The following is a 115,343-nucleotide window of genomic DNA, read 5'->3' on the forward strand; positions in this document are numbered from 1 at the left end:
GAGCAAGCCGGCGCCGAGGTCGCGCCGTTCGGCGAGCGCGTACGCCCCGGCGACCCCGGCGACCAGCACGGCGACCGGCAGCGCGAGAACCCACCACCGCTCGTCGTCGAAGGCACGGATCTGGGTGCCCCAGCCCAGTGGCGACAACCAGGTCGGCCAGGCGCTGTCCAGGCGCACCCCGTCGGCGGCCGGCTCACCGAGCACGTCACCGGTGGCCCGCAGCAGGAACGCCACCCCGACCGTGGCCGAGGCGAGCGCGTTGGCGCCCCGGGAGGTCACCGAGAGCTGGGCGGTGACGGCGGCCAGGCCGGTGAAGGCGAGGCCGACCCCGACGATCGCCGCGGCGGCGGCCACCGAGCCGGCGGCCGGCAGCCCGGCGCCGACGAAGGCGACCGCCAGCAGCGCACCGGCCAGCATGTTGGCACCGACCACGACGACCAGGGCCGCGGTGAGCAGCGCGTACCGGCCGACGGCGGCGGCACCGAGCAGCTCCGCGCGGCCGGTCTCCTCGTTCTGCCGGGTGTGCCGGACCATGGCGAAGGTGCTGAGCAACGCGGTGAGCACGGCCAGGGTGAGGTACGTCTCCGTGACCACCACGGCACCGAGATCGGTGCTGGCGACCGGACCGTTGAAGGCGCGGGCGACGACACTGGTGTTCGCCACCTCGGCGTACCCGATGCGGTTCTGCTCGTCGGGGTAGATGCCGGCCACGCTCTCCGCGAGGGCGTAGCCGATCAGCGGGCTGCCGAGCGTCCAGATGGCCAGGCGGACCCGGTCGCGACGCAGGGCCAGCCGGGTGAGCCGGCCGGTGCCGGTGAAAGCGCTCATCGGGTGTCTCCGGCCGTCGCCTGCCGGTCTCCGTCGACGGCCTCGCCGTAGTGCCGCAGGAACAGTTCCTCCAGGGTGGGCGGTGTGCTGGTCAGCGCGCGGACCTCGAAGCGGACCAGGTGGGTCAGGAGCGCGTCGAGGTGCTCGGGTTCGACCTCCAGCCGGACGCGACCGTCGACGGGGCGGACCTCGTGCACGCCGGGCAGTTCCGGCAGGCCGGTCGCCGGGCGTCCGGTCTCGACGGTGACCGTGGTACGCGCCAGGTGCCGCAGCTCGGACAGGGTGCCGGATTCGACGATCCGGCCCTCCCGGATGATGCTGACCCGGTCGCAGAGCGCCTCGACCTCGGCCAGCACGTGGCTGGAGAGCAGGACGCTTGCGCCGGCCTGGGTGAGCTGGCGGACCTCCTCCTGGAACACCGCCTCCATCAGCGGGTCCAGCCCGGAGGTGGGCTCGTCCAGCACGTACAGTTCGACGTCTGAGGCGAAGGCGGCGACGATGGCGACCTTCTGCCGGTTGCCCTTCGAGTAGGCGCGGCACTTCTTCGTCGGGTCCAGATCGAAGCGTTGCAGCAGCTCGTCGCGGCGACGCCGGTCCAGCCCGCCGCGCAGCGCGCCGAACAGGTCGATCGCTTCCCCGCCGGAGAGGTTGGGCCAGAGGTTGACGTCGCCCGGCACGTACGCCAGACGCCGGTGCAGCGCGACCGCGTCGCGCCACGGGTCGCCGTCCAGGATGCGGACCTGCCCCGAGTCGCGGCGCAGCAGGCCGAGCAGGATCCGAATGGTGGTGGACTTGCCCGATCCGTTGGGTCCCAGGAATCCGTGCACCTCCCCCGGTTCCACCGTCAGGTCGAGCCCGTCGAGCGCGCGTACGCCGCCGAAGGTCTTGACGAGGTTCTCGATGGAGATCACGGACATGGTGCCTCCCGTCGTACCGGTGCCTACCGAGCCACTGTACTGACCGATGGTAAGGGGTCGATGCGAGGCGTCCCATCCGGCGGTCAGGAGCCACTACGCTTGGCGCATGACCGGGGACGAGACCGACGGCACGCGCAGCCGGGTCCTGGGTGCCGCGTCGGACCTCTTCTCCGAGCAGGGCTACCAACGCACCTCGCTGCGACAGATCGCCGAACGGTTGCGGCTGACCAAGGCCGCCATCCTCTACCACTTCCCCAGCAAGGCGCATCTGCTCGCCGCACTCGCCGAGCCGCTGATCCGCGACCTGGAGGCGCTGCTGGACACCGCCGGGGCGCTGCCCGGCCGGCAGGCGAGGTGGGCGCTGCTGGCGGGCTGGGTCGACACCATGCTCGCCCACCGCGGCCCGCTCGGCATGCTCTTCCACGACCTCGCGCTCGTCGACCGGGGCAGCACCTACCACCGACTGGTGCAGATCGCCATGCGGGCCAACGAGATCGTCGCCGGACCGGACGCCGGACGCCGGGACCGGGTCCGGGCGGTCCAGGCCATCGCCATGTGCAGCGATCCGGTGGTTTTCATGATCGACGTTCCCGCATCGGTCCTGCGGGAAGACATGCTCGACGGCGCCTGCCGGCTACTGGGCGAGACTTCCGCTGAGGTGGCGGCGACCGACCGGACCGGGCCGGTGACCGGCGCGCCCACCGGCACCGTCGCGGCGACGCCCGACCGAGTGGGCCGGCGACGGCCGGGACGACCTCGGTCGATGAGCCCGGACCAGGTACGGGCGGCCCGCCGGATGCATGGGGCGGGCACCCACTCGGCCGACGAGATCGCCGCCGAGTTCGGCGTCTCGCGCGCGACCGTCTACCGCCACCTCGAAGCGGACCAGGATAGCGAGACAGTTACAAGATAGTTTTAAGACATCGCCGGCAGGTCACCGCACCAGACCGAGCCCGGCGTACGTACGTTCGTGCGCTGGAAACTCCTCGTCGGTGTGCGGGGCGTAGATCCAGGTACGCAGCGAGTCGGCCGTCGTGTCGACCTCCACCAGCCGCACCGGGTTGGTCCGGCGGGAGTGGAACGTCTGCAGGAAGGAGTAGATCCGGTTGCCGTGCACGCCGGTGTCCACCCGGGAGGCCGCCGTGCCGGTGTGGCCGGAGAAGACGAACCGGATGTTCGGGTACCGCGTCACGAGGTTGTCGAAGACGTACTGCGGACTTGTCGAACCGTAGCTGGCCGACTGACCGATCGTGGCGTCGCTCTCCAGGTGGTGATGAGTGACGATCACGACGTTGTGCCGGGGATGGGCCGCCACGACCGTTTTCGCCCAGTCCACGGCCGCCCGGCGCGGCCACAGTTCCAGACTCAGCACCAGCCACTGCACGCCGCCGGCGGTGTAGGTGGCGTAGGCGTTGTCCACCTTGCCCGCCTCGAACTGGCCACCCACCGCGCCGAAACGGCCGGCGGTGAAGTACCTGTTGAACACCGTCGTGTCGCGCAGCAGTTGCCCGGCGGGGCTGCGCAGTTCCCCGTCCGGCCCGGCGGCCTGGGTGTCGTGATTGCCCACGGCGAGGGTGTACGGCACACCGGCCGTCTCCAGCGGACGCAACGCGGCCCGGGCCCGTTCGTACTGCACGTGGCCGGATGAGTCGTAGTTCACCACGTCGCCGGAGTGCGTGACGAAACGCAGGTCGAGGGTGGCGCGCTGGGCGACCAACCAGTCGATGCGCTGACGCAGCCGGGTGTCACCGGCCGACAGCATCTCCTCCTGGGTGTCCGGGACCACGGCGAAGGTGAAGGTCGCGTCGACCGCCGGCGGCGGCTGCACCCGCACGTACGCCAGGTGGGCGTTGCGGTCGCACGCGCCGGTGTACCGGTCGTTGACCAGCTCGACCCGAACCTCTCGCAAGCCCTCCGGCAGCTGCTCACCGATCGGATAGCTGCCGTAGTCGGTGGCGCTGGTCACGGTGACCTCGCCGATCAGCTCGCCGGCCGCCCTGACCCGCAGGGTCGGCCAGCCGTCGCAGTGATCGCCGATCGCCCCGACGACCAGCCGGCCGGCGCCTCGCACCGGAATGCTGGCATAGCTGGCGTTGTGCCACAGCGTGGCGTGGGTGCCCGACGGTGGCCGGGGCGTGCCCGTCGCCGGTTGGATCGAGCCGTTGACCACGGTGAACGGTGACGCCGCGTGCGCCGCGCCAGGCAGCACGCCGGCCGACAGGACGACCACGACCGCCATGATCGCGCGCGTGATCCGCATAGATGCCCTCCCTGTTGCCCACCTCCGGCAGCTGCCGGACAACGGGATGCTAAGGCAAACCCACCGGACATTCCGCCACCGCGACATAGACACGCAGTAACGTTTACCTTCACGTAACGTGATCTACCGCGCGGTGCGTGCGGTCAGCCGACCTCGACCCAGTCGAGGGTGCGCTGCACCGCCTTGCGCCAGCCGGCGTAGCCGGCCGCGCGCTGTTCCGGCGACCAGGACGGCTGCCAGCGCCGGCTCTCGTTCCAGTTGTTCCGCAGTTCGTCGGTGTTCCGCCAGAATCCGACGGCCAGTCCGGCGGCGTAGGCTGCGCCGAGGGCGGTGGTCTCGGCGACCACGGGCCGACTCACCGGCACGCCGAGGATGTCCGCCTGCAACTGCATGCAGAGGTCGTTGACGGTCACCCCACCGTCGACCTTGAGGCACTCCAGCGACACACCCGAGTCCCGCGCCATGGCCTCGGCCACGTCGCGGCTCTGGTAGCAGATGGCTTCCAGGGTCGCCCGGGCGATGTGCGCGTCGGTGTTGTAGCGGGACAGGCCGACGATCGCGCCTCGGGCGTCGGAACGCCAGTACGGGGCGAACAGTCCGGAGAAGGCCGGTACGAAGTAGACCCCGCCGTTGTCGTCGACCTGACGGGCGAGGTCCTCGCTCTGCGCCGCGCTGCTGATGATTTTCAGCTGATCGCGGAGCCACTGCACGGCCGAACCGGTGACGGCGATGGAACCTTCGAGCGCGTAGACCGGCGGCTGGCCGGCGAACTGGTAGCACACGGTGGTGAGCAGCCCGGCCTCGGAGCGGACGATCTCCGACCCGGTGTTCAACAGCAGGAAGTTGCCCGTACCGTAGGTGTTCTTCGCCTCGCCCGGGGCGAAGCAGACCTGCCCGACGGTGGCCGCCTGCTGGTCGCCCAGGTTCCCGGTGATCGGGACCGAGCCGGCGAAGGGGCCGGTGGGCAGGGTGACGCCGTAGGCGTCCGGATCGGACGACGGAACGATCCGGGGCAGCATCGCGCGTGGAACGCCGAAGATGGACAGCAGTTCGTCGTCCCAGTCCAAGGTCTCCAGATTCATCAGCATGGTCCGGCTGGCGTTCGTGGGGTCGGTGACGTGGGTGCCGCCGTCGGTACCACCGGTGAGGTGCCACAGCAACCAGGTGTCGGTGTTGCCGAAGATCGCCTCACCGCGTTCGGCGGCCGCCCGCACCCCGTCGACGTGCTCCAGAATCCACTGGATCTTCCCGCCGGAGAAGTAGGTCGCCGGCGGTAGACCGGCCCTGCGCCGGATGATCTCGCCACGCCCGTCGCGCTCCAACGCCGCGGCGATCCGATCGGTCCGGGTGTCCTGCCAGACAATGGCGTTGTAGTACGGCCGGCCGGTGCGCCGGTTCCACACCACAGTCGTCTCCCGCTGGTTGGTGACACCGAGGGCCACCAGGTCGCCCGCCGCCAGGCTGTGCGTGTTCAGCGCCGTACGCACGACCGTCTGGGTCCGTTCCCAGATCTCCAGCGGGTTGTGCTCGACCCAGCCGGCACGCGGCAGGATCTGCTGGTGTTCGAGCTGGTGGCGGCCGACCTCGTTGCCACCGTGGTCGAAGATCATGAACCGGGTGCTGGTGGTGCCCTGGTCCACGGCGCCGACGAAGTCAGCCATGCGGTTTCTCCTTGTCCTGGTCCTCGCTGCGGTACGGCCTCGGGGTAGATCCTTCCCGATGTCCGCGCCAGTGACCACGAACGGCTGCACGGACGCCGGGTGCGGCGGGCCGGGCGGGCGGACCGGCACCGGATGGGTAGGTCGGCGGATGGCCGGTACCGTTCGGCAGACCACCACTGGGGCGCCGCCGGCGGCGACCGGGACCAGGAGCGCACCATGCGGCTAGACCTACGCGACCGGACCATCCTGATCACCGGAGCGGCGCGGGGCATCGGCGCCCAACTGGCCCGGGCCGCCGCGGCCCGGGGCGCCCGGGTCGCCGCGGTCGGCCTGGAACCGGTGCTGTTGCGGCAGGTCGCCGCCGAGGTGGGCGGGCACTGGTACGAGTGCGACGTCACCGACCAGGCTGGCCTCGACGATGCCGTCGCCTCGACCGTGCAACGCTACGGCGGCATCGACGTGGTGGTGGCCAACGCCGGCATCGCCAACATCGGCACCGTGTCCACCGGCCCGGTTGACGCCCTGGCACGCACCATCGAGGTCAACCTGACCGGTGTGGTACGCACGGTCAGCGCGGCGCTGCCACACGTACGCGCCGCTCGCGGCCACGTCCTGATCGTCTCGTCGGCGGCGGCCTTCGCCGCAATGCCCGGGATGGCCGCGTACTGTGCGTCGAAGGCCGGGGTGGAGCAGTTCGGCAACGTGCTGCGGCTGGAGAACCGCCGGCAGGGACTGACCGTGGGCACCGCGCACCCGATCTGGATCGACACCGACCTGGTGCGCGACTTCCGCGACGACCTCGCCTCGTTCCACGTCGCGCAGCGCAAGCTGCCCTGGCCGCTGAACACCACGGTCAGTGTCGAACGGTGCGCCGAGGCGCTGCTACGCGGCATCGAAGGCCGCCGACGCAAGGTCTACGTGCCACGGTCCGTCGCTCTGGCTCAGGCACTGCGTCCGGTGGTGCTCAGCGGGTTCGCCGACCGGCTGATCGACCGGTTCGGCGGCGCGGAGCTGGCCGGGCAGATGGAGGCGGAGGTACACCGCCTCGGCCGGTCCTTCGGCCGGACGTCGGTGGAGGGTGGCCAGTAGCGTCCGGATGGTTGCCCCTCGGCAAGGGTCGCGGATGCTCGTGGACAACGTAATCTGCCTGCATGAACTACCTCGGCCCGCCGGACGCCCGGGATTCCCGCGACGCGTCCGCCGGCGACGGCGAGGCGACCCCACTGCTGTCCGAGTCGTTCAGCGCGCAGACCGTGACGGCGCTGCGGCACCTGCTCACCGCCCGGGTGTCCGCCGCCGGCCTCACCGGCGACGTGGCCGAGGATCTCGTCCTGGCCGTGCACGAACTGGTCACCAACGCCGTGTTGCACGGCGGGGGCCGAGGGCGGCTCGACCTGTTCCGGCGGGCCCACCTGCTCGTCTGCGAGGTCACCGATCACGGCCACGAGCGCGGCGCGGACCTGCCGGTGAACCTGCCGGCGACGAACACCCCGGGTGGCCGGGGTCTCTGGCTCGCCCGTCACCTGACCGGGGCGTTGACGCTGACCCGCCGGCCCGACGGGCTGACCGCGACCGTCACCGCCAGCCTGCGCGACGAGCCCGAGGTGGCCACGGACCGACCGCCGCACCCGTGAGACGTGCGGCGGCCGGTCCACCCGGTCAGCCGTTCTGCCTCTGCTGGCACGGCACGTGCGGCAGGATCTCCAGGCGTTCCCGGCCGCAGGGCGGATCGCCCGGACCCACCTGAAGGATGGCCAGCCAACGCAGACCACCACCAGAGCGGACCAAAGCCGTTAAGGTGACGGTGGCGGAGGAGTTTGTCCCGGCGCTTCGCCGCCGGCTCGGGCCACCCTGGCACCAGCCCTCGTCGGCCGGCAACGCCCCGCAGGAGGTGCCGGGATGTCGGAGGCGGTGCGCGACTTCTTCGACGGCCTCGCCGAAGGTGGGGGGCGGATGCTTCGCCAGGTCTGCGGCACCGTGCGTTTCGAGCTGGGCTACCCCGACCGGGTCGACCACTGGCTGGTCACCATCGACCAGGGCCGGATCATGGTGTCACGCGACGCCCGATCGCATGCGGACGCGGTGATCCACGCCGACGCACGACTCTTCCTGCGGATGGCCCGCGGCGAGGTCAAACCCCTGCCGGCGTGGCTGCGCAACGACTTCACCGCCGACGGTGAGTTCCGTCTCGTCATCATGCTGGAACGGCTGTTCGCGCCACCGCCCGACGCCCAACACCCCCGCGAGGTGGCCGCCCGCCGGCATCCCCGCCCCCTGGCCGAACACCGACAGCCGGCGCCGGGCGAGGCGACGCTTCCGGCCGGTGACGGGGAACCGCAGTGAGGAAACTCGTCCGCATCCTCGACGGCAACATCTTCGCGTTGAGCGAGGACAACGGCGACATGGTCCTCAGCTCCACCAATCCGAGTGGTTTCTTCGCCTTCGACACCCGCTTCCTGTCCACCTGGCAGCTGCGTCTCGACGGGGAGCCGCTGCACCCGCTCGCCGTGCACGATCCGAGCTATTACAAGATCCGGTTCTTTCTGGTCCCCGGCCACCCGACCCACTATGTCGACGCGAAGGTCTCGGTGATCCGCGACCGGTGGATCACCGACAGCTCCTTCGTCGAGCACCTCACCGTGCTCAACCACACCAACAGCCCCGTCGACTACGTGCTGCGCATCGACGTGGACAGCGACTTCGCCCCGGTCTACGACGTGGTCTGGCCGCGCGGGTCGGCGCTGCGTGGCTACCGCGAGGTTTCGGCAGACGGTCTGCGGCTCGGTTACCGACGGGAGAAGTTCCACCGGGTCACCGACGTCTCGACAAGCGAACCGGCGGAGTTCGACGAACGCGGGCTGACCTTCCGGATCCGGGTGGACCGGCAGGGCCGGTGGAGTACGACCCTGCGGGTGCAAGGGCTGGTGCTGCGTCCGGACGGGACGGACGTGCGGAGACGGCTGCTGCATCCGAACGGCTATGCCGGCACCGAGTTGCACCAGGACCTCAGCGAGTGGATCGCCCAAGCCCCCCAGTTGTTCTGCGAATGGAAGTCGTTGTGCACCACCTACCGGCGCGGGCTGGAAGACCTGGCCGGCCTGCGTTACTCTCCGCTGGCGCTGCCGCACGAGACCATGCTCGCCGCCGGGTTGCCCTGGTCGGCCACCATCATCGGCCGCGACAACCTGCTCACCTCCTACCAGGCCCTGCCGTTCGTTCCCCACCTGGCGGCGACCACCCTGCGCCTGCTCGCCATCGACCAGGGCACGGTGCTCGACGACTTCCGGGACGAGGAACCCGGCAAGATCCTCAACGAGTTCCGGTACGGGGAGATGGCCGCCTTCGAACATCGTCCCCAGTCCCCGTACTTCGGCGGAGCGGACGTGACCCCCCTGTTCATCGTGCTGCTGGACGAGTACGAGCGCTGGACCGGCGACGCCGCGCTGGTGCGGGACCTGGAGGACGCCGCCCGCGCGGCGTTGCACTGGATCGACGAGTACGGCGACCTGCGCGGCGACGGCTACCTCTGGTACCAGCCACGCAACGACGAGAGCGGGGCGCAGAACCACTGCTGGAAGGACTCGCCCGAGGCGATCTGCTACCGCGACGGCCGGCTGCCGGGGCTGCCCCGCGCCACCTGCGAGCTGCAGGGGTACGCGTACGACGCCAAGCGGCGCGGTGCCCGGCTGGCTCGCGAGTTCTGGGGCGACCCGGTGTACGCCGACCGTCTGGAACAGCAGGCCGAGCAGCTCAAGCGACGGTTCAACCAGGACTTCTGGATCGACGGGGGCGAGTACTTCGCGCTGGCGCTCGGCCCCGACGGTGACCAGGTGGACGCGCTGGCGTCGAACATGGGGCACCTGCTGTGGAGTGGCATCGTGGACACCTCCCGGGCCGCCGCGGTCGCCGCTCATCTGCTCGGGCCCCGGCTCTTCTCCGGCTGGGGGGTACGGACGCTGGCCACCGGGCAGGCCAGCTACAACCCGCTCGGGTACCACGTCGGTGCGGTGTGGCCATTCGACAACTCGCTGATCGCCCGTGGACTGCGCCACTACGGGTTCGTCGAGGAGGCGGGGGTGATCGCGGAGTCCGTCATCGAGGCGTCCCAGCATTTCGCCGGGCGGATGCCGGAGGCCTTCGCCGGATACGACCGGGAACTTACCCGCTTTCCGGTGCCGTACCCGGCTGCGAACAGCCCCCAGGCATCCGCCACCGGTGCCACCTTTCTGCTGCTGCGCACCCTGCTCGGCCTGGAGCCGCACGGCGACCATCTGGTGGTGCATCCGGAGATCCCGTTGCGCTTCGGCCGGATCGAGCTGCTGAACATACCCGGACGCTGGGGTCGTAAGGACGCGATCGGCAACGCCCGCGTTTGACGGTTCGCCAGCAGCGCGCGGTGATAAGCGGTGAGCCGATCCGCCGCCCGAGCGGTCCGTGCCGCCACCGACCAGGTCGATTGCGCTGTCAAGGCCCCCTCCGGACGCCGGTGGGGCCTCCCCGGGCTCCGCTGCCGGCGGTGCCCGCCCGCCGAGTAACGTGCTGCGGCATGACTGGCGTGGCGTACTCGCATTGTTCGTACTGCGGCGCGGGCTACCCGCCGCCGGTCGGCTGGCCCCGGCTCTGCGCGAGCTGTGGTCAGCAGGTCTGGCGTAACCCGCTGCCGGTGGCGGTGGCCGTACAGCCGGTGCTGACCGCCACCGGTCTCGGTGTGGTCGTCGTCCGGCGGGACATCGAACCCGCCCGAGGGCTGCTCGCCCTGCCCGGCGGGTTCATCGAGTACGGCGAACGGTGGGAGGACGCCTTGGTCCGCGAGCTGCGCGAGGAGACCGGGCTGCAGGCCGAGGCGGCCGGTGCCAGGCTGGTCACCGTGCAAAGCGCGCCGGCCGGCGGCACCATGCTGATCTTTGGGGAGCTGCCGGTACGCCGAGCCGAGAATCTTCCGCCGTCGGCGCCGACCGCCGAGGCCACCGAGTGGCTGGTGCTGACCGAACCGACCGAGCTGGCCTTCTCCACCCACACCGAGGTACTGGCTGACTTCCTCGCCCGCCGCCCGGTCTGACCCGCCGGGCCGACCGGCTTATCGGCCGCGCTGTCGGTGGCCGGAACCAGGCGTGTCCGACGAGCCGACCGGCGGTGCGAGCTATCCTCCCCGGATGGGCACCTCCCCCAGCGCCGAGCGGACTCTGATCGCGTCGAACCGTCGGGCCCGCCACGACTACGCCGTGCTCAAGACGTACGAGGCCGGAATCGTGCTCGCCGGCACGGAGGTCAAGTCGCTGCGGGTGGGACGCGTCTCGCTGGTGGACGCCTTCGCGCAGGAACACGACGGGGAAATCATGCTGCACGGGCTGCACATCGCCGAGTACGGCTACGGCAGCTGGACCAACCACGCGCCCCGGCGTACCCGCAAGCTGCTGCTGCGCCGGGTGGAGATCGCCCGGATCCTTGACCGGACCCGCGAGGGCGGGATCACCCTGGTGCCGTTGTCGATGTACTTCTCCGGCGGCTGGGCGAAGGTCGAGCTGGCGCTGGCCAAGGGCCGACGGTCGTACGACAAGCGGCAGGTGCTTGCCGCACGCGACGCGAACCGGGAGATCGCCCGCGAGCTGGGCCGCCGGCTCAAGGGCCGCCCAGGTCGGCGCTGAGCCGCAACCGGGTCTCGCCCTCGGGCCGGCTCGGCCGGCGCGGGACGCCCGGAGACCCTCGGGAACCCGCGACGGTTTCCCCAGCGGTCTCTCAGTCGGCGAGCAGCTGGGCGTGGGCCGCGCGTAACCGGGCCAGCGCGGGAACACTGCCCGGCGGGCATCGTCGATCCAGCTCAGCCCAGACCTCGGCGAGCGCCATGGTCACCGCCCGCAGCTCGGCGGCGTGCCGACGCCCGCTCTGCTGCCGCTGAGCGTCGAGGCGCCGGGACCAGCCGGCGGTGACCTCGGCCAGGCGCGCGGCGTCGGCGCGGGCCTCAGCGACGGTGCGGGCGGCCGCCGCCGGCACGATCGCGGCGACCGGCCGGGGGTCGCCGTCCCGGGTGACCACAGTGACCGAGTCGGTCAGCTCGGCCATGGCGACGAGTTGGCTGAGTCGGGTGCGCGCCTCGCGAAGGGGCAGCGAGCGCGCCGGGGCGTTTCGCGGAGTGAGGGCGGGGACAGCCATGAATACATGGTCGGTGCCGGGTACGACACTTTCCGCGACCGTCAGCGCGACGAATGGTCCCGGCGCAGCGATGCGTCGTTTCCCACGGTCACCGGGCCGGTTCAGGCCGGAGAGTGGTACGCCAGCACACCCCGGTTGACGGCGTTGATCGCCTGCCGCGCGGTGGCCCGCAGCTCGGTCGAGGCACCACCGGAGTCGGCCAACTGGCCGAGCAGGTCCACCACCTGTCGGGTCCACCGGACGAAGTCCCCGGCAGGCATCTCGCCGTCGAACTCATGCCCGCTGGCCAGCACCTTCGCCAACGCCTCACCCCGGGCCCAGCGGTAGACCGGCCAGGCGAAACCGAAATCCGGCTCGCGGGTGACGGCCAGCCCGCGCGACGCCTCCTCGGCCTCGATCTCACTCCACAGCTTCAGGGTCGCGTCGACCGCCTCGGCCACCGCGCCACGGGGCAGCGAGGCCCTTTCGTCGACGTCGCGGCGGGCCTCGAAGACCACCACCGACACCGCCGCGGCCAGCTCGGCCGGCGACAGCCCGTCCCAGACGCCGCGCCGCAGGCACTCCGCCACGAGCAGGTCCGCCTCCGTCCAGATCCGCCCGAGCATCCGGCCGGCATCGGTGACGGCGCCGTCGGCGGCGAGAAAGCCGCGGCCGGTGAGCAGCGCGACGATCCGGTCGAAGGTACGCGCCAACGACCCCGTCCGGCCGGCGACCCGCTGCCGCAGCTCCTCGGTGTCGCGTTCCAGCCGGCGACGGCGCTCGGCCCAGCGGGCGTGCTCCTCCCGCTCGGGGCAGGCGTGGCAGGGATGCCGGCGCAGCTCGGTACGCAGCTGGCTGAGCTGGTGGTCCTCGCCCGACTGCCGACCCCGGGCCCCTCGGCGGGAATGCCGGTCCAGACCGGTGCCGCTGACCTGGGCCGCCAGGTCCCGCCGGGCCGCCGGATTGCGCGGATTGAAGTGCTTCGGCACCCGGATACGGGCCAGCACCTCGGCCGGGGTGGTGAAGTCGCCGGGGCTGATCCGGCCGGCCCAGCGATCCTGGGTCAGCACCAGCGGACGTGGCTCGCTGAAGCCACCGGCCGCCGGATCGAGCACCACGGCCAGGCCCGCCCGCCGCCCGGACGGCACCCGGATCACGTCACCCACCCGCAGCCGCTCCAGGGCCGCCACCGCCGCCGCCCGTCGTTGGCTCTGCCCCTGCCGGGCGATGGCCCGCTCCCGGTCGGCGATGTCGACCCGCAGGGCGAAGTACTCGTCGAAGTCGCCGTGATGGCACTCCGCCTCGACGCCGTACGCCTCGATCGTCTCGGTGTTGCGTTGCACCTGCCGGGCCAGGCCGACCACCGAACGGTCCGCCTGGAACTGCGCGAACGACGACTCCAGCAGCGCCCGCGCCGACTCCGCGCCGACGCTGCCGACCAGGTTGACCGCCATGTTGTACGACGGTCGGAAGCTGGACCGCAGCGGATAGGTCCGGGTGGAGGCCAGACCCGCCACATGCCGGGGGTCGGTCTCCGGGGACCACACCACCACGGCGTGCCCCTCCACGTCGATGCCCCGTCGACCGGCCCGGCCGGTGAGCTGGGTGTACTCCCCCGGGGTCAGGTCGACGTGCGCCTCGCCGTTGTACTTGACCAGGCGTTCCAGCACCACGCAACGGGCCGGCATGTTGATGCCCAGGGCGAGGGTCTCGGTAGCGAAGACCGCCTTGACCAGGCCACGGACGAACAGCTCCTCCACGACCTCCTTGAACGCAGGCAGCATCCCGGCGTGGTGCGCGGCCAGCCCGCGCTCCAACCCGTCGAGCCACTCCCAGTAGCCGAGCACCGACAAATCCTCGCCGGGGATGGCGGTCACCCGGGACTCCACCACCCGGCGGATCTCCGCCCGCTCCTCGGGCGAGGTGAGCCGCAGCCCGGCGGCGAGGCACTGCTGCACCGCGGCGTCGCAGCCGGCCCGGCTGAAGATGAACAGGATCGCCGGCAGCAGTCCCTCGCGGTCCAGCCGGTCGACGATGTCCGGACGTAGCGGCCCCCGCCAGCGGGGGCCGCGCCGGCCGGCACCGAAGCTGCCGGAGCGTCCCTCACCGAGATCCAGCCGGCGCATCGTGTCGCGCGTGTAGCGCAGCAGTTCCGGGTGCACGTCGTGCTTGCGTGCCGCCGCGGCGTCGTGGAACAGGTCGAACATCCGCTTGCCGACCAGCATGTGCTGCCACAGCGGCACCGGCCGGTGCTCGCTGACCACCACGGTGGTCTCGCCCCGAACCGTGATCAGCCAGTCGGCGAACTCCTCGGCGTTGGAGACCGTCGCCGACAGCGACACCAGGGTCACCGAGGCGGGCAGGTGGATGATGACCTCCTCCCACACCCCGCCCCGGAACCGGTCGGCCAGGTAATGGACCTCGTCCATCACCACGTACGCCAGGCCGTCGAGGGTCGCCGAGCCGGCGTACAGCATGTTGCGCAGCACCTCGGTGGTCATCACCACCACGGGCGCGTCGCCGTTGATGGCGTTGTCGCCGGTGAGCAACCCGACCTGCTCGGCACCGTACCGGTCGACCAGATCGTGGTACTTCTGGTTCGACAACGCCTTGATCGGCGTGGTGTAGAAGCACTTGCGCCGAGCCCCGTCGGCCGGTGCCGGCCGCCCCGGCGCACCCCGCAAGGCCAGGTGTACGGCGAACTCGCCGACCACCGTCTTGCCGGCTCCGGTCGGGGCGCAGACCAGTACGCCACTGCCCCGTTCCAGGGCCTGACACGATTCCCGCTGAAAGTCGTCGAGGTCGAACCCCAGGTCAGCGGTGAACTCTTCCAGCGCCGGGAACTGTGAGGCCTGGGCGGCCCGGCGACGCGCCGCGGCGTACCGCTCGGCGGGGCTCGACATGTCCCCAAGATTAGTGCGTGCCCACGACGGGCACCCGGCAAGGCCGAGCGCCGGGGCGGTCCGAGTGGGTCGGTAGGGTGCACCACGTGCCGGATCATGCCGAACCGACCAGCCCCGTGCCCGACGTCGACGGGCCGGGTCCGTCCCGTCGGCAGGTGCGGGCGGTGCTGTTCGACTTCCACGGCACCCTCGCGCAGGTGGAGGAGGCCAGCCAGTGGGTGCTGGCCGCCGCGTCGGCGTGCGGCGTGGACCTGGACCGGGTCCGGGCGACCGCCCTGGCCGACCGGCTGCTCACCGCCGGCCGCGCCGGTGGGCCGCTGCCCGCCCGGGTACCGCCCCAGCTGGCCGAGTTGTGGGCCGACCGGGATCTGTACGAGCACGCCCACCGCGGCGCGTACACCGGGCTGGCCGACACCGTCGACGCCGGCATCGACGGCTTCGCCGAGGCGCTGTACGAACGACTGCTGGTGCCGCAGGGCTGGGTGCCCTACCCCGACACCGCGCCGACCCTCGCCGCGCTGCGGGCCGCCGGCGTCCGGGTGGCCGTGGTCAGCAACGTCGGCTTCGACATCCGGCCGCTCTTCGCCGCCTGGGGACTGGCCGACCTGGTCGACGCCCACGTGCTGTCGTACGAGGTGGGCCGCTGCAAGCCCGATCCGGCGATCTTCTGGCGGGCCTGCGGCCTGCTCGGCGTCGACCCCGAGGAGTCGCTCATGGTCGGCGACACCCCCGCCGACGCAGGTGCCGTCGCCGCCGGCTGCGCCGCGCTGATCCTGCCCGCCGCCGACCCCGGCCGCCCCAACGCCCTCGGCTCCGTCCTCAACCTCCTCCCCACCCTCTGACCGCCGCGATCATGCAGTTGTGGCACCTGATTCATCCGGTTGAGCGGCTTTCATCCGGTGCCACAACTGCATGATCCACGGGAAAGGCGGGGCGGGCGGGGGCGGGGGCGGGGGCGGTCAGCGGAGGAGGTGGAGGGCGGCGGGGGTGGCGGTGACGGTGAGTGGGAGCGGGAGGGAGCGCTCGCCGTCGGCGTAGGTGGTGATGATGCCCTCCGCGGCGAGGGTGACGGTGCGGGCGCGGTAGGTGCGCACCAGGGGGTGGGTGACGTGGGTGCCGGCATAGATGCGCGGCTTCACCCGGATCAGGGTGCGTCGGTCGAACCGGCCGCCGACCACCACGTCGAGCAGGCCGTCGGTCGGGTCCGCGTCGGGGCAGATCCGCATCCCGCCGCCGTAGCTGGCGCCGTTGCCGACCGCCACCAGGACCGCGTCGACCTCGAACCGCTCGCCGTCGAGGGTCAGGGTGTAACGGCGTGGCCGTAGTCGGGCAAGTTCCACCAGAATGGCCAGTTCGTAGCGGCGTGGGCCGCGCGGCCAGCGCATCCGGTTGGCCCGCTCGTTGACGATCGCGTCGAATCCGGCCGCCAGCACCGCGCCGTACCAGCGGACCGTGCCGTCCGCCCCGGTCATCCGGGCCAGGTCGACCGGCCGGCTGTGCCCCTCGCGCAGGGCCGTCGCGATGACGTCGACAGCGGCCCGCGGGTCGGCCGGAAACCCGGTCTCCACCGCGAAGTCGTTGCCGGTGCCCGCCGGGACCGGTCCGAACGGCACCGAGGTGCCGGCCACGGCCTGCATCGCCCGGTGCACCGTGCCGTCGCCACCCACCGCGACCAGAGCGCCGATCCCCTCGGCCACGGCGGTCCGGCAGGCCGCCTCGGCCTCCGCCGCACTACCGGCCCGCAACAGCCGCACCGGCCGACCGGCGGCCGTGATCCCATTCAGCAGGTCCGGCAGCAGCCCTCGGCGCCGGCCACGGCCGGCGGTCGGATTGGCCAGCACGGCGACGGGCCCACCGGGTACCGACAGGTGATCGTCTGAGGTCACGGCGAGCACCGTACCCGCCCGGACCGGCGCGGGCCCCACCGTGTCGACCCGGCAGCGGCCAGCGCCGGCAACAGTGCCACCGGCTGCGCCGCAACTGTCACTTGTCATGACCGATCGCGCGGCACGCACTCATCTCCATGACTGAAAACACGAGGGCGCCGAAGAGCAACCCGACGCCGACGGCGGCGGCGCCATGAAGGCGAAACGGGAGACGGTGGCCCCCGAGCGCACACACAAAGAGCGACAAGCCTCCCAGACGTGGAAGGCTTGTCGCTCCGATGCCGCGAAGCGGCGGGGTCAGGTCACGTCGTCGTACCGTCGCTCGATCGTCAGGGGTCGGGTCACGGGCTCGGGGGCGTCGATCGGGCTGACCCCGCCGACCGGCTGTCCGGCCTCCACCGGCTCCCGGTCGAACTCCAGCGGGGATGCCTCGTCGTCGTCGGTGTCCGCGTACATCTCCTTGCCGCGTCCCCGACGCTTGTCGTTGAGGAACGCGACGCCGACCGCGGCGAAGTAGAGCGCACACAGGCACAACGCCAGCGCGGTCATGCCGAACGGATCCGGCGTGGGGGTGACCACCGCCGCGAAGGCGAAAAAGGCGAAGACCGCGACCCGCCACCAGCCGAGCAGCCGCTTCGCACTGGCGATGCCGACGAAGTTGAGCATCAGCACGATCAGCGGAAACTCGAACGCCACCCCGAACATCAGGATCAGGTTGGTGATGAACGATATGTAGCGGGTGATGTCGAGCGTGGTGTTGATGTCGTCGCCGGAGACCTGTAGGAGAAACTCCAGCCCCTTCGAGGCGACGAAGTAGGCCAACACCGCACCGGCGGCGAACAACGGTGCCGCCAGGCCGGTGAAGACATAGGCGTACCGACGCTCGTGCCGGTGCAGGCCCGGTGCGATGAACGCCCAGAGCTGGTAGAGCCAGACCGGCGCGGCGAGGATCAGGCCGACCCAGAGACCGATCTTCAGATTGAGCAGGAAGAGGTCGGCCGGGCCGAGCTGAACGAAGTTGCATCGGCCGTCGGCGAGCTGACTGCCGGGCAGCTGACAGTACGGCTGGGACAGCAGCTCACGTACCGGCCCGGCCAGCCAGATACCGACGCCGAAGCCAACCAGAATGGCAAGCGACGCCTTGAACAGACGATTGCGCAACTCGCGGACGTGCTCGATGAGAGTCATCGAGCCGTCGGCGGCCCGCTCGAAGTCGCTCGGTCCGCGCTTGCGGAGTCCGAAGGCCACGGTTACCGGACCCGGGGATCAGTTCTCGCGGACGCGCTGCACCGGGTCGACGACCGGCTGCTGCACGGTGCCCTGGTAGGGCTGCTGCGGCGGCGCCGGCTGCTGCGGCGGGTACGGCTGGTAGCCAGCCTGCGCGTCGGCCTTGCCGGCGAGGTCACGGTCGTCGTCGGCCAGGCTCTTCGTCTCGGCCTTGATGATCCGCAGCGAGCGACCGAGGGACCGGGCGGCGTCGGGGAGCCGCTTCGCGCCGAAGAGCAGGATCAGCACGACCACGAGTACGGCGATGTGCCACGGCTTGAGGGCACCCATGTGAAGCTCCAGTCGCTTGTGCCAACGGGGGTGTTCGCAGCCCATCGTACGTGCGACGAGGGCCGTTGCCACCCGCCGGGGCGGTGGGGGTTCGTCCCGGCGGGTGAAGTCTCGGCCAACCGCGAGTGTCCCGTCAACCTCAGTCGCCGCGACGGGCTTTGATCACGGTGAGCCGCTGCTGGGTCGTCTCCAGCCGGCTCTGCAACCCCTCCGCCCGCTGCTGGAGGCTCTCCGCCGCCTCACTCAGCGCCGTCGCCTCGTCGGCGCGCCGCTGCAACGCCAGCGCCGCCCGCCGCAGTCGGGGCAGTCGCGCCATCACGGGTCGTACCGCCAGGGCGAGCAGAACCAACGGCACCAGCACCAGCGCGAGCACGATCCACTTCAGCACGCCGGCCAGCCTACTGCCTGTCGCCGGCCGCCGCCGGGTCAGCGTCCACCGACACCGGCCGGGCGTACGCCTCCAGGGCCGCCACCGCCGACTCGTGGATCTGCCCGGCCAGTTCGGCCGGCGCGACGACCTCGACGTCCGGGCCGAGACCCAGCACGAACCGACGGGCCCAGCCGAGGTCGGTGACCCGCAGTGACACCAGCCACCGTTCGCCGTCGGACCCGACCCGCTCGCAGGGGTAGTACTCGGTGATCCACCGCTCCCCCCGGCCGATCCGCAGTGTGATCAGCGGCAGGTCGGGCGAGGGCCGGAACGCCCCGTCGCGCAGATCCTGCGGTCGGGCCTGTGGCGGTACCACGGCCGGCTCGGCCAGTTCGGTGACGGCATCGATCCGGTCGGCCCGGAACAGCCGCACCGCCTCGGCGCGGCGGCACCACGCCTCCACGTACGTCCGGCCACCGACCATCAGCACCCGCAGCGGGTCGATGACCCGCTCGGTGGTCTCGTCGCGCGTCGCCGTGTAGTACGTGATGCGCAGCGCACGACCACCCTCCACCGCGGCGCGCAACTGCTCCACCCGCCCGGTGTCGCCGGGCAGCCGCACCTCCACCGGCGCGGCGACCAGGTCACCGGCGGCGTCCTCGATCTTCGCGAGGGCCCGCTCGACCGCCTCCCGGTTGGCGACTCCGGGTGTCTCGGCCAGCATGCGCAGCGCCACGACCAGCGCGAGGGCCTCGTCCGGGGTGAGCCGCAGCGGCCGGTCGATGCCCGCGTCGTAGGTGATGGTCACCCGGTCACCGTCGAAGGCCATGTCGATCAGGTCACCCGGGCCGTACCCGGGCAGCCCGCAGACCCAGAGCAGCTCCAGATCCTCCCGCAGCTGCCGCTCGGTGACGCCCAGGTCACCGGCCGCCTCGGCAAGCTCGATCCCGGGCCGGGCGAGCAGGTACGGCACCAGGTTCAGCAGCCGGGCCAGCCGGTCCGCCGAGGCCCGGGAGCCGTTGCGGGCCGCCGGACGGGTCGGGCCGCTCACCGGACAACCGCCAGGGAGTCGTGGCGGGCGGCGATCTCCTTGAGCCGCTGGATGACCGCCTCCCGGACCTCGGGCGGATCGATCACCCGCACGTCCGGCCCGTACCCGACGAGGTGACCGGCCAGCGAACAGGCGTCGCCGTACGGCAGGACCAGCCGGTCCACGTCCGACCCGGCGGTGACCTCGACCGCCCAGCGGCGCAACCCGGCGGCCCGCCCGGGGGTGACCAGCACGGTCGCCCGGCCGGGTCGCTCGACCGGGCCGGACCAGCGGGCCACGTGACTGATCAGGTCGACACCGGTCGGTGGCTGGTAGGCACCCGACTCGCCGGTGGCCCGCACCGGGCCCACCACCCGGGACAGGCGGAAGCAGCGGGTGGCGTCGCGGTCCAGGTCGTGGCCGACCACGTACCACCGGCCCCGCCAGCAGACCACACCCCACGGTTGCAGTCGACGCCGGGCGGACGCGTCGCGGTCCGGCACCCGGTAGTCGAAGCGGACCTCCCGCCGGTCGCGGGCAGCCGCGGTCAGCGGCGCGAACGCCGGGTCGACCGTGACCATCGGCTCCAGCCCGAGGGTGGCCTGCGGATCCACGTCCACGCCAGCGGCGCGCAGCTTCGCCAGCCCCGACGAGGCGGCGGCGGCGAGGCCGGCGTGCTGCCACAGTCGCGCGGCGATGCCCACTGCGGCCGCCTCGTCCGGCTGGAGGGGAATGTCCGGCAGCGCGTACTCCCGGCGGGCGATCCGATACCCGGGCTCCGCGTCGAAGGCGCTCGCCGTCCCGGTCTCCAGCGGTACGCCCAGTTCCCGCAGCTCGGCCTTGTCCCGCTCGAACTTGCGCTGGAATGCCTCGTGCTCACGGGCGTCGTCCGGATCGTGTTCATAACCGGGCACGGTCGCGGCGATCTGCGCGGCGGTCAGGAACCGCCGCGTGGACAGCAGGCAGATCACCAGGTTGACCAGGCGTTCGGTGCGGCTGCGCGACACCTCGTAGACGCTAGCAGCCCGCACCCCGCACGCAGGTACCCCACGCCTACCACTCGCCCCGTCTCGCCGATCATGCAATCGTGGTCGGTCAATTGCCCCGATAGACGAATATTGCTCCGGCCACAGGTGCATGATCGGCGGCGGTACCCGGCGGGCCGGGGCGGATGGGTGGGCGTTAGCGTGCGGGGGTGGTGCGGTGGCGGGCAGGTGCGGTGGTCAGGGTGCGTCGGCGGTGGGCCGGTGCGATGGAGCTGGACGTCGAGGTGGACGGCGGCGGCTCGATGCGGGCGCTGGCCTATCCGGCGCTGGTCGGTGAGCCCGAGCCGGGCGATCGGGTGCTGCTCAACGCCGGTGCGCTGCTGATGGGCCTGGGCACCGGCGGGTACGCCCTGGTCGTGGCGCTGCCGCAGCGGCTGCCGCCGGACCCGCCGCAGGCCCTCGACTCCCGGGACGCGGGTCATCTGGTGAAAGCCCGCTACACCCCGTTGCAGCCGATCCTGCTCGGCGTCGATGAGGAGGCGTCACCACACCGGGAGGTGCTGGCCGCCGCCGACGACCTGGCCGGTCTGCCGGTGGTGACCGCCGACCTGCACTCCGCGCTGCCGGCGATCCTGGCCGGAATTCGGGTCGACGCGCCGCAGGCGCGGGTGGCGTACCTGCTCACCGACGGTGGGGCGTTGCCCGCCTGGTTCTCCCGAACCCTCACCGGGCTGCGTGACGAACTGGTCGGCACGATCAGCGTCGGGCAGGCGTTCGGCGGCGACCTGGAAGCGTCGACGCTGCACAGCGGGCTGCTCGCCGCCCGGCACGTGCTCGGCGCCGACGTGGCGGTGGTGGCGCAGGGGCCGGGCAATCTCGGCACCGGCACCCGGTGGGGATTCTCCGGGGTGGCCGTCGGTGAGGCGGTCAACGCCGTGGCCACCCTCGGCGGACGCCCGGTCGGCTCGGTGCGGATCTCCGCCGCCGATCCGCGACCCCGGCACCGTGGCGTGTCGCACCACAGCCTCACCGCGTACGGCCGGGTGGCGCTGGCCCGTGCGGAGCTGGTGGTGCCGACGGACCTGGAGCCGCTGCTGGCCGCCGAGGTCGACGCCGCGATGAAATCGCTCGCCGAGCGGCACACGCTGGTGCGGGTGGACACCACCGGGCTGGACGCGGCGCTGCGACGAAGCCCCGTGCCACTGTCGACGATGGGGCGCGGACTGGACGCCGACCACGCCTACTTCCTGGCCGCCGCCGCAGCCGGCCGGCACGCCGCCCGGCTGGCGGCGCAGACGCCCCCGGCACCGGCCGACCGCTGACCAGGCGCCCGCGCTACTGCCGCCGGGGCCTTGCCTGCGCCTCAGGCGAAGATGATCAAGGCGGCCCAGGCGCCCACGATCAGGGCCAGGGCGACGGCCAGCACCCAGGTGGGCACGGTGTACTCGCCGCGGCGGTTACGCTCGATCTCGGCGCGGATCTTGTCGCGGCGGCGGTCGAGCCAGCCCTGCCGCTGAGCGCCCGGGGTCGGAGGTTCCGGAGGAATCATGGCCCCATCACCCTACCCGGGGCCGGCCGGTCGACACGGCCCCGGTCGGCCCGTCACATGCTGGCGATCAGCCGTTCCACCCGCTCGTCGTACGCCCGGAACGGGTCCTTGCAGAGCACGGTCCGCTGCGCCTGATCGTTGAGCTTCAGGTGCACCCAGTCGACGGTGAAGTCCCGTCGCTTCTCCTGGGCGTGCCGGATGAACTCACCACGCAGCCGGGCCCGGGTGGTCTGCGGCGGCGTCTCCTTCGCCTCGTAGATCTCCGGATCGGTGGCCACCCGGTCCACGTCGCCGCGCCGCTCCAGCAGCGCGTAGAGGCCCCGCCCCCGACGCAGGTCGTGATAGGCCAGATCCATCTGCGCCACCCGGGGGTGCGACAGCGGCAGGTCGTGCTTGCGCTGGTAACGCTCGATCAGCCGCAGCTTCGTCACCCAGTCGATCTCCCGGGAGACCGGTTCCAGGTCACCGGTCTCGACCGCCCGCAGCACCCGACCCCACAGCTCCACCACCCGCTTGGCGGTCTGGTCGCCGCCCCGGCGCTCGACGAACTCGGTGGCCTTGGCGAGGTACTCCTGCTGGATCTCCAGGGCGCTGATCTCCTTGCCCGAGGCCAGCCGCACCTTCCGCCGGCCGGTGATGTCGTGCGACACCTCCCGGATCGCCCGGATCGGGTTCTCCAGGGTGAGGTCGCGCATCACCACGCCGCCCTCGATCATCCGGAGCACGATGTCGGCGGTGCCGACCTTCAGCAGCGTGGTGACCTCGTTCATGTTGGAGTCACCGACGATGACGTGCAGCCGGCGGTAGCGTTCCGCGTCGGCGTGCGGCTCGTCCCGCGTGTTGATGATCGGGCGGCTGCGGGTGGTCGCCGAGGAGACACCCTCCCAGATGTGCTCGGCCCGCTGGGACAGGCAGTAGACCGCGCCGCGCGGCGTCTGCAACACCTTGCCCGCGCCGCAGATCAGCTGCCGGGTGACCAGGAACGGGATCAGCACGTCGGCGAGCCGGCCGAACTCACCGTGCCGGGACACCAGGTAGTTCTCGTGGCAGCCGTACGAGTTGCCGGCCGAGTCGGTGTTGTTCTTGAACAGGTAGATCTCTCCGGCGATGCCCTCGTCGTGCAGCCGCTTCTCCGCGTCGATGAGCAGCCCCTCCAGGATCCGCTCGCCGGCCCGGTCGTGGGCGACCAGGTCGATCACCGAGTCGCACTCCGGGGTGGCGTACTCGGGATGTGAGCCGACGTCCAGGTAGAGCCGCGCGCCGTTACGCAGAAAAACGTTGCTCGACCGACCCCAGGACACGACCCGGCGGAAGAGGTACCGGGCCACCTCGTCAGGGGACAGCCGCCGCTGTCCGCGGTAGGTACAGGTGACGCCGTACTCGGTCTCCAGACCGAAGATTCGCCGTTCCATGATGAGACATTAGCCGTAAGGAGGCCCTGTTCGTCACTGTCAGGGACGTGCCGGCCTCAACCGTCTGTGGAACCGGCCATCACGGCGAGAGTCTCGACATACCGACGGCACGCGTCGTACCGCGGCAGCAGCCCGGCCGTTCGGGCCTGCGCCAGGGTCGGCGCCGCGGCGTCGCGGGCCGACAGCTGCGCCCCGGTGGTCGGCCAGTCGATGCCCAACTCGTCGTCCAGCGGATGCACCGTGTGCTCGGCCGACGGGTTGTACGTGGTGGAGCAGAGATAGGTCACGGTGGCGTCGTCGGTCAACGCGCAGAACCCGTGGCCGAGCCCCTCGGCCACATAGACCGCGCGCCGGTCCACGTCGTCCAGGCGCACCCCCTCCCACCGGCCGAAGGTGGGCGAGCCGAGCCGCAGGTCGACGATCACGTCCAGCACGGCCCCCCGCAGACAGGTGACGTACTTCGCCTGCCCCGGTGGCACGTCGGCGAAGTGGATACCGCGCACCACGTCCCGGGCCGAGATGGACAGGTTTGCCTGGGCCAGCCGCAGCGGGTGCCCGACCGCCTCGCCCAACTGGTCGAAGCGGTACCACTCCAGGAACAGCCCGCGCGGGTCGCCGTGCTGCTGCGGGGTGATCTCCCAGGCGCCCTCGACGCTCAACGGCCGCAGCTTCATCGGGCCACCCCCACCTGAAAGAACTCACCGGTCGGCTCCTGCCGCCCACCGGCGGCGAGTAGATCGAGCAAATAGTTCCCGTAGCCGCTCCTGGTCAGCGGCTCGGCCAGGGAACGCAACTGGGCGTCGTCGATCAGCCCGGCCCGCCAGACGGCCTCCTCGACACAGCCGATCTTCATGCCCTGTCGTTCCTCGATCACCCGGACGAACTCCGCAGCCTGCACCAGCGAGGTGAAGGTGCCGGTGTCCAGCCAGGCGGTTCCCCGGTCCAGCACGGTGACCGACAGCTCACCCCACCGCCGATACGCCTCGTTCACCGCCGTGATCTCCAACTCGCCCCGGGGGCTGGGGGTGAGCCCCCGGGCGATCTCCACCACCCGGTTGTCGTAGAAGTACAGGCCGGGCACCGCGTACCGGGACGTCGGGCGCTGCGGCTTCTCCTCGATAGACAGCACCCGACCGTCGGCGTCGAAGTGCACCACGCCGTACGCCTGCGGATTGGCCACCGGGTAGGCGAAGATCCGGCCACCCGCCGACTCGCCCGCCGCCAACTGCCGGCCCAGGCCCATCCCGTGAAAGATGTTGTCGCCGAGGATCAACGCCACCGACTCGTCGCCGATGAAGTCCGCGCCGAGCACGAACGCCTGCGCGATGCCCTCCGGGCGAGGCTGGGCGACGTACTCCAGCCGGAGCCCGAACTGACCGCCGTCGCCGAGCAGCCGCTGGAACTGGCCCTGCTCCTCCGGCGTGGTGATCACCAGGATCTCGTGTATCCCGGCCATCACCAGGGTGGAGAGGGGGTAGTAGATCATCGGCTTGTCGAAGACCGGCATCAGTTGTTTCGACACCGCCCGGGTGATCGGCCACAGCCGGGACCCGGTGCCGCCGGCCAGCAGGATTCCACGCATCCGGGGCAGCCTACCTGCAATCGGACGAACAATCGCGCAAGCCTGCACTGTCGATGTGGCCGTTTCGCGTAGACTTCCGGACTCGTGAGGATCCTGGTCACCGGCGGCGCCGGCTTCATCGGCTCGGAATACGTCCGGACGCTGCTCGGCGTCCCCGGTGGCGGCGCGGCGGGCGTGCCCCCGTGGGAACCGGCCCAGGTCACCGTGCTCGACGCGCTCACCTACTCCGGCAACCTGGCCAACCTCGCGCCCGTGGCCGACGACCCCCGGCTGCGCTTCCTGCCGGGCGACATCCGTGACCCCGACGTGGTCGACCGGGCCGTCGCCGGGCAGGACGTCGTCGTGCACTTCGCCGCCGAGTCCCATGTCGACCGCTCGATCGCCGGTGCCGCCCCCTTCGTCACCACAAACGTCCTCGGTACCCAGAACCTGCTCGACGCCGCGCTGCGGCACGGCACCGCCCGGTTCGTGCACGTCTCCACCGACGAGGTCTACGGCTCCATCACCGACGGCGCCTGGACCGAGGACTGGCCGCTGGCCCCCAACTCCCCCTACTCGGCGTCGAAGGCCGGCTCCGACCTGCTCGCCCTGGCCTACCACCGCACCCACGGCCTCGACGTGGTGGTGACCCGTTGCTCCAACAACTACGGGCCCTACCAGTACCCGGAGAAGGTCATCCCGCTGTTCGTCACCAATCTCCTCGACGGACACGGCGTCCCGCTCTACGGCGACGGCGGCAACGTCCGCGACTGGCTGCACGTGCACGACCACTGCCGCGGCATCGCCCTCGTCCAGGACAAGGGTCGCGCCGGTGAGATCTACCACATCGGCGGCGGCACCGAACTGACCAACAAGGAACTGACCGCCCGGCTCCTCGACGCCTGCGACGCGGGCTGGGACCGGGTGACTCCCGTCGCCGACCGCAAGGGACACGACCGCCGCTACGCCCTCGACATCACCAAGATCAGCAAGGAGCTCGGGTACGCCCCCAGCATCACCCTCGACATCGGTCTCGCCGAGACCGTCCGCTGGTACCGGGACAACCGCGCCTGGTGGAAGCCGCTGAAAGCAGCGAACGCGTGAGGTTCCTGGTGACCGGCGCCGGCGGGATGCTCGGACGCGACCTGGTCGACGTCCTCGCCGCACGACCGGAACACCAAGCCACCGCCGTCTCCCGCAGCGAACTGGACATCACCGACAGCGCCGCCGTGCAGGCCGCCGTCGACGGGCACGATGTGGTGATCAACACCGCCGCCTGGACCGACGTCGACGGCGCCGAGACACACGAGTCGGTGGCCACCGCCGTCAACGGCGACGCCGTCGTCCACCTCGCCACCGCCTGCGCCGCGCACGACGCCCGCCTGCTGCACCTGTCCACCGACTACGTCTTCGACGGCACCGCCAGCGCCCCCTACCCCGAGGACGCGCCGACCGCCCCGCTCAACGCGTACGGTCGCGGCAAGCTCGTCGGGGAACAAGCCGTGACCCGGCTGCTACCCGACACCGGATACGTGGTACGTACCGCCTGGCTCTACGGCACCCACGGCCGCAACTTCGTGACCACCATGCTCGACCTGGCCGACCGGCGCGACACCCTCGACGTCGTCGACGACCAGCGCGGCCAGCCAACCTGGTCCCACGCCCTCGCCCGCCACCTGGTCAAGCTCGCCGAGGCCGCCCACAGCGGACACGCCGCACCCGGGATCTACCACGGCACCTGCTCCGGCGAGACCACCTGGTACGGCCTGGCCCGCGCCGTGTTCGCCCGGCACGGCCTCGATCCGGACCGGATCCGCCCCACCACCAGCGCCCGGTTCGTGCGACCCGCCCCCAGGCCGACGTACAGTGTGCTGGCGCACGGCCGGTGGGCGGAGGCCGGGCTGCCGCCCCTACCGGATTGGCACGCCACCCTGGCCGACGCGTTCACCCTCGCCGCCCCGCCCTCCCCGCAGGAGGTCGTTTGAAGCTCACCCTGGTCACCGGCCTGACCGGCCTGCTTCTGCTGGCCGCCATCGTCGAGCTGCTGCGCCGCCGTCAACTACGCGAGAAGTACGGCATGCTCTGGCTCGGCCTGCTGTTCGTGGTGGTCCCGCTGTCGCTGTTCCCCCGGCTGCTCGACGGCGTCGCCGACCTGCTGGGCGTCGCCTCCGGAGTCAGCCTGGTGCTCTTCCTCGGAATCGTCTTCCTCCTGCTGGTCTGCATCCACCTGAGCTGGGAGGTCAGCGCGCTGGAGGAGGAGACCCGCACCCTCGCCGAGGAGTTCGCCCTGCTTCGCGCCGAAGTCGAAGCCGAACGGATGGCACGGACGGAAGTGACCTCCCGCGATGATTGATGGCAAGCGACTCCTCATCATCGTTCCGGCGCTCAACGAGGCCGCCACCATCGGCGACGTCGTCGGCGAGATCCGGGGCGAACTACCCGCTGCGGACGTGCTCGTCGTCGACGACGGCTCCTCCGACCACACCGCCGCCGTCGCCACCGCCGCCGGTGCCCGCGTCGCCCGGCTGCCCTACAACCTCGGCGTCGGTGGCGCCATGCGGCTCGGCTACCGCTACGCACACGACCACGACTACGACGCCGCCGTGCAGGTCGACGCCGACGGGCAGCACGATCCCCGGTACGTGCCGAAGCTGGTCGACCTGCTCGACGACTACGACCTGGTAATCGGGGCCCGGTTCGCTGGCGAGGGCGAATACACCGTACGCGGCCCCCGCCGCTGGGCGATGGCCGTGCTGTCGCTGGTGCTGTCCGGCCTGGCCGGCGCCACGCTCACCGACACCACCAGCGGCTTCCGGGCCGCCAACCGCCGGATGATCGCGATGTTCGCCCACTGGTACCCCGTCGAGTACCTCGGCGACACCGTCGAGACGCTGGTGCACGCCGCCCGCCGCGGCTACCGGATCCAGCAGGTCCCGGTCACCATGCGCCGCCGGATGGCGGGCACCCCCAGCCACTCCCCCACCCGGGCGATGATCTATCTCGGCCGGGCGCTGGCCGTCCTCACCCTCGCCCTCATCCGCCGGTGATCCGCCGCCTGCTCCGACTCGTCCCACCCGGCACCGTCGGCGTCGCCATCGGACTCGCCGTGGTCGGACTGGCCTCCTACGTCCACCTCGCCGTGGCCGGACACCACCTCGACGCCGCCGAATACTCCGCACTGTCGGTGCTCTGGTCCGTCGTGTTCACCCTCGGCATCGGCGTGTTCCTCCCCGTCGAGCAGGAGGTCGCCCGCCTCGTCGCGGCCCGGCACACCCGCGGGCTGCCACCCGGGCCGGTACTGGCCCGCGGCGGCGCCGTCGCCGCCGCCGTGCTCGGCCTGCTGTTGGTACTCACCACCGGTGGCGCGGACCTCCTCACCGACCGGCTCTTCGACGGCGACCCCGCGATGGTGCCCGCCCTCGGTGGCGCGCTGGCCGCCCTGGCCGTCGCGCACACCAGCCGAGGTGTGCTCTCCGGCCTGCGCCGCTTCGGCTGGTACGGCACCCAACTCGGTCTCGACGGCGGACTGCGCATCGGTCTGGTCGCGGCTCTCGCCGTCACCGGCGTGGACTCCCCCGTCGCCTACGCGCTGGTCCTGGTCGCGGCACCGCTGGCCGCCGTCGTACTGACCGTCGCACCGGTCGCCCGGACCATCGGCCGCGGACCGACGGTCCCCTGGCCGCCGCTGCTACGCGGACTCGCGCTACTCACCGTCTCCAGCCTGCTCGCCCAGGTGGTCGTCAACGTCGGAGTGATCAACGTACGGCTGCTCGACCCGACCGAGGTCGCCATCGCCGGGACGCTGCTCTCCGCGCTGGTGCTGGTCCGCATACCGCTGTTCGTCTTCGGCTCGATGCAGGCCGCGCTGCTACCCGGCCTCTCCACCGCCGCCGCCACCGGCGACGAGCCCGCCTTCCGCGCCCTGCTCCACCGATCCCTGGCCGTCGTCACCGCCCTCGGGGCCCTCGGCGGCATCCTCGCTGCCCTGTTCGGCCCGGCGCTCGTGCGGGTTCTCTTCGACACCCCCGACGTCCTCGGCCACGGCGACTTCGCCTGGCTCTCGGTGGCCACCCTGGCGTACCTGTGGGCGATGGTGCTCGGTCAGGCCCTGCTGGCCCGCGGCCGGCATCGCGCCCAGGCGCTGGCCTGGACCATCGGCGTCGCCGCGCTGGTCGTCGCGACCCTGCCCCCGCTGCCCGTCGCGCTGCGCGTCGAACTCGGTTACACCGTCGGCTCCGTGGTGGCCGCCGGCATCATGGTCACTCTGCTGCGGCGTCGCCGGGCAACCCCGCCCGGTCCACCGATCGCGGCGCCGCTGCCCGCCACCACCAGCGGAGGAACCCCATGAGGCCGCCCCGCGTCACCGCCGTGATGCTCGCCTACGGCGCCGAACCCTGGCTGGTCGACGCCGCGCGGGCCGTACTGGCCAGCACCGGCGTCGACGTCGAACTGGTCGTGGTCGACAACGGCTGCACCGGGAACGGCATCGACGTGGTCAAGGGCCTGCCCGGCGTGCGGGTCATCCGGCCGGAGGCGAACACCGGCTACGCCGGCGGCTGCAACATCGGTGCCGCCGAGGCCACCGGCGACTGGCTGGCCTTCGTCAACTCCGACGCCATCGTGGCGCCCGACGCCCTCGCCAAGGTCGTCGCGGTGGCCGCTGAGCCGGGGATCGGCGCCGCGATGGCCTCCATCCGGCTCGCCCACGACCCCGACCTGATCAACACCTCGGGCAACCCGCTGCACTTCACCGGCCTGTCCTGGGCCGGCGGCTACGGCGAACCGGTCAGCGCCCACGCGAGGCGCACCGCCGTACCCTCGCTGAGCGGCTGCTGTTTCGTCATCAGCCGGCACCGCTGGCAGGAACTCGACGGCTTCCCCGACGAGTACTTCGCCTACCACGAGGACACCGAGCTCAGCCTGCGGCTGCGGCAACGCGGCCTCCGGCTGGAGTACGTGCCCGACGCCGTCGTCCTGCACCACTACGAGTTCTCCCGCAACGACCTCAAGCTCTACCTGGTCGAACGCAACCGCCTGCTCACCCTGCTCACCGCGTACCAGGGCCGGACCCTGGTGCTGCTGGCACCGATGCTGCTGCTCACCGAGGTCGCCATGCTCACCGCCGCGTTGGCGGGCGGCTGGGGACGCCAGAAGGCCCGCGGCTGGGCGTGGCTGTGGCGTCACCGGGACTGGATACGCGCCCGTCGGCGCCGGCTACAGACCGAACGCACCGTCGGCGACGGCACCCTCGCCGACCTGATGACCGCCCGCGTCGCCACGTCGAACGTGGCAGCACCACCCGGGACGGGCGTCTTCAACGCGGTCGCCGCAGGGTGGTGGGCGGCCGCCCGGCCGCTGCTCGCCCGCCACTGACCCGTCCCGAAGCCGCACCGTACGCCGGCCAGCGACCCGAACGACGCGGTGCCCGACCGGTCGAAACCGATCGGGCACCGCCACTGCTCGGGATGAGGATCAGCTGCCGGACTTGTCGCCCGGCTTGTCCTCCAGGTCAGCGGAGCCGGCCGAAGTGGTCGGCTTGTGCCCCTCCTCGGTCGGCGTGGTCGGGGTCTGCGCCCGCTCACCCTCTGCCGCCGACTCGCCGGCCGCATCGCCGTCGAGCAGAGCGGTCAACGCGGCCCCGGTGATCCGTCGGAAGGTACGCCCCACCCGGTTACGGTCCAGGATCGCGACCTCCAACTGGTCGCCGGCGATCGTGCGGGCGGCACCGCCCTCGCCGCCGACACTGCCCAGCGCCTGCACCGCCACCTTCACCGCGTCGCCGAGCGACATGTCCGGCCGATGGTTCGACTTGAGCACCCCGGAGATCGCCTCGGCTTGACCGCCCATGGCCATCCGGCCAGGCTCGTCGGTCACCGACCCGTCATAGGTGCACCGGTACAGCGAGTCCCCCTCCGGCGTGGCACCCACCTCTGCCACACAGATCTCCACCTCGAACGGCTTCGACTGCTCGGTGAAGATGGCACCGAGAATCTGCGCGTACGAGTTGGCCAACGCCAGACCGGTCACGTCCCGGCGGTCGTAGCTCAGACCGTTCAGGTCGGCCATCCGCACTCCGGCCCGGCGCAGGTTCTCGAACTCGTTGTACCGCCCCACGGCGGCGAAGCCGATCCGGTCGTAGATCTCACTGACCTTGTGCAGCGTGCTGGAAAGATTCTCGGCAACGAAGAGCACCCCGCCGGCGTAGCTGACGACCACCGCGCTGCGGCCCCGAGCGATGCCCTTGCGGGCCAACTCGGAACGGTCGCGCATGATCTGCTCGGGCGAGGCGTAGAACTGCATGGCCACGGCGGCGGCTCTCCTTCGGGCGGTACTCGGGAAACGGGATCAGCTGCGGACGGGCGGCTCAGCCGCCCGGATTCTCCATCCGACCGGCGACGACGCCCTCCGCGATCGCCGAGGTCTCCGCGTCGGTCAGCCGGTGCGTGCCCTCCGCCGTCGCGGTCATCACCACCGGGTAGATCCGCCGCGTCAGGTCGGGACCGCCGGTCGCGGTGTCGTCGTCGGCGGCGTCGTAGAGCGCCTCGACCGCCAACCGCACCGCGTCGTCTACGGACAGACCGGTCCGGAACCGCTTCTTCAACGCCGACTTGGCGAACAGCGAACCCGAGCCGATGGCGTCGTAGCCGGTCTCCTCGTACGGGCCGCCGGTGACGTCGAAACTGAAGATCCGCCCCGCCCGCGCCGGATCGTTGGCCGCCAGGTCGAACCCGGCGAAGAGCGGAATCACCGCCAGTCCCTGCATCGCCGCACCCAGGTTGCCGCGAATCATCGAGGCGAGCCGGTTCGCCTTGCCGTCGAGGGACAGCATCACGCCCTCGATCTTCTCGTAGTGCTCCAGCTCCACCTGGAACAGCCGCATCAGCTCGATGCCGATGCCGGCGGCGCCGGCGATGCCCACCAGCGAGTACGCGTCGGCGGGGTGCACCTTCTCGATGTCCCGCTGGGCGATCAGGTTGCCCATGGTGGCCCGCCGGTCACCGGCCATCACGACACCACCGGCCGCGGCGATGGCCACGATCGTGGTGGCGTGCGGGGCCATATCGGCGGCGGCCATGCCCGGGGGCAGCGCCCGACGGCCCGGCAGCATCTCAGGGGCCACCTTGCTCAGGAATGCCGTGAAGGAGGACGTCCCCGCGTTGGTGAACACATCTGGAAGACGCCCGGATGGATCAAAACCCGCTGCCACGTGGTTCCTCTCAGGTACGTGACGGCCCTGGCCAGCCTCGTCGGACTGTCACGGAACTGGCCAAGACCACCGTTGCAGTTGAAGCAGAGTATCCCGCGCACCCACCCGGTGCGATGATCGTGGTCCACATGTTCTGGATCGGGTCACCGCAGACCGCTCAGAGCCGCCCTGCTCGGCCAGCAGCTCGTCGAACTCCTTCTGCCCGATGCCATACCGCCGCCGCAGGTGATACTCGCGGCTGCCGCCATGAAGCCGCTGTTTGGTCTCACTGGTACGGGTGTTATGGCAGGGCTTGCAGCAACTGCCGCGACCGCTGGGGCGCTTGACCCAATTTAACCTATATATTCACTGACCTCCTTTTTGCACGTAACCTCTCACGAATTCTTCGGCGTTTTCCTCGAGGACGGAGTCGATCTCGTCGAGCAGGTCGTCGACGTCCTCGGTGATCTCGGCGTGCCGCTCGGCGACCTCCGGGTTCGCCTCGACGGTGACGTCCTCGACCTCTTCGCCCTGACGGGACTTGCCGGACTGCGACTGACCGCCGCTGTCACGAGTGGCCATCGTTGCCTCCTCCACGATCTCCCTGCGATGAACTTACCTCGCGGGAGCGACGAAACGTTCCCCGCGCGCCGGTACCCGCGCGCGGGGAACGAACAGCTGATCCACGTCGGACGGGGGTCAGCCGCCGGTCAGGGTCTCCAGCAGATCCTTGGCGCTGGCACAGCGGTCGAACAACTCGCCGACATGCCGCCTGGTGCCACGCTCCGGCTCCATCATCGGCACCCGAACCAACGACTCCCGGCCGACGTCGAAGATCACCGAATCCCAGCTGGCGGCGACCACCTCGGAGGCATACTGGGCCAGGCAGCGGCCCCGGAAGTAGGCCCGGGTGTCCTCGGGCGGCTCCGTCATCGCCGTACGGCTCTCCTCGTCGCTGAGCAGCGTCTTCATGGACCCACGGGAGACCAGCCGGTGGTAGAGACCCTTCTCCGGGCGTACGTCGGAATACTGCAGGTCGACCAGTTGGAGCTTGTGCGAGCCCCAGCCGAGCTTCTCCCGCTCCCGGTAGCCCTCCAGCAGCCGCAGCTTCGCCACCCAGTCCAGTTCGTCGGCGCAGAGCATCACGTCGCGCCCCAGCCGGTCGAGCATGTCTTCCCAACGGCTCAGCACGTCGGCGGTCTGCTCGTCGACGTCGTTGCCGTAGCGGTCGTCGACGAACGCGCGCACCCGCTCCAGGTAGGCCCACTGCACGTCCATCGCGGTCAGCCGGCGTCCGTCGCGCAGCCGCATCAGGTGCGACAGCGACGGGTCGTGACTGACCGCGCGCAGCTCGCCGACGGGGTCGGCGATGCCGAGGTCGGGGCCGAGCGCCTTCTCCTCGATCATCGTGAGGATCAACGCGGTGGTGCCCACCTTGAGATAGGTGGAGATCTCCGAGAGGTTCGCGTCTCCGATGATCACGTGCAGGCGGCGGTACTTGTCCGCGTCGGCGTGCGGCTCGTCACGAGTGTTGATGATCGGCCGCTTGAGCGTGGTCTCAAGGCCGACCTCGACCTCGAAGAAGTCGGCACGCTGGGAGATCTGGAAGCCGCTCTGGCCGCCGTCCTGGCCGATGCCGACGCGGCCGGCGCCGCAGACGATCTGCCGGGTGACGAAGAACGGCGTCAGGTACGCCACGACGTCGGCGAACGGCGTCTGCCGGCGCATGAGGTAGTTCTCGTGCGCCCCGTAGCTGGCGCCCTTGTTGTCGGTGTTGTTCTTGTAGAGGTGGATCGGTGCGGTGCCGGGGATCGTGGCGGCCCGCCGCGCCGCCTCCGCCATCACCCGCTCTCCCGCCTTGTCCCAGCGGACGACGTCGCGGGGGGTGGTGACCTCGGGGGTGGAGTACTCCGGGTGGGCGTGGTCGACGTAGAGCCGTGCCCCGTTGGTCAGGATCACGTTGGCCAGGCCGAGGTCCTCGTCGGCGAGCGCCTCGGCCGGGTCGTAGGCCGCGCCGGAGTAGGTGAAGCCCCGGGCGTCCCGCAGCGGCGACTCCTCCTCGTAGTCCCAGCGGGCCCGGCCACCGCGGTTCAGTTCCGGTCGGGCACCGTAGGCGTTGACCACCTGGGATGAGGTGACCATCGGGTTGGCGCCGGCCTGGCCGGGCACGGAGATGCCGTACTCGACCTCGGTGCCCATGATTCGTCTAACGCTCATCGACCTACCCGCTTCGTTTGCCCGACCGGTCCCCGTCATGTCGAGCGTAGTCGCCACTTCGCCACCCGGGGGCGTGGCGGTGGGGCGGGTTCGTCCCTGGACCGGGGTGGCGGACCTTACGCGACCCGGTCCAGGAGTACGAAGGGGCCCGCGACGCGGTGCGTCGCGGGCCCCGATGGCGCGCTGCGGTCAGAGGTACTGACCGGTGTTGCTGGCGGTCTCGATGGAGCGTCCGGCCTCGGTCCCCTTGCCACCGGAGACGAGCGTGCGGATGTAGACGATCCGCTCGCCCTTCTTGCCGGAGATGCGGGCCCAGTCGTCCGGGTTGGTGGTGTTCGGCAGGTCCTCGTTCTCGCGGAACTCGTCGACGCAGGCGTCGAGCAGGTGCTGCAGGCGCAGCCCCTTGCGACCGGAGGTCAGGAACTCCTTGATGGCCATCTTCTTGCCCCGGTCGACGATGTTCTGGATCATCGCGCCGGAGTTGAAGTCCTTGAAGTACAGGACCTCCTTGTCACCGTTGGCGTAGGTGACCTCCAGGAAGCGGTTCTCCTCCGTCTCCGAGTACATCCGCAGCACCACCGCGTCGATCATCGCGGCGACGGTGGCCTGGGGGTCGCTGCCGTGTTCGGTCAGGTCGTCTGCGTGCAGCGGCAGGCCGGAGAGAATGTACTTGGAGAAGATGTCCTTGGCCGCCTCGGCGTCCGGACGCTCGATCTTGATCTTCACGTCGAGTCGCCCCGGGCGCAGGATCGCCGGGTCGATCATGTCTTCCCGGTTGGAGGCGCCGATGACGATGACGTTCTCCAGCCCCTCGACGCCGTCGATCTCACTGAGCAACTGCGGCACGATGGTGTTCTCCACGTCGGAGGAGACACCCGAGCCGCGGGTACGGAAGACCGAGTCCATCTCGTCGAAGAAGACGATGACCGGAGTGCCTTCACCGGCCTTCTCTCGGGCTCGCTGAAAGATCAGTCGGATGTGCCGCTCGGTCTCGCCTACGTACTTGTTGAGCAGCTCGGGGCCCTTGATGTTGAGGAAGAAGCTGGTGTGCTTCTCCTCGCCCCGCCGCTCGGCGATCTTCTTGGCGAGCGAGTTGGCCACCGCCTTGGCGATCAGCGTCTTGCCGCAGCCGGGCGGGCCGTAGAGCAGGATGCCCTTCGGCGGGCGCAGCTGGTGCTCACGGAACAGGTCGGCGTGCAGGAACGGCAGTTCCACCGCGTCGCGGATCTGCTCGATCTGGGAGTGCAGGCCGCCGATGTCGGTGTAGTCGACGTCCGGCACCTCCTCCAGCACGAGTTCCTCGACCTCGCTCTTGGGAATCCGCTCGTACGCGTACGCCGAGCGAGGTTCGATCATGAGCGAGTCGCCGGCCCGGATCGGACTGCCGATCAGGGTCTCGGCCAGGTGCACGATGCGTTCCTCGTCGGAGTGCGAGACCACCAGCGCCCGGTCACCCGGCGCGCCTTCGGGACCGGCGAGGATCTCCTTGAGCATGACCACCTCGCCGACCCGCTCGTAGCCGAACGCGTCGACGATGTTGAGCGCGTCGTTGAGCAGGACCTCCTGGCCGCGCCGCAGCTCGCCGACGTCGAGCGATGGCGAGACGGCCACACGCAGTTTCCGTCCGCCGGTGAAGACGTCGACCGTGCCGTCGTCGTGCCGGGCCAGGAATACGCCGTAGCCACTTGGGGGTTGTGCGAGCCGGTCGATCTCCTCCTTGAGCGTCACGATCTGCGCGCGAGCCTCCTTGAGGGTGCTCACCAGCCGGTCGTTGTTCTCGGTCAGCCGCGCCAACTGCGCCTGGGTGGCGGCCAGCCGCTCTTCGAGCTGCCGGACGTGTCGGGGGCTCTCGGTCAACTTGCGCCGCACCAGAGCGAGTTCCTCTTGAAGGAACGCGACCTGCGTGGAGAGATCGTGGGCCTCCTTCTCCCACCGTGCGGCGCGCGAGTCCGCGTCGTCGCTGCGTGCCACGTCCCACCTCCCCGGGGGGCTTGAACGTTCTGAGCTAACACTAGCCGCTATGAGCCCGATTCGGTCCTCCGCAACGCGCCCGTCACCGAAGCTTGATCGCCAAGGGCGGGCCGACGGGCGGGTACGGGCATTCGGGTACCGTCGAGGGGTGGGACGGGAGAACATAGGGGGTGCACCGGTGACCGAGGTCGCGACCGATCAGCTGCAGGTCTGGGTCGACCAGGATCTGTGTACGGGCGACGGGCTGTGCGTGCAGTACGCGCCGGAGGTCTTCGAGTTCGACGTCGACGGGCTGGCCTACGTCAAGGGGCCCGACGGCGAGCTGGTGCAGGCGCCGGGCGGTCGGGTGGACGTGCCGGAGCACCTGCGCCTCGAGGTGATCGACTCGGCGAGGGAGTGCCCGGGCGATTGCATCCACGTCGTCCGCAGCAGCGACGGCGTCGAGGTCGCCGGTCCGGAGGCCGAGGACTGACCCGCTGGCCCCGGAATCACCCGGTCGGGCTACAGCAACGGGCGACCGACGACCGAGGCGACCAGCCGGGCGAACTCCTCCAACCGGGCGATCTGTCCGGCGCCACCGTCGTCGAGCGTCTTACCGAAGCGCAGCGCGTCGTGGCGCGGGCCGCCAGCGGCCTCCTCGCTCGGCGGCGACTCGTCCAGTGAGGTCAGCAGCAGGTAGACGTCGATGCTGTCGACCCGGATCTCGCCGTTGTCGTGGCGGAACAGCCGGCGCCGGCAGCCGACCTCGGTGACCGAGGAGGCCGGCACCACCCGCAGCGAGGAGGTCATCGAGCCTGGCGGGCCCTCGCCCGGCGGCACGTCCTCGCCATGCCAGAGCACCAGGCGGCTGCCGTCGCAGACGACGACCTCCTGCCACACGCCGTTCACCTCGTTGACGAAGCGTTCCAGGGTGAAGCCGAGCACCGACGCCCCACGCAGCACGCCGCCGAGCGCTTCCAGGGCGACATCGGGGTCGCGCAGGTAGGCGCGCGCCGCGGATTCCAGGTCGGTGTACGGCGACCAGTCGGGAAAGACCGCGGGCAGGTCACCCCCGCCGAAGCCGGGACGGCTCATGCCGGCCCTCCGCTGCGCTGCGGGCCGGCATGAGGCACGAGGGCGCCGAGTTGATGATTCGCTCGCTGACGCTCACTCATCGGAAAACCTCCGCCGTCACGGCCTGTCCGTCTCCTGCGCCACGTCGGGTCGTGTCTGCTCGGCGGGCGCCTCGTGCGGCACCACGGTCGCCTGCCGGGCCGCCTCCGCCTCGCGCAGCGCCTGCCGGCGTTGCGCGTACGCCTCGGTGCCCTTGCTGGGCTTGCGGCGCCGTGGCGGGGCGGTGACTCCGGGGGCGAGCTTACGCGCGGAGACGAGGAAGGCGGTGTGGGCGATCATCCGGTGGTCGGGGCGGACCGCCAGCCCTTCGGCGTGCCAGTCCCGGACCAGTGACTCCCAGGCCCGGGGCTCGGTCCAGCCGCCGCGCTCGCGCAGCGCCTCCACCAGCTCGGACAGCTGCGGGGTGGTGGCCACGTAGCCGATGAACACGCCGCCGGGCAGCAGCGCGCGTTCGACCATGTCGAGGTTCTCCCAGGGAGTCAGCATGTCCAGGATGATCCGGTCGAAACCGGTCTCGCGGCACGTCGCGACGTCACCGACGTGCAGGTGCCAGGCCGGGTGCGGGCCCTGGAAGAACGACTCGACGTTGCGGCGGGCGATCTGGGCGAAGTCGTCGCGGAGTTCGTAGGAGTGCAGTTCGCCGGCGGTGCCGACCGCGCGCAGCAGCGAGCAGCTCAGCGCTCCGGAGCCGGCGCCGGCCTCGAGAACCTTGGCGCCGGGGAAGATGTCACCCATGGCGACGATCTGGGCAGCGTCCTTGGGGTAGATCACCTGGGCGCCGCGCGGCATGGAGAGCACGTAGTCCGACAGCAGTGGGCGCAGGGCCAGGAAGGCGGTGCCACCACCGGAGGTGGTCGCCACGCTGCCGTCGGGCAGCCCGATCAACGCGTCGTGCGCCAGGATGCCGCGGTGGGTGTGGAACTCCTTCCCCGGCTCCAGGGTCACCGTGTGCATCCGCCCCTTGGGGTCGGTCAGCTGCACCCGGTCACCGGGCTGGAACGGCCCACGCCGAACCGCGGGCGGCTCCACCTTCCGCTCGGAGAGTTCGCTGGCCGGGTGGGCGGAGTGGGTGACGGTCACGTGTTCATCTTCCGGTGAGGTTCGAGCAGTTGAGCCAGATCCGCGATGTGCAGAACGCCGACGACATCTTCGCCTGCCGTCACGACGTACTGTGCGCCCGGGTGGGTCTGCACGGTCTCCAGCACCCGTTCGCCGTCCGTGTCCACCGGCATGGCCGGCAGGTCGGCGAGGGTACGGGCGACCGCGTCCACGGCCAGCCAGGGGCGGCGGGCCTCCGGCACCGCCGCGGCGGCGGCCGGGTCGACCAGGGCCACCGGCCGGCCGGCGGAGTCGGTGACCAGCAACGCGGCCGGGTGCTGCGGCCCGGTGGTCGGGTGTGTCTGCGCGGCGCGGCGCTGCGCCTCGGCCAGCGGGGTGCCGGTGGGCACGGTGTGCACCGGGCGGGCGAGGGTGGCCAGGTCGACCAGGGGGAGCCGCCGGCTGATGCGGGACATCCGGATCGACTGCCCGGCACCGTGCCAGAGGGTGAGGGCGACAAGGGCCGTCAGCGGCAGGGCCAGCAGGCTCAGCACGTCGATCGCGTAGAGCGCCGCCACCAGCAGCGCGATGCCGACGGCGAGGATCCGTCCGGCCCAACCGGCGACCTCGGTGGCCCGGTGCCGGTCCCGGGTCAGCGCCCAGACCACCGCACGCAGCGCCCGACCACCGTCCAGAGGCAGCCCGGGCAGGATGTTGAACAGCGCGACGATGACGTTGCTCGCCGCGAGTTGAAAGGCGAGCTGGTCGGCCACGGTGCGATCGGGCAGGGCAAGCGTCGCGGCGACGGCGGCCGCGCCGAGCACGGCGGAGACGGCCGGCCCGGCCAGCGACACCAGCAGGTCCACCCGTGGCGAGGGTGCGTCGCGGTCCATCTCCGTGTAGCCGCCGAGCAGCTCCAGAGTGATTCCGCGCACCCCGATGCCGAAGCGGCGGGCGGTGAGGGCGTGGCCGAGTTCGTGGGCCAGCACCGAGCCGAGCAGCGCGAGGACGAACCCGGCGCCGACGAGATAGCCGCCGAGCGGGGACAGTTGCAGTCGTTGGCCGGCCAGTTCGCCGTACAGGACCGTGATCAGGAGGGCGAGCAGCAGGATCGAGGCGTTCAGGTAGAGCGGCACCCCGAGGATCCGACCCACCCGCATACCGGGGCGCTGGCCGGCCCGTGGTCGCCTGCGCTGTTCCATCGGGCTGATGCTACGCGGCGGGAGATCACGTACCGGAGCGGCGGCGGTCGGCCTGTCATACCGGTGGCCTAACCTTCCGGGGCATGACGGCCGATCCGGTGATCACTCAGCAGGCCCCGACCCCGACGGAGCTGCCGGCGACGGTGCGGGCCTCGCTGTCACCGTCGCGGGCGGCGGATTTCAAGACCTGCCCGCTCCTCTACCGGTTCCGCAGCATCGACCGGCTGCCCGAGCAGCCCAGCGTGGAGCAGGCTCGGGGCACGCTGGTGCACGCGGTGCTGGAGCGGTTGTTCGACTTGGCGCCGGCCGACCGCACTCCGGAGGCCGCCGGTGATCTCGTGGCCGGCCAGTGGGACCGCCTGGTCACCGAGCAGCCGGAGTTGGCCGGGTTGTTCCCCGATGACGACCCGACCGCCGCATCGGAGTTCCTTGGTTCGGCGTCGGCCCTGCTGGGCGGCTACTTCGCGGTGGAGGATCCGCGCCGACTGGAGCCGGCGGAGCGGGAGAGTCTGATCTCCGCCGTGGTCGACGACGAGCTGCTGATTCGCGGCTATCTCGACCGGCTCGACGTGGCTCCCGACGGTGCGCTGCGGGTGGTGGACTACAAAACCGGCGGGGCCCCACGGGAGGCGTTCGAGGCGCGGGCGCTGTTCCAGTTGAAGTTCTACGCCCTGGTCCTGTGGCGCACCCGTGGCGTGGTGCCCCGGGTGCTGCGCCTGCTCTACCTCAAGGACGCCGAGGTGTGCGACTACGCCCCCGACGCCGAGGAGTTGGTGCGCTTCGAGCGGACGGTGGTGGCGTTGTGGCGGGCGATCGAGCAGGCCACCGCTGCCCGGGATTTCCGGCCCCGGCCGAGCCGGCTGTGTGACTGGTGCAGTCATCAGGCCCGTTGCCCCAGCTACGGCGGGACTCCGCCGCCCTTCCCGGAGCCGACGGCGACGCCCGATCCGCTGCGTGACGCCCGGTCCTCCCCCGCGCCACCGGGCGCCGACGAGTAGCGTCCCTCCTTCCCGGGGATGAGGGACGAGTCACCACACAAGACGATCTGCCAGCGGTGGGGGCGGCTAGCGTCGAGGCGTGGGTAACGCGCTGAGGCAGTGGCTGGGTCGCAATCCGGCGGCCGGCGACGCGCTGCTCGCCGTTGGCCTGGTGCTGGGCGAGGTCGTCTTCACCCTGCTCACTCCCCAGGAGTTCTGGCCCCGACCGTTGCCGGCGGCGCTGGGGTGGAGCGTGTTGTGCGCGACGCCGGTGGTGCTGCGCCGGGTGGCGCCGTGGCCGGCCCTGCTCGCCGCGTCGGCCACGTTGCTGCTCCCCATCGTCATCGAGGTGACGCCGGCGACGCAGAGCCTCACCTTCGTGGTGCTCACCTACACGATGGCGGCCTACCATCCGGCGCGTCCGGCGCTGGTGGCGGCGGTGGGGTTGTGGCTTTCGGTCGCCGTGGTGAACACGGTGGTGCCGCCGCAGGACGTTCCGCAGGTCAGCACGGCGTTCCTGATCGCGAACAACATCCTGGTGGGGATCGTGTCGTTCTCGGTGGGCCGGACGGTGCACGCCCGCCGCTCCTCCACCGAGGCGCTGCGGGAACGGGCCCGGGTCGCCGAGGCCAACCAGCGGGCGCTGGCCGAACAGGCGGTGGCGGACGAGCGGCGCCGGATCGCCCGGGAGTTGCACGACGTGGTGGCCCACCACGTCAGCGTGATGGGGGTGTTGGCGACCGGGGTGCGCCGGGTGCTGCGCCGCGACCCGGACAGCGCCGACGAGGCGATGGCCACGATCGAGGAGACCAGCCGGGCGACGTTGCGAGAGCTGCGCCGGCTGCTGGACGTGCTGCGTACCGAGGCCGAGCCGGCGGCGGAGTTGGCGCCGCAGCCGGGCCTGGCCGGTATCGCGACCCTCACCGAACAGGTCCGGGAGGCCGGGTTGCCGGTGACCTTGACCGTGACCGGAACGGCGGGGCAGTTGGAGGAGGGGGTGGCGCTGACCGTGTACCGGATCGTGCAGGAGGCGCTGACGAACGCCCTCAAACATGCCGGGTCGGCGACCGCGCAGGTGCGGGTGGGTCTCGGTGGAGACGCGGTGGAGGTCGAGGTCACCGACACCGGTCGCGGGCCGTCACCGGACACCGGTCGGATCGGGCACGGCCTGGTCGGGATGCGGGAACGGGTCGGCCTCTACGGTGGGACCCTGCGCACCGGCGCGCGTAGCGGCGGCGGGTACCGGGTGTACGCCCGGATCCCGGTCGAGCCGCTGCCCGAGGCCAGCCGGCGGTGAGGTGGCTCTGGTGAGCGGTGCAGTCGACAGGGAGGACCAGATGACCGATTCGACGGGGCAGGCCCGGCCGGTGCGGATCCTGCTCGCCGACGACCAGCCGCTGCTGCGTACCGGATTCCGGATGGTCCTCGGCGCGGAGGCCGACCTGGACATCGTCGCGGAGGCCGGCGACGGGGTGGAGGCGGTGGAACTGTCCCGTCGGTTGCTGCCGGACGTGGTGCTGATGGACATCCGGATGCCACGGATGGATGGGGTGAGCGCCACCCGGGCGATCGTGGATGCCCGGCTGCCGGTGCGGGTGCTCATTCTGACCACCTTCGATCTGGATGAGTACGTGGTGGGGGCGCTGCGCGCCGGGGCGAGCGGCTTCCTGGCCAAGGATGTGCCGGCGGAGGATCTGGTCACCGCGATCCACACGGTGGCCGCCGGCGACGCGGTGGTGGCGCCGCGGATCCTGCGTCGGCTGCTGGACCGCTTCGCCGACGTGCTGCCGGATCCGTCCGCGACGCCACCGAAGGCGCTGGGGGCACTCACCGAACGGGAGCGGGAGGTGCTCGTGCAGGTCGCCCGCGGCTTGTCGAACGCCGAGATCGCCCGAGCGCTGTCGGTGAGCGAGACCACCATCAAGACGCACGTCGGACATGTGTTGACCAAGCTCGGGCTACGCGACCGGGTGCAGGCGGTGGTGCTGGCGTACGAGTCGGGCCTGGTCCGACCTGGGGGTTAACGCCCCCGTTGCATCCGTCACCTACCGTGACGACCTGCGGTGGAGATCGGTTGACCCTCACGCGACGGCAACGTCCAGGATGACCGTGACCACCGACGGCAGTTGGGCGACAACTGCCGGAGTCGGGGACAACCCTGACTTCGGTTGGGGGGTACCCGCAGCCGGAAATCCGCTTCGGCTCCGCCCGGAGTCGGACGGATCCGCGGTGGGCAGCACAGATGATGGACTCGCACCGGACCAGCGGGGGCGGTGCGAGCAGACCGCGACGGAGAGGTACGTGACGTGACCGCTACCACAGGCCAGCCGGCATCGGCCGCAGCCCGGGCAAGCGACGTGTGGAAGGTGTACGGCAGCGGCGAGGCGCAGGTCATCGCCCTACAGGGGGTCAGCGCGGAGTTTGAGCGCGGTCGATTCACCGCGATCATGGGCCCGTCGGGTTCCGGCAAGTCGACGTTGATGCACTGCCTGGCCGGGTTGGACTCGGTGACCAGGGGGACCGTGGAGATCGGCGAGACCACCGTCACCGGGCTCGGTGACGCGGGTCTGACGAAGCTGCGCCGCGACAAGGTCGGCTTCATCTTCCAGCAGTTCAACCTGCTGCCGACGTTGACCGCCAAGGAGAACATAATGCTCCCGCTGTCGATCGCCGGGCGCAAGCCGGACCCGGCCTGGTTCGACGTCGTGATCGACACGGTGGGTCTGCGGGACCGGTTGGGTCACCGGCCGGCGCAGTTGTCCGGCGGCCAGCAGCAGCGGGTGGCGTGCGCCCGGGCCCTGGTCGCCCGCCCCGAGGTGATCTTCGCGGACGAGCCGACCGGCAACCTCGACTCGCGCTCCGGCGCGGAGGTGTTGAACTTCCTGCGCGACTCGGTACGCCAGCACGGGCAGACCATCGTCATGGTCACTCACGATCCGACGGCCGCCGCGTACGCCGACCGGGTGGTGTTCCTCGCCGACGGGCAGATCGTCTCGGAGTTGATCGAGCCGACCGCGGACACGGTGCTGGACACGATGAAGAAGCTGGACACGCCCGCCGAGGTGGCCGGCTGATGTTTCGGGCAACTCTGAAGAGTCTGCTGGCCCGCAAGGTCCGGCTGATCCTGTCCGGCCTGGCCGTGGTGCTCGGCGTGATGTTCGTCTCGGGCGCCTTCGTCCTCACCGACACCCTGGGCCGTTCCTTCGACTCGCTGTTCGCCGACGCGTACGCCGAGGTCGACGTCGACGTGGCCGCCAAGCCGAAGCTGGAACTCGGCGAGTTGGAGGGCGAACAGCTCGCCAGCCCGTTCCCGGCCGCCACGTTGGAGACGGTGCGCGCGGTGGACGGCGTGGCCGAGGCCACGGGCGTGGTCGTCGCCGACGGGGCCCGGCTGATCGGCAGCAACGGAAAGGCCGTCACCTCGTTCGGGCCGCCGCAGCTGGGCGGCAACTGGACCGGCGAGAGCGACCTGGTGCGGTTGCGGGAGGGCCGGGCACCGCAGGCCGACGACGAGATCGTGATCAACAAGGGGCTGGCGGACGCCGGCCGGGTGGCGCTCGGCGACCGGGTGGGTGTGCTCACCCTCCAGCCGCGCAAGGATTTCACCATCGTCGGCATCTTCGGCTACAGCGGTGACCGGGACTCCCTCGGCGGCACCAACGAGGTCATGTTCACCACCCCGGTGGCGCAGCAGCTGATGCTCGGCGAGTCGGACGTGTTCAGCAACATCGTGGTCACCGCCGCCGATCGGGTGTCCGACGAGCAACTGCGCGACGCGGTGGCCACGGCGGTCGGCGACGGCTACGTGGTCAAGACCGGCGAGCAGCTCTCCGCCGACGCCGCCGCCGGGCTGAAGGAGGGGCTGTCCTTCTTCAACCGGATCCTGCTCGGCTTCGCCGCGGTGGCCCTGCTGGTCGGCACGTTCCTGATCCTCAACACATTCTCGATCATCGTGGCGCAGCGCACCCGGGAACTCGCGTTGCTGCGGGCCGTCGGTGCCAGCGGCAAGCAGATCATCGGCTCGGTGGTGCTGGAGGCGGTCGCCGTCGGGTTGATCGCCTCGGTGTTCGGTCTGGCCGCCGGCATCGGCATCGGTGCGTTGCTGGCGTACCTGTTCGGCAACCTCGCCGGCGGGCTGGCCCTGGCCGGGGTCGCGGTGCCGGCGTCGGCGGTGATCGGCGCGTTCGGCGTCGGTCTGGTGATCACGGTGCTGGCGGCGTTGCTGCCGGCGCTGCGCGCCGCGCGGATCCCACCGATCGCGGCGATGCAGGACGTGGCCACGCCGGACCGGCCGTTGACCAAGGTGACCGTGGGCGGTGCGCTGGTCACCGCGATCGGTGCCACCCTGCTCTTCCTCGGCCTGGGCGGGCACGCCGGTGACAGCACGCTGGCCACCATCCTCGGTGGCGTGCTGTTCTCGTTCATCGGGGTGGCCCTGCTGACGCCGCTGATCAGTCGTCCGGTGGTGGCGGCATTGGGCTCGGTCTTCTCCGGCTGGGTGCCGGGCAAGCTGGGCCGGCTCAACTCCGGTCGCAACCCGCGCCGCACCGCGATCACCGCCGCCGCGTTGATGGTGGGCATCGCCCTGGTCACCGGCATCACGGTGATCCTGGACTCGGCCAAGAGCAGCATCAGCGGGCTGGCGCAGGACAGCATCAGCGCCGAGCTGGTGATCGCCGGGGCGCAGTCGGGTCCGCGCCCGCCGACGTTCGACCCGGCGGTGTTGGACGAGGCGAAGGCGATTCCCGGTGTCCGCCTCGTCGACGGCGAGTACGGCGACATGGCGCTGGTCGGCGGCGACCGTACCTGGGTCGGCGCCAGCAGCGAACCGAGCGCGCTGGTGGAGATGTTCGGCGCGACCGCCACCGCCGGGGACATCGGTCGGCTGGGGCCGGGCCAGATGCTGATCAGTTCGGACACGGCGGAATCACGTGAGCTGTCGGTCGGCTCGACGGTGCCGGTGCAGCTGGCTCGCGGTGAGGAACGCAGCTACACGGTCACCGGCATCTACGAGAGCACCCCGCTCTTCGGCGGCGTGACGTTGCCCGCCGAGGCGGCGCGTGACTTCTCGATCCCGCAGCCGATTCAGGGCTACATCCAGTTGGAGCCGGGACTACGGGCGTCCGACGTGCTGCCCCGGGTGGAGGCGCTGCTGACGGACAGCCCGGAGGTGTCGGTGGCCGATCGGGACGCGTTCATCGAACAGCAGGCCGGTCAGCTCGACGGGCTGCTCCAGATGATCCAGATCCTGCTGGCGTTGGCCATCGTGATCGCGGTGCTCGGCATCGTCAACACCCTCGCCCTGTCGGTGCTGGAGCGGACCCGGGAGTTGGGTCTGCTGCGCGCCATCGGCCTGCGCCGGTCGCAGACCATGGGGATGATCACCGTGGAGGCGGTGGTGATCTCGGTGTTCGGCGCGCTGCTCGGCGTCGTGGTCGGTGCCGGCCTGGGTGCCGCGGTGGTGGAGGCGCTGCGCGACGAGGGAATCACCAAGCTGGTGCTCCCGTGGGGCCAGATGGGTGTCTTCCTCGGCCTGGCCGCCATCATCGGCGTGGTCGCGGCGGCGCTGCCGGCGATCCGGGCCGCCCGGATCAATGTGCTGGGCGCCATCGCCCACGACTGAGTCGTCGACGCGAAGGCCCCTGCCACCAGATCGGTGGCAGGGGCCTTCGCGCTGCGCGCCCGCCAGACCAGCCTGGACGGTGGGCGATGTCAGGCGGGGGTTCGGCGTAGCAGCCCCGCCAGCAGTTCCAGGTCCGCCAGCAGCAGGCTCTCCAACTGGTGTACGCCGTCGGTGGGCGCCAGCGGCACCTCGGCGGGTACGGCCAGCACCGCGGCCCCGGCGGCGACCGCGCTGGCCACCCCGGTCGCCGAGTCCTCGATCGCCACGCACCGGCCGATGGGCACTCCGAGCAGTCGGGCGGCGGTCAGGTACGGCTCCGGGTGCGGCTTGGTCGAGTCGACCTCGTCGCCGCAGACCACCACGTCGAAGCTGTCGCGGCCGAGGGTGTCCAGAGCGATCTCGACAAGGGCCCGCCCGCTGGAGGTGACCAGGGCCGTCGGGATCCGCTCCCGCCGGACCGCGCCGAGCAGCGCCAGCGCCCCCGGTCGCCACTGCAGCCCGGTGCGGAACAGCTCCAGGATCCGCGCGTTGATCCACTCGGCGCTGGTCCGCGCGTCCCGGTGCGGTTGCCCCAGGTCGTCGTGCAGGATGCGCATCGAGTCGGCCATCCCCGTGCCGACGATCGCCCGGCGGGCGTCGGCGGACAGAGTGCCGCCGTAGTGGTGGGCGAGTTCGGCCAACGCGACGTCCCACAACCGCTCGCTGTCGACCAGGGTGCCGTCCATGTCGAAGAGCACGGCGGCTGGACGGGTACTGCTCACCGGATCCTCCTCGGGCTCGGGTAACCGGTGAATCCTGTCAGCCGACGGTGGTCCGGCGCTCGGCGCAGTGACCTTTCTCAACCGAGGTCGCAGGCGGTCAGGGACCGTTCGTAGCCGCGGAAGAACGCCTCGGCTCGCTGCTCGGGGGTGCCGTGGGAGCCCTCGGCGAACCACGGTTGGCCGGATTCGTCGCCGACGGCGAGCAGTCCGTCGTTGAACTCGTCGAGGTCGCCTTCCTCGATAGTGAGCCGTCCGGCCCGGACCGAGTCGCCGAGGAACGCTCCGGCCATGCAGTCGGCCTGCAACTCCTGTTGGATGGTGAAGTTGTACCGGATGCCGAGCCGGGTCTGGATGCCGTGCGCGTACTCGTGGCCGAGCAGGTAGAACACGAACGCGTCGCCGATCTGCCGGAAGGCGCCGAAGGACCAGTTGATGTCGTACGCGATGTAGTCGTCGATGGTGCAGTAGACCGCGTTGTTGCGGGGCACCTCCTGCCCGCCGCAGGAAACCTCACCGTCGCGCTGGTACGGGATGACCTGCCGGATCGGCCGGAAGGACTGCTCCGACGCCTTGAACTGGTCGGCCCAGTACAGCTCGGCGAGCCGCTGCGCGTCGGCCACGTCCTGCCGGAACTCCTCCACCGTGTCGGTGCCATCGGCACGGGTCACCTCGGCCGTCGGTTCGGCCGGCTGCCGCTGCCCGCCCGGGTCCGCCGGTCCGCCGACCGGCTCCGCCATGCAGGCGGCCGCCGCCACCAGCGCTACCGCCAAGCCGGCGAGTCTGCCCCGGCGTCGCCCTCGCCCACCTGCCGCCACCGTGCTCCTCCCGCCTCGACGTCGCCGGTCCAGTACCCCGACGGTACGACCGTCACGCCCGTTGCCGTCAGCTACGCCCTACCGTTCCGTCCGGTTCAGTTGCCCGTCTGCCGGCGTGTGTCATCCGGCTTTCCGGGCCGATCGGCCGAACCACGGCCCCACTGGGCTCGGGCGCGGTCCGTCATCGACGCCCCCGCCAGCGACCGCGACGGGGCGTGACGCCGTCGACGTCACGCCCCGATCACCGGTGTTGCCCCGGCGGGCGACAGTTCAGCAGGTGTTGAGCATGGTGTTGAGCGCCGACTTCTCCGCGCTGTTCACGGTGAGGCCGTAGTACCACTTCACCTGGATCCAGGCCCGGGCGTAGGTGCAGTGGAAGGCCGCGCGCGGCGGCTTCCAGGCGGCCGGGTCCTTGTCGCCCTTGGACGAGTTGACCGTGCCGGTGACCGCCCACAGCTCCGGCCCGCCGAGGTCGTTGGCGTAGGTCTGGCGACGCGAGGTGCTCCAGGCCCAGGCGCCCGAACGCCACGCCTCGGCCAGCGGCACGACGTGGTCGATGGAGATGTCGGCGGGGTTCGTGCGGGTCACCCCGTCGTACGGGCTGTACCAGGACCCGGAGGTCGGATAACAGCTGGAGTTCACCGAGACGTTGCTGCCGTCGCGCTTGAGCACCTGCTCCCGGGTGTTGCAGGCACCGGTGATGGTGATCCAGTGCGGGAACAGGTCGCGGTTGTAGCTGGACTGGTGGGACTCGGCCGCGACGGTGAGCGAGTTCAGCCGGCTCACCGCCGTGCTGTAGGAGGGGATGTTGGGCGGTGTGGCGTGTGCGGCCGGCGGCACGAGTACGACCGACAGGGCCACGGCGACCACCGTGACGATGGCGACCCTGCGTAGCTGAGCCACGGGGCGACTCCTGACTGTCTCCTGCGACGGCGGGTGGGGGAACCCGACTTGAGGCGCGGCAGGGGACATCAGGATTCTCGCAAACGTCAGGATCAATACGTGTCATCGCGCCGCAAGCACCGTGAACGCCGCGTTAAGACCAGCCGGCAGCTCATTCGGGCAGGTACTCGTGCTCCAGGAAGTCCTTGAGACAGGCGGCCGCGTGCCCGGCGGCGAGGAAGAGTTCAGCGGCCGAGCCGGAACTGGCCACGTCCTCGGCGACCACTCCCCGGAAGACCGCCCAGAGCCGCCGCTCGTTCCAGAGGCCGAACTCGTACGATTCGGTGTCCAGCGCCGCCAGGCGTCCGTCCTGATCGCGCAGCTCCGCCAGGGCCGCCGCGGTCATCAGCTCCGGCGGCCCGCTGGCCACCGCGCCGTCGAAGTCGATCTCGGGACGGGGTGCGGTCGGCGGGACCGGTAGGTCCTCTGCCGGAGCCGACTTGCGGAAGTCGGCCGCGAGATCCTGGAACCGGGTGTTGACCCGACGGTAGTAGGCCAGCAGGGTCCGCACATAGTCGGGAATCCACAGCTGCGGCACCCGGGTCACCATCTCCCCCGACTCCAGCAGCTCATAGTGGCCGACCCAGCGCGGCACCACGACGTGGCCCGATTCGGCGCCGTCCCCTCGCGCCGTGCCGACCAGGAAGAACGCCGAAGGGTTGAACCGCTCCACGATGTTCCCGACAGCGCGTGCCCCCCCGGGAGTCAGGCGCTCCGGTGACCGGGCGAGGTAGACCGAGAGGGGTCGATCGGCCCGCTCCGCCCACACCTCGATCCATCGACCGATCTCCGTGGCCCGGCTCTTCGACGCCTGCTCCGGCACGAAAACCTGGAGCGCCGCACGGTACTCCGCCGGATGCGAGGTCAGCACCGCGATGTCCGCCCGTCTCGCCGACTCCGCCGAGAGGGTGCCGGGTACGCCGCGACGCGTCGATCTGCCGGCGACACCGGTCGTGGTCTGCAGAACGGACCGCTGAGTCGAGGACTGTCGGGGCACCGAGGGCGCGGTCGGCTCCCGGTCACGTTCGTCGCCGAGGGTGGACTGCGGCGAGAACGCGTGCATGGCCTGCACCGAAAGTCGGGCACGTTCTGCCTCGGTCAGCAGCGGGGCCCGGGCACCGAAGTCGAGCAGGAGCAGGTGAACCTGCTCCGGGATCAATCCACGCGGCGAGCGGGCCCGCAGCACGAGATGATGCACGATCGCCGCACAGGACTCACGGGCCGCGGCAACCTCGTCAAGCCCGAGGCTGTCCGCCGGCTTCGCCGCCGTCGGCCGACGCAGGTCGGCTGCCGGCCGGGGCGTCGCGTCGGTTACCGGTGCCGCCGACGAGGCTTTGGTCTGCCACAGGTACTCCTCCAGTGCCGTGGCAGCCAGCGTGAAGAACCAGCCACGGGCCTGGTCCTCGTCGCGCATTCGCAGGTTCCGGTCGGCAAAGAGCAGCGCGCAGCCGGCCAACGACAACAGCGTCTGCAGTCGCCACCGTTCACCGAAGCCCTGGATGGCGGCGACGGCGCGGCCCGCCTCATGGACCGCCGCGCTGACCTCGGCGTGCCCGAGCAGCTCGGGCCGGGGGTCGGTGGCCGGGGCGGTGCGCAGCAGGGCACGGATCAGCTCAGTGCCGGTGTCGCCGTCGATCCGGGTGGAGGTACGGAGCCAGTGCGCCACCACGGAGAGCAGCAGGTGCATCGGATCGCGGGTCAACGGCCCGTCGCTGTGGTAGCCGCCGAGGTCGATCAGCTGGTACCCGTTCCCGTCGAGGGTGGGCTCGGTCGGCACCAGGATGTTGCCGATGTTGAGGTCACCATGGGTATGGCCGGTCAGCAGCGACAGTTTCTCGCTGCTTCGTGGCGCCGTGCCGGCAAGGAAGGCGAGCGGGTTGGGCAGCTCCGACCGCCACCAGCTCAACTGGACCCGCGCCTGCTCGGCCGGTACGCCCGCCCGCTTCGCCCAGGCCCGCAGGCGCGCACCGGGCGTACCGCGCCGCTCCGGCCGTCCGTCGAGAAGTTCGGTCAGGTAACCGCCGACGGTGGTGGGCCGCTGTTGACTCGACGGTGGTGGTTGGTTCCAGTCGTGTACCACCGACTGCACGATGGTTCGCAGCTGAGTGGGGAAGTCCGGCTGCGTCATCACCTCGGTCAGCGGCGGGCAGGCCAGCAGGTCTCCGGCGGCGACGTCGAACACAGCGAACGAGCTGTCACAGAGCGGCTCCAGCTGTGCGGCGGGCAGATGCCGGCGGACGAAGGTCGGCGGTGAGTCGGCGTACGCCAGGTGCGCGCGCTTGATCTCGCCGGTCTGACCGTCGTAGAAGCGCAGAAACCGTTGCCGATCACGCTGGCCCGGCTCCCGCCAGACCACAAGCGATATCGGTGTTCCGCTGAAGCCGCCCTGCTGATAACGCACGATCTCGACGGAGACCCGCTTGACCCGGGCCCAGCGTTCGAAGGCGGCTGTCTGCTCGGCCGGAACACGGCTCCAGTCCCCGGTCAGCTCCGGTTCGTCCGGCATCAGCCGACTCCCCGCTCGGCGACCAGCTGGACGATCGCGACGACGATCCCGGCGACACTCAGCACCGCGCCGAGCACCTCCCAGGGCTTCTCCCTGATCAGTACGGTGGTCGACGGCCGCCGACCCAGCACGAGCCCAGGTGCCAGCCGGCCCAGCCCACCGGGCAGTCCCGTGACGAGCCGCCGCAACCCGGTCGTGTTGACGCCGCTGCCCTTGACCAGCCGCCCCTCCTCCAGCAGGGCCCGCTCGGTGACCCACTGCCCGTCCGGTCCGGCCTTGAGTTCCCGGCGAGTGGACGTCAACTGGACGAAGTGCATCCGGTACCGGGTGACGGCACCGTAGGTGCGCGACTGTTGAACGACCTCGACCTCACCCAACTCGACCAGTCGGTCCCGCCGGGGGTCGAAGGTGAATTCGGGTAGCTCCTCCTCCAACTCCCGGACCGCCGCGGCCAGCGTGTCCCGGTCGTCGGAGCGCAGGTGCCCACCGGGCAGCTGATACTGCCGGGCCGCCCGGTCGTAGATCATCAGGTAGCGCGGGCCGAGCAGCCGCAGGCGTGTCTTGATCAGCACCTGGACCACCCCTCCGGACCGTAGCGGCGACGCCTGCGGGTCGAGGCTGAGTCGGCGGTGCTCGATCACGTACAGGAACTGCGCGCCGGCCAGGACCTGCTGCGGCTGATACGGCGGCTCGGTGGTACCCGCTCGCGCCCAGTTGTCGAGCACCGGGGTGCCGCTGCGCACGTAGGCGGCGAGGCTCTTGAGAAACAGCGCCGCCGCCGGGCTCGCCGCCTTCACCGTGTGCCGGCCGGTGGCCGGATCCTCGGTCAGCACTACCGCACCCGAGAGCCGCAGGAACCCGGCGACCACCTCCGCCGCCGTCGACCCGGCGGCGCCGTCGAACCCGGCTGCCGAGCAGAGTTGGTCGGTGGTGACCGTCCCCTCGTCGTCGTCGGGTACGGCCTCCAACACCCGCGCCAGCCGTTCGGATAGTTCGTCGGTGCTCATCGGACGCCCGCAGCGTCAGCGGCGTCCAGCACGGACAGCCGCGGAGACGGAATCTCGTAGAGCGGGTGGATGGGCACCTCCGGGCCGCCGGCCAGCCGTAGCGCCGAACCGGGATTACGGTTGATCACGGGAAGGTAGGCCAGCGCGGTGATCCCGAACCGTCGCAGGATCTTCAGCATCGACAGCGCAGTCGTGTTCGAGCCGTTGAACTCGTCGATGATGGCGACGGCGTAGGAGTCGCGCTCGGCGAGCAGGCTGAGCTGACGGCCCCAGCCCATGTCCTGCTCGGCGAGCAGGCTGAGCCGGCGACCCCAGCCCATCTCCGCGTGCCGGTCGACCTCCGCGAAGTCGTCCCGCTCCGCCGCCCAGAGGATCCGGCGAGGGATCTTGACCGCGACCGGGCGCGCACCCCGGCGGGCTTTGAGCCGGTCGGTGAGCGTGTTCATGGCTGGCTCCGCCGGACAGACGTAGACCGCCTCCTCGACGCCTGCGCCGCCGATACGGGTCGCCTCCAGCATCTCGTCGAGCTTGTAGGCGATCCAGTCGCCGTACTCCTCGAACATCCGCTTGAAGTCGGGCACCAGGGAGAACCGTGGCGGCCCCGGAGAGGTCTGGTCCGGGTCGCCGGGGCCGTATTTCTCCGGCACCCACTCGTGGGTCAGCAGCATCTCCCACATGTCGTAGGACCGGATGCCGGGCCCGTCCGCCAGGGGATCTACCGGGAGGCTCTTCGCGAGACACTGCTCGCACCGGGTGCGTTCGGTCTTCCGGCGGGCGATCGCGCCGGCCACACCACGCACCCGGTAGGTGCGCTGGTCGACCACCATCGGGAAGGAGTCCCTGGCCTGCCCCAACCACTCCTGATCGATGAAGACCGCGATGATCGTGGGTCGCACCACGAGGCCGCGCGCACCCAGCCGACCGATCAACGCCTCGGTCGTCCGACCGGTGTTGACCACATCCAACATCAGCAGCGCGTCGCCAGAGGTCGGCAGGTTCGCGAGGTCGTCGCCGACGGAGACCGGGAAGTGTCTGATTCCCAGGCGTTGCGCCACCTCCGCGCCCACCTCGACGAGCCACGGAGAGTGCGCCTGGTGAGTAACGATCATCAGTGGTCCGGGGCTGCCGTTCTGCTCCTCCAGAACGATGTCCTTGGTCAGCTGGCTGACCTCCTGGATGGCGTACGACGCGTCGAAGAAGTACCGGGTGCAGTACGTTTCGCTGGTGCCGAACCTGTAGTGACCCAGACGACGGAGGATCTTGCCGCCCAGCCGGTCGCCGATCGGCTGGTTCAGTCGCTGGAGCTGCTCGGCGTACTCGGGATCCGGCGGCTGGACCGGTTCGTCGTCGACCTCCCCGGCCGAGACCCGGACCCGGGAGCCGTCGTCGTACTGAATGATGATGTGGCCGGGATGGTCGGTGCCGACGATGTCGCGGAACGCCTGTTGCAGGCCGGTCCCCATCGCCGGTATCAGGACCAGCACCTCCAGGCCCGGAGTGGTCAGCAGCAGGGTACCGAGGGCCTTGCCGGTGTACGCGGCGACGGTCTGGATGATGAGTTCGTGCGGGCTCAGGGTGAAGTCGACCAGGACCACCGTGCCCTCCACCGGGTCCTCGCTCGCCGAAACGTCGGCGATGAGCCGGTCGTACACCTGCCACGCTGATCTCAGCTGCTCGAAGCTGAGGTAGATCGTCTGACTCGGCTCTGCGCTCACCGTACCCGGGTGGAGGTCGGCGACGAGGTCGCGGTAGAAACGCAGCCGCTCGTCGGGGACGTCCTCTGTGGTCGCGCTGCCGAGCCGGATGACCTTCGGAATGATCCGCCAGCGTTCAGCCATGAGTTGGCAACCGGGCGACGACGAGGTTGCCGCGGATCTTCGGAACACCCAGCCCCTCCCGGAGGGTGACCACGTACTGCGCCGACGAGTCGGGCTCGTGCTCCGCCTCGACCGTCAACCGGATCGCCCCGACGTAGATGTCCAGTGAACCCTGGAAGACGTCGATCACATGGTGGTAGAGGAAGTAGAGCCCGCAGCCGAGCAGACGGTCCCGCGACCGCGCGTCGCCGTCGTCCGACTTGCTGGAGATGCCCGGCAGCAGGCTGGCCATGAGCAGGTCGCGGTCGTCGCTGGCGATGTCGGGCTTCCAGTCCGACATCCGTACCTCGTCCGCCACCGGTGGGTCGGATCCCTCCCGGCGGATCCTGAAGGTGTCCGTCGCCGGGGCAGCCGCGACCCGCACGTCGCCCCGGCCGACCAGGCCCCTACGCAGAGTCTCGACGATGGAGTCGCCGTCGTCCCACACCGCGATGGTCAGTGCGGCCTGCGGTACGTCGTCGCGCGGCAGCACCATGCCGGAGGCCACGACGGCGGTCGACGCGTTCGGATGTTGCTGGACGTTGGCCAGGATCTCGTGCACGACCACCCGAGCCACGTCCCACTCCGCCGTGCCCTTGAGATGCCGGCTGAACAGAGCCAGCGCGAGCGGATCCGTCCAGCGCCCGAGTTCCTCCCGCATCATCGCCGTCCGGGCGTCGGCGCTGTCGAGGCGGTACAGCGACAGCCCGAACACGCGCTTCTTGCGCAGGTGCTGCACGATCTGGTCGCTCGGATCGCCCGACGTCCAGGTGCCGAACGGCAGGGGGGCGCTCTCGTTGACCCGCTTGACGTCCTCCAGGTGCAGCAGCATCGGCAGCGGTGCCTGCGCGACCTGGCAGGCCGCCTCGAAGAACCGGTCCCGCCGCAGCACGTCGAGGGCGGCACGGACGAGGGGAAGCCGGAAGCGGGTCAACCGGTCACTGGTGATCCGGGTGCTCATCATCGCCAGCACCCAGAGCAGGGCGACCACGTCGAAGGTGCGGCTGCCACGGAAGTCGATGAGGGTGAGAGCGTCGTCGTCCGACCGGATGCCTCGCTGCCGGAACACCTCTTTGAGATGTTGAAGATCGACAGATTCGCCGAGCGGAATCTCACGAACGATCGTGGAATTGTCGACGTCGGTCTCCGACGGTTGCATGAACGCTCCGTGAGGTCGGACCGGAAATGCATTCACATCGTTGTGGCGACGTCACGTTACGAAACAAGGTGGACGATGACAAGCCTGGGCCGAGACGGATTCCGGACAGGCGGTCGCGGCGCTACGCCGGGCGGTCCGGGCCGTTACGGACCCGGTCGGTGTGGTACGCCCTGCGGGCCAGCCCCGGCCGGGTCCGCCCGCAGGTCGACGCGGATCCCCTCCAGGATCACACCGGAGGCCTGCTCGACGACGACGGGCGACCGCGGACGCCGCGCCTCGCCGGACCCGGTCGTGGCGAGCGGCAGCGGCACGAACGTGCAGTCCCGGACCACCACGTCCCGATAATCGAGTACCCGGACCGAGTGGTCGATCTCGCTGCGTCCCCAGCCCGCGATCCGGACGGCGTACAACGGACCGTTCCAGGCCACGTACGCGCCGCAGACGCGGATGCGCGCGCCGACCGGGTTGTCGCCGCCGGAGTGGAACCGGTCCGTGTTGTCCCCCGGCAGCAGCCGGAAGCCGATCTCGACCTCGCTCAGGTGGACCCGGTCCACCGTCACGTCGTGCACCGAGCTGAGGTAGAACCCCTCGAACGCGTCGGACACGCGTAGGTCACGGATGTCGAGGTGGTGCGGATGGTAGGAGGGGCCGACGATCGACTCGACACCGTCGCCGACCGCACCCCAGTGCACGGCGATGCCGGTGCAGCCGCCGACGATGGACACGTCACTGATGGTGACGTCGCGTACCGCGCCCATGATGGCGACACAGTTGGCGGCGCGCTCGTCGTGGCGCTCGACCTGGACGCGTCGGATCTGGATGTCCTCGATCCACTCCGTCTCCGCCGGGTAGAGATAGTTCCCGATGGTGATGGCGGTGCCCCGGTCGCCGCCGTGCTCGCCCGGCGCGCACGGCGGCGGGCGGAAGCCGATGTCCTGGACCGTCACCCGTGAACCCAGCACGTGGACGATGGGTTCGCCGGCCGACGAGGACGACGTCAGCCACGTGGTCACCGGCCCGGGTCCGTGCGCGGCGCCGGTGAGAGTCCAGCCCGAGCGGAGCACCACGCCCCGGTCCAGGGAGAAGGTGCCCGCCGGCAGTCGGAGGGTGCCCCCGATCCCGGACGCCAGGACTTGTTCGAGGGCCCGCCGGTTGGCCGTTGGATCATCGCTGAGCGTCAGGTCGTGACGGAGGTGCTCGCTCACGGGTGGCACTCCAGCTCGACGAGCTGGCAGACGGTCTCGGCGACCCGCCGCCGCACCGTCGGGGTGTCCCGCTCGGCGAGCCCGACCAGCACCGGACCGGGCGCCGTACGCTCGACCACCACGTCGAGGATGTCCTCGCCCTGCGGGGTGGCGCTCACCTCGCATTCGGTGCCGTCGACCAGATGTACGCCCCGGACAACCAGCCGGTCCGGGTGCGGCGGCCGGGTGAACGGCGACGCTTCGAACAACGCGTATCCCGCCCCACGCTGGACCACCCGGAACGCCTTCAACACGGTCTGGCCCTGTTGGCGGCGCAGCCACTTCTGGCTCGGCTGACGCACCGCGGCCGGTGGGGCCGTGGCGGCCGCGATCCGCAGTCGGCACCGTACGGTCGGGTCGGCGGCGTTGACCACGACGAACCTCGACCGGGCGTGTCCCTGTCCACGACCCCGCGCCCCGACCAGGCCGCCGACACTGACGAGCCCGGCCAACTGCGCGGCGGCACCGGCGAGCCGAGCGGCACCGTCGCGCCGTTCGACCGCGTCGATAGCGACGATCTCGACCTGGTTGATCCGAACGCCGATCGCCGCCGACGGGCTGAGCTCCGTCGACGCCCAGGGCGGCAACGCGCCGTCCATCACCTCGATGATCAGAAGGCCGTCGTCGCCCACCTCGTCGGCCCGCAGATCGAACTCCACCCAGGCGTGGGCCTCCACCATCCGCAACCGTCCCCGTTGACGGCTGATCAGGGCGGCGGCCCGGTCCGCGCCCTGGGCCCGGACCATGACCAGTCGCGGCAGCTCGCGCATGCCCCGAACCGGTGCCGCCGCCCGCGACCAGGCGGTCTGCGAGGCACCGTCGATGTGCAGGTCGACCCGGACGCGGACCTGGCGGCCGTCGGTGCGCACCTTGAGCACAACGGCGCCGGACCGGCGCTGGACCCGGCCCACGATCGCGACGCCCCGGGCGACCTGGTCGGCGAGCAACACCTCGGGATCTCCACCCGAGGTGAACGTCGCGGGAAGCTCCCGGGCCGGGATCGGCTCGTCGAACTCGGTGGCGAACCACGTACCGATCGCCACTACCGGACACCCCCCGGCACCTGGAGGTCGGTCCGGGTCAGCACCGGCTCACGCCGGTTCCACATGCGCTCGACGGCCTCGAAGACCGGGTCCGCGTCGCTCTCGATGTGCCGGAAGGAGGTCCGCACCGCGCGCAGCAGGTAGTCGGCCGGCCAGACCTCCCAGTGCGGCACCTGAGGGGTGAACAGGTCGGTGGCGCTACGGTAGAACCACAACCACAGGCGGGCCCGCTCGACCTGGTCGGCGGAGATGATCTCCTCGCCGTTGAGCATGGCGCTGATCGCCGCGTCCAGTGCCTTCCAGTAGGTCTCCCGATCGTTGACCACCGTGGAAAGCCCGCACTCGCTCCACTCGGACCAGCCGGCCTGGATAACCGGGATGCCGTACGCCGGCAGCTCGTTGCTGACGCTGCCGCGCACGGTCACGCCGAGGTCGACGAGGCTCCACAGACCGTTCTTGCTCAGGTCCTTGCTGGGCTGGAACACCATGTGCCGGTGTCGGGCGTACCGTCGGGCGACCGAATCGAAGAAGTCGGTGCTGTCGTAGCGGAACTGGCTCGGATGGTCCTGGAACAGCCACTGCACCTCGGTGGCGGTGCTGGCGAACTGGGCGGTCTCCTCGAACCAGTCGGCCAGCGTGGGAAAGGACTGGTGGTTCGTGCCCGGCGCATCGGACACCGCGTGGTTGAACACCGCCACCACCGGACGAGCCGGGTCGAACCCCAGGCGTGCCGCGAAGTGCGTACGCAGCCGGGCCCGCTCACCGCTGTTGGTGATGTCGACGGAGGCGCTGGCACCGCCCCGCCACCAGCTGGGCCGACCCAGGTTGACCTTCGACCGCCAGGCGACGAGTTCGGCGTTGCGCCGCACCTCGTGGCGTCGCGACCACACCCGCTGTTCGAAGAAGGCGCCGATCTGGTGGGTCAGTTCGCCACGGAAGGTGTGCTCACCGGTGTCGTTCTCCGGGAACAGCGCGTACGCCTTGAGACACCCCGTCTGCTGGGTGTGCACGACAGGCACCCCGGCCCGGCGGGCGGAGTCCACCGCGAGCCCCCAGTGGTCGTAGTCGACATGACTGGTGACCAACGCGACCACCGAGCCGCTGCCGAGCAGGGCGTCGTAGGCCGAGGAGATGGCCCGGGCCAGCGCCTGCCGTCGGCGGTAGCGCGGGTCGGCGGTGGGGTTTTCCGGCGGCCGGGGCCGCTTGGTCACCCGGCAGTAGGTGGCGCTGACGAACTCGGCGAGGGTCTCCTCGCTGATCGGCGCGCCGGGCGGCAGCGGTCGTCCGAACACCTCCACCGGCACGGCACCCGGAGTGGCGGAGTTCGCCGGCCCGTCGACGAGACGGTACAGGTCGATGACCTGGCTGGCACCGTAGGCGGCGGCGATCCGCTCGACCAGCTTCACGTCGAACTCGGTCCACAGCGCCTCGTGCCACATCTGCTCCACCCCGGTCACGACGACCAGTTGGGCGGGGACGATGCGGCGGATCGCGTTGGCGACCGACAGATTGCGCATCGCCACCCTGATGTCCTGGTGAAACACCTCGACGATGAGGTAGTTCTGGGACGTCGTGGAGCCGAGGTTCTTGCGCCAGTAAACGTCAGCGGAATCGAGGAAGGCCTCGAACTCCTTCTTTTCAGCCCCGAGCCACACCCGAAGAACCGCCTTCCCCCGCATACCCGTCTGAGCATGTGTCTGAATTCGTTGGCGCGCACCGTGACGCGCCCGCCGGGCAGGTCCGGCATGACGCACGGAGAACGCAAGGTACCGGCGCTGGGCGGAGTTCAGGTTGACACTGCATGGACAACAGGTGGCCGGTCCGCACCAGCGCCGCGATCGACCAGCCGGGCAGCCCGACGGCCAGCGCGACGAGGCTCAGACCGCTGAAGACGGCCAGCTTGCACCGGACCCGCGACATCGGAACGAGGTCCGTCTGCGCATTCGTCCCACTCCCCCCGGGTGGCACCGACCGCAGGGCCGGTACCCGTTCATCCGTTCGACCACCCCGAGGCGATCCACGTCGGGGTCGGTGCAGCGGCGGACACCGCCGTCGGTGCGGGCCGACGAGACGATGAGCCCTACCTGTTCGTAGTGACGGTGGTGCGGACGCTCAGGCCGACGGCGAGCGGCATCAGTGGCCCGCGCTGAGGGTGCCGGCGAGGTTGCCGTGGATCGCCGCGCTGGGCTGGTTAAGTTCGACGATCTCGACGGTCTTGCCGCGGTCGGCGTACTTGGTGGTGATGGCGTCCAGGGCGGCGACGGATGAGGCGTCCCAGACGTGGGCACGACTCATATCGATGATCACCTTGTCAGGGTCGCCGGCGTAGTCGAACTGGTAGACCAGGTCGTTGCTGGAGGCGAAGAAGAGTTCGCCGTGTACGGAGTAGATGCGGGTACCGCCGTCGGGGTCGAGCACGCTGGTGACCTCGACGAGGTGGGCGACCCGGCGGGCGAAGATCACCATGGCGGTGAGCACGCCGGCGACGACACCGATGGCCAGATTGTGGGTGGCCAGGGTGGTGGCGACGGTGGTGACCATGACCAGGGTCTCGCCCAGTGGCATGCGCTTGAGCGTGGCGGGGGCGACCGAGTGCCAGTCGAAGGTGGAGACCGCGACGATGGTCATCACGGCGACGAGGGCCGCCATCGGGATGGTGGCGACCACGTCGCCAAGCGCCACGACCAGGATGAGCAGGAAGACACCGGACAGGAACGTCGACAGTCGGGTCCGGGCACCGGACGCCTTCACGTTGATCATCGTCTGGCCGATCATGGCGCAGCCGCCCATGCCGCCGAAGAAGCCGGTGACGATGTTGGCCACGCCCTGACCCCAGGACTCGCGGGTCTTGTTGGAGTGGGTGTCGGTGATGTCGTCGACCAGCTTGGCGGTCATCAGGGACTCCATCAGCCCGACCAGCGCGATACCGACGGCGTAGGGGGCGATCAGCGCCAAGGTGTCCATCGTCCAGGGGATCTGCGGCAGCCCGACAGTGGGCAGGCTGTTCGGCAGTTCACCCTGGTCGCCAACGGTCGGTACGGTCACCGCGGCGGCCACCGTGATCACGGTGAGCACGACGATCGCCACGAGCGGGGCGGGAACCGCCCGGGTGAGTCGGGGTAGCCCGACCATGATCACCAGGGCGAGGGCGACCAGCGGATAGACCAGCCACGGCACCCCGAGCAGGTACGGCACCTGTGCGGCGAAGATCAGGATGGCCAGCGCGTTGACGAAGCCGACCATCACGCTGCGCGGAATGAACCGCATCAGCTTCGCCACCCCGAGGGCGGACAGCAGCACCTGGATCGCCCCGCCCAGGATCACCGCCGCGACCAGGTAGTCGAGGCCGTGCTCCTTCGCCAGGGGCGCGACGACCAGGGCGATCGCGCCGGTCGCCGCGCTGATCATCGCCGGCCGGCCGCCGCAGATCGAGATGACCACGGCCATGGTGAACGAGGCGAACAGTCCGACCCGCGGATCCACCCCGGCCAGGATCGAGAAGCTGATCGCCTCCGGAATCAATGCCAGGGCCACCACCAGCCCGGCGAGAACCTCGGTCCGGAACACCTTCGGCGACAGCCAGGACGGGCGGGACAGACGCGGCCGGGCGACCGCGGACAGCATCGAAGACATACAGCCGTTTCCACTCAGGGTGTACGCGTCGGGCGCACACACGATGCCGCTCCCGTCCGGGACCGACGTGATCCGCGCACACCGGTGCCGGTCGGGCAGGGCCGGACCGTTTCCGAGCATCGTCGCCCGGAAAGCACCGCTCAAGGAAGATCGCGAGGGACCATAGCCGCACCTCGACGACCAGCACGAAACCTACCCTGCGGAGAGGGTGGGTTTCACCCCACAGTGATGATCATCACCGTAGGGTGGGACTGCGCCACGGGTGGGTGAACGGGCTCAGCCGCCCACGTAGGCGGCGAGGTGCTCCCCGGTGAGGGTGGACCGGGCGGCGACGAGATCGGCGGGAGTGCCCTCGAAGACCACCCGGCCGCCGTCGTGACCGGCGCCCGGACCCAGGTCGATGATCCAGTCGGCATGGGCCATGACCGCCTGGTGGTGTTCGATGACGATCACCGACTTGCCGGAGTCGACGAGCCGGTCGAGCAGACCGAGCAGGTGCTCGACATCGGCGAGGTGCAACCCGGTGGTCGGCTCGTCGAGCACGTAGACCCCGCTCTGCTCGGCCATGTGAGTGGCCAACTTGAGCCGCTGCCGCTCACCGCCGGAGAGCGTGGTGAGCGGCTGGCCGAGGCTGAGGTAGCCGAGGCCGACCTCGGCGAGCCGGCTGAGGATGCGGTGCGCGGCCGGCGTACGCGCCTCGCCGGACCCGAAGAACTCCGCCGCCTCGCTCACCGGCATCGCGAGCACCTCGGCGATGTCCCGGCCGCCGAAGCGGTACTCCAGAACGGATGGCTGGAACCGCTTGCCCTCGCACTCCTCGCACATGGTGGCGACGCCGGCCATCATCGCCAGGTCGGTGTAGATCACGCCGGTGCCGTTGCAGTTGGGGCAGGCGCCTTCGGAGTTGGCGCTGAACAGCGCCGGCTTCACCCCGTTGGTCTTCGCGAACGCCTTACGGATCGGATCGAGCAACCCGGTGTACGTCGCCGGGTTACTCCGCCGCGAGCCACGGATAGCGCCCTGGTCGATCGACACCACCCCGGCACCGGGCGGGAGCGACCCGTGCACCAGCGAACTCTTGCCCGACCCGGCGACGCCGGTGACCACGACCAACACCCCGAGCGGGATGTCGACGTCGACGTCGCGCAGGTTGTGCGTCGAGGCCTTGCGGATCGGCAGGTGCCCGGTGGGCGTACGCACCGACTTCTTGACGGTGGCCCGGTCGTCGAGGTGGCGGCCGGTCAGCGTACCGCTGGACCGCAGCCCCTCGACGGTGCCCTCGAAGCAGACGGTGCCGCCCGCCGTGCCGGCCTCGGGGCCCAGGTCGACGACGTGGTCGGCGATGGCGATCGTCTCCGGCTTGTGCTCCACGACGAGCACGGTGTTGCCCTTGTCGCGCAGCCGCAGCAGCAGGCGGTTCATCTGCTGGATGTCGTGCGGGTGCAGCCCGATGGTGGGTTCGTCGAAAACGTAGGTGACGTCGGTCAGCGACGACCCGAGGTGGCGGATCATCTTGGTGCGTTGCGCCTCGCCGCCGGAGAGCGTCCCGGACGGCCGGTCCAGGCTGAGGTAGCCGAGCCCGATCTCGACGAAGGAATCGAGGGTGTGCTGCAACGACGCCAGCAGCGGCGCCACGGACGGCTCGCGCAGCCCGCGCACCCACTCGGCGAGATCGCTGATCTGCATCGCGCAGGCGTCGGCGATGTTGACGCCGTCGATCTTCGATGAGCGGGCCGCCTCGCTCAACCGGGTGCCGCCACAGTCCGGGCAGATCGTGAAGGTGACCGCCCGTTCCACGAAGGCGCGGATGTGCGGCTGCATCGCCTCGACGCCCTTGGACAGGAACGACTTCTGAATCTGGGGGATCAGACCCGTGTAGGTCAGGTTGATCCCGTCAACCTTGATCTTGGTTGGCTCCCTGTGGAGCAGGTCGTGCAGCTCCTTCTTGGTGTATTTCCGGATTGGTTTGTCCGGGTCGAAGAAGCCGCTGCCCCGGTAGATCCGGCCGTACCACCCGTCCATGCTGTAACCGGGCACGGTGATCGCGCCCTCGTTGAGCGACTTGCTGTCGTCGTACAGCGCGGTCAGCTCGATGTCGGTGACCCGCCCGGTGCCTTCGCAGCGCGGGCACATGCCACCGGTAATGCTGAAACTCCGCCGCTCCTTCGTCGTGGTGCCACCGCGTTCGATGGTCACCGCGCCGGCGCCACTGATCGAGGCGACATTGAAGGAGTACGCCTGAGGCGACCCGATGTGCGGCTTGCCGAGCCGGCTGAACAGGATCCGCAGCATGGCGTTGGCGTCGGTGGCGGTGCCGACGGTGGACCGCGGGTTGGCGGCCATCCGCTCCTGGTCGACGATGATCGCGGTGGTCAGCCCGTCGAGGACGTCGACCTCCGGCCGGGCCAGCGTCGGCATGAAGCCCTGGATGAACGCGCTGTAGGTCTCGTTGATCAGCCGCTGCGACTCCGCCGCGATGGTGCCGAACACCAGCGAGCTCTTGCCCGAGCCGGAGACGCCGGTGAAGACCGTGAGCCGGCGCTTCGGCAGCTCGACGGTGACGTCCTTGAGGTTGTTCTCCCGGGCACCCTGCACCCGGATCAGATCGTGGCTGTCGGCGGCGGGTGGCACCGACCGGTTGTCCCCGCTCATCGCACTTCCTGAATACGGATCATGTTGCCGGCGGCGTCCCGGACGGCGCAGTCACGAACCCCGTACGGCTGTTCGGTCGGCTCCTGCACGATCTCGGCGTTGCTGGCCTGCAACCGCTCGAACACGCCGTCGAGGTCGGGCGTGGCCAGCAGGATCGAGGCGTAGGTGCCCTTGGCCATCATCTCGGTGATGGTACGGCGTTCCTCGTCTGTCACCCCGGGATCGGCCGCCGGTGGATGCAGCACGACCGAGGTGCCGGGCTGACCGGGTGGGCCGACGGTGATCCAGCGCATGCCCTGGTAGCCGACATCGTTGCGGACCTCGAAGCCGAGGAGATCCCGGTAGAAGGCCAGGGCGGCGTCCGGGTCGTTGTGCGGCAGGAAGCTGGCGTGAATCATGATGTCCATGCCGGTCACGCTAGCTGCGCCGCGAGGGCCGCTGCTTCTCGATTCCTGACCGGTCTGGTCACCTGTTTCGCGACGCAGGAGGGCATCCCCTTCGTCGCGCGGGCCGCGTCGCGCCGGTAGACGCTGGGCGGCACGCCGACCAGTTCGGTGAAGCGGGTGCTGAAGGTGCCCAGCGACGAACAGCCGACCGTGAAACAGACGTCGGTCACGCTCAGGTCGCCACGGCGTAGCAGCGCCATGGCCCGCTCGATGCGCCGGGTCATCAGGTAGCCGTACGGGGATTCGCCGTAGGCCAGCCGGAACTGGCGGCTGAGGTGCCCGGCCGACATGTTGACCCCACGGGCGAGCGCCTCGACATCCAACGGCTGCGCGTACCCGCGGTCGATGCGGTCACGCACGCGGCGCAGCCGGGCCAGGTTGCCGAGGCGCTGTTCGGTGGTGCATCTGCTGGTCACCCGAGCGATCGTGCCACGTCGGTCCGACCGGCGGCGAGTTCGGCGGCCACCCGGCGCGTCATTGCGCGTCACGGGACTCGGCCGATACGCCGCGAGCGTGGGCGCCGAGGTCGCCCTGACGGCTTCGCTCGCCCGGACCGCGCCGGCAGCGCAGCGTCGACCGTTCGGCTGGGTTCGCCGGTGGCGCGGCCGGGCTTGCTGCCGTCGCGGCGCCTGCCCGGAGGCCGCCGGTCGTGGCTGGTGGCGTTCGGTCCTGGCGGCCGTGGAGCACCAGTTGTTCCAACCGTGACCGGCTGCTCTCCCCCGGCGCGGCCCGGCGACTCCTGCTGACGGACGACTGGCCGGCTACCACGAACGCGGTAGTGGGGCGGCGGCTACGGCGTACGTGGCAGGCGGTCACGCCGGCTGCGGCAGGCGCAAGTGCCTACGCCAGCCGGATGACCTCGGGACGCCCGCCGACGGGATCGGTGTCGTCGGATCCACGACCAGACACACCACAGAGGAGACGGACATGATGTCCGTCAAGCTCGTGCTCGCCGACCTCGTGGCCGCCCCGGCCGGGGCGGCCGGGATCGCCACACCGCCGACCATGCACATCGCTGCTCAAGCAGTGAGCATGAGCGCCGGCCGGATCGGATCGACGGTGGCCGGTCGCGCTGGCCCGCTCCCGGTCTACCGGCTGACTGACCGTGGCCGATTCGACGCGGCTGCGGGTCGCCGTCAGGGGCCTCCGTCACCGTGGTGGATCAGGTACCGGGGGAAGCGGCGGCGGCCGGTCCAGGTGGTCGAGTCGGGCGAGGTCCGCGGTGCCGGCCCGAACCACAGCCGCGGCCAACGCGGTGGTCGCCGGGTCGGTCCCGGCCTGCTGCTCGGCGGTGGCGATCCGCACCGACTGCGTCAGATGTGCCCGCAGGTGCCCGGCGACCAGGTGGTGGAATGCCCGCTCGGTGACCGAGCGCAGCGCGGTCAGTTCCGCGTCGGTGACCATGCCGGGCATGTCGTGGCCCTCGTGTGGGTTGACCACCGGTGCGCCGGAGTCGGCCAACAGCCGCCGGGACCGGGTCAGATGGCTACGCTCGCTGGTCCCGATTCGGATGGCGAGCCGCCGCCAGGCCGGGTCGGCGGTCCGGCCCGGTACCAGATCGAGCATCGGCAGCAGCCGTTCGGCCATCGCCACCGACAGTTGCAGCCAGGCGATGTCGGTGGCGCTGAAGTGTCCGGGCGTGCCGGGAAGCACTGCGGTGGGCGATCCGCCGGCCGAGGGTGGCTCGGCCGCCGGCGCGAGGGCTGGCGGCGACCCGGTGCTCGGCGGCGCTGGTCCCGTGGCGGTTGGCGTTCCGGTGATCGGCGATGTTCCGGCGTCGCACCCGGCGACGAGCAGCAGGGCGGCGAACAGCGCGGCGAGTGGACCTCGCACGCAACCTCCTTCGCGTGCGCCCGGCGGCGGGCCGGCACGACCGGCTCCGCCGCCGGGTGTCACCTGTCGACTCAGAGCGGCCTACCGTCGTGCCCGCACTTGATGACCGGACGGATGCAGTCACGAACGCGGCGGGCCAGTTCCTCCACCGGCCAGGCGTTGAAGAAGTCACCGTGCATCGTGTAGCCCGGCCCGGAGGCGAGCCGCAGCCGCGACGGGTCACCGTTGACCGGGTACCGCAGCACCTGCCGTAGCTTCGGCACGTGCACCGGGTGGCTGGCCGGGCAGGCCTGGTTCACCGGGTAGGCCAGGTGGCTCTTGTGATCCGGCGAGTCGAGGTCGCGGCCGTTCCAGCACTGCGGAAAGTCAAGGTACGACTCCAGCATGGTGCCGGTCGGGCAGTTGACGAAGTCCTTCGACGGCGGCACGTGCCCGGCGTGCAGGCAGGACCAGCGGGCGATGCTGTCACCCGGTCCGGCGGCCCTGGCGTTTCCGGCGACGAGGCGCAGGCCCAGCGGGAACGGCTGCGTCTGCGCGACGACGTCGGGACGCACCCCTTCGCCGAGATAGTAGAAGGTGGCGATGGACGGCTCCACCGGCACGTTGTCGCGGTAGAGGGTCGGTACCCAGTACGACGAGACGTCCACCCGGGGGTTGCAGGTGGTGGTGGAGCGGACCAGGTCGGGCAGCGTGGTGTGGGCGTTGGTCACCGTGCTGCCGAAGAAGCTGTGCATGTGCGAGGCGCCGGGCAGCCCGGGCAGGACGATGGGGTCGTCCGGGAGCCGGTGGCTGTACGTGCAGTCGGCCGGGAACTCCGCCACCCGGATGGCATTGACACCCGGGGCGGCGTCGGCCGGCGCGGTGGTGGCCACGACGTAGCTGCCGAGCAGCACCAGCAGTGCGCCGATAGCGGTGCCGAGGCGTAGCCGGCTGCGGCCGACGGGGTGGGGTGCGGCGCGTTCCATCTCATGGCTCCTGTCGGGAGGGTCAGGGTCCTTCCGACGCCGCCGCCGTAGACATCGGAGCTTCCCTGGCCGGACTGGTGGTGGTCGCGGTGCGATCGAGAGAGCGCTCTCAGACCAGCGTCACCCCAACGTCGATGGATGTCAATACAGGCGCAGTTGCTGGCAACAACGACGGGCCGACCCCGCAGGGTCGGCCCGTCGACTGCCAATGCCGGCGGTGGGTGTCGACCGAGGTCGACATCCCACCCGGCGCACCAGGTCAGCCGCTTGAGCAGGTCGCGGTTGGCGTGGTGCTGTTGCCGTTCTTCCAGAGCGTGATGCCGAAGTTGTTGCCGTTACCGTTCGGACGTGCGGTGATCGTGCCGCTGTTGCCGCTGATCGAGGCGTTCCAGCTGTTCTGCAGGCTCTGGCCGCCGTTGGTACGGATGGTGACGGTCCAGTTGTTGCTGCCACTGACCGAGAAGGTCGTGTTGAACCGGTCGTTCCAGTCCTCGGCCCGGTTCACACTCACGGAGCAGTTGCCGTTGCCCGGCGGCGGGGCGGTGGTGGTGGTGGGGTCGGGATTGGGGTTGCCCCCGCCTTCCCGGACGGTGATGTCCGAGCTGCCCTGGCTCTGGTAGCCCTCGGTGGCCATGATCTGGTAGTAGTGGTTGCCGAGGTTCAGGCCAGCGCGGGCCCAGGCGTCGAAGTGGTTGGCGGTGGTGATGGTGCCGCTGCTGCGCTTCTGCTGCCGCACGCTCCAGTACTGGTAGAACGTCGCGGTGCCGTCGATCGAGGGCTGGTTGACCCGCTGGCTGCGCAGGATGTCGTAGGTGCCGCCGTCAGTGGTGACGGTGCCCAGCCGCTGCGCCCCGCTGCTCGGGTTGTAGCTACCGAAGTTCTCGACGACGTAGTACTCGACGAGCGGGTTGCGAGTCCAGCCGTACAGGGCGAGATAGCTGTTGTTGTTGCCCGGGTTGTAACTGCCCGAGTAGCTGATCGTGCGGCGGGTACCGGGGTTCCAGCCCTTGCCGCCGACCCAGTTGTTGGTGCTCCTGCTCCACGAGCTGGAGTAGCGGCCGTTCTCACGCAACACCATGCAGGCGTCGCCGCTGTCCTTCCAAAACGAGAAGAAGAACCCGTTGTGGGTGCCCTCCGTGCTCGAGCAGACCTGCCGGTCGGCCTCGGCCTGGGCGGGGCTGGCCGAGATCGCGACAGTGCCGGTCGAGATCAGCGCCACGGCGCAGGCGGCACCGATGAGCGACCTGAGGCGTCCACGCCTGCGACTTCGTGGTGGGACGGGGACGTTGTTCATGCTTCCTCCTCGTGACAGCTGACCGACGGCCAGCAGTGCTACGAAACCGGCGGCCACGGTGGCTGGTCGGCCACCATCGACAGTCGACGTCGTACCGGGTGGTGGTCTGCCGGTCGTGATGCACCGTGACCGGCGGAGTAGGTAGCGACAATCGACGGTCATCCAGATTCGTCGATGGGCAACAGTATTGGCGTGCTGCCACCGAGCCGTCAACAACTTCCGGAAATACTCTCGAAACCTTGCCGGGACCAGCCACCGACCGCAGGGAGCACGTTGGCGCTGGTCAGCAACAACAGGACGGCCGGTCACCGCAACGGGCGGTAACGACCGGTTACGCCAGGTCAAGGCCACTGCCAAGCGGAAGTTCCAGCTACCTTCCGGATGCTCTGCGGGCGGCAGGCCCCGCCCTCGCCGGTGACCGGAGCCGCAGCGATCAGGATCCGGGGACGACGCCGCCATCTCGGCTCACAGGCGTGGACCGGCTCGGGTGGGGTAGGCCGGTCTGCTGCGGGTGATGGCACCCGTGCGCGGACGAACTGCCGAAATTCCCGGAGGGTCGATGTCGGCTGGGTCAGCGGGAGCGGGGGATGCGGCGAAGGCCGGGAACGTGGTGCAACTGCGGGTGCACGGGGTCTCCGCCCCGGCGGCCGACCAGGGGTCGCAAACACCCGTCCAGGTGGCGGGAGATCGCAGCGCCGGCTTCTACCGGGCCCGTCCCGCCGATGCCGAGCGCGACCGGACGGGCGCCGGCACCGTGGAGGCGTACCGCTGGAGTGATCTACCCTCCGGCACCGTGACCCGGACCTTGTCGCTGGTGTTCATGTTGCCATTCATGCTGCTCAACGTCGCGGCCTGGATGCGCCCGGGAAACCCTGCCACCGACCCGGCCGTGCGGGCGCTGTGCCGGGTGCTCGGTCTCACCCTCACGGCGCTGTACGTGCTCACCGCCGTCGGGGTGGCGCTGGATCTGATCGCCTGGCAGTGCATGTCGGCCCCGGCCTGTCTGACCGGCCGCAGCTGGCTGTCCTGGCTTGGCGGACGGCCCACCGGGTTGCGACTGGCGACGCTCGCGCTGGTCCCGGCCGCCGCCATCGGGCTGATCTGGTGGGTCAGCACCCGCCCCGGACGCTCCTTCAACGCGTTACGGCCACCGGAAAGCACCCGGTCCGGGCACCCGCTGAGCACCGTCGGCCAGTGGGACGCCGAGCCGCTGATGGGGCGGCTGCGCTCGATCCACGTCGCCGCGGCGTTCGCCACGCTCGCCGGCAGCCTGCTCGCCGCCCGGGTCGCGCACCCGCAGGGCCCCGGACCCCTGACCGTCGCGTTGCTGGTCGCGACCGGAGCCGTCCTGAGCACCTGCGTCGCCCTGCTCTGCATTCCCCCGCTGGTCGAGCGGGATCCCGCGAACCGTCGGCTCAACGGTGTCGCCCGGGCGCTACGGACGCTCGCGCTCGGGCTCACCACCGTGGTCGTCGTCGACGTGCTCGTCGCTCCCGCGCCGTGGCCGGGGGAACGCGGCCTGCCCGGCTATGCCCCCACGCTCACCTGGCTGTTCGGTACGCACGCCGGGCTGCTGGCCGCGCTGGGCTCGGTGCTGCTATGGCGGCGGGGCCGGCGGCCGGGCCACCGGCCGTCAGGCGCCCTCGGCGCGCTGGCGGCCGCCGCCGTCGGGGCGGGCATCGCCGTGGCGTTCTCGGCCGAACTCGTACATCGGGTGGCTGATCTGCTGGATCGGGGCGCACCGGCCACCGACCGCGCCATCGTTCGGCCACCACCCGCTTTCACCTGGGCGATCTACGGCTTCTTCCGGGCAGTGGTGATCACGCTGGTCGTCACCGGACTGGTGGTCCTGCTGTCCCGGCGCGGACGCGTCCGTGCGGCAGCGGTGATCCTGGCGCGCGACTTTCCGAATCCGTCGGCGCAGGCTGCGGCTCGGCTTCGGCAGGTGCGGCAGGTCATCGCACGGGCCCGGTTCACCGAGTGGCTACCGGCGCTGGCCGTGGTCTACGCCGGCCTCGCCGGACTCGGCGCGGCAACCACCGTGATCAACCTGCTGGGGCGGTATCCCGGCGACGTCATCCAGCGGTACGCCCGGGTGCCAGCGGGCCTGGTCGACTTCAGCATCCGGGCCGGCAGCCAACTGATCTCGGCGACCGTCCTCGCCCTCGTCATCGGTGGGATCTTCGCCTACCGAACGCCAGGTTTCCGGCGGCACGTCGGTGTGCTCTGGGACCTGGCGACGTTCTGGCCCCGCGCGGCCCATCCCTTCGCGCCGCCCTGCTACGCCGAGCGGGCCGTTCCGGAGCTGGCCCGACGCATCACCTACCTGGTGAACAGCGGCAAGACGGTGGTGGTCACCGGCTACAGCCAGGGTTCGGTGCTGGTCGCCGCCACCGTCCTCCAGCTGGCACCGCAGGTCAGCGACCGGGTCGCCCTGCTCACCCACAGCTCGCCGCTGCGCCGGCTCTACGCTCGGCTCTTCCCCGCGTACATCGACGACGAGGTGCTGCACGAGGTCGGTGACCGGCTCGGCTGGCGGTGGGTGAACCTGTGGCGCGATACCGATCCGATCGGAGGGTGGATCTTCTCTGCCCACCGGGCCGACGAGCCGCCCACCGTCACCGGCCCCTCGGCGACCGTGGACCGACGACTGCGCGACCCCGAGGGCCTCGTCGCCCTGCCGGGCGACAGCGTCCCGCCGCCGATCCGGGGCCATGCGCCCGACGAGTCCGACGAACTGTTCGTGGCGGCGGTACGGGACCTGGTCGAGCGGTTACCCGGCCCGGAGGAGGACCCGACCACGCCGGGGCGGACCACCTGAACGCAGCTATCCGCCACCGGTGTGACCGGCGACATGGCTGGTCAGCACCACCAGGAGCTCGAATCGGGCGGCCGGGTCGTCCAGGTCGTCGCCGTACAGGTCACGCAGCCGCTTGAGGCGGTAGCTGACCGTCTGCGGGTGCACGAACAGCTCGGTGGCAACCTCGGCGCGCGAGCCCCAGTGCCGGAGCCAGGCGTAGAGCGTCGCCGCCAGATTCTCCCGCTGCGCGGGACGCAGCTGCGCCAGCGGCGCGAGGCGGCGCTCGGTGAGCACCGCCAACGCCCGCTGCTCGCCACGCAGGGTCAGCGCGACCAGGTGGTCGTCGGCGAAGACCGGGCCGGAGGCCGGTCCGACCAGCCCGGCGGCCAGCTCCGCGAGCCGGACCGCCGCCGGCGTCTGCGGCCAGCCCAGTTCCGGGCCGACCACCACCGACCGGCCGACGAACGCCTCGGCCAGTGCGGCGCGGCTCGCCCGGGCACCGGTCCGCAGCAGCAGCACGGCGTCACGGCCACGCTCGATGACCAGCCCGTCCGGGCCGTACCGGAACCGCGCGTCGCGGGCCTGGTCCGGTGGCAGCAGGACGGGCACCACCGCGTCCAGGTCCGCCCAGCCGATCCGGGCCGCCGCCGACTCGACGGCGCTGGGCAGGCCGTCGCCGCGGAGCAGCAGCTCGGCGAGGTGCCGACGGCGGTCGCCCTCCCCGGCCTGCTCGCGCAGTTGCAGGGCGTACCCGTCGGTGCTGGCGGCGGCCAGCTCGGCCACGTAGGCGCTGACCGCGTCGGAGAGGTCGATCAGCTCCTCCGGGTCGACCGGGCGTAGCCGGGCCAGGGACTGCGACGCCGTACGCAACAACAGTCGTGCCGCTGTCCGCAGCGCGGTCAGCAGGGCCTCCGGACCCCGGTCCTCGCGGGCCTCGGCGGCGCCCAATCCGACGAAGACCTCCCGGAACCGGGGCGGCAGCGCCGGCTCCCCGGTGCCGATGAGGTCGAGGAAGCGGTCGAGGGCCACCTGCACGGCGGTGCGTACGTCCCGGGCGAACTTGTCGTCGGCGATGCCGGCGAAGGCGGGGGTGGTCTCGGTGACGGCGACCGCGACGGCGGCCACGGTGGCCGGCAGGTGCGGACGCATCGCGGCACCCAGATCGGCGGGAAGGTGTCGCCAGGGAGTCGCGGAAACAGGCGCGATCACCCGGCGATTTTGTCACGACAGGATAGGAACGGCGGCGATTCTCGCTGCCGGCGGGACGGTGATTCGGTCCGCCAAGCCGCGCGACGATGGAGCCGACCGGCGACCGGAGGTGACCGCCCGGTGGCCGACGAACCGACGGAGGAGTACGCCGTGCAGCACCGCCTGTCCCGTCAGCACGTCGTCGACATGTGCCGCACCATGCTCGCCCGGGGCTACCTCAAGGCCACCGAGGGCAACGTCTCGGTCCGGGTGCCCGGCCACCGGCGGTACGCGGTGACCCCGAGCAACTACGACTACGACCGGATGCGCGTCGAGGACATCTGCATCGTGGACTTCGACGGCAGGCACCTGCCCGACGACTCCGGCGCCGACCTCAAGCCGTCCATCGAGTGCGGGATGCACGCCAACATCTACCGGGAACGGCCGGACGTCAACGCGATCGTGCACACCCACCAGCCGTACGCCTCGGCGTTGGCTTTCCTGCGCAAGCCGATTCCGGCGCTCACCGACGAGCAGGTGCGTTTCCTGGGCCGCGAGGTGGCGATCATCGACTACGCCCCGTCCGGCACCGGATTCCTGGCCCGCAACGTGCAGAAGAAGGTGGCCAGCGGGGACAACGCCTTCATCATCGCCAACCACGGGGTGGTCGCCGTCGGCACCGACCCCGACCGGGCGGTGTTCAACATGGCACTGCTGGAGAAGGTGTCCATCGCCTACCTGCTGGCGCTGACCAGCGAGGCGGGAAAGATCCACACCATCCCGACCGCGATCCGGGAGATCGCCTTCAGCAAGTTGCGCGCCGACGAGAAGCGGATCGCCGCGCAGCTCACCGAGGCGGTCGAGCCGCTGCGCGTACCGGCCGACGAGGAGCTACCCAGCGCCGACGCGGCGGCCACCGAGGTCGCCGCCAGCCGCACCGCAGGCACGTCGCCGGACGCGACGGACGGCACCGGGAGGACCGGCGGCCCGCCGGGCGGCCTCCCGGGCGCGGAGTCGGCCCGGCTCGGGTACGCGATCAGCGAGTACCCCGACGTCGACGACGTGATGCGTCGGCTGAAGGCGCTGACCACCCAGCCGGTACGCGGGCTGCGCCACGACGCGATGCGCGACGTGCTGAACTACTTCGACACCAAGTGCCGCGGCAGCAAGGAGATCACCGAGCGGGCGCGGCGGCGCATCCCCGGCGGGGTGCAGCACAACCTGGCGTTCAACTATCCGTTCCCGCTCGCCATGGACAAGGCCGACGGCGCTTACCTGGTGGATCGGGACGGCAACACGTACATCGACTTCCTCCAGGCCGGCGGGCCGACGATCCTGGGCAGCAACTACGGCCCGGTCAACGAGCGGGTCGCCGAGGTGGTCCGGGACTCCGGCCCGGTGACCGGGCTGTTCCACGAGTACGAGCTGAAGCTCGCCGAGATCATCCACCGGTTCCTGCCGCACGTGGAGATGTACCGGTCGCTGGGCTCGGGCACCGAGGCGGTGATGGCGGCCGTCCGGGGTGCCCGCGCCTTCACCGGCAAGAAGATGGTGATCAAGGTCGGTGGCGCCTATCACGGCTGGTCGGACACGATGGTCTACGGGCTGCGGGTGCCCGGCACCTACCGGATGAACGCCAAGGGCATTCCCTTCGGTGCGACGGCCCGCACCCGGGAGGCATTTCCGCACTACCTGGGTCAGCTCAAGCGCAAGCTGATCGAGAACCGGCTGCGCGGCGGCACCGCGGCGGTGGTGGTCGAGCCGGTCGGCCCGGAGTCCGGTACCCGGCCGGCGCCGCGCGACTTCAACGCCCGGGTCCGGGAGCTGTGCGACGAGTTCGGCGCGCTGCTGATCTTCGACGAGGTGGTCACCGGGTTCCGGCTCGGGCTGGGCGGCGCGGCCGGCTACTTCGGCGTCACCCCCGACCTGACCGTGTTGGGCAAGGCGGTCTCCGGCGGCTACCCGATGGCCGGCGGCGTCGGCGGGCGGGCCGATGTGATGGCGGTCTTCGGATCCGGGCTGGACGGCAAGAGCGGAGCGCACATCCAGGTCGGCGGCACCCTGTCGGCCAACCCGTTGTCCTGCGCGGCCGGCTACTTCGCCATCGAGGAGATGGCCCGCACCAACGCACCGGTTATCGCCGGCCGGGCCGGTGACCGGCTGACCGGCGGCCTGCAACGGCTGATCGACTCCTACGGGTTGCCGTACGTGGCGTACAACCAGGGGTCCATCGTGCACCTGGAGTGCAGCGGCGTGATGCTGTTGGACATGCGCAACCCGGTGAAACTGCTGAAGGAGAACAAGACCCGCAAGCGACTGATGGAGCAGATGGGGGCCGCCTACACCGCACACGGCATCGTCACCCTGGCCGGCTCGCGGATGTACACGTCGATGGCCGACACCGACGAGGTCATCGACGACGCGCTCGCCCGGTTCGATCAGGTCTTCGCACTGGTCGAGGGGGTCTGAGCCGGTGGCCGCCAGCCCGCCGCAGGTCTTCGCGATCGACCTGGGCACCTCGGCGCTGAAGGCCGCGCTGGTCGCCGCCGACGGCACGGTCACCGGCTGGGCCGAGCGACCGGTCCCGCTGCGGGTGCTGCCCGGTGGCGGCGCGGAGCAGGATCCGCTCGCCTGGTGGACGGCGCTCGGGCAGGTCGCCGCCGACCTGGGACGCGACCATCCCGAGCAGCTGCGGGCGGTCGCCACGCTGTGCGCCTCCACCCAGGGCGAGGGGACCATCGCGGTGGACACCGCCGGTGAACCGCTGACCGCGTGCATCAGCTGGCTCGACATGCGTGGCGCGCCGCACCTGCGACGACAGTTCGGCGGCTTCCCCGCCTACCAGGGGATGTCGGTGCGCCGGATCGCCCGCTGGCTGCGGCTCACCGGGGGCATGCCCTCACCGACCGGCAAGGACCCCGCCGCGCACATGCTGTTCGTCCGCGACACCCTGCCACAGGTGTACGCGCGCACGGCGACGTTCCTCAACGTGCTCGACTGGATCAACCTGAAGCTCACCGGACGCACGGTGGCCACCGTCGACTCCATCCTGACCTCGTGGGTGACCGACAACCGGCGTCCCGGCGACATCCGCTACTCCCCCGCCCTGCTCGCCGACAGCGGCATCGACGCGGACAAACTGCCACCGATCGTCGCCTGCACCGAGGTGATCGGCACGCTCACACCGGCCGCCGCCACGCACCTGGGTCTGCCCGCGACGGTGCGGGTGGTCGCCGGTGCGATCGACAACACCGCCGCGGCGATCGGCGCCGGCACCACCGGCGACAACGAGCCGCACCTGTACGTCGGGACCTCCTCCTGGATCGCGGCCCACGTGCCCCGGAAGAAGACCGACGTCGCCGCCGGCATCGCCTCGGTGCCCTGCGCGATCGGCGACCGCTACCTGATGACCGCCCTCCAGGCCACCGCCGGCGCCAACCTGACCTGGCTGCGGGACAAGATCGTCGAGTACGACGACCCACTGCTCAGCGCCGGTCACCTCAGCCGCGACGAGGGCACCCTCTTCGACGCCTTCGACACCATCATTCCGACAGTGCCGCCGGGCTCGAACGGGGTGCTCTACACCCCCTGGCTGTACGGCGAACGTGCCCCGGTGGACGACGCGAACCTGCGCGCCGGATTCTTCAACATCTCCCTCGACACCAACCGCTCCGACCTGCTGCGGGCCGTCTTCGAGGGGGTCGCGTTCAACACCCGTTGGCTGCTCGGCGCGGTGAACCGGTTCCTCGACGCACCGGTCACCTCGATGGCCATCACCGGCGGCGGGGCGCTGTCGGACTCCTGGTGTCAGATCTTCGCCGACGTGCTCGGCGTGGAGATCCGCCGCGACGCCCAGCCGCTCGCGGTCAACGCCCGGGGGGCGGGTTGGATCGGCGGAATCGGCACCGGGCAGCTCACCTTCGCCGACATCCCGGGCCTGATGCGTACCGACCGGGTCTTCACGCCCGATTTGGCGCACCGGTCCGGCTACGACGGGGTCTTCGACGTCTACCGGCAGCTGCACCGGCGGCTAGCCCCGGTGTACCGACGCCTCAACCGCAGCTGACCTGCCGAAACAGCCACCGAGCCGTCGTTGGTGTTTGAGTGACCTTCGGTTTTACTTGATATATTTATAATTAGCTCTTTTACCCGTTTCCCACTAATCGGGATTGGCGGCCGCGATGCCCGCCTGGAAGTTTCGGTAATAATCAATGATGGCTTTTATCCTCTGATCGATGCGACGCTATGACGTTGGCGCCGGCCATCGAGTGGAGGATACGTGCAGGCAATACGCCGGAGGCTACTCGGGACCCAATCCGCTGATCTTCAGCAAGCCGAACCGGAACGGGCGGCAGCGGAAGTCCAGCCTCGCGACGGACAGGGCCGGCTGGCGGGGGCCGCTCGGGTGGCCTCGCGGGTGCTGCGTCACGAATGGACGGTGGCGACTGTCGCCAGCGTGGTCGTGGCGGTTGTCCTCACCTGGCCGACGCTCAAGCAGCCGTGGACGACCATCCCGGGCGACATCGGCGATCCCCCACTGCAGGCGTGGCAGGTCGCCTGGGTCGGGCATGCGCTGGTCACCGACCCCCTCGACCTCTGGCACTCCAATACGTTCTTCCCAGACCTCTACACGTACGCCTACACCGACATCGTGCTCGGCTACGCGCCGGCCGGTCTGTTCGGCCACGGCGTGGCGGCGGCCATCTTCCGCTACAACCTGCTCTACGTGTTCGCCCACGCACTCGCTTGCCTCGGGGCGTACGCCCTGGTGCGCCAACTGGGTGGTGTCCGGACGGCGGCGGCCGTGGCCGGCGTCGCCTGGGCCTTCGCGCCGTGGCGGCTCGCGCACAGCGGGCATCTGAACATCCTCTCCATCGGCGGCGTCGCACTGTGCCTGGCGATGCTGGCTCGCGGCCACGGCTGGTCCCTGCGCGGCGGTCACCGACCGGCGCTGCACCGCCCCGGATGGATCCTGGCCGGCTGGCTGGTCGCCGCCTGGCAGCTGACCCTGGGCCTGGCGATCGGCCTGCCGCTCGCGTACTTCCTGGCCGGCACCATGCTGGTCGTTCTCGTGGCGGTCGGCTGGGCCCGCTGGCGGACCGGCACCTGGTTGCTGGGTCGCCGGGTGGTGCTGGCCAACCTTTTCGGTGGGATCGCCTTCGGAGGTGTGTGCATCTGGTTGGGGATCACCTTCCTGCGGGTGGTGGAGCTGAACCCGGAGGCGCACCGGGATCTGACCTGGACGGAGATGTTCTCCCCACCCCTGCAGGGATACTTCGTCGCGCCCGCGGACTCGTGGCTGTGGGGTGAGCACTTCGCGGCCGCCCGCGCCCAGCTGTCCTGGCCGCCGGAGATGGCGCTGCTGCCCGGCGTCACGTTGATCGTGCTGGCCGTGGCCGGGCTGAGCTACTCGACGTTCCGGGTGCGCCACCGCGTCCTGCTCGGGCTCGGCGTGCTGGTCAGCGGCGCGCTCGGACTCGGCACCAACCTCGTCGGTCAGGGCGACCCGGGATACCTGACCTTGTCGCGGCTGCTGCCCGGATGGGACGCGCTACGGACCCCGGGGCGGCTGATGATGTGGACCAGCCTGCTGCTCGCCATTCTGGCAGCAGGAGCGATAAGCGAGTTCGGACGGATGCGCCCCAGGCTCGGGTGGCCGAGGTCGGTGAGCGGGGTCGTGCTCCTGCTGCCCCTGCTGCTGGTCCTGGTCGAGGGCGTCAACCGGACGCCGCACCCCACCGTGCCGACCGCCCCGCCGGCGCTGCGGGCGGCGACCGAACCGATACTGGTCCTGCCCAGCAACGGGGTGGCCGAATCCGACATCATGCTCTGGACCACCGACGGATTTCCCCGCGTCGCCAACGGTTCGGTGACCTTCCTGCCGGCCAGTCAACAAAAGATCCGTGCGGTGACCACCGAGTTTCCCGACCCGGTCAGCATCGCGCTTCTGCGGCAGGTCGGCATCCGGTCGGTGGTCGTCCTGCCGGATCGGCTCGCCGGAACCCCCTGGGACGGCCTGCCCGCCCGACCGGTCGACGGCCTCGGCATCACCCGCGAGGAGATAGCCGGCGCGCTGGTGTACCGCCTCGACTGAGGCGGACAGCAGCCGACGGCACGGGCGTCACTCCCGGGTGGCACCCATCGGCTCACGGATCAGGGCACCGTCGATGTAGCAGTACCGCCAGTCCTCGCCCTCCTCCAGCGACCGGATCAACGGATGGCCGGTCTGCCGGTAGTGCCCCTCCGCGTGGTTGTTGACCGAGTCGCTGCAACAGCCCACCGCGCCGCAGGTCAGACACATCCGCAACTGCACCCAGTCGTCGCCGCTCTCCACACACTGCGGGCACGCGTCCGCGTCGGACTCGGTGATGTGGATCCGGTCGAAGTGGGTGCAGGCGGTGCTGATGGTCTCCTCACGCACGTACCGCCAACTGGCGTGCAGCAGCCGGTCCGGGATGACCCGGGCCAGGTAGCGCGAGTTCGCCGCGAGCAGCGGACTCACCACGGCCAGGATCAGCACGTACAGGGCGACGAACGGACCGAGCCGGCCGTCGAGGCCGGCGGCGATGGCGAGCGTGGCCAGGATCAACGAGAACTCGCCGCGGCCCAGCACTGTCAGGCCGACATTCGCGGCTCCGCGCTGGTTGAGCCCGAACAGCCGACCGGCGATCAGGCCGGCCACCACGTTGGTGACGACGGTCATCAGTACCGCCAACAACACCGGCAGCGCCACCGAGCCGAAGTCGCCGACGTCGATGCTCAGCCCGAACACCAGGAAGAAGACCGCCGCGAAGACGTCGCGCAGCGGCAGCACCAGACGTTCCACCCGTTCCCGGAGAGGGGTACGGGCCACCACGAGACCGATCATCAGAGCGCCGATCGCGTCGGAGACGCCGATCTCGGCCGACACCCCGGCCACGAGCACGACCAGTCCGACCATCAGGATGGCCAACAGTTCGTCCTCGTTGCTGTCGATGACCTTGCCGACCAGGCGGGCGCCGAAGCGGGCGACGGCAAAGAGCACCGCCAGGTAGGTGAAGCTCAGGCCGATGCGCAGCACCAGTTCTCCGGCGGAACCGGCACCGGACAGCAGCGGCGACAGCAGCGCCAGATACAGCGCGAGGAACAGGTCCTCGATCACGATGATGCCGAGGATGACAGGCGTCTCCGCGTTCGCCAGCCGCCGGAACTCGATGAGCAGCTTCGTCACGATCGCCGAGGAGGAGATGCCGAGCGCACCGGCGATCACGAACGCCTCGTAGCCACCCCAACCGAGGGCGAAGCCGAAGACCAGGCCGGCACCGACGTTGAGGCCGATGTACGAGCCGGCGGCGACGAACAGCCGCTTGCCGCTGCCGAGCACCTGGTCCACCGGGAACTCGACGCCCAGATGAAACAGCAGCAGCACCAGGCCGAGGGAGGCGAGCAGGCTCAGGTCCTCGGGATGAGCGATCAGCACCGGCCCGGGAGTACCGGGCCCGAGCAGGATGCCCGCGAGCATGAAGAACGGCACGGTGGGCAGGTTGATCCGGCGACCCGCGCGGGCCAGCAGGCCCGCGATCAGTACGAGGGCCCCGAAGCCCACGAGATCAGCATGCACGGTGAGGACTCCTGGAGCGGACTGAACAGGGAGTACGACGCGAGACGACTACTCGGAGAAGTACGTGCCGGCCAGCAGGGCGCCCACCTTACGCGCCTGCTCCTCCGACATTTCGATCACGGCAACCGGTTCGTCCTTGCCGGCGGCGAAGACGTACAGGTCACGGTTGCCGTCCCGGCGTACCACCACCGAGATCCGTTGGGTGTTGCTGCCCAGGTCGACGTCGTACCGCTTGCCAATACCTGGCAATTCCTGCACATATATCCCTTTGCTCATGACCCCTCCCCGCTGCTCGGTCCACGATCTTGCGCAATGGTACGATGTGTTCGGCACGGGACGGCGAAGACCAGCGGCTCGTCGCCGATGTTCTCGATGTGGTGCCCGTACGCGAACGGCACGTAGCCGACATCGCCGGCCTGGAAGTCGAAGGTGCGGGCGGCCGCCGAGGCGGCGAAGACGTGATGCCGACGGTGCGTACCTCTCCCGCTGAGCCAGGTCGTCCAGCTGCTCCATCGACCACCCGAAGTTCTTCGCCGGCACCGGTCTGGGTGCGTGGGCGAAGAAGTCGCTCAGCAGGAACGTGATGTTCTCCGAGAAGCTGCCGCCGCTGAAGACCAGGAATGGCTACGAGGTGAGGCGGAACGTGGCGTCGGCGCGCGCCTGGGCGTCATTGATCGGGTCGAGTCGCAGCTGGTAGTTGGAGTGCCGGACGTAGCGGTCGGGGTAGTTGTACGAGCGGAACGACGACCAGGACGAGTTGCCCAGGCCGGCAACCTGCCGGAAGGTGGCGTCCGCGGCGAAGACCGCGCTGCCGTCGTTGGCCGCAAGCACGAAGTCGAAGCCGTAGTGCCGCAGGTAGTGGCCGGGGTAGTTGACCGATTCGAATGACACGCTGGCGGCGTCGGCCAGCCCCGGCACGACCCGGAACTGGGCGTCCTGCGCCGGGCTGACGTTGGCGTCGATGCGTACGTCGTAGTTGGCGTGCCGCACGTACCGGTCCTGGTGGGTGTACGCCTGGATCCGGTTGGCCGGCGTGGTCGCGCCCCAGCGCCCCAGCACCGCGCTCTCCTCGGCGGCGGTCAGGTTCAGGATCGAGCCGTGCCGTTTACGGCTGGCACCCAACTGGTAGTCCGTCCGGGTCCGGAAGTTGGTGACACTGCCCAGGTTGCTGGAGGTGACCGGCAGGTAGCCCCGCCCGGTGGCGTACTGGTCGAGCCAGAGCGCCCACTCGTTACGACCGTTGAACTGCATCCACATCGGCCCTTCGACCACGTTACCGCCGCCGGTGCCGTTCGAGATGCCGAGGTGGGAGAGGTTGCCCAGCATCGTCCACGAGCCGAGGATCGAGTTGCTGCCCTCGATGGTGATGTGCCCGTCGGCCGAGGCCCGGTAGTAGCGGTAGCCGCCGATCGACCCGGGTACCTCGACGATCTGGGTGTCGATGATGCCCTGGCCGCCGCCGGGCCGCTCGATGTAGAGCTGGGGAGCGGTGAAGCTGCGGAAGTCACTGGTCCGCACGTACCAGATGCGGTGTTTGGTCACGCCGTCGCGCAGGGAGTTCGTCGCCCAGTAGACGACGTAGTCGCCGGTCGCCGCGTTGTAGATGGCCTCCGGCGCCCAGGCGTTGCCGGCGCCCGGGATCGCACCGGCGACGTTGATCAGCCAGGGGGCGGACCAGTTCACCAGGTCGCGGGACTCCCACACCACAAGCGACCTGCTGCCCCGGTTCGCCGCGTCGCTCCACGAGGTGCCGCTGGCGATTCGCAAATCGGTGGCGACGATCCAGTACCGGTCGCCGGAGGGCGATCGGACGATGGAGGGATCGCGCACCCCCCGGGTGCCGGTCGTGGACAGCAGCACGGGTGCGCCGTTGTTCAGGTCGCGCCAGGTCAGCCCGTCCCGACTGTGCGCGAAGTAGACCTGCTCGCCGGTGGTCGACTCGCCGGTGAAGTGCGCCATCAGGTAGCCGGTGAACGGGTCGAGGGCGGCGGCCTCGGCACGCGGTGCCTGCGCCGCCGGCAGCAACAGCAGACACAGGGCGGCGATCAGGGCGCTTGCCCTGGTCAGGACTCTGGACATGCGGCTCTCCCATGCGTCCGGCCCGGCCGACGTTAGCGCTAACATCACCCGCGCCCGGACGGCCCTGCTCACTGTTTCGGGGGTGTTACGCAGTCTCCGCCTCGAATCGACGCCCGTCAAGACGTCGGCGTCGGCATGCCGCGGGAAGGCTGCGAAGCGCGCCGACCTGAGCCGTATCGCTCGACGAGCGCGTCGCCGATCAAAGCCAGGTGGTCTCGCACACCCGCAGGGCCGGTCACCTCGATCCAGTCGACCAGGCCGGCAATCTCGCCAGCGAGTTTGTACTCGTCGTTGCCGCGGATCACGACCTCGATGCGGCCATCGGTCGTGACGCCTCCCACCTCGAGCCGGGCGCCGAATCCCAACCGGAGGACACCTATGCCCTCAGGCGCGCACACCGCCCGGACTTGGCGCTGGTCATGCCCCTGCGCGGCGCCTGGCAGACGGAACGCGGCCGGCGGCGCACGGGTCACGCAAGCTCGACCAAGCCCGCACACGCCTGCTCGGCTGGCTCGCCGAGGTCGGCACCGCGAGCGCGATGACCGATGGCCGGGGCCGCTGCCGGACGCATCGGGGTCTGCCCACAGCGGAACGTGTTGAGTTCGCAGGCGACGGTGGGACAGGCTCAGGCAGTGCCGGAGCTGATGGACATCGCGATCGGGGATCTGCACCTCGCGCTGCGGTTGTGGCAGGCCGTTGACGAGGACAAGACGCCCATCATGCTGCTCCATGCCACCGGCAAGACCGCACGCGACTGGGACGTGATCGCCTCGGGCCTGCGGGCCGACCGGACGGTGTACGCCGTCGTCGCCGATGAGCCGTCATCCGGATTGACCGGATCTCACCCATATCCGTTGGGCGGTGATGGTCAGACGGAGGCGAGAAATGCCCGCACCCGCTCCATCAGCAGCGCGGACGCCTCCGGGTCGTACGCATCGAGCGAGGAGTCGGCGAAAAGGTGCTGGTCGCCGGGATAGACGAATAGCTCGGCGGCCGCCGCGGAGCCGGCGAGCTCGCGTGCGGCCGACAGGTCCTCGTCGAAGAACTTGTCGCCCTCCTTGCCGTGAATCTGCACCGGCACGCCCTCGGGCCAGGTCTCTCCGAACTCCGCGACCGGGAGGCAGGAATTTATGAGGAGCGCCCCGCGGGCGCCGGGCCGCGTCTGCGCGAGCCGCTGGGCGATCGTCACACCGAAGGAGAATCCGGCGTAGACGAGCCCGGGGCCGAGTTCGTCGGCTGCGGCGGCACCGCGCTCCCGAATCGCGTCGAGCCCCAACTGCCGAGCGAATTCGAAGCCCTCCTCGATGCTGCCGAACGTGCGGCCGTCGAACAGGTCCGGCGTGTGCACGGTGTGCCCGGCCTGTCGCAGGCTGTCGGCGAAGCTCCGGACCCCGTCGGTCAGGCCTTGGATGTGGTGGTAGAGCAACACCTCGGTCACGCCGTCGAACTCCCTCGCGAACGGTCGAAACTTGTGGAACGTTCCGTGACGCTAGTTTGTTGTGCCATGGTCGACAACCCCCCGGACTACGAGCTGGTCGATCGGATTGCGCTGACCAGACCGGACCAGGTGAAGGCGATCAGCCACCCGCTCCGCACGATGATCCTGCAGTTCCTCCACGAGCGGTCCGCGACCGTGACCGAGTTGGCGGAGGCAGTCAAGCGCCCCAAGAGCACAGTCGCGCACCACGTGGACGTGCTCACCCGGAACGGCCTGCTCCAGGTGGTGCGCACGCGGAAGGTGCGGGCGATCGAGGAGCGCTTCTACGGGCGCACCGCACGCATGTTCCACGTGGCAGCAGAGCCATCACCCGCCGGCGAACAGATGCCGGGCGACTTCAACGACTTCGGGGTGGCTGCACGCGAGTCGGCGAAGGCGTTCGAGCAGGGAAAGCTCTGGGGCTTCGTCCGGCATGCGCGCATCTCGGAGGATCAGGCCGCTCACTGCTGGGACCGGATGGCGGAACTGGTTGATGAGTTCGACCGGATGCCGAGGTCCGGCGAGACCATGTACGGGTTCGCGATCGGCATCTATCCCACCGACCACCCGACCCCGACGGCGCAGTGATGCACGTACTCGAGAATCGCGGACGCCCGACCGGGCACCTGGTCGGGGGCTGGCGAGGTGGACCCTCTTCCGAACTCAGCTCGGCGTACTGAGGTAGGTTCGCCCCTGCGGCGGCGGCCGGGGACGGGGAGGGCAGCGGGGATGGACGCCAGCACCGAGGAACTGCGGGACGCGCACGACGTGCTGTCGGAGTGGTACGCGGAGAACATGGTCGAGAGCATGCCGGTCGAGCGGGCGATGCTCGACCTGTTCGCCGAGCTGACCCTGGCCGTGGGTGTGGAGGTCGCGGACGTGGGCTGCGGCACCGGGCGGCTTCTCCCGCACCTCGCGGGCCGTGGTCTGTCGCCGCGCGGGGTGGATCTGTCGCCGGGGATGGTGGAGGTGGCGCGGCGGGAGCATCCGGGTTTCGGGTACGAGGTCGCCGATCTGCGGGAGCTGCCGTTCGGTGACGCGTCGCTGGCCGGGGTGGTGTGCTGGTACTCGTTGATCTTCCTGGCGCCGGAGGCCCGGGTACGGGCGTTCGCGGAGCTGGCCCGGGTCGTGCGGCCGGGCGGCTACCTGGTGGCGGCGTTCAAACACGGCGACGGAACAGGGCACCGTAACGGTCCCGGTAGCCGCGTCGGCAGTCTCGGCGTCGACTTCGATCGGTACTGGCTCTCTGCCCGGGAGATGCAGGACCGCTTCACCGCCGCCGGATTCGACCTGGTCTTCCAGGGCAGCACCCCACCCGAAGACGCGGAACCCCCGCACGGGTACATGCTGGTCCGCAGGACCGGCTCCGCGAACGGGTAGGACGCGGCGGTTACAGATGGTCGGGGGTGGGGATGCCGAGCAGGTGCAGGCCGGTGCGGAGGGTGTCGCCCGTCAGGTGGCACAGGGCCAGGCGGTTGGCGCGCTGCGAGCCGGTGGCGCGCAGCACGGGGCAGCGCTCGTAGAACGCGGTGAAGGTCTGCGCCAGCCGGTACAGGTAGCCGCAGAGGCGGTGCGGCTCGTGACCGGCGACCACCTCGGCGAGGGTGTCGGCGAACGCGTCGAGGTCGAGGATCAGCGCCCGCTCCGCCGGTTCCAGCGCCGCCGTCACGTCGACTGTGGTGTCGGCGCCGCCGGCCCGGGCCAGGATGGACCGGATGCGGGCGTGCGCGTACTGGAGGTAGACGCCGGTGTTGCCGGCCAGCGCCAGCATCCGCCGTGGCTCGTAGGTGTAGTCGCGGGTCCGGTTGGTCGCCAGGTCGGCGTACTTCACCGCGCCGATGCCGACCTGCCGCGCCCGCTCGTCCAGGGCGGCCCCGGTCAGGCCGGGGTTCTTCGCCGCGACCACCTCCCGGGCCCGGTCGACCGCCTCGGTGAGCAGGTCGACCAGGCGGACGGTGTCGCCGGTCCGGGTCTTGAACGGCCGCCCGTCCGGACCGAGGACGGTACCGAAGGCGACGTGGACAGCGGGCACGGCCGACGGTAGCCAGCCGGCCCGCCGGGCGGCTTCGAAGACCATCCGGAAGTGCAGGGCCTGCCGCGCGTCGACCACGTACAGCAGCCGGTCGGCGTGCAGTTCGACGACGCGTTGCCGCAGCGCGGCCAGGTCGGTCGCGGCGTAGCCGAAGCCGCCGTCGCGCTTGCGTACGATCAGCGGCGTCGGCTCGCCGTCCGGGCCCCGGAGGTCGTCGAAGAAGACGCAGAGCGCGCCGTCGCTGGTCACCGCGACCCCCCGGCGTTCGAGCTCGTCGGCAACCTCGGGCAGGGCGGCGTTGTAGGCGCTCTCCCCCACCGCGTCGGCGTCGGTCAGCCGCACGCCAAGCCGGTCGTAGACGTGGGTGAAGTAGCGGGTCGACTCGGCGACGATGTCCCGCCAGGCGGCCACGGTGCTCGGGTCGCCGGCCTGCAACGCCACCACCCGCCGCCGGGCCCGGTCGACGAACGTGGGGTCGGTGTCGAACTGCGCCCGAGCCCGCCGGTAGAGCGTGGCCAGGCGGCCCATGGTGCCGGCGTCGTCGGGTACCGGTGGGTCGGGGTGCTCAACCAGGTACTGGATGAGCATGCCGAACTGGGTTCCCCAGTCGCCGATGTGGTTGCGCCGCACCACGGTGCCGCCAAGGTGTTCCAGGATGCGTACCAGCGCGTCGCCGATGATGGTGGAGCGCAGGTGCCCCACGTGCATCTCCTTGGCGATGTTCGGCTGCGAGTAGTCGACCACCGTGGTGACGCCGGCCTCGGGGATGCCGACACCGAGCCGGTCATGGCCCAACCGGCAGGCGAGCTGCGCCAGCAGCGCCCGGTCGGTCAGCTCGAGGTTGACGAAGCCCGGCCCGGCCACCCCCGCGTTGGCCAGCAGACCGTCGGCGGGTAGGCCGGCGACCACGTCCGCCGCGACCTGCCGTGGGTTGCGGCGCAGTGTCCGCGCCGCCGCCAGCACCCCGTCGGCTTGGAAGTCGGCGTGCTCGGAGCGGCGGATCTGCGGGGCGAGATCCGCCATTCCCAGGCGGGCCGCGACGACGGTGACGGAGTCGGACAACGACGAGGCCAGTGAGGGCACGGTCACGGGAACTCCCTGGATGGGACGAACGGGATCGTCACGGGGCGTGCCGGCCGCACGGCGGGTGCGGGCACGGCGGAAGGATCGCGCGGTGAGCGGGACGACTATCGTCGTCGCAGGCGCGAGCGGCGGACGGTGCCGAGCACCCGTTCCATCTCCACCGCCTCGAACGCCGGGGCCGCGAACCGAGCGCGGCCAACTGCCGGGAGTGTACGTGCCGCCCCCGTGCGGACGCAGCCCGCCTTGCGCTACGGCATGGAGCCGGTGCCGCATCCCGACCTGACGTACCAGCCGGATGTGGTTCTCGTCGGCGACGGCCGCTCGGTGCGGTCGGTCACCGCGACGCTGCCGCCCATCGCGGCGGCATGAGCCGTAGCGCGCGACGTCCGCCGGCTCGCCGGTCAGGTCCTGGACACCGGGTCGTCAGCGCAGCTCTGCCGGGGCGCGGGCGGTCAACTCGTCGCAGTGGACGGTCAGGTCCGGGCGCCGCCAATCGCCGGCTCGCCCGGCCCCAACCGGGCTGACCCCGGCGTCATCGCGCACTCCGGCGATCAGGTCGGCGGTGGTGTGGGCCCGGATACCGAGTAGCGCGCTGTCGGTGAACCGCCCGACTACCGCTCGGACGTGCTGCTCGGCGGGTTGCGCGAGACCGTCGTACACGGCCGCGAACAGCTCCCGGGCCGGCTGCCTGAGCCAACCGGCCGGCAGCAGTTCCACCGGTAGCTGCGGGTCGAGGGTGGGAAAGCGGCGGAACGTGTCCATCACCTCGGTACGCGCTCGGACCGCCGTGGCGCCGTCGACCTGCCCCGAGCTGACCAGCGGCAGCAGGGATGTCCATCGGTCCAGGAACTCCGCGTAGTGCCGGGTGATCGCGTCGATGTCCCAGGCCTCGATGGGCGCACGGTCGCTGATCGACCCCAGCACGTTCTGCCGGCCACGAAACACCGTGACGGTGCCGAGGGTCAACTGTTCGAGCTGGGCCCGCGCCCGCGGCGTCAGCTCGTACGGCGAGATCCACAGGCCGTCGTACAGCGGCGCGTACCCGAGCCACCGGAGTTGGCTGCGCAGCGCCCGCCGTTGGGCGCTGCGATCCTGTGGCAGCGAGAAGGCAACGATCGTCCAGCACCCGTCCCACGGGCCGGCGACGGTGGTCGAGGTGAGGATCCAGTTGCCGCCGCTGGACAGGTTGGCGGCGGCCGCCCGGCTGAGCCGGTACGAGCTGCGGCGTCCGTGCCGACTGCCTTCGAGCACCCCACGGCGGGCCAGCCGGCTGATCGCGGTACGGGCACCGGCGGTGGTCACCCCGGACTCGGTGAGCAGCGCGACGATGGCGGCGGAGGGCAGCGCGGCGCGGGTCCGCAGGGTGTAGTCCGCCAGCAGGGTCATCGCGAAGCCCTGGGGCGAGTTGCCCACCTGACGCCGCGGCATCCGGAGCGAGGTGCTCCCGTCGTCGGAGTAGATCTCCTCGATGTGGAACGGGCTAGTCACAGGCGCTCCGGCTCGATCGGGGGACGGGATATCGACTGTAGATGGACGCCGATGAGTCGGTCCGTCCGCCCGGCCGGCACGACGACCCTCTTGATCGAGGCATGTCAATTGACACTTGCTGGGACCAGGAGAACAATATCTGCTACACGACGCCACACGGAGCCGGGCAGGGCAAGCCAGACGTGGTGGACACGCCGTGATCACTGCGGGGAGTTGGGCGCACCCGCGAGTACAAGCGCACACCGAACCCAGCCTGCACCCAGGCGTTCGAAGGAGTCGTCCGTGAAAATCAGAAGGAAATTACTGCTCGGCTTGGCCGTGTCGCTGGTCGCGGCCGGGCTGGTGGCCCCCACGTTCAGTCCCGCGTACGCGGCCTCACTGACCGAGGTGACCAACTTCGGTGACAACCCCGGCCGGATGCGCATGCACATCTACGTGCCGGACAACCGTCCGGCCAGGCCGGCGACGGTGGTGGCCATGCACGGCTGCGGCGGATCCGGCCCCGGCTTCTACTCCGGCAGCGAGTTCGCCAGCCAGGCCGACCGGTACGGCTTCATCGTGATCTATCCCTCCGCAACCCAGCAGGCCGGGTTCGGCAACTGCTTCGACGTCTGGTCGGACGCCGCCAAGCGCCGCGGCGGCGGCAGCGACCCGGTCTCCATCATGTCGATGGTCCGCTACGCGCAACAGCAGTACAGCGCCGACCCCGACCGGGTCTACGCGACGGGCAGTTCGTCCGGCGGCATGATGACCAACCACATGCTGGCCCTCTACCCCGACGTGTTCAAGGCCGGCGCGGCATTCATGGGGGTGCCGTTCAACTGCTTCGCCAACGCGGCGGACTACCCGCCCGGCAGCAGCCAGTGCACCGGCGGCAACATGAACCGGACCCCGCAGCAGTGGGGTGACGCGGTACGTCAGGCCTATCCCGGTTACTCCGGTCCGCGTCCCCGGGTGCAGCTGTGGCACGGCACCAACGACACGCTCGTGCCGTTCTCACTGTTGCAGGAAGCCGTCGAGCAGTGGACCAACGTGTTCGGGCTCAGCCAGACGCCCACCTCGACCGACACGCCGCAGGCCAACTGGAACCGCCGCCGGTTCGCCGACGCCAGCGGCACCGTCCTGGTCGAGGCGTACAGCATCCAGGGCGCCGGTCACAGCCTGCCCTCCGGCGGCATGGCCGCGGCCGCCGTCCAGTTCTTCGGCCTGACCAACCCGAACCCCACCACGCCGCCGCCGACCCCGACGACGCCGCCACCGACCCCCACCACGCCGCCGCCGACCCCCACCACGCCGCCGCCGACCCCCACCACGCCGCCACCGACCCCGACCACCCCGCCGCCGGGCACCGCCGCCTGCCGGGTGGCCGTCGACGTCAACGCGTGGAACAACGGGCTCACCGAGAACCTCACCATCACCAACACCGGCACCAGCGCGATCAACGGCTGGTCACTGGTGTTCACCCTGCCCGGTGGTCAGAACATCACCGGCGGCTGGAACGCCACCTACTCCCCCAGCTCGGGGCAGGTGACGGCGCGAAACGTCTCGTACAACGCCACCATCCCCGCCAACGGGTCGTTGACGATCGGCTTCCAGGCCACCCACACCGGCAACAACGCAAGGCCCAGCTCGTTCACGCTCAACGGGGCGGCCTGCACGGTCGCCTGACACAGTCGGCGCTCCGGGGAGGGCACGTTCGCGTACCTCCCCGGGACGCCTGCCGGGCCGGTAGGGCCGTAGCGGCTCCCCCGACGCCTACGACCCGACCCGGGCCCCTTGAGCCAGCAGCCCGTTGACGAGGGCGCGGAGGCCGTCGACGTACGTGTCGCGTGGGGCCAGCACCGCCCAGCGGTCACCGAGCGCCGCGAGGTGCGGCAGCTTCTCGGCGTCGATGTTGCCGAAGAACGCGCCCCGGTGGTTCCCCCCGTCGCCGCCGCCCCGGCGCGCGGTGTGCGATCGGACGAGAATCTCCCCGACCGTGTAGTACCAGATGCTGCGGAAGACGTAGACGGCGTGGTCGGGGGTGCAGCCGTAGTCGATGGCGCCGGCCACCACCGCCTCGACCAACCCCAGGGGCGAGTCGCCGAGCCGGGCGATGAATCCGTCGGTGGTGAGGACCTCGGCGGCCCACGGCCACGCCGCGAGCGCGTCGTGGATCGTGGCGGCAGCGGCGATGACGCGTTCCTGCGGTTCCTCCGGCAGCCCAGGATGGGAGACCTGCTCGCCGTACTCGTTGATCAAGAGGAAGAGTAGGTCCTCTTTGTCCTGTACGTGATGGTAAAGAGTGGTCGCCCCGACGCCGATCTCGGCGGCCAGCTTGCGGATGGTCAGCCTCTCCCACCCATTGCGGTCGATGAGGCCACGCGCGACGGCCAGGATCTGGGCGCGAGATGTCGTCGGCGGTCTGCCTGCTTTGAGTCGCGGCGCATTGACTTGGGGCACCGCCCCATCATGCCCCCTCCACCAACCGGGTTGCTTCGAGGTGACGCGCTAGACAGCCGACCACGGCCGATGCTAATTTCAGAACGCGTTCGAAAACTCGACGCTACCCGTCACTACGACAGAGGACCGGTTTTGCGGTGACGAACAAGGCATTAGTCAACGAACAATCAGCAGTCGAGCGGGGTGCCCGGCCAGGGCTCACCCTGGCCGCAGTGGCCGTCGTGCAGTTCATGGTTTCGCTGGACCTGTCAGTCGTGAACCTCGGTCTCCCGGAGATCGCCGAGAGCCTCGGCTTCAGCGAACTGGGCCTGACCTGGGTGATCCACGCCTACGCCCTGGCCTTCGGCGGGCTGCTCCTGCTCGGCGGCAAGATCGCCGACCGGTACGGCCACAAGCGCATCCTGCTCATCGGGCTGGTCGTGTTCGGCATCGCCTCCCTCGCGGGCGGCTTCGCCGACGTGCCGGGGCACCTGGTGGCCGCACGCGTCGCACAGGGCGTCGGGGCCGCCATGCTGGCACCCGCCGCGCTGGCGTTGCTGACCGCGACCTTCCCCAGCGGCAAGGCCCGGGTGAAGGCGTTCGGCGTGTGGGCCGCGATGAACGCCGCGGGTGGCGCCCTCGGCGTCCTGATCGGCGGCGTGCTCACCGAGTACGCCGGCTGGGAGTGGGTGATGTGGGTCAGCGCCCCGATGGCCACGCTCGCCATGATCCTGACCTGGCGTGGCATCGCCAGGGACCTGCCGGTCGCGCCCGAAGGCCGTCCGGACGTGCTGGGCGCCCTCCTCGCCACCGGCGGCATGACGCTGCTGGTGCTCGGCATCGTGCGTACGGACCGGTACGCGTGGAGTTCGATGGTCACCCTCAGCACCCTGGGGGCTGCCGTCGTGCTGCTCGCCGCGTTCGTCTATGTCGAGCGGACCACCACCCGCGACCCACTGGTCCGGGTCGGCCTGTTGGCCAACCGCTCGGTCGCGGGTGCCAACACGTACAACCTCATCTTCGGCGCCACCATGGCCTCGGCCTTCTACTTCGTCTCGCTCTACCTGCAGCGGGTGCTCGGCACCAGCCCGGCGGAGACCGGGCTGAAGTTCCTGCCACTGGCGATCGGCGTGGTCGTCGGCTCCGTCATCGCCATCAAGCTCGGTTACAAGGTGCCCGCCCGTACCCTCATGATCGCGGGTGCGCTGGTGAGCGCGGTCGGATTCGCCGGGTTCGGCATGATCGACTCCGATGGCTCGTTCCTCGCCGACGTCCTCGTCCCGTCGGTGATCGCCAGCGTCGGCTTCGGGCTCTGCCTCGGGCCGATGGTCTCCACCGCCACGCACGGGGTCGCCCAACACGAGACCGGCACGGCGTCCAGCCTGTTGAACAGCTCCCGCCAGATCGGTGCCGCGCTCGGGCTCGCCTCGCTCAGCACCGCCGCCTTCGAGTACTCCGGCAAGGAGGGCACGCCCAGCGCCCTCAGCGACGGGTACGCCTTCGCCCTGTCCCTTGGTGCCGGGCTCTGGATCGTCGCCGCCGTCATCGCGCTCGTGGTGCTTCCCCGCGTCAGCCCGACGACGCCGGCCGAGCAGGACGACCACGAACTGGTCGACGTGCCGGAGAAGGCGGTCTGACCGACGGCCGATACGCCATGAGTGGCTCACTCGGCGACGGCCAGGGGCGGCACGCGACAACACACGTGTCGTGCGCCGCCCCTGGCCGGACAACACACCGTCGCCGGACTCGCGTGCCCGCACACGGTCGTCCCACCGGCCCCGGAAGTCCGGCCCGGGCCCGCTCCCGCGACCCGGCGGCCGCCCTGCAATGTGGATGGTGCCGCATCTGAAGGATGGGAAGATGCCCCCAAACGTACCCCGCAGCCGGCGTGTCGGTCGACCACCACGCCTGTCTCTGGAAGCGATCATCGACGCGGCGACCCGGATCCTGCAGGACGAGGGACTGGAGCGGCTGTCGATGCGCCGCCTGGCGAACGAGTTGGGCAGCGCCCCGATGGCGCTCTACCACCACGTTCGCGACAAGGACGAACTGCTGATCCAGGTGATGGAGACGCAGGCCCGGGACATCTCCCGGCCGGCCCTGCCCGCCGATCCCCGGGAACGGCTCATCGCCGCTTCGGTTCTGCTCTACGACCTCCTCGCCGAGCGTCCCTGGATCGTCGAAGTGCTGACCTGCGACAGCCTGATCGGCCCCTCGGCGCTGTGGATCGTGGAGGAGATGCTGGACGCCGCGATCGACTACGGTCATTCCGCCGACGAGGCACACCATGTCTACCGCACGATCTGGTCCTACATCGTCGGCAACCTGATCATCCGGGTGGCCAGCTCCCGCCGCCGCGATCGCGCCGGCACTGCCCAACAGGACGAGGTCATCGCCCGCCTGACCGGCGACACGCACCCACGGTTGGCGACGATCGCCGACCGGTGGGCAGAACTCAACGCGCGAAAGACCCACCGACGGGCGCTGGCAGCGATCATCGACGGCCTGTTGCCGGCGCACAGCCCAATAGAGCCGCAGCGCACCGGAGCGCACGCCGCCCCCGTGGCCGCCACCAAGCGGCCAGACCGGCGGGGCAGCGTCGGTCCGAGCCAGGTGGAGCTGTTCATCTCCCTGTGTATACCGCCCTACGGCGCTCCGACGGAGTTCAGCGTGAGCTGGTTCCCCGCGCTGCGAACCTGATGGCGCGACCTGACCGGCACCGTGGCCAGGCACGTCGGCCTTCGGCGCGGGTGTCGGCGGCACCGGGTCCGACTGATGCCGGCCGCCGACACCCGGCACCGCGGGAGTGCGCACCCATCCGGCCGTTGCCGGTGAACATCACACACGGGTATGTCGCCGAGACGTGATCACGTCTCGGCGACACACCCGTTTGCCACGCCTCCGGCCCCAGCCCGGCGCGCAGCAGACAGCCCGTCCGTCCGGCCCCGGGATACGAGGTATCTAGAGCCGCAGTTGAGGCGAGTGCAGATCCAACCAGGTGTGCAGGTCGAGCACCCGCTCCAGAGCACCACGCATGGCCACCGGCATCCGCGTCGGGTCCTGCGCCACGGCCTGTTGGGCCCAGTTCCGGTCGATCAACGAGAACACCTTCGCGTCCCGGTCGGCGACCAATTCCTTCACCTGCTGCTGAAGGGCTCCCGCGTACGCCGGGTTCTGGGTCGACGGGTACGGGCTCTTGACCCGCTCCACCACTGACCGGGGCAGCACGTGGGCGGCGGCCCGACGCAGCAGGCTCTTCTCCCGGCCGTCGGAGACCTTCATCGACCAGGGCGTGTTGTAGACGTACTCGACGAGACGGTGGTCGCAGAATGGCACCCGCACCTCGAGCCCCACCGCCATCGACAGCCGGTCCTTGCGGTCGAGCAGGGACCGCACGAACCGCGTCAGGTGCAGGTGACAGGCGATCCGCATGCGTCGCTCGGCCGGGGACTCCCCGTCCAGGTGCTCCACCTCGGCGAGCGCCGCAGCGTACTGGTCTGCCGTGTAGGTGCCGACGTCGAGCCGCTCACGCAGGCCCGGCTCGATGTGGTCGGTGCGGCCCGGCAGGGTCAGCGGCGGGATCACGGTCATCCAGGGGAACGTGCCGGCGTTCAACGCCGCCTCGTGATGGAACCACGGATACCCGGCGAACACCTCGTCCGCCGCCTCCCCCGACAGGGCCACCGTGGAGTGCTGCCGGATCGCCTTGAACAGCAGGTACAGCGACAGGTCGAGATCGCCGAAACCGTTCGGGATGTCGCGGGCGGCCACCGCAGCGCGCCGCACGGCGGGGTCGGACAGCTCGGCAGGGTCGAGCACCACGTCCCGGTGCGCCGACCCGACGTGGGCCACCACGTCGCGTACGAACGGCGAATCCGGGGTGTCGCGCATCTCGTCGGGTACGAAGTTGTCCTCCTGGCCGACGAAGTCCACCGAGAAGCTGCGCACCTGCTCGCCCCGCAAGCCGAGCCGCTGCGCGGCGATGGAGGTGATCGCGCTGGAGTCCAGGCCGCCGGAGAGCAGGACGCACTGCGGCACGTCCGAGATCAACTGGTGGTCGATCACGTCGGTGAGCAGGTCGCGGATCCGCGCCACGGTGTCGTCGAGGCTGTCGGTGTGCTCGACCGCGCGCAGACGCCAGTAGGCGCGCTGCCGGATGCCCGCGCGGTCCACCGTGACCAACGCGCCGGGCAGTACCTCGTGCATGCCCTTCCACAGCGCCCAACCTGGTGCCTTCGTCTGGGCGAACAGTTCCCGCAGCCCGTCGGTGTCCACCACCTTGGGCGCCAGCGGGTTCGCCAGGATCGCCTTGGGCTCGGAACCAAACAGGACGCCGTCTGGCGTCGGGTAGTAGAACAGGGGCTTGATCCCCATCCGGTCACGCACGAGGAGCAACTTCTGGTCACGCTCGTCCCAGACCGCGAAGGCGTACATGCCCTCCAGGTGGTCCACGACGGTCTCCGCCCACTGCAGATACCCGCGGAGCACGACCTCGGTGTCGCTCTCGGTCCGGAAGGTGTGCCCGAGCGCCGTGAGTCGTTCGCGTAGCTCCCGGAAGTTGTAGACCTCCCCCGAGTACACCAGGGAGACCTCACCGGCCGGCGTACCCACGCTCATCGGCTGCACGCCGCCCGGCAGGTCGATGACCGCGAGGCGCCGGTGTCCCAGCGCGGCGTGCGTACGCACGAACGTCCCTCGGTCATCCGGCCCCCGGCACGCCATGGTCTCGGTCATCGCGTCGAGCGTCTCCCGCTGGCGCGTCAGATCAGCGTCGAACGACACCCACCCGGCAATACCACACATTTCATCCCTCATTCCACTCGATGTCGTGCGCGATGCTCGTCGGTCCGGGTCAGGGGGTGGACGGCCACGGCACCGCCGACGTGGCGGAAATCGCGCGGGCGCGCGCCGTGAGGAGTTCGACCACCGCGTCACGGTGCTCGTCCAGATAGAAGTGGCCGCCGGCGAAGACGCGGGACCCACACGAGCCGTCGGTGGCGTCCTGCCAGCCCGTCACCTCGGCGGCGGTGACCTCTGGATCCCGGTCGCCGTAGAGCACAGTGACCGGGGCCCGCAGCCGCACGCCGGGCAACGGCCGGTAGGTTTCGCTCAGGCGATAGTCGGACCGGATGACCGGAAGGAACGCCTGCATGAGCACCGGGTCGTCGAGGATGTCCAGATGGGTCGCCTCGGTGCGACGCAACTCCTCGATCAGCTCGTCGTCGCTGCCGAGATGCACCTGACCCGGTCGGGCCAGGTGCGGCGCGGGATGCCCGGACACCACCAGTGCCGCGGGCGGCTCGCCCGCCGCCGTGAGACGGCGGGCGACCTCGTAGGCGACGACCGCGCCCATGCTGTGCCCGAACAGGACGGTCGGTGTCGGCGGGCCCGCCAACGGCAGGTCGGCCGCGACGGTGTCGACCAGACCGCGCATGTCCACGGGGACCGGTTCGGCGAACCGGTCCTCGCGACCTGGATACTGCACGGCGAGGAACTCGACGTCCCAGGGCGCTGATGTGATCCACGCGCGGTAGTAGCTCGCGCTGCCCCCGCCGTGCGGAAACAGCACCACGCGGGCACGGGCGTAGGGCCGGGGAGCGGGCCTGCGTAACGCCCCCGCGACCAGCTCACCGGACGACATCTCGACAGCTCATTCGCTCGTGCCGGAGACCACGGACAGGCTCCAGAAGTCGGCGTAGCGACCCCCGCGACGCAGCAGTTCGTCGTGGCTGCCGTCCTCGACGAACTGCCCGTCGTCGAGGAAGACCACGCGGTCGGCGCGTTGGACGGTCCGCATCCGATGCGCGACCATGACGACCGTCCGACCTGCCATCAGACGTTCGATGCCGTCGTGGACGGCCGCCTCGTTCACCGGATCGAGCGCCGAGGTCACCTCGTCGAGCAGCACGATCGGGGCGTCCTTCAGCAGTGCCCGCGCGACGGAGACCCGCTGACGCTCACCGCCGGACAGCGACGCGCCGCCTTCGCCGACATTCGCGGCCCATCCATCGGGCAGCCGCTCGACGACCTCGTCCAGCCGCGCGGCGGTCGCCGCCGCCCGCACCTCGGCGTCGCTGGCGTCGGGGCGACCGAGCCGCACGTTCTCCTCGATCGTGCCGTCGAAGAGGTAGACGTCCTGGAAGACGATGGCGATCTGTGCCATCAACACGGCCGGGTCGATCTGTCGGACGTCGACACCGCCCACCCGAACCGCTCCCGACTTTACGTCGTAGAAACGGGCGATCAGCTGGAGCAGCGTGCTCTTGCCCGAGCCGGACGGACCGACGACGGCCAACCGCTGCCCCTGCGGCACTGACAACGACACGCCGTCGAACACCGTACGATCGCCGTGGCGGAACGTGACCGCGTCGAACTCCAGATCGAAGCGCTGCGGCCGGACCGGCTGGTCCGGTTCGGGAAGCGGCTCGGTGCGCAGCACCCGGTCGAGCCGGTCCAGCTCGGCACGGGCGGTGCGCAACTTGCCCCCGATGTCGGACAGCGACAGCAGCGGGTCGGCACTTCGGGCGGCGAGCACGAGAATGGACAGGACCTCCGCGGCTCCGAGGTCGTTACCGAGCGCGAGATAGGTCCCCAGCACCAGGACGGTGGTGAAGACCGCCTGCACGATGAGGGTCAGACCCACCGCGCCGGGCAGCACCGACATCGTCTGGCGGCGGGAGGCCCGCTCCACGCCCTGCAGCGCGTCGTCGAGCAGGCTGAACCGCTCGCCACTGCGGCCGCCGGCCCGCAGCACCGGCTGGGCCTGGAGGTACTCGATGACCCGGGCGCTGGCCTCGTTGTTGCGCGCGGCGTTGTCCGCGTCGTTGGCAGCCATCAACCGCGCGGTCCATCGCTGGGTCAGCACCACGAGCGGCGCCGCCACCAGCGCGGCCAGCCCGAGCTGCCAGTTGAACACCGTGATCACCGCAACGATCGTCAGCGGCGTCACGCAGGCGGAGATGAACGGCCCGAGCAGGTGCGCCGACACGCCCATCGCCGCGAGCAGACCGCGGCTGGCCATGACCGACACCTCGCCCACCCGGGCGGCGTTGTACCAGCCGATGGGCAACCGGGCCAGGTGTTCGCCGAGGCCGTGGTACATGCCCCGGAGCATCGTGGTCCCGACGCGCATGCCGGACAGGTCGCTGACATAGCGCAGCACCGCGTAGACCGCGACGGAGGCCCCGAACGCGATCAGCCACGGCCAGGCATCCGACGGGGTGTCCCCGAACAGGGCCCGCAGCATGGGCACCAGCAGCGCGTAGAGCAGACCCTCCAACACGGCGGTCACCGTCATCAGAGCGACCGTACGACGCATCGGCTTGGCGTACTCGTCGCCGAGCACCCGCAACAACATACTGATCATCGGGAAAGGTCTCCTTGCAGTACACCACCGCGGGCTTCGCTGTCGTCGGCGACCGCCGACTGCTGGGTCCGCCAGAAGGCGGCGAACTTTCCATCCTGGGCGAGCAGGTCGCTCGGCCTGCCCTGCTCGACGACCGCCCCGTCCTCAAGCATCACGACAAGGTCGGCGTCGGCGATGGTCTCCAGGCGGTGGGCGATGACCAGGACGGTCCGGTCGCGCAGCGTCGCCAGCGTCTGCCGTACCGCCTGGTCGGTCTGCGGATCGGCGAAGGCGGTCGCCTCGTCCAGCACCAGCACGGGCGTGTCGGCGGCCAGGGCACGCGCGATGGCGATGCGTTGCGCCTCACCGCCGGAGAGCTTGACCTCCTCGCCGATCACGGTCTCGTAGCCGCGGGGCAACGCCAGGACGCGGTCGTGGATGTGCGCCAGTCGGGCGGCACGCGTCACATCCTCGGTGGTCGCTTGTGGAACCGCCAGCGCGATGTTGTCCGCGACCGACGCGCGCAGCAGCCGGACGTCCTGCAGGACGAAGGAGACTCGACGGTAGAGCTCCCTGCTGTCGATGTCGCGCAGGTCGACGCCGCCGAGCCGCACCGAGCCGTCCGTCGGGTCGAAGAACCGGGGCAGCAGCTGCACCAGCGTGGACTTTCCGCTGCCGGACGGTCCGACCACGGCGGTGAGCGTGCCCGGTTCCAGGGTCAGGTCGATCCCGCGCAGCACCTCGGGGCCGTCGTCGTCGTAGCTGAACCGGACGTCCCGCAGCTCCACTCGGTTGTCCTGCGGGGTGGCCGGACGTGCGGGTTGCGGTAGCGCCCCCACCCCGAGGACCTCGCGGATGCGGCTCACCGCACGGCCGGCTGCCTGCATGTCGTCGAAGCCGTGGCCGAGGGCCGCCACCGGAGCGGTCAGCCCCAACCCGAGCAGCAGGAAGGGCAGCAGGTCCACCGGGGCCATGTCGCCGGAGGTGATCCGCACCGTGCCGCCGATCAGCACCACCAGCAGCACGAAGGGCGGCGACAGCGCCAACTGCATGCCGGCGGCGACGGCGGAGACGCCGCGTACCCAGCGGGTGAAGATGTCGACGAACTCGTCGGCGGCGGTGAGGAACTTGCGGTGGGCACGCTCGGAGCCGCCGAACGCCTTGACCACGGCGATGCCCTGTACGAACTCGACGACGGAGGTGGCGATGCGGCCCATCGCCGCGTCGAAGTTCTGCTGCTCGCGGGTACGCGCCGGAGTCATCAGCAGTGGGACGTGCGCGATGGCCAGCACCACGGGAATCAGGGTGATCAGGGTGAGCCGCCAGTCGACGGTCAGCAGGTAGACGAGCGAAACCAACGGCACGACGAAGGCGGAGACCAGCTCGCCGGGTGCGTGGGCGACGAACGGGTGCACGGCGGCGACGTCGTCACCGACCACCTTGGCCAGCTCGCCGCTGCGGCGGCGGGACAGCCAGCCGATCGGCGCCTGCCCGAGGCTGCGGGCCAGAGCCCGGCGCAGCGACAACTGCACCTTGCCGTCGAGGACGTGGCCGAGCCCTGACGACGCGCCGCTGAACACCAGTCGGACGAACAGACCGACCGCGCCGAGGATCACGAAGGTCCATACCCGATCGGAGTCGACCGGGCCGGGTGACAGCAGGGCACGCCCCAGCTCGATCACCGCGAACAGCGGCGCCAGCCCGGCGACGGCGCCGATGACCTGCAGGACCATGACGACCGCGAAACTCGGGGCATGAGGGCGCAGCAACGGCCCCGCGTTCGCCGGATGCCGTGCCGTGGGAGTGCCTCCCGATGACGGCGTGGACTGCTCTCCTGCCTCAACGGAGTGGGTCGCACTCATCGCTCTCCCGTCCCTATTTTCAAACACGTTCGAGAATTACTCTACCCCGAACCCGATCACCGAGCTACCGTGAACCGGCAAGCCGCGAATGAACCGGCTGTGGCTCGGCGCGGAGATCGCTGACCACCAGCGGGTCACCCGGCTCCGGAGTGGCCACCTCGGGGTAGCCGAGGGTCTCGGTCAGCTCCTTCCACGCGGTGGCGACGGCCAGGTGACGCTGGCCGCCTCGCAACGGATCCACACCCGCGTCGACGCGTGCGCGCACGTCGTCGAGGGCGGTCAACACCCCGTCCCCCCACAGCTCGCGCACCACGCCCGACCAGGTGGGTGTCTGCGCGGAGCCCACGTAGTCCGCAGTGGGTCCGAGCACGTCCGACCACCGGGTGTCGGCGTCCGTCACGCCCGTGAGGTAGACGCCCGCCGGGTCCTCCGGGCTACGCAGCACCGGATTCCACAGCACCGGACCGTGGGTGTTGGCCAGCATCAGGTTGCCGGCGTCGGTGCCGACGGTGACCCGGTGCAACAGCAGACTCGTGCTGTCGTCGCCCGCCTGCATCCGGTTCTCCACCCGCAGCGTCAGCGGCACCCCGGCGACCTGCCCGTCCACGCTGGTCAGTGGCCGGCCGGTCCGGCTGCCGACGGCCGCCAACGACCACGGCCGCAGCCCGTCGAAGACCTCGGCGAGGATGTCCAGCAGGTCGAAGCAGACCTGCACCGCACACACCGCGTCGACGAAGACCGGCTTGCGCAGCCGGACCAGCGCGCGGGCGGCGGAGATGAACTGCCGGACCGGCTCCACGTGCGGGTAGAAGGTGTTGACCACGTACTGCGCGCCGGCGCGGCGCGCAGCCCGCAGGCAGTCCGCCAGCTCCGCCGGGTGCACCGGGTGTTCCTGGAGAACGTGGATGCCACGGTCGAGCAGTGCCTTCGCCAACTCGACACCCGGTCCACCGCCGACCGCTGTCGACACCACCACGCAGGCGGCGTCGATGTCGTCGGGCAGCTGGGCGACCGAGGCGTACAGCGGGACACCGTACTCCTTCGCCAACGCCACCGACCGGGTGCTGCCCCGGGCCAGAATGCCGGCGAGTTCGAACCGCTCCGGGGCGCGAGCGATCGCCGACAGGTAGACCTGGCCGAACCGCGTACCGCACACGACGACCCGCATCGGGCCGGACGGGGGGCCGCTCACCGGTCAGCCGCCGTCGCCGCCAGCACCGCCGCCACGTTTGGCGGTTGGAGACAACTGAAGTGGTCGCCGGGCACGTCGACGACCGTCAGCTCGCCGAGACAGACCTCCGGCCAGAAACGGGTCGCCTCGACGCCGGCACCCGGCAGCAGGTCCCCGGCGGCCGTGGGACGCAGGAGGGTGATGTCCCCCGCGTAGGGCTCGGGCTCGTGCCGCGCCACCGCCTGGAGAGTCCACACGAAACGGGTGTGGGCCGCCGCCACCCGCGCCGCTCCGCCCCACGCCGGGTCCCGGTCGGCGACGGCCTGATGCAGTCGCGCGTGCCGTTCGGCGGTGGTGCGCTGCCCGAGGGCACGGAACCGCTCGGCGATCGCGGCCAGCTGCTCGTCGCCGGTCAGTCGCCCGAGCGCACCCGCCGGCACGACTCCCGGCGAATCGGCCAGTACGGTCGTGATCGCCCGGTCGACGACCGCCTCGTCGGCGGGCCAGCCGAGAGCCGCCGGGTCGATACCGGCGGCCCGCGCGAAGGCGTAGTCCCGCACCAGTTCGTCGTCCATCCGGTAGGGAACGCGAAGTCCGGACAGGACCGTCAAGCGCACCGTCGCCCCGGCCTCGCTCAGCGCCCTGGCCACTTCCAGGGCGATCGAGGCACCGAGGCAGTAGCCGATCAGCTCGACGTCGTCGAACCCGGCGGCCCGGATCTCACCCGCGTAGCGTACGGCCAGGTCCTCGATCAGGGTGCCGTCGTCGATCTCGCCGGTCGCGCCGCCGTCCGGCGCGGCGAGCCCGAACACCGGCCCGCCCGCGCCGAGCCCGTCGGCCAGCGCCCGCAGCGCCGTGAGGGTGCCCGTGCCGTCGTGCACGAGCAGCCGCACCGGCCCCTGAGCCACGCCGCCGAGCGGCACCAGCGACGAACGCCGGGCAGTCTCGGCCGCCACCGGCTCCGGTGCCGTCGCCGACCCCAACCGCGCCGCCAGGCCCGCGACCGTCGGCTCGTCGAGCAGGGCACGTAGCAGCACGTCGAACGGCAACCGGGCGGCCTCGGGCAACTGTTCACGCAGTTGCCCGACGAACCGAGCGGCCAGCAGTGAGTTGCCGCCCGCGTCGAAGAACCCCAGTTCCCGGCTCGGCGGCGGGCCGCCGAGCACCTCACCCCACAGCTGGGCGAGGTGCTGCTCGACGCCCGGCCGTGGCGGTTCGGTCCGCCCGCCGGGCGCGACGGTCGGCGTGGGCGTCGACTCCAGCAGCCGCTTACGGTCGACCTTCCCGTTCCCGGTCAGCGGCAACGCCTCGACGACACGTAACCGCGCGGGAACCATGTAGGCGGGCAGCCGGTCGGCCACCCACGCGACGACCTCGGCGGGGTCGACCGTGCCGGACCCCCGCTGCGGCACCACGAACGCGACGAGCGCGCGTTCGAGCGTGTCGTCGCCGGACGCCAGGACCACGCAGGTGCTTACCGACGGGTGCTCGCCGAGCACCGCCTCGATCTCGCCCAGCTCTATCCGGTGGCCACGGATCTTGACCTGCTGGTCGGCCCGGCCGAGGAACTCGATCTCCCCGTGGGAGAGGTACCGGCCCAGGTCGCCGGTGCGGTACAGCCGCTCCCTCGTCTCCGGGTGGCGGAGGAAGCGCTCGGCGGTGCGCACCGGGTCGTTGAGGTACCCGTCGGCCAGCCCGACACCCGCGATGAACAGTTCACCGGCGACCAGATCGGGTCGGTCGCGCAGCGCGGCGTCGAGCACGTGAAAGCGTTGGTTCGCCAACGGCAGCCCGTACGGGATGCTGCGCCAGTGCGGTTCGACCGTCCGGATGCGGTGGTAGTTCGACCAGATCGCCGCCTCCGTGGCACCGCCGAGGCTGATCAGTTCGGCGTCCGGCACGTGCCGTGCGGCGTGGCCGGGCAGCGACAGCGGGATCCAGTCTCCGGACAACAGCGCCAGGCGCAGGCTGGACAGGACGGCGGGTTCCACGTCCAGGTAGTGCATCAGCATCTGCAACTGCGCGGGAACCGAGTTCCACAGCGTGACATCGTGCGCGGCCACCATCGCCGCCCAGTGCGACGGGTCGCCGCGGCGCGCCGGATCGGGCAGCACCAGCGCGGCACCACGGGCGGGCGGGCCGAACAGGTCGTAGACGGACAGGTCGAAACTCAACGCGGCGAGGCCGAGAACTCGGTCGGAACCGGTGACCTCGAAGCGCTCGTTGATGTCGTGCACGGTGTTGGTGGCGGCCCGGTGGCTGATCATCACGCCCTTGGGCGTCCCGGTCGAACCCGAGGTGTGCATGACGTAGGCCAGTCCGGTCGGCTCCGGCCCGACGCCGGCCGGGATCTCCGGCAGCGGCACCGGCGGCGCGTCGGACACGTCGATGCCGGCGACCTCGGCGGGCAGCGTACCGACCGACGCGCCCGCGACCACCGCGAACCGGGCGCCGCTGTCGACGAGGATGCGGTCCCGGCGCACGGCGGGCTGACCGATGTCCACGGGTACGTACACACCGCCGACGAGGAGCACACCGAGCACGCCGACCACCTGCTCGCAAGACTTGTCGATCAGGACGCCGACGAGGTCGCCGGGTCGGCACCCCGCGACGCGCAGGCGTTCGGCGACCCCGGCCGCGCGGCCCAGCCACTCCCCGTAGGTCATCGACCCGGCGGCATCGATGACCGCCACCTGTTCCGGATACTCGCGGGCGTAGGCGACCAGCGGCTCGTGCAGCAGGCCAGCCGGCACGGGCGCGTCGGTCGCGTTCGCGGTGGTCCGGCGGGCTCGTTGCCCGCTCGGCAGCGGCTGCGGATCGACCGCCGCCCACGTGGTGTCGTCGGTGGCCAACTGGTGCAGCAGGTTCACGAACGCGGCGAACATCTCGTCCACCAGTTGGTCGGGGAAGACTCCCTCCCGGACATCCCAGTTCATGTCCAGACCACCGAACTGGTCGCCCACCTGGCAGTCGATCCACACCTGCGGGGTCTGGCTGACCCCGTACACCGGTCTTGGCTTACGGCCGGCCACCGACGGTTCGCCGCCGCCGACCCCGATCGCGCCGGTGAACACCACCGGCAGTACCGCCGCGGCATCCCGGCCGCGCCGCCGGGCGAGTTCACGCAGCACCTCCACGCCACTGAACAGCCGGTGGTCGAGGTCGTCGAACACCCGCTCGCCGAGGGCACGCGCCCGGTCGACGAAGCCCGTACGCTCCGGACGGTCCACGGCGAGCACGCTCAGTGAGGTGAAGTCGCCGAGCAGGTACTCGACGTGCGGATGCAGCGGCATCCGGTTGAGTACCGGCAGCCCGACGCAGAACCGGTCGTTGCCGCTCCAGCGACCGATCGTCTCCGTGTAGGCGGCCAGCACGGCGTTGGCGGGGGTGATGCCGTGCGCGGCGGCGCGCGCCTTCAGGGACCGCCACACCCGGTCGTCGACGGTGCCCGTCAGGCGACGGAACCGCGCCGGCGCGGTGACCGGGTCATGGTCGTCGCGCAGCGGGAGCGCCGGGGCACCCGGCAGGTCGTCAACACGCGCCAGCCAGTACGCGCGGTCCCGGCCGTACCGGTCGGTGTCCCGCAGCCGACGCTCGGCGAGGACGTAGTCCCGGAAGGTGGCCTCCAGTGGGGGCAGGACGCAGTCCGGCTGCCGGTACCGGCGGTCGAGTTCGTTCATCACACGTTGCAGGCTGAGCCAGTCCAACGCCATGAAGTCCACGGAGACGTGCAGCACGCTACGGTCGGCGGCCAGGGTGAGGCGCAGCTCGTACATCGGCCGCTCGCCGGTGGGGTGCACCCGGTGGGACAGCTCCTCGCGCACCCCGGCGATCGCCTGGGGTACGGCGTCGGCGGGTGCTCCACGCAGGTCGGTCACCGTGATTCCGGTGCGCGGTGGCGCGGGCAGCACGCGTTGGGAGCCGTCCTCCTGGACGACCGTGCGCAGGGCGTCGTGGCGACGTACCAGGCCGTCCCACGCCTGCCGCATCCGCTCCGGGTCGATGTCCGCCGGGTACTCGAACTCCTGGTAGAGATGACAGGAGACGCCACCGTAGGCGAACGCCGGGTTGCGTCCGAACAGGTAGGCCGACTGGATGTCGGTCAGCGGGAAGGACTCGTCCCGCGCTCCCGGCTGGCCCAGCCACACCGGGTCGAACTGCTGGGCGGCGTTGCCGGTGGTGTCGGACATGCTGGCCAGCAGCTCGGCCTTGCGCTGCCGCAGCCGGGTGAGGAGCTCGTCGGTCATGCTGCCGCGGGGGGCACGGAACCGCAGCTGCTGGCCCTCCCGCCAGACGCGGATCCCGGCACTGGCGAACTCGTCGAGCAGATCGCTGGCGTTCACACCGCACCCTCTTCGAAGTCCTCGGTGGTGTCCCAACCGGCGGGGCCCGGGCCCCCCGTCGCCTCGCGCAGCTCGTCGACGAGCGCGCTCAGGCCGGCGACCGTCGCGGCACGCATGACGTCGCGCATCGGCAGCTCGACACCCAACGCCCCTCGTACCTCGGCGACGAAGCGGGTGGCGAGCAGGCTGTCGCCGCCGAGCCGGAAGAAGTTCTCGTCGCGACCCACGGCGTCCAGGCCGAGCAGTGCGGCCCAACGCTCGGCTACGAACGCCTCGGTGTCGCCTCTCGGCGGGGTGCCGACGTCGCGTGGACGATCGACCGTCTGTTCGAGGACCGTCTGGATCCGTCGCCGGTCGACCTTGCCGTTGCCGCTCAGCGGCAGCGCGGGCAGCACGGCGACGTGGGCCGGCACCATGTGCTCGGGCAGCCGGTCCTCGGCCCACCGCCGCAACCGGTCCGGGTCCACTCCGGCCGGGGTGACGGGTCGGTCCGCCGTCAGCAACATCTCGCCGGTGGCCTCGGTGCGCAGTACCCGCACGTCACCCAGCCCGGCCGCGCGCAACGCCCGGGTCCAACGATCGGCGTCGTGGAGCCAGCCGGTCGGCCCGTCACCCTCGAGCCGACCGGCACGCGCCTCGAGCGGCAGCGCGGTCACCAGGGCCAGCGGCGTCGGATGGGCGCGTTCGAGCAGGTACAGCCGGCCGCCGGCGGCGAGCAGGAGACCCATGGTCGCCGCTGCCGTCTCCGGGTCGGTCATCCGGTGCAGGACGTTGTTCGCCACGACGGCGTCGAAGGCATGTACGTGCGGTGCGGCAACGGCGTCCGTACCCTGCACCGCCACCCGGACGCGGTGCCCGTGCTCACGCAGCGACGCCTCCGCCTTGGCCAGGGCCGGCCGGGCGGCTCCGAGCAGCGTGTACTCGGCCTCGTTCCCGGCAAGCGCCGCCAGCAGTCGAGCCGTGCCGCGACCGCTGTCGGGCTGCCATTCGGCCACCGTGCGCGACGCCGTGCCACCGCGTTCCGTCAGGTCCTGCGCGATGGCGGCAAGACACTCGGCCGTGGCGGGCATCAGGTCGTTGAGCGCCTCCGGGGCCAGTACCGGGTCGTCCAGCAACGCGGTGGCGTCGGCGGCACCGGACAGGATGGCCGAGTAGAGCGGCGCGGCCCACTCCAGGGCGGTGGAGACCGGCGCGAGGCGGGTGCCGATCGTGTTGTCCCGGATCCGCTTGACCCACCGCGCGTCCGTGACCTCGGCCCACCTCGGCCCGGGCGCGTACCCCTCGGGCGTGTCGGACAGGACGTCACGGCGCGCCAGGTAAGCCAGCCAGACGTCGACCACCGGCCGTTGCACGGCGCAGACCGTGGCCGGTGTTTCCGCCGGCTCGACCAGCGGCGCGACGACCTCGGCCAGTAGCACCTCCACCAGCTGATGTTCGAGCAGCAGCGAATCGTCCTCGGTGGTCGCGCCGATGACCGGTGGCAGGAACTCGTCGCCCGGTCGCCCGCTGTCGAGCCCGACTACCGGGAGACCGGGATCCGGCGTGACCCCGCGCTCGACCACGGCGGCGACCACCTCGCGTCGGCCTTCGGTGACGACGACGGCGACGGCCTGAGCGACCTCGGGGTGCGCCTGGAGGCAGGACTCGATCTCGCCCAGCTCGACCCGGAAACCGTTGATCTTCACCTGCTGGTCGAGACGACCCAGGAACTCCAGATTGCCGTCGGGCCAGTAGCGGCCCAGGTCGCCGGTGCGGTACCAGCGCTGGCCATCCACCACCGGGAAGCGGGCCGCGCTCAGCTCGGTGTCACCCCGGTAGCCCAGCGCCACCCCGGCACCGCCGATCCACAACTCGCCGGGCACCCAGTCGGGGCAGTCACGTCCACGGCTGTCCACCACCCGGAACTTCTGGTTCCGCAGCGGCGTGCCGTACGGGATCGACCGCCAGCCGGCAGGCACCTCGACGACCTCGAAGGAGTTCGACCAGATCGCCGCCTCGGTGGCGCCGCCGAGCGAGATGAAGCGGCACCGTCCGTCGGTCGCGCCGGCCAGTCGGCTGGGCAGGTCGAGCCCGATCCAGTCACCGGAGAGCAGGGCGAGGCGCAGCGCGCCGGGCAGGTGAGCGTCGTCTGCGGCGGTGAGCAGCATGTCCAACAGGGCGGGGACCGTGTTCCAGACGGTCACGCCGTGCCGGCGGCACAGCCCCAGCCACTCGGTGGCGTCGCGCCGGCCCGACTCGGGCACCAGCACCGCGGCGCCGCCCACCGCGAGCAGCCCGAAGATGTCCCACACCGAGAGGTCGAAGTCCAGCGCGGACACCGCCAGGACCCGGTCCGCCGGACCGAGGTCGAACCGTTCGTTGATGTCCTCGACGGTGTTGACCGCCGCGCGGTGGGTGAGCTCGACGCCCTTGGGCAGACCGGTCGAACCCGACGTGAAGATCACGTACGCGGGGTCGTCGGGGTCGGCGGGGACCGGAGCGTCCAGCGGGTCGGCCAGCTCGGCGGCGTCGATGGTGAGGATCTCGGCAGCCACGTCGGTCGGGTCCAACAGCCCGCTGCCGTCGAGGACGATCCGGGCGCCGCTGAGTTCGAGGATGCGCGCGCGTCGCTCGGCGGGCTGGTCGACGCCGATCGGCACGTACGCCGCGCCGGCGGCGAGCACGCCGAGCACCGCCACGATCTGCGGTACGCCCTTGGGCGCCAGCACGGCCACGTACGAGCCGCGACCCACCCCGTGCCCGGCCAGCGCCCCGGCGACGCGCAGCGCCCGCGCGGCGAGTTCGTCGTGCGCCAGCGCCCCCTGCTCCTCCCACAGCAGCGCGGGGTGCCCGGGCCGGTCACCCGCCTCGGCGAAGAACCGCGTGTGCAGGAGATTGTCGGTCATCGCCCGGGTCGACGAGTTGACCGCCGCGCGCGTGCGCCGCGTCGCCGCCGGCAGGGCGATCTCCGGCAGCGCGTCCGTCCAGGCACCGGCGGCCAGCGCCCGGACCAGCGTCTCGTACGCGGACAGCATCGCGTCCAGCATGCCGTCGGGAAAGAGCGCCTCGACGGCGTCCCAGACCAGGCGTACGGTGCCGTCGCTGGTGCGGTAGATCTGGTGGTCGAGCCAGATCTGCGGAGTCTGGGAGATCATCCACGTCGGCTCACCGAAACGGGCGGCGAACTCCTCGGGGATCAGCGGTGCGGACAGGTCCACGGAGAACACCACCGGTGCCGTGCGGGGCGACTCCGGATCAGCGCGGGTGAACTCGCGCAGCACGTCGACGCCGGTGTACGCGGCGTGCCCGATGTCCTCGTGCATCTGCTTCTGCAGGGTGCGCGCGCGGTCGGCGAAACTGTCGCCGGAGAGGTCCACCTCCAGCAGCACCAGGCCGGAGAAGTCACCCACCAGCCGGGGCATCTCGGGATGCACGTCGAGGTCACGGTCGAACAGCGGGAGACTGAGCAGGAAGTGCTCGTCGCCGCTCCAGCGACTCAGCACCGTGGCGTACGCGGTGGCCAGCACCGCCGCGGGAGTCAGTCCGGCCTCGCCGGCGCGACGCTCCAGCTCCTGCCACTGGTCCACGGTGAGGTCGAAGAACCGACGGGCGAAGCGCTGCACGGTGACCGCGTCCGGATCGACCGCGAGGGGCAGTTTCGGGCCGCCGGGCAGCGCCGGCAGCCGCCGCTGCCAGTACGGGCGGGCCCGGTCCCGCTCGGCGGCCCGGGTGCCGGCCTGCTCGGCGAGGTACCGGCCGAAGGTGTAACCGACCTCGCCGAGCGCCTCCGGGTCGTCGTAGAGGACCACCAGGTCCGACAGCATCACCCGGAAACTGGCCAGGTCCACGGCCAGCAGGTCGATGTTGAAGTGCAGCCGGTCCACCCCGTCGGGCAGCCGGGTGAGCTGCACATCGACCACCTCGCCCCGGCCGACCTCCAGGATGCGGTGCGAGAGCCGGTCGCGCAGGTCCAACGCCGCAGCCACCGCAGCACCGGCGGAGCGGTCACGGAGGTCGTGCACGGTCAGACCGCGCCACACAGACTCCGGCAGGATCTGCTGGGTCGCGTCGTCGGCGAACCGTGCCCGCAGCATCGGGTGGCGGGCCAGCAACGCCCGGATCGCCCGTTCGAGGCGCTGCGCGTCCACTCCGGTCGACTCGAACTCGAGGTAGTTGTGGCAACCGACGCCGCCGAGCGCGTGGTCACCCGAGCGGCCGAGAAGGTACGCCTGTTGCACCGGAGTCAGCGGGAAGGCTCGATCCGGATCGTGGCGGGCGTTGTCGGCGGCCGGTCGCGGGGGCGCCGCCGACTCGGTCGCGGTCACGGTGGGACCGACCAGGCCGGCCCAGGCCGACAGCCGCGGGTCCGTGGCCAACTGGGTGAACGTGACCTCGGCACCGGCACCGTTGAGCCGGCTGGCCAGTCGCATCAGGTGCAGCGACTGCAGGCCCAGTTCGAACAGGTTGCTGTCATCGTCGGCCGTGGTCAGTTCCATGCCGAGCAGTTCGGACACCGCAGCGCGCAGGGCGTCCCGATCCGTCCCGGTGCCGCAGTCGGTGTTTTCCGCCAACATTCTCAAGCTCCCTTGCGCGCTATCGACTCCGCTGCGGAACGTTCGGTTCGAATATGTCGACGGGCGGGACGTGAGATTGATGCCAGGCGAATCGGCGACATCAGCGCCGGCCCCTGGCCCCGACCCTAACAGCAGCCCGCAGCACCGAGCAATCTGTTGCCACCCGGCGGGTGGCCGTGAATATCGTGGTCTCTGTCATGAGAAATACACACCGGATCGACTACCGGTTCGCGCCGATCATCTCGGTCAGCGAATCGCCCAGCATCGTGCCGTGGACGCCGAGATCGAAGGCCAGATCGAAGTGGTTCCGCGACGGCACGACGAGGTCGACCACCCGAGCACCGGACGCCCGGACGGCGTCGACGAACTCCGCCTGCTGCCGGCCGAACTCGTCGGTCTCGTTCTCCCCCCGCGCGACGACCAGCGGCGGCAGCGGCGCCGGCAGCCGGTGGATCGGGCTGTAGGCGTGAGCCGTCTCCGGGTCCAGCCCCAACGCCTCGTTCACATAGGTCCGGCGGACCGGCTCCAGGTCGTAGACGCCGCTGAGCAGGACCGCGCCGGCTACCGCCCGATCGGGACGGTCGCCGTGCCGCCGCCAGCCGGGCTCGTCGAACAACGCCATGACGGCCAGGTGCGCTCCTGCGGAGCACCCACTCAGGTAGACCGATCCGGGGATCGACGACAACTGGTAGGCGTTTCGGCAGATCCAGCGGACTCCCTCGGCGACCATGTCGACGATCTCCGGCAGCCGGTACACGGGTGCCAGCCCGTAGCCCAGCGCCGCGACGGAGACGCCTCGCGGCACCAGGTCCAGCGCCATGAATGCCGATTCCAGCCGGCTCAACTCCTGCCAGTACCCACCGTGGATGAACACCAGCAGCGGACCGCCCGGTTCGGACGCCGGGAAATAGTCGAGCAATTGCTCTGGTCGCGGCCCGTAACGCACGCTGGAACGCATCTCGAGTCGGTCCCGGGCCAATGCGCTGCGATCAGCGTACTCACGCAGAAAAACATTGATGTCTGTGACGCAGGAGCTCGGCGAGTACTGGATGTCCAGGGTTTGTTGGTCGTAGGTTAGATACACGTCATTTTCGCTTCCCGGCCGATACGGTCGCTGCGGAACCTTTGCCGCCCTCCCCTGCGGTCCACCGACCGCAGGGGAGGGCGTGCGTACGACGCGGTCGGAAGGTTCACCGGTTGGCGCGCATGGCGGCGAAGTACTCGTTCTGGGTCGGGAGTTCCTGAACCAGTTTCTCGGCCTTCACCCGGATGCGCTCGAACTCCGCCAGGGCCGCCCGCTCGTCGGCCAGCTCGACGGCCGGCGAGTGCCGCACGTCGATCCCGCCCGTGCCCAGCAGGATGCAGTTGTACGAGTAGGGCGGCAGACCGTGGTAATGCGGATAGATCGACTCCGCGTCCGGCACCTTGTGCTGCCAGATCTCGATCCGCTCCGCGAGCCCGTCGGGGATCACCCGGGTCTTGGTGTCCTTCCAGTACTGGTTGTCCACCCGCTTCGCACCCCGGTAGTGCAGGCAGAGGAACTCGCGTACGCCGTCCATGACGTGGGTGATGGAGCGGTTGTACTGCTCGCGCAGCAGGTCGTCGCCGTGCCCGGACGGGAAGTACTTGACCATCTGTTCGATGGCGTGGTGGATGAAGAAGATGCCGGTCGACTCCAGCGGCTCGACGAAGCCGCTGGACAGGCCGACCGCGACGCAGTTCTTCACCCACGACCGCTGGCTGCGGCCGATACGCATCCGGATGTGGTTCGCGGACACGTCGGCCGCCTCGGGGCCGACGAACTCGCGCAGTACCCGCTCGGCCTCCTCCGGTGTCGCGTAGTCGCTGGCGTAGACGTAGCCGGTGCCGATCCGACTGATCAGCGGGATCGTCCAGATCCATCCGGCGTCCTGCGCGGTCGCGGTCGTGCACGGCCGCAGCGGCTTGCTATCCATGTCCAGCGGCACCTGGAGAGCGACCGCGCTGTCGTTGGGCAGGGTGTCCTGGTAGGACACGAACGGCTCGCCGAGGGCCTTGTTCAGCAGCAACGCCCGGAAGCCGGTGCAGTCGACGAACAGGTCACCGGCGATCTCGCCGTGCTCGGCGGTACGCACGTGCGAGATGAACCCCTGGTCGTCGAGCGCCACGTCGACGACGTTGTCGACGACATGCTTGACGCCCCGCTGGGTGGAGTAGCCGGCCAGGAACTTGGCCAGCAGGTGCGCTTCGAAGTGGTACGCGTAGGGGATCTGCGCGCCCTGGTACTCCGCGATCGTCGAGCGGGCCGAAGTCTCGTCGTGGGTCTGCTCGACGAAGCCCTGGTCCACCAGGCTGCCGTCGAGATACCGGGGCGACCGCTCGGCATCACACAGCGACGCCATGACGAAGCAGTCCTTGTCGAACCGCGACGTCGTCGGGTAGCGCAGCCACCAGTCGCTGAGGGGGAACCCGTCGACCGAGGCCATCTGCTCGAACGGGTGGTAGAAGTGATGGCCCGGCTCGCGCCAGTTCTCGAACCGGACGGCCAGCTTGTACGTGGCGTTGCAGGCGGGCATCCACTCGGATTCCTCCAACCTCAGGAACTCGAAGAAGTGCCGGATGTCGCTGAAGGTGGCCTCGCCGACCCCGATCGTGCCGACGGTGGCCGATTCGACGACCGTCACGTCGATCCGGTCACCGAAGGCTGCCGCCAGGTACGACGCCGTCATCCAGCCGGCCGTGCCGCCGCCGACGATGACGACTCGCTGTGTCCTGCCGGGGTCGCGCGTGCTCTTGGCGGCGGCACCACTGACAGTCATTGCGGTTCCTCCTTGTACCCGATAACCGGGACTCGACGAATGTGTCTGCTTCGGCTCAGTTCTTCACGACTCCACCGTTGAGCCCCGGCGTGAAGACCTCCGGGAACAACGTCCGCTCGGTCGACCGCCACAGGTACGCGGCGCCGGTTGATCCGGCCGTGCCTCGGGCCGCGCCGAGGAACTGCTCGGCCAGCTGGGCGTGCCGCGCACGCCACGACCGCACCGCGTCGTCGAAGGCGGCCAGCGCCGCGCGGACCCGCTCGGCCGCCCGCAGGCCACCGTCGGCGCGGACGCGGTCGCGGTACTCGACGAAGGCGCGCGACAGGGACTGTTCGTCGGATCGGGCGACGAGCCGGGCCCGCTCCCCCGGGGTGAACCCGGGTGTGTTGAGAAATCGCAGGTCCCGGGCCCCGCAGAGGAACTCGATCTCCCGATACTGTGCGGACTGGAAACCACTCGACGAGCCGAGGGTCGCCCGGATCTCGTCGAACGACTCGGGTGTCAACGTGCCAAGTACGTCGAAGTGTCCGCTGAGCACCCGCATCGCCGCCGGCAGTCGTTCGATGTGCTCGGCGGCGATGTCCGCCCGGTCGCGGGTCAGCGCGTCCCGGGCGGATTCGACATGTCGCAGGATGACCGCGAACCACAACTCGCATGCCTGGTGGGCGGCGAAGAAGAGGGTGCGGTCCGGCTCGTCGCGTACGCAGGCGACGTCGAGCAGCTCGTCCAGTCTGAGGATCTCCCCGTACGCGCGGTCGCGCCGGGTGTCCGCCGGATTGGTCATCGGTGTGCAGGCCCTCCTCAGCAAGGTGCCGGGGCGGTGGCTCAGCGGTGCTGAAGCTGCCGCCGCCCCGCGCGCAGGGCACTCTTGTCGATCTTGCCGACGGGCGTACGAGGCAGTTCCGGTACCACGACCAGTTCGTCGGGCAGCTTGTACGGCGCCAGCCCACGGTCACGGATGTGCTCCCGGATCGTGCGCAGCGACAATGTCGTCGCCGCCGCCTCCGCCTCGGCGGTGAGCACCACGAACACGCAGATTCGTTCGTCGATGGCGTCGTCGGGGATGCCGACCACCGCGGCGTCCCGCACCGACGGATACGTCAACACGTGGCCCTCCACCTCCTCGGCGGAGACCTTCTCACCAACGTGGTGGATGATGTCCTTGAGCCTGCCCTCGATGACGATGCGCCCGTCCTCGGTGAGCTTGGCCAGGTCACCTGTCCGGTAGAAGCCGTCGGGGGTGAACGCCCGGCGGTTGTGCTCCGGCGCGGCGAAGTAGCCCCGGATCGTGTACGGCCCGCGGGTGAGCAGCTCGCCGGTGATCCCGGCCGCAAGCTCGCGATCCTCGGGATCGACGATCTTGACCTCGTCGTCCGGGCAGATGGGCGTGCCCTCGGTGGTGTACACCACCTCCAGCGGATCATCAAGGCGGGTGTGGGTGATCAGGCCCTCGCCGATGCCGTAGACGTTCATGATGCGGCACCGCAGGCCCGACCTGACGCGTTCGGCCGCCGCGGGGCTGAACTTCGAACTGCCCACCTGGAGGGTCATGCCGCTCATGTCCACCGGCATGGTCTGCGCCGCCTCGGTCCACAGCAGGGCGAGTGCGGGTACCAGCGCGGTGTGGGTGACGCCCTCCCGGGCGATCAACGGAAAGACATGGTCCGGGCTGGGGTTGGCAGCCAGGACGGCCTTGCCGCCGACGAGCAACGCGCCCAGCACCCCGGGGCAGCCGAGCGCGGCGTTGTGCGGTACGGGATTGGCGGCCAGGTAGACGCTGTTCGCGCCGAAGCCGGTCACCTCGGCGCACGCGAAGATGTTGTAGGCGTAGTCGTCGTGCGTACGGGGAATGAGCTTCGGCACGCCGGTGGTTCCGCCGGAAAGCAGCAGCAGGGCCACCTCGGCAGCGTCGACGGGTGGCAGGCTCCTCGGCTCGGTCCTGGCCAGCTCGGCCAGCGGGGTGAACTCGGCGCTGTCGCCGGCGATCACGACATGCCGCAGGCTCGGCACCTCGGCGCGGACCTCGCGGGCCAGCGCACGGTGGTCGAACCCCTGGAACCTGTCCGGGCCCAGGTACGCCACCGCGTTTGCGGCACGGGCCAGGTGGGTGATCTCGTCACGGCGATGGCCGGGCAGGGCCAGCACCGGTATCGCACCGATGCTGAACACCGCCAGCAGGACCGACAGGAACTCGTTGACGTTGGGCAGGTGCAGGACCAGGCGGTCACGACTGCCGATGCCGAGGTCGAGCAGCCCCGCGGCGATCCGGTCGGCCTCGTCCGCCAGTTCGGCGTAGGTGATGCGACGAGCGGAATCCACCGCGGCCACCTTGTCCGGATGGCGGCGGACGCTGTCGTCGAAGAGCTGCCGAAGGGAGAAACCCCGCCAGTACCCCGCCTGTCGATGGCTTTCGGCGACGTCAGGCGGCCAGGGCACGAACCCGTCCAGCATCTGTCTGTCCTCCTTTGGTGCGGCGCTAACAGATTCCGGTAGCAGCCCAGAGCCCGCGTCGCACCCGACAGAGCCTTGACAGATTGTCGGGACGAACGGGCGGACTCGGTGACGCTCGAT

General features: G+C 70.6%; 93 protein-coding genes and 1 pseudogene. 31 read left to right on the forward strand and 63 right to left on the reverse strand.

The features are described from left to right. Nucleotides 1-828 (reverse strand): annotated as a pseudogene (locus AC2CHE_RS01390) (anibiotic ABC transporter); the annotation flags it as partial. Next, nucleotides 825-1,745: an ABC transporter ATP-binding protein gene (locus AC2CHE_RS01395; RefSeq protein ID WP_484503035.1), complete on the reverse strand. Its 921-nt coding sequence runs from the start codon at nt 1,743-1,745 to the stop codon at nt 825-827. The gene AC2CHE_RS01395 and the pseudogene AC2CHE_RS01390, both read right to left, overlap by 4 nt. 106 nt (nt 1,746-1,851) lie before the next feature. Between AC2CHE_RS01395 and AC2CHE_RS01400 the strand changes: the two genes are divergently transcribed. Then, nucleotides 1,852-2,658 (forward strand): TetR family transcriptional regulator, encoded by an 807-nt coding sequence (locus AC2CHE_RS01400; protein ID WP_484503036.1) that lies wholly within the window; start codon nt 1,852-1,854, stop codon nt 2,656-2,658. Nucleotides 2,659-2,679: 21 nt separating this feature from the next. Here the strand turns inward: AC2CHE_RS01400 and AC2CHE_RS01405 are convergent, their stop codons facing one another. Together AC2CHE_RS01405 and glpK are read right to left on the reverse strand one after the other, a co-directional pair. Further along, nucleotides 2,680-4,005 (reverse strand): metallophosphoesterase, encoded by a 1,326-nt coding sequence (locus tag AC2CHE_RS01405; RefSeq protein ID WP_484503037.1) that lies wholly within the window; start codon nt 4,003-4,005, stop codon nt 2,680-2,682. A 143-nt stretch (nt 4,006-4,148) separates the two neighbouring features. After that, entirely contained in the window at nt 4,149-5,666 is a 1,518-nt protein-coding gene (gene glpK / locus AC2CHE_RS01410; RefSeq protein ID WP_484503038.1) for a glycerol kinase GlpK, read from the reverse strand. Nucleotides 5,667-5,882: 216 nt separating this feature from the next. Between glpK and AC2CHE_RS01415 the strand changes: the two genes are divergently transcribed. The 6 genes from AC2CHE_RS01415 to smpB all read left to right on the forward strand — a co-directional run bounded on the left by AC2CHE_RS01415 (nt 5,883) and on the right by smpB (nt 11,311). Continuing rightward, complete coding sequence (locus tag AC2CHE_RS01415) at nt 5,883-6,755, forward strand: SDR family oxidoreductase (protein ID WP_484503039.1); 873 nt, start codon at nt 5,883-5,885, stop codon at nt 6,753-6,755. A gap of 62 nt (nt 6,756-6,817) precedes the next feature. After that, entirely contained in the window at nt 6,818-7,300 is a 483-nt protein-coding gene (locus tag AC2CHE_RS01420; RefSeq protein ID WP_484503040.1) for an ATP-binding protein, read from the forward strand. Between the two features lie 265 nt (nt 7,301-7,565). Further along, entirely contained in the window at nt 7,566-8,009 is a 444-nt protein-coding gene (locus tag AC2CHE_RS01425) for an SCP2 sterol-binding domain-containing protein (RefSeq protein WP_484503041.1), read from the forward strand. Further along, a complete protein-coding gene (locus AC2CHE_RS01430; protein ID WP_484503042.1) occupies nt 8,006-10,042 on the forward strand; it encodes an amylo-alpha-1,6-glucosidase in 2,037 nt (678 codons plus the stop codon). The genes AC2CHE_RS01425 and AC2CHE_RS01430 overlap by 4 nt, the downstream gene beginning before the upstream one ends. Before the next feature lie 170 nt (nt 10,043-10,212). Then, nucleotides 10,213-10,725, forward strand: coding sequence for an NUDIX domain-containing protein (locus AC2CHE_RS01435; RefSeq protein ID WP_484503043.1), 513 nt, complete (start codon nt 10,213-10,215; stop codon nt 10,723-10,725). Nucleotides 10,726-10,819: 94 nt separating this feature from the next. Next, nucleotides 10,820-11,311 (forward strand): SsrA-binding protein SmpB, encoded by a 492-nt coding sequence (smpB, locus tag AC2CHE_RS01440; protein ID WP_484503044.1) that lies wholly within the window; start codon nt 10,820-10,822, stop codon nt 11,309-11,311. Nucleotides 11,312-11,402: 91 nt separating this feature from the next. Here the strand turns inward: smpB and AC2CHE_RS01445 are convergent, their stop codons facing one another. Further along, nucleotides 11,403-11,816 (reverse strand): type II toxin-antitoxin system Phd/YefM family antitoxin, encoded by a 414-nt coding sequence (locus tag AC2CHE_RS01445; protein WP_484503045.1) that lies wholly within the window; start codon nt 11,814-11,816, stop codon nt 11,403-11,405. A 101-nt stretch (nt 11,817-11,917) separates the two neighbouring features. Beyond that, nucleotides 11,918-14,698, reverse strand: coding sequence for a DEAD/DEAH box helicase (locus AC2CHE_RS01450; RefSeq protein ID WP_484503046.1), 2,781 nt, complete (start codon nt 14,696-14,698; stop codon nt 11,918-11,920). 155 nt (nt 14,699-14,853) lie between these two features. On the opposite strand from AC2CHE_RS01450, the gene AC2CHE_RS01455 reads away from it, so the two are divergent. Then, nucleotides 14,854-15,540, forward strand: a complete 687-nt coding sequence (locus AC2CHE_RS01455) for an HAD family hydrolase (RefSeq protein WP_484503155.1) — start codon at nt 14,854-14,856, stop codon at nt 15,538-15,540. A gap of 117 nt (nt 15,541-15,657) precedes the next feature. On the opposite strand, the gene AC2CHE_RS01460 is transcribed toward AC2CHE_RS01455, so the two are convergent. The 6 genes from AC2CHE_RS01460 to AC2CHE_RS01485 form a co-directional block, all read right to left on the reverse strand. Beyond that, entirely contained in the window at nt 15,658-16,593 is a 936-nt protein-coding gene (locus AC2CHE_RS01460) for a diacylglycerol kinase (protein ID WP_484503156.1), read from the reverse strand. Nucleotides 16,594-16,881: 288 nt separating this feature from the next. Further along, the gene (gene tatC, locus AC2CHE_RS01465) at nt 16,882-17,832 is read right to left on the reverse strand and encodes a twin-arginine translocase subunit TatC (protein WP_484503047.1); all 951 of its coding nucleotides are present in this window, start codon (nt 17,830-17,832) and stop codon (nt 16,882-16,884) included. Between the two features lie 18 nt (nt 17,833-17,850). After that, nucleotides 17,851-18,141 carry a Sec-independent protein translocase subunit TatA gene (tatA, locus tag AC2CHE_RS01470; RefSeq protein ID WP_484503048.1) on the reverse strand — a complete coding sequence of 97 codons (291 nt, stop codon included), beginning with the start codon at nt 18,139-18,141 and terminating at the stop codon, nt 17,851-17,853. 139 nt (nt 18,142-18,280) lie between these two features. Continuing rightward, nucleotides 18,281-18,529, reverse strand: a complete 249-nt coding sequence (locus tag AC2CHE_RS01475; protein ID WP_484503049.1) for a hypothetical protein — start codon at nt 18,527-18,529, stop codon at nt 18,281-18,283. 10 nt (nt 18,530-18,539) lie between these two features. Then, nucleotides 18,540-19,562, reverse strand: coding sequence for a helix-turn-helix transcriptional regulator (locus AC2CHE_RS01480; RefSeq protein ID WP_484503050.1), 1,023 nt, complete (start codon nt 19,560-19,562; stop codon nt 18,540-18,542). After that, the gene (locus AC2CHE_RS01485; protein WP_484503051.1) at nt 19,559-20,548 is read right to left on the reverse strand and encodes a helix-turn-helix transcriptional regulator; all 990 of its coding nucleotides are present in this window, start codon (nt 20,546-20,548) and stop codon (nt 19,559-19,561) included. The genes AC2CHE_RS01480 and AC2CHE_RS01485 overlap by 4 nt, the downstream gene beginning before the upstream one ends. A 188-nt stretch (nt 20,549-20,736) precedes the next feature. On the opposite strand from AC2CHE_RS01485, the gene AC2CHE_RS01490 reads away from it, so the two are divergent. Beyond that, nucleotides 20,737-21,849, forward strand: coding sequence for a DUF3866 family protein (locus AC2CHE_RS01490; protein WP_484503052.1), 1,113 nt, complete (start codon nt 20,737-20,739; stop codon nt 21,847-21,849). A 41-nt stretch (nt 21,850-21,890) separates the two neighbouring features. Here the strand turns inward: AC2CHE_RS01490 and AC2CHE_RS01495 are convergent, their stop codons facing one another. Genes AC2CHE_RS01495 through rfbA form a run of 4 tightly spaced genes read right to left on the reverse strand, consistent with a single transcriptional unit; the run spans nt 21,891 to nt 25,070 of the window. Further along, nucleotides 21,891-22,076: a hypothetical protein gene (locus AC2CHE_RS01495; protein ID WP_484503053.1), complete on the reverse strand. Its 186-nt coding sequence runs from the start codon at nt 22,074-22,076 to the stop codon at nt 21,891-21,893. A gap of 53 nt (nt 22,077-22,129) precedes the next feature. After that, entirely contained in the window at nt 22,130-23,488 is a 1,359-nt protein-coding gene (pafA, locus tag AC2CHE_RS01500; RefSeq protein ID WP_484503054.1) for a Pup--protein ligase, read from the reverse strand. A 56-nt stretch (nt 23,489-23,544) separates the two neighbouring features. Next, nucleotides 23,545-24,162 (reverse strand): dTDP-4-dehydrorhamnose 3,5-epimerase family protein, encoded by a 618-nt coding sequence (locus AC2CHE_RS01505; protein WP_484503055.1) that lies wholly within the window; start codon nt 24,160-24,162, stop codon nt 23,545-23,547. Continuing rightward, entirely contained in the window at nt 24,159-25,070 is a 912-nt protein-coding gene (gene rfbA / locus AC2CHE_RS01510) for a glucose-1-phosphate thymidylyltransferase RfbA (protein WP_484503056.1), read from the reverse strand. The genes AC2CHE_RS01505 and rfbA overlap by 4 nt, the downstream gene beginning before the upstream one ends. 84 nt (nt 25,071-25,154) lie before the next feature. Between rfbA and rfbB the strand changes: the two genes are divergently transcribed. Genes rfbB through AC2CHE_RS01540 form a run of 6 tightly spaced genes read left to right on the forward strand, consistent with a single transcriptional unit; the run spans nt 25,155 to nt 30,422 of the window. Next, on the forward strand, nt 25,155-26,153 hold the full coding sequence (rfbB, locus tag AC2CHE_RS01515) for a dTDP-glucose 4,6-dehydratase (protein ID WP_484503057.1): 999 nt from the start codon (nt 25,155-25,157) through the stop codon (nt 26,151-26,153). Further along, nucleotides 26,150-27,034: a dTDP-4-dehydrorhamnose reductase gene (gene rfbD, locus AC2CHE_RS01520; protein WP_484503058.1), complete on the forward strand. Its 885-nt coding sequence runs from the start codon at nt 26,150-26,152 to the stop codon at nt 27,032-27,034. Before rfbB ends, rfbD begins: the two co-directional genes overlap by 4 nt. Continuing rightward, the gene (locus tag AC2CHE_RS01525; protein ID WP_484503059.1) at nt 27,031-27,402 is read left to right on the forward strand and encodes a DUF2304 family protein; all 372 of its coding nucleotides are present in this window, start codon (nt 27,031-27,033) and stop codon (nt 27,400-27,402) included. Before rfbD ends, AC2CHE_RS01525 begins: the two co-directional genes overlap by 4 nt. Further along, nucleotides 27,395-28,096, forward strand: a complete 702-nt coding sequence (locus AC2CHE_RS01530; RefSeq protein WP_484503060.1) for a glycosyltransferase family 2 protein — start codon at nt 27,395-27,397, stop codon at nt 28,094-28,096. The genes AC2CHE_RS01525 and AC2CHE_RS01530 overlap by 8 nt, the downstream gene beginning before the upstream one ends. Beyond that, nucleotides 28,093-29,397, forward strand: coding sequence for a lipopolysaccharide biosynthesis protein (locus AC2CHE_RS01535; RefSeq protein ID WP_484503061.1), 1,305 nt, complete (start codon nt 28,093-28,095; stop codon nt 29,395-29,397). The genes AC2CHE_RS01530 and AC2CHE_RS01535 overlap by 4 nt, the downstream gene beginning before the upstream one ends. Then, nucleotides 29,394-30,422 (forward strand): glycosyltransferase family 2 protein, encoded by a 1,029-nt coding sequence (locus AC2CHE_RS01540; RefSeq protein ID WP_484503062.1) that lies wholly within the window; start codon nt 29,394-29,396, stop codon nt 30,420-30,422. Before AC2CHE_RS01535 ends, AC2CHE_RS01540 begins: the two co-directional genes overlap by 4 nt. A 99-nt stretch (nt 30,423-30,521) precedes the next feature. Here AC2CHE_RS01540 and prcA read toward each other — a convergent pair whose 3' ends face one another. The 6 genes from prcA to arc all read right to left on the reverse strand — a co-directional run bounded on the left by prcA (nt 30,522) and on the right by arc (nt 36,423). After that, on the reverse strand, nt 30,522-31,355 hold the full coding sequence (prcA, locus tag AC2CHE_RS01545) for a proteasome subunit alpha (RefSeq protein ID WP_484503063.1): 834 nt from the start codon (nt 31,353-31,355) through the stop codon (nt 30,522-30,524). 58 nt (nt 31,356-31,413) lie between these two features. After that, nucleotides 31,414-32,256, reverse strand: coding sequence for a proteasome subunit beta (gene prcB / locus AC2CHE_RS01550; RefSeq protein ID WP_484503064.1), 843 nt, complete (start codon nt 32,254-32,256; stop codon nt 31,414-31,416). Further along, entirely contained in the window at nt 32,175-32,384 is a 210-nt protein-coding gene (locus tag AC2CHE_RS01555) for an endonuclease domain-containing protein (protein WP_484503065.1), read from the reverse strand. The genes prcB and AC2CHE_RS01555 overlap by 82 nt, the downstream gene beginning before the upstream one ends. Before the next feature lie 217 nt (nt 32,385-32,601). Further along, complete coding sequence (locus AC2CHE_RS01560) at nt 32,602-32,817, reverse strand: ubiquitin-like protein Pup (protein ID WP_013734319.1); 216 nt, start codon at nt 32,815-32,817, stop codon at nt 32,602-32,604. Nucleotides 32,818-32,934: 117 nt separating this feature from the next. Then, complete coding sequence (gene dop / locus AC2CHE_RS01565) at nt 32,935-34,452, reverse strand: depupylase/deamidase Dop (protein WP_484503066.1); 1,518 nt, start codon at nt 34,450-34,452, stop codon at nt 32,935-32,937. Between the two features lie 189 nt (nt 34,453-34,641). Then, nucleotides 34,642-36,423: a proteasome ATPase gene (gene arc / locus AC2CHE_RS01570; RefSeq protein ID WP_484503067.1), complete on the reverse strand. Its 1,782-nt coding sequence runs from the start codon at nt 36,421-36,423 to the stop codon at nt 34,642-34,644. 178 nt (nt 36,424-36,601) lie between these two features. Here arc and AC2CHE_RS01575 point away from each other — a divergent pair, with 178 nt between their 5' ends. Continuing rightward, entirely contained in the window at nt 36,602-36,895 is a 294-nt protein-coding gene (locus tag AC2CHE_RS01575) for a ferredoxin (protein WP_484503068.1), read from the forward strand. Nucleotides 36,896-36,924: 29 nt separating this feature from the next. On the opposite strand, the gene AC2CHE_RS01580 is transcribed toward AC2CHE_RS01575, so the two are convergent. The 3 genes from AC2CHE_RS01580 to AC2CHE_RS01590 form a co-directional block, all read right to left on the reverse strand. After that, nucleotides 36,925-37,497, reverse strand: coding sequence for a hypothetical protein (locus AC2CHE_RS01580; RefSeq protein ID WP_484503069.1), 573 nt, complete (start codon nt 37,495-37,497; stop codon nt 36,925-36,927). A 96-nt stretch (nt 37,498-37,593) separates the two neighbouring features. Continuing rightward, a complete protein-coding gene (locus AC2CHE_RS01585) occupies nt 37,594-38,565 on the reverse strand; it encodes a tRNA (adenine-N1)-methyltransferase (RefSeq protein ID WP_484503157.1) in 972 nt (323 codons plus the stop codon). Nucleotides 38,566-38,612: 47 nt separating this feature from the next. Beyond that, complete coding sequence (locus AC2CHE_RS01590; protein WP_484503070.1) at nt 38,613-39,776, reverse strand: M50 family metallopeptidase; 1,164 nt, start codon at nt 39,774-39,776, stop codon at nt 38,613-38,615. Nucleotides 39,777-39,859: 83 nt separating this feature from the next. Between AC2CHE_RS01590 and AC2CHE_RS01595 the strand changes: the two genes are divergently transcribed. The 5 genes from AC2CHE_RS01595 (at nt 39,860) to AC2CHE_RS01615 (ending at nt 46,376) form a co-directional block, all read left to right on the forward strand. Continuing rightward, nucleotides 39,860-40,774, forward strand: a complete 915-nt coding sequence (locus tag AC2CHE_RS01595) for a RecB family exonuclease (RefSeq protein WP_484503071.1) — start codon at nt 39,860-39,862, stop codon at nt 40,772-40,774. Nucleotides 40,775-40,853: 79 nt separating this feature from the next. Then, nucleotides 40,854-42,050: a sensor histidine kinase gene (locus AC2CHE_RS01600; RefSeq protein ID WP_484503072.1), complete on the forward strand. Its 1,197-nt coding sequence runs from the start codon at nt 40,854-40,856 to the stop codon at nt 42,048-42,050. A 40-nt stretch (nt 42,051-42,090) separates the two neighbouring features. Continuing rightward, on the forward strand, nt 42,091-42,777 hold the full coding sequence (locus AC2CHE_RS01605) for a response regulator (RefSeq protein WP_484503073.1): 687 nt from the start codon (nt 42,091-42,093) through the stop codon (nt 42,775-42,777). Between the two features lie 282 nt (nt 42,778-43,059). Next, nucleotides 43,060-43,827, forward strand: a complete 768-nt coding sequence (locus AC2CHE_RS01610; RefSeq protein ID WP_484503074.1) for an ABC transporter ATP-binding protein — start codon at nt 43,060-43,062, stop codon at nt 43,825-43,827. Continuing rightward, a complete protein-coding gene (locus AC2CHE_RS01615; protein ID WP_484503075.1) occupies nt 43,827-46,376 on the forward strand; it encodes an ABC transporter permease in 2,550 nt (849 codons plus the stop codon). The genes AC2CHE_RS01610 and AC2CHE_RS01615 overlap by 1 nt, the downstream gene beginning before the upstream one ends. 89 nt (nt 46,377-46,465) lie before the next feature. Here AC2CHE_RS01615 and AC2CHE_RS01620 read toward each other — a convergent pair whose 3' ends face one another. The 17 genes from AC2CHE_RS01620 to AC2CHE_RS01700 form a co-directional block, all read right to left on the reverse strand. Next, nucleotides 46,466-47,113 carry an HAD family hydrolase gene (locus AC2CHE_RS01620; protein ID WP_484503158.1) on the reverse strand — a complete coding sequence of 216 codons (648 nt, stop codon included), beginning with the start codon at nt 47,111-47,113 and terminating at the stop codon, nt 46,466-46,468. A gap of 101 nt (nt 47,114-47,214) precedes the next feature. Then, the gene (locus AC2CHE_RS01625; protein ID WP_484503159.1) at nt 47,215-47,985 is read right to left on the reverse strand and encodes a neutral zinc metallopeptidase; all 771 of its coding nucleotides are present in this window, start codon (nt 47,983-47,985) and stop codon (nt 47,215-47,217) included. A gap of 237 nt (nt 47,986-48,222) precedes the next feature. Beyond that, a complete protein-coding gene (locus AC2CHE_RS01630) occupies nt 48,223-48,855 on the reverse strand; it encodes an HNH endonuclease family protein (protein ID WP_484503076.1) in 633 nt (210 codons plus the stop codon). Nucleotides 48,856-49,006: 151 nt separating this feature from the next. Then, nucleotides 49,007-51,400, reverse strand: a complete 2,394-nt coding sequence (locus tag AC2CHE_RS01635; protein WP_484503077.1) for a hypothetical protein — start codon at nt 51,398-51,400, stop codon at nt 49,007-49,009. Beyond that, nucleotides 51,400-52,407: an NUDIX domain-containing protein gene (locus AC2CHE_RS01640; RefSeq protein WP_484503078.1), complete on the reverse strand. Its 1,008-nt coding sequence runs from the start codon at nt 52,405-52,407 to the stop codon at nt 51,400-51,402. Before AC2CHE_RS01640 ends, AC2CHE_RS01635 begins: the two co-directional genes overlap by 1 nt. Next, on the reverse strand, nt 52,404-54,245 hold the full coding sequence (locus AC2CHE_RS01645) for a hypothetical protein (RefSeq protein ID WP_484503079.1): 1,842 nt from the start codon (nt 54,243-54,245) through the stop codon (nt 52,404-52,406). The genes AC2CHE_RS01640 and AC2CHE_RS01645 overlap by 4 nt, the downstream gene beginning before the upstream one ends. Continuing rightward, nucleotides 54,238-55,422 (reverse strand): hypothetical protein, encoded by a 1,185-nt coding sequence (locus AC2CHE_RS01650; RefSeq protein WP_484503080.1) that lies wholly within the window; start codon nt 55,420-55,422, stop codon nt 54,238-54,240. Before AC2CHE_RS01650 ends, AC2CHE_RS01645 begins: the two co-directional genes overlap by 8 nt. A gap of 143 nt (nt 55,423-55,565) precedes the next feature. Continuing rightward, nucleotides 55,566-56,627 (reverse strand): pectate lyase family protein, encoded by a 1,062-nt coding sequence (locus tag AC2CHE_RS01655; protein ID WP_484503081.1) that lies wholly within the window; start codon nt 56,625-56,627, stop codon nt 55,566-55,568. After that, nucleotides 56,624-57,709 carry a hypothetical protein gene (locus AC2CHE_RS01660; protein WP_484503082.1) on the reverse strand — a complete coding sequence of 362 codons (1,086 nt, stop codon included), beginning with the start codon at nt 57,707-57,709 and terminating at the stop codon, nt 56,624-56,626. Before AC2CHE_RS01660 ends, AC2CHE_RS01655 begins: the two co-directional genes overlap by 4 nt. Next, complete coding sequence (locus AC2CHE_RS01665; protein WP_484503083.1) at nt 57,709-59,364, reverse strand: hypothetical protein; 1,656 nt, start codon at nt 59,362-59,364, stop codon at nt 57,709-57,711. The genes AC2CHE_RS01660 and AC2CHE_RS01665 overlap by 1 nt, the downstream gene beginning before the upstream one ends. 478 nt (nt 59,365-59,842) lie before the next feature. Continuing rightward, nucleotides 59,843-61,342: a SulP family inorganic anion transporter gene (locus AC2CHE_RS01670; RefSeq protein WP_484503084.1), complete on the reverse strand. Its 1,500-nt coding sequence runs from the start codon at nt 61,340-61,342 to the stop codon at nt 59,843-59,845. Between the two features lie 276 nt (nt 61,343-61,618). Further along, nucleotides 61,619-63,994 (reverse strand): ATP-binding cassette domain-containing protein, encoded by a 2,376-nt coding sequence (locus tag AC2CHE_RS01675; RefSeq protein WP_484503085.1) that lies wholly within the window; start codon nt 63,992-63,994, stop codon nt 61,619-61,621. Next, nucleotides 63,991-64,401: a VOC family protein gene (locus AC2CHE_RS01680; protein WP_484503086.1), complete on the reverse strand. Its 411-nt coding sequence runs from the start codon at nt 64,399-64,401 to the stop codon at nt 63,991-63,993. The genes AC2CHE_RS01675 and AC2CHE_RS01680 overlap by 4 nt, the downstream gene beginning before the upstream one ends. 5 nt (nt 64,402-64,406) lie before the next feature. Then, the gene (locus AC2CHE_RS01685) at nt 64,407-64,856 is read right to left on the reverse strand and encodes a helix-turn-helix transcriptional regulator (protein ID WP_484503087.1); all 450 of its coding nucleotides are present in this window, start codon (nt 64,854-64,856) and stop codon (nt 64,407-64,409) included. 733 nt (nt 64,857-65,589) lie between these two features. Continuing rightward, nucleotides 65,590-66,273: a DUF305 domain-containing protein gene (locus AC2CHE_RS01690; RefSeq protein ID WP_484503088.1), complete on the reverse strand. Its 684-nt coding sequence runs from the start codon at nt 66,271-66,273 to the stop codon at nt 65,590-65,592. A 71-nt stretch (nt 66,274-66,344) separates the two neighbouring features. After that, nucleotides 66,345-67,238, reverse strand: coding sequence for a DUF1996 domain-containing protein (locus AC2CHE_RS01695; protein WP_484503089.1), 894 nt, complete (start codon nt 67,236-67,238; stop codon nt 66,345-66,347). A gap of 259 nt (nt 67,239-67,497) precedes the next feature. Further along, the gene (locus AC2CHE_RS01700) at nt 67,498-68,532 is read right to left on the reverse strand and encodes a glycoside hydrolase family 11 protein (RefSeq protein WP_484503090.1); all 1,035 of its coding nucleotides are present in this window, start codon (nt 68,530-68,532) and stop codon (nt 67,498-67,500) included. A 559-nt stretch (nt 68,533-69,091) separates the two neighbouring features. Between AC2CHE_RS01700 and AC2CHE_RS01705 the strand changes: the two genes are divergently transcribed. After that, entirely contained in the window at nt 69,092-71,353 is a 2,262-nt protein-coding gene (locus AC2CHE_RS01705; protein ID WP_484503091.1) for a hypothetical protein, read from the forward strand. 6 nt (nt 71,354-71,359) lie between these two features. Here AC2CHE_RS01705 and AC2CHE_RS01710 read toward each other — a convergent pair whose 3' ends face one another. Beyond that, a complete protein-coding gene (locus AC2CHE_RS01710; RefSeq protein WP_484503092.1) occupies nt 71,360-72,541 on the reverse strand; it encodes a PucR family transcriptional regulator in 1,182 nt (393 codons plus the stop codon). Between the two features lie 150 nt (nt 72,542-72,691). Between AC2CHE_RS01710 and AC2CHE_RS01715 the strand changes: the two genes are divergently transcribed. From AC2CHE_RS01715 to AC2CHE_RS01725, 3 genes are all read left to right on the forward strand, one after another. Then, nucleotides 72,692-74,989, forward strand: coding sequence for an aminotransferase class III-fold pyridoxal phosphate-dependent enzyme (locus AC2CHE_RS01715; RefSeq protein WP_484503160.1), 2,298 nt, complete (start codon nt 72,692-72,694; stop codon nt 74,987-74,989). Between the two features lie 4 nt (nt 74,990-74,993). After that, the gene (locus AC2CHE_RS01720) at nt 74,994-76,586 is read left to right on the forward strand and encodes a xylulokinase (RefSeq protein WP_484503093.1); all 1,593 of its coding nucleotides are present in this window, start codon (nt 74,994-74,996) and stop codon (nt 76,584-76,586) included. Nucleotides 76,587-76,907: 321 nt separating this feature from the next. Next, a complete protein-coding gene (locus AC2CHE_RS01725; RefSeq protein WP_484503161.1) occupies nt 76,908-78,614 on the forward strand; it encodes a hypothetical protein in 1,707 nt (568 codons plus the stop codon). 27 nt (nt 78,615-78,641) lie between these two features. Here AC2CHE_RS01725 and AC2CHE_RS01730 read toward each other — a convergent pair whose 3' ends face one another. The 6 genes from AC2CHE_RS01730 to AC2CHE_RS01755 all read right to left on the reverse strand — a co-directional run bounded on the left by AC2CHE_RS01730 (nt 78,642) and on the right by AC2CHE_RS01755 (nt 83,637). After that, a complete protein-coding gene (locus AC2CHE_RS01730; RefSeq protein ID WP_484503094.1) occupies nt 78,642-80,120 on the reverse strand; it encodes a cation:proton antiporter domain-containing protein in 1,479 nt (492 codons plus the stop codon). A gap of 48 nt (nt 80,121-80,168) precedes the next feature. Beyond that, nucleotides 80,169-80,396: a cation:proton antiporter regulatory subunit gene (locus tag AC2CHE_RS01735; protein ID WP_484503095.1), complete on the reverse strand. Its 228-nt coding sequence runs from the start codon at nt 80,394-80,396 to the stop codon at nt 80,169-80,171. Then, a complete protein-coding gene (locus tag AC2CHE_RS01740; RefSeq protein WP_484503096.1) occupies nt 80,393-80,518 on the reverse strand; it encodes a hypothetical protein in 126 nt (41 codons plus the stop codon). The genes AC2CHE_RS01735 and AC2CHE_RS01740 overlap by 4 nt, the downstream gene beginning before the upstream one ends. A gap of 226 nt (nt 80,519-80,744) precedes the next feature. Next, nucleotides 80,745-82,199, reverse strand: coding sequence for a glycoside hydrolase family 43 protein (locus AC2CHE_RS01745; protein WP_484503097.1), 1,455 nt, complete (start codon nt 82,197-82,199; stop codon nt 80,745-80,747). 116 nt (nt 82,200-82,315) lie between these two features. Further along, nucleotides 82,316-82,672: a WCX domain-containing protein gene (locus AC2CHE_RS01750; protein ID WP_484503098.1), complete on the reverse strand. Its 357-nt coding sequence runs from the start codon at nt 82,670-82,672 to the stop codon at nt 82,316-82,318. 395 nt (nt 82,673-83,067) lie between these two features. Next, on the reverse strand, nt 83,068-83,637 hold the full coding sequence (locus AC2CHE_RS01755; protein WP_484503099.1) for a dienelactone hydrolase family protein: 570 nt from the start codon (nt 83,635-83,637) through the stop codon (nt 83,068-83,070). A 66-nt stretch (nt 83,638-83,703) separates the two neighbouring features. On the opposite strand from AC2CHE_RS01755, the gene AC2CHE_RS01760 reads away from it, so the two are divergent. Together AC2CHE_RS01760 and AC2CHE_RS01765 are read left to right on the forward strand one after the other, a co-directional pair. Beyond that, on the forward strand, nt 83,704-84,264 hold the full coding sequence (locus AC2CHE_RS01760) for an ArsR/SmtB family transcription factor (protein WP_484503100.1): 561 nt from the start codon (nt 83,704-83,706) through the stop codon (nt 84,262-84,264). Between the two features lie 141 nt (nt 84,265-84,405). Further along, entirely contained in the window at nt 84,406-85,056 is a 651-nt protein-coding gene (locus AC2CHE_RS01765; protein WP_484503101.1) for a class I SAM-dependent DNA methyltransferase, read from the forward strand. 10 nt (nt 85,057-85,066) lie between these two features. Here AC2CHE_RS01765 and argS read toward each other — a convergent pair whose 3' ends face one another. Then, on the reverse strand, nt 85,067-86,731 hold the full coding sequence (gene argS, locus AC2CHE_RS01770; protein ID WP_484503162.1) for an arginine--tRNA ligase: 1,665 nt from the start codon (nt 86,729-86,731) through the stop codon (nt 85,067-85,069). A 285-nt stretch (nt 86,732-87,016) separates the two neighbouring features. Here argS and AC2CHE_RS01775 point away from each other — a divergent pair, with 285 nt between their 5' ends. After that, nucleotides 87,017-87,160 (forward strand): hypothetical protein, encoded by a 144-nt coding sequence (locus AC2CHE_RS01775; RefSeq protein ID WP_484503102.1) that lies wholly within the window; start codon nt 87,017-87,019, stop codon nt 87,158-87,160. A gap of 54 nt (nt 87,161-87,214) precedes the next feature. On the opposite strand, the gene AC2CHE_RS01780 is transcribed toward AC2CHE_RS01775, so the two are convergent. Next, the gene (locus tag AC2CHE_RS01780; RefSeq protein WP_484503103.1) at nt 87,215-88,279 is read right to left on the reverse strand and encodes a PaaX family transcriptional regulator; all 1,065 of its coding nucleotides are present in this window, start codon (nt 88,277-88,279) and stop codon (nt 87,215-87,217) included. A 282-nt stretch (nt 88,280-88,561) separates the two neighbouring features. On the opposite strand from AC2CHE_RS01780, the gene AC2CHE_RS01785 reads away from it, so the two are divergent. Then, nucleotides 88,562-89,947, forward strand: a complete 1,386-nt coding sequence (locus tag AC2CHE_RS01785; protein ID WP_484503104.1) for an extracellular catalytic domain type 1 short-chain-length polyhydroxyalkanoate depolymerase — start codon at nt 88,562-88,564, stop codon at nt 89,945-89,947. Nucleotides 89,948-90,034: 87 nt separating this feature from the next. Here the strand turns inward: AC2CHE_RS01785 and AC2CHE_RS01790 are convergent, their stop codons facing one another. Further along, nucleotides 90,035-90,721 (reverse strand): TetR/AcrR family transcriptional regulator, encoded by a 687-nt coding sequence (locus tag AC2CHE_RS01790; protein WP_484503105.1) that lies wholly within the window; start codon nt 90,719-90,721, stop codon nt 90,035-90,037. Between the two features lie 212 nt (nt 90,722-90,933). Between AC2CHE_RS01790 and AC2CHE_RS01795 the strand changes: the two genes are divergently transcribed. Both AC2CHE_RS01795 and AC2CHE_RS01800 read left to right on the forward strand, forming a co-directional pair. Further along, nucleotides 90,934-92,337, forward strand: a complete 1,404-nt coding sequence (locus tag AC2CHE_RS01795) for an MFS transporter (protein WP_484503106.1) — start codon at nt 90,934-90,936, stop codon at nt 92,335-92,337. Between the two features lie 223 nt (nt 92,338-92,560). Next, complete coding sequence (locus AC2CHE_RS01800; protein WP_484503107.1) at nt 92,561-93,400, forward strand: TetR/AcrR family transcriptional regulator; 840 nt, start codon at nt 92,561-92,563, stop codon at nt 93,398-93,400. A 261-nt stretch (nt 93,401-93,661) separates the two neighbouring features. On the opposite strand, the gene asnB is transcribed toward AC2CHE_RS01800, so the two are convergent. From asnB to AC2CHE_RS01855, 11 genes are all read right to left on the reverse strand, one after another. After that, nucleotides 93,662-95,515 (reverse strand): asparagine synthase (glutamine-hydrolyzing), encoded by a 1,854-nt coding sequence (gene asnB / locus AC2CHE_RS01805; protein ID WP_484503108.1) that lies wholly within the window; start codon nt 95,513-95,515, stop codon nt 93,662-93,664. 37 nt (nt 95,516-95,552) lie between these two features. Continuing rightward, the gene (locus AC2CHE_RS01810; RefSeq protein WP_484503109.1) at nt 95,553-96,341 is read right to left on the reverse strand and encodes a thioesterase II family protein; all 789 of its coding nucleotides are present in this window, start codon (nt 96,339-96,341) and stop codon (nt 95,553-95,555) included. Between the two features lie 9 nt (nt 96,342-96,350). Continuing rightward, nucleotides 96,351-98,066, reverse strand: coding sequence for an ABC transporter ATP-binding protein (locus AC2CHE_RS01815; RefSeq protein WP_484503110.1), 1,716 nt, complete (start codon nt 98,064-98,066; stop codon nt 96,351-96,353). Continuing rightward, the gene (locus tag AC2CHE_RS01820; RefSeq protein ID WP_484503111.1) at nt 98,063-99,778 is read right to left on the reverse strand and encodes an ABC transporter ATP-binding protein; all 1,716 of its coding nucleotides are present in this window, start codon (nt 99,776-99,778) and stop codon (nt 98,063-98,065) included. Before AC2CHE_RS01820 ends, AC2CHE_RS01815 begins: the two co-directional genes overlap by 4 nt. A gap of 193 nt (nt 99,779-99,971) precedes the next feature. Beyond that, on the reverse strand, nt 99,972-101,099 hold the full coding sequence (locus tag AC2CHE_RS01825; RefSeq protein WP_484503112.1) for a Gfo/Idh/MocA family oxidoreductase: 1,128 nt from the start codon (nt 101,097-101,099) through the stop codon (nt 99,972-99,974). Further along, nucleotides 101,096-105,421: a non-ribosomal peptide synthetase gene (locus tag AC2CHE_RS01830; RefSeq protein WP_484503113.1), complete on the reverse strand. Its 4,326-nt coding sequence runs from the start codon at nt 105,419-105,421 to the stop codon at nt 101,096-101,098. The genes AC2CHE_RS01825 and AC2CHE_RS01830 overlap by 4 nt, the downstream gene beginning before the upstream one ends. Beyond that, nucleotides 105,418-109,974, reverse strand: a complete 4,557-nt coding sequence (locus AC2CHE_RS01835; protein WP_484503114.1) for a non-ribosomal peptide synthetase — start codon at nt 109,972-109,974, stop codon at nt 105,418-105,420. The genes AC2CHE_RS01830 and AC2CHE_RS01835 overlap by 4 nt, the downstream gene beginning before the upstream one ends. A 220-nt stretch (nt 109,975-110,194) precedes the next feature. Next, nucleotides 110,195-110,932 (reverse strand): alpha/beta hydrolase, encoded by a 738-nt coding sequence (locus tag AC2CHE_RS01840; protein ID WP_484503115.1) that lies wholly within the window; start codon nt 110,930-110,932, stop codon nt 110,195-110,197. Nucleotides 110,933-111,164: 232 nt separating this feature from the next. Continuing rightward, the gene (locus tag AC2CHE_RS01845) at nt 111,165-112,772 is read right to left on the reverse strand and encodes a tryptophan halogenase family protein (protein ID WP_484503116.1); all 1,608 of its coding nucleotides are present in this window, start codon (nt 112,770-112,772) and stop codon (nt 111,165-111,167) included. A 55-nt stretch (nt 112,773-112,827) separates the two neighbouring features. Then, nucleotides 112,828-113,556, reverse strand: a complete 729-nt coding sequence (locus AC2CHE_RS01850; RefSeq protein ID WP_484503117.1) for a tryptophan 2,3-dioxygenase family protein — start codon at nt 113,554-113,556, stop codon at nt 112,828-112,830. 41 nt (nt 113,557-113,597) lie between these two features. Continuing rightward, on the reverse strand, nt 113,598-115,223 hold the full coding sequence (locus AC2CHE_RS01855) for a (2,3-dihydroxybenzoyl)adenylate synthase (RefSeq protein ID WP_484503118.1): 1,626 nt from the start codon (nt 115,221-115,223) through the stop codon (nt 113,598-113,600). Nucleotides 115,224-115,343 lie beyond the last annotated feature (120 nt).

Source organism: Micromonospora sp. ATLC16, from assembly GCF_057196645.1.

Excerpts from the sequence above, each read along its gene's own strand:
- AC2CHE_RS01615 (WP_484503075.1), top strand. The coding sequence starts at position 43,827 with ATGTTTCGGGCAACTCTGAAGAGTCTGCTGGCCCGCAAGGTCCGGCTG.
- AC2CHE_RS01560 (WP_013734319.1), bottom strand. The coding sequence starts at position 32,817 with ATGGCCACTCGTGACAGCGGCGGTCAGTCGCAGTCCGGCAAGTCCCGT.
- AC2CHE_RS01745 (WP_484503097.1), bottom strand. The coding sequence starts at position 82,199 with ATGTCCAGAGTCCTGACCAGGGCAAGCGCCCTGATCGCCGCCCTGTGT.
- AC2CHE_RS01645 (WP_484503079.1), bottom strand. The coding sequence starts at position 54,245 with ATGGCTGAACGCTGGCGGATCATTCCGAAGGTCATCCGGCTCGGCAGC.
- AC2CHE_RS01635 (WP_484503077.1), bottom strand. The coding sequence starts at position 51,400 with ATGCCGGACGAACCGGAGCTGACCGGGGACTGGAGCCGTGTTCCGGCC.
- AC2CHE_RS01425 (WP_484503041.1), top strand. The coding sequence starts at position 7,566 with ATGTCGGAGGCGGTGCGCGACTTCTTCGACGGCCTCGCCGAAGGTGGG.
- AC2CHE_RS01820 (WP_484503111.1), bottom strand. The coding sequence starts at position 99,778 with ATGGTCCTGCAGGTCATCGGCGCCGTCGCCGGGCTGGCGCCGCTGTTC.
- pafA (WP_484503054.1), bottom strand. The coding sequence starts at position 23,488 with ATGGAACGGCGAATCTTCGGTCTGGAGACCGAGTACGGCGTCACCTGT.
- AC2CHE_RS01815 (WP_484503110.1), bottom strand. The coding sequence starts at position 98,066 with ATGATCAGTATGTTGTTGCGGGTGCTCGGCGACGAGTACGCCAAGCCG.
- AC2CHE_RS01700 (WP_484503090.1), bottom strand. The coding sequence starts at position 68,532 with ATGAACAACGTCCCCGTCCCACCACGAAGTCGCAGGCGTGGACGCCTC.
- tatA (WP_484503048.1), bottom strand. The coding sequence starts at position 18,141 with ATGGGTGCCCTCAAGCCGTGGCACATCGCCGTACTCGTGGTCGTGCTG.
- AC2CHE_RS01530 (WP_484503060.1), top strand. The coding sequence starts at position 27,395 with ATGATTGATGGCAAGCGACTCCTCATCATCGTTCCGGCGCTCAACGAG.
- AC2CHE_RS01850 (WP_484503117.1), bottom strand. The coding sequence starts at position 113,556 with ATGACCAATCCGGCGGACACCCGGCGCGACCGCGCGTACGGGGAGATC.
- AC2CHE_RS01845 (WP_484503116.1), bottom strand. The coding sequence starts at position 112,772 with ATGACTGTCAGTGGTGCCGCCGCCAAGAGCACGCGCGACCCCGGCAGG.
- AC2CHE_RS01760 (WP_484503100.1), top strand. The coding sequence starts at position 83,704 with ATGGTCGACAACCCCCCGGACTACGAGCTGGTCGATCGGATTGCGCTG.
- AC2CHE_RS01540 (WP_484503062.1), top strand. The coding sequence starts at position 29,394 with ATGAGGCCGCCCCGCGTCACCGCCGTGATGCTCGCCTACGGCGCCGAA.
- AC2CHE_RS01840 (WP_484503115.1), bottom strand. The coding sequence starts at position 110,932 with ATGCGTTCCAGCGTGCGTTACGGGCCGCGACCAGAGCAATTGCTCGAC.
- AC2CHE_RS01495 (WP_484503053.1), bottom strand. The coding sequence starts at position 22,076 with ATGATTCCTCCGGAACCTCCGACCCCGGGCGCTCAGCGGCAGGGCTGG.
- AC2CHE_RS01415 (WP_484503039.1), top strand. The coding sequence starts at position 5,883 with ATGCGGCTAGACCTACGCGACCGGACCATCCTGATCACCGGAGCGGCG.
- AC2CHE_RS01695 (WP_484503089.1), bottom strand. The coding sequence starts at position 67,238 with ATGGAACGCGCCGCACCCCACCCCGTCGGCCGCAGCCGGCTACGCCTC.
- AC2CHE_RS01405 (WP_484503037.1), bottom strand. The coding sequence starts at position 4,005 with ATGCGGATCACGCGCGCGATCATGGCGGTCGTGGTCGTCCTGTCGGCC.
- AC2CHE_RS01765 (WP_484503101.1), top strand. The coding sequence starts at position 84,406 with ATGGACGCCAGCACCGAGGAACTGCGGGACGCGCACGACGTGCTGTCG.
- AC2CHE_RS01595 (WP_484503071.1), top strand. The coding sequence starts at position 39,860 with ATGACGGCCGATCCGGTGATCACTCAGCAGGCCCCGACCCCGACGGAG.
- AC2CHE_RS01590 (WP_484503070.1), bottom strand. The coding sequence starts at position 39,776 with ATGGAACAGCGCAGGCGACCACGGGCCGGCCAGCGCCCCGGTATGCGG.
- rfbA (WP_484503056.1), bottom strand. The coding sequence starts at position 25,070 with ATGCGTGGAATCCTGCTGGCCGGCGGCACCGGGTCCCGGCTGTGGCCG.
- asnB (WP_484503108.1), bottom strand. The coding sequence starts at position 95,515 with ATGAGGGATGAAATGTGTGGTATTGCCGGGTGGGTGTCGTTCGACGCT.
- AC2CHE_RS01435 (WP_484503043.1), top strand. The coding sequence starts at position 10,213 with ATGACTGGCGTGGCGTACTCGCATTGTTCGTACTGCGGCGCGGGCTAC.
- argS (WP_484503162.1), bottom strand. The coding sequence starts at position 86,731 with ATGGCGGATCTCGCCCCGCAGATCCGCCGCTCCGAGCACGCCGACTTC.
- AC2CHE_RS01450 (WP_484503046.1), bottom strand. The coding sequence starts at position 14,698 with ATGTCGAGCCCCGCCGAGCGGTACGCCGCGGCGCGTCGCCGGGCCGCC.
- AC2CHE_RS01835 (WP_484503114.1), bottom strand. The coding sequence starts at position 109,974 with ATGTTGGCGGAAAACACCGACTGCGGCACCGGGACGGATCGGGACGCC.
- AC2CHE_RS01675 (WP_484503085.1), bottom strand. The coding sequence starts at position 63,994 with ATGAGCGGGGACAACCGGTCGGTGCCACCCGCCGCCGACAGCCACGAT.
- AC2CHE_RS01650 (WP_484503080.1), bottom strand. The coding sequence starts at position 55,422 with ATGCAACCGTCGGAGACCGACGTCGACAATTCCACGATCGTTCGTGAG.
- AC2CHE_RS01605 (WP_484503073.1), top strand. The coding sequence starts at position 42,091 with ATGACCGATTCGACGGGGCAGGCCCGGCCGGTGCGGATCCTGCTCGCC.
- AC2CHE_RS01855 (WP_484503118.1), bottom strand. The coding sequence starts at position 115,223 with ATGCTGGACGGGTTCGTGCCCTGGCCGCCTGACGTCGCCGAAAGCCAT.
- AC2CHE_RS01800 (WP_484503107.1), top strand. The coding sequence starts at position 92,561 with ATGCCCCCAAACGTACCCCGCAGCCGGCGTGTCGGTCGACCACCACGC.
- AC2CHE_RS01505 (WP_484503055.1), bottom strand. The coding sequence starts at position 24,162 with ATGAAGCTGCGGCCGTTGAGCGTCGAGGGCGCCTGGGAGATCACCCCG.
- AC2CHE_RS01420 (WP_484503040.1), top strand. The coding sequence starts at position 6,818 with ATGAACTACCTCGGCCCGCCGGACGCCCGGGATTCCCGCGACGCGTCC.
- AC2CHE_RS01705 (WP_484503091.1), top strand. The coding sequence starts at position 69,092 with ATGTCGGCTGGGTCAGCGGGAGCGGGGGATGCGGCGAAGGCCGGGAAC.
- AC2CHE_RS01580 (WP_484503069.1), bottom strand. The coding sequence starts at position 37,497 with ATGAGCCGTCCCGGCTTCGGCGGGGGTGACCTGCCCGCGGTCTTTCCC.
- AC2CHE_RS01735 (WP_484503095.1), bottom strand. The coding sequence starts at position 80,396 with ATGAGCAAAGGGATATATGTGCAGGAATTGCCAGGTATTGGCAAGCGG.
- AC2CHE_RS01810 (WP_484503109.1), bottom strand. The coding sequence starts at position 96,341 with ATGTCGTCCGGTGAGCTGGTCGCGGGGGCGTTACGCAGGCCCGCTCCC.
- dop (WP_484503066.1), bottom strand. The coding sequence starts at position 34,452 with ATGAGCGTTAGACGAATCATGGGCACCGAGGTCGAGTACGGCATCTCC.
- smpB (WP_484503044.1), top strand. The coding sequence starts at position 10,820 with ATGGGCACCTCCCCCAGCGCCGAGCGGACTCTGATCGCGTCGAACCGT.
- AC2CHE_RS01445 (WP_484503045.1), bottom strand. The coding sequence starts at position 11,816 with ATGGCTGTCCCCGCCCTCACTCCGCGAAACGCCCCGGCGCGCTCGCTG.
- glpK (WP_484503038.1), bottom strand. The coding sequence starts at position 5,666 with ATGGCTGACTTCGTCGGCGCCGTGGACCAGGGCACCACCAGCACCCGG.
- AC2CHE_RS01400 (WP_484503036.1), top strand. The coding sequence starts at position 1,852 with ATGACCGGGGACGAGACCGACGGCACGCGCAGCCGGGTCCTGGGTGCC.
- AC2CHE_RS01395 (WP_484503035.1), bottom strand. The coding sequence starts at position 1,745 with ATGTCCGTGATCTCCATCGAGAACCTCGTCAAGACCTTCGGCGGCGTA.
- AC2CHE_RS01680 (WP_484503086.1), bottom strand. The coding sequence starts at position 64,401 with ATGGACATCATGATTCACGCCAGCTTCCTGCCGCACAACGACCCGGAC.
- AC2CHE_RS01640 (WP_484503078.1), bottom strand. The coding sequence starts at position 52,407 with ATGAGCACCGACGAACTATCCGAACGGCTGGCGCGGGTGTTGGAGGCC.
- AC2CHE_RS01670 (WP_484503084.1), bottom strand. The coding sequence starts at position 61,342 with ATGTCTTCGATGCTGTCCGCGGTCGCCCGGCCGCGTCTGTCCCGCCCG.